The organism is Photobacterium sp. R1 (genome assembly GCF_054600795.1).
Genome location: NZ_BAAHZP010000002.1, coordinates 287,584 through 402,615, shown reverse-complemented (window position 1 = coordinate 402,615; position 115,032 = coordinate 287,584). Strand labels below are relative to the sequence as shown.

The 115,032-nt window shown below is 50.2% G+C and carries 107 protein-coding genes and 1 pseudogene (2 of these 108 cut by a window edge); 51 read left to right on the top strand and 57 right to left on the bottom strand.

Translation table 11 applies throughout. The features are described 5' to 3' along the window. From ACYP03_RS04830 to ACYP03_RS04810, 5 genes are all read left to right on the top strand, one after another. A protein-coding gene (locus ACYP03_RS04830) for a patatin-like phospholipase family protein (RefSeq protein WP_248142648.1) crosses the window boundary here: on the top strand, positions 1–335 show its end. 505 nt of this gene lie to the left of the window's left edge; 335 of the gene's 840 nt are visible here — the last part of the coding sequence; its start codon lies beyond the left edge, outside the window; it ends in the stop codon at positions 333–335. Between the two features lie 97 nt (positions 336–432). Beyond that, positions 433–921 (top strand): ASCH domain-containing protein, encoded by a 489-nt coding sequence (locus ACYP03_RS04825; RefSeq protein ID WP_371929437.1) that lies wholly within the window; start codon positions 433–435, stop codon positions 919–921. Positions 922–1,059: 138 nt separating this feature from the next. Next, positions 1,060–2,379 (top strand): DUF2254 domain-containing protein, encoded by a 1,320-nt coding sequence (locus ACYP03_RS04820; protein WP_330961140.1) that lies wholly within the window; start codon positions 1,060–1,062, stop codon positions 2,377–2,379. Positions 2,380–2,605: 226 nt separating this feature from the next. Then, entirely contained in the window at positions 2,606–3,514 is a 909-nt protein-coding gene (locus tag ACYP03_RS04815; RefSeq protein ID WP_459778700.1) for a DMT family transporter, read from the top strand. Beyond that, positions 3,480–4,049 carry an NADPH-dependent FMN reductase gene (locus ACYP03_RS04810; RefSeq protein WP_459778699.1) on the top strand — a complete coding sequence of 190 codons (570 nt, stop codon included), beginning with the start codon at positions 3,480–3,482 and terminating at the stop codon, positions 4,047–4,049. Before ACYP03_RS04815 ends, ACYP03_RS04810 begins: the two co-directional genes overlap by 35 nt. Before the next feature lie 45 nt (positions 4,050–4,094). Here ACYP03_RS04810 and def read toward each other — a convergent pair whose 3' ends face one another. Both def and msrB read right to left on the bottom strand, forming a co-directional pair. Further along, positions 4,095–4,610, bottom strand: a complete 516-nt coding sequence (def, locus tag ACYP03_RS04805) for a peptide deformylase (RefSeq protein WP_248142643.1) — start codon at positions 4,608–4,610, stop codon at positions 4,095–4,097. A gap of 63 nt (positions 4,611–4,673) precedes the next feature. Continuing rightward, positions 4,674–5,120 carry a peptide-methionine (R)-S-oxide reductase MsrB gene (gene msrB / locus ACYP03_RS04800; protein WP_459778698.1) on the bottom strand — a complete coding sequence of 149 codons (447 nt, stop codon included), beginning with the start codon at positions 5,118–5,120 and terminating at the stop codon, positions 4,674–4,676. A 221-nt stretch (positions 5,121–5,341) separates the two neighbouring features. On the opposite strand from msrB, the gene trhO reads away from it, so the two are divergent. Continuing rightward, positions 5,342–6,322, top strand: a complete 981-nt coding sequence (trhO, locus tag ACYP03_RS04795; protein WP_459778697.1) for an oxygen-dependent tRNA uridine(34) hydroxylase TrhO — start codon at positions 5,342–5,344, stop codon at positions 6,320–6,322. Positions 6,323–6,549: 227 nt separating this feature from the next. Further along, on the top strand, positions 6,550–7,113 hold the full coding sequence (locus tag ACYP03_RS04790; protein WP_459778696.1) for a peptide-methionine (S)-S-oxide reductase: 564 nt from the start codon (positions 6,550–6,552) through the stop codon (positions 7,111–7,113). Here ACYP03_RS04790 and ACYP03_RS04785 read toward each other — a convergent pair. After that, positions 7,082–7,981: a LysR family transcriptional regulator gene (locus ACYP03_RS04785; protein WP_459778695.1), complete on the bottom strand. Its 900-nt coding sequence runs from the start codon at positions 7,979–7,981 to the stop codon at positions 7,082–7,084. The genes ACYP03_RS04790 and ACYP03_RS04785 overlap by 32 nt on opposite strands. A gap of 133 nt (positions 7,982–8,114) precedes the next feature. Here ACYP03_RS04785 and ACYP03_RS04780 point away from each other — a divergent pair, with 133 nt between their 5' ends. The 3 genes from ACYP03_RS04780 to ACYP03_RS04770 all read left to right on the top strand — a co-directional run bounded on the left by ACYP03_RS04780 (position 8,115) and on the right by ACYP03_RS04770 (position 10,588). After that, entirely contained in the window at positions 8,115–8,873 is a 759-nt protein-coding gene (locus tag ACYP03_RS04780; RefSeq protein ID WP_459778694.1) for an SDR family NAD(P)-dependent oxidoreductase, read from the top strand. A 134-nt stretch (positions 8,874–9,007) separates the two neighbouring features. Beyond that, positions 9,008–9,832, top strand: a complete 825-nt coding sequence (locus ACYP03_RS04775) for an arylamine N-acetyltransferase family protein (protein WP_248142637.1) — start codon at positions 9,008–9,010, stop codon at positions 9,830–9,832. Between the two features lie 102 nt (positions 9,833–9,934). Continuing rightward, entirely contained in the window at positions 9,935–10,588 is a 654-nt protein-coding gene (locus ACYP03_RS04770) for a DsbA family protein (RefSeq protein WP_459778693.1), read from the top strand. A gap of 43 nt (positions 10,589–10,631) precedes the next feature. Here ACYP03_RS04770 and ACYP03_RS04765 read toward each other — a convergent pair whose 3' ends face one another. Together ACYP03_RS04765 and ACYP03_RS04760 are read right to left on the bottom strand one after the other, a co-directional pair. Next, positions 10,632–11,609: a DUF2860 family protein gene (locus ACYP03_RS04765; protein ID WP_459778692.1), complete on the bottom strand. Its 978-nt coding sequence runs from the start codon at positions 11,607–11,609 to the stop codon at positions 10,632–10,634. 21 nt (positions 11,610–11,630) lie between these two features. Beyond that, complete coding sequence (locus ACYP03_RS04760; RefSeq protein WP_248142634.1) at positions 11,631–13,184, bottom strand: bifunctional GNAT family N-acetyltransferase/carbon-nitrogen hydrolase family protein; 1,554 nt, start codon at positions 13,182–13,184, stop codon at positions 11,631–11,633. A 161-nt stretch (positions 13,185–13,345) separates the two neighbouring features. Here ACYP03_RS04760 and ACYP03_RS04755 point away from each other — a divergent pair, with 161 nt between their 5' ends. Further along, complete coding sequence (locus tag ACYP03_RS04755; RefSeq protein ID WP_459778691.1) at positions 13,346–13,837, top strand: sll1863 family stress response protein; 492 nt, start codon at positions 13,346–13,348, stop codon at positions 13,835–13,837. A gap of 76 nt (positions 13,838–13,913) precedes the next feature. On the opposite strand, the gene ACYP03_RS04750 is transcribed toward ACYP03_RS04755, so the two are convergent. Beyond that, positions 13,914–14,831 (bottom strand): LysR family transcriptional regulator, encoded by a 918-nt coding sequence (locus ACYP03_RS04750; RefSeq protein ID WP_459778690.1) that lies wholly within the window; start codon positions 14,829–14,831, stop codon positions 13,914–13,916. A 92-nt stretch (positions 14,832–14,923) separates the two neighbouring features. On the opposite strand from ACYP03_RS04750, the gene ACYP03_RS04745 reads away from it, so the two are divergent. Then, positions 14,924–15,826: a DMT family transporter gene (locus ACYP03_RS04745; protein WP_459778689.1), complete on the top strand. Its 903-nt coding sequence runs from the start codon at positions 14,924–14,926 to the stop codon at positions 15,824–15,826. Between the two features lie 66 nt (positions 15,827–15,892). On the opposite strand, the gene ureG is transcribed toward ACYP03_RS04745, so the two are convergent. The 15 genes from ureG to ACYP03_RS04670 all read right to left on the bottom strand — a co-directional run bounded on the left by ureG (position 15,893) and on the right by ACYP03_RS04670 (position 29,073). After that, on the bottom strand, positions 15,893–16,534 hold the full coding sequence (gene ureG / locus ACYP03_RS04740; protein WP_459778688.1) for an urease accessory protein UreG: 642 nt from the start codon (positions 16,532–16,534) through the stop codon (positions 15,893–15,895). A gap of 12 nt (positions 16,535–16,546) precedes the next feature. Next, a complete protein-coding gene (locus tag ACYP03_RS04735; RefSeq protein ID WP_459778687.1) occupies positions 16,547–17,224 on the bottom strand; it encodes an urease accessory protein UreF in 678 nt (225 codons plus the stop codon). Next, positions 17,221–17,817, bottom strand: a complete 597-nt coding sequence (locus ACYP03_RS04730; RefSeq protein ID WP_459778686.1) for a HupE/UreJ family protein — start codon at positions 17,815–17,817, stop codon at positions 17,221–17,223. The genes ACYP03_RS04735 and ACYP03_RS04730 overlap by 4 nt, the downstream gene beginning before the upstream one ends. 57 nt (positions 17,818–17,874) lie before the next feature. After that, positions 17,875–18,354 (bottom strand): urease accessory protein UreE, encoded by a 480-nt coding sequence (ureE, locus tag ACYP03_RS04725; protein WP_248142627.1) that lies wholly within the window; start codon positions 18,352–18,354, stop codon positions 17,875–17,877. Positions 18,355–18,390: 36 nt separating this feature from the next. Beyond that, on the bottom strand, positions 18,391–20,094 hold the full coding sequence (gene ureC, locus ACYP03_RS04720) for an urease subunit alpha (protein WP_459778685.1): 1,704 nt from the start codon (positions 20,092–20,094) through the stop codon (positions 18,391–18,393). 2 nt (positions 20,095–20,096) lie between these two features. Continuing rightward, entirely contained in the window at positions 20,097–20,483 is a 387-nt protein-coding gene (locus ACYP03_RS04715; protein ID WP_459778684.1) for an urease subunit beta, read from the bottom strand. Positions 20,484–20,523: 40 nt separating this feature from the next. Beyond that, positions 20,524–20,826 carry an urease subunit gamma gene (gene ureA / locus ACYP03_RS04710; RefSeq protein ID WP_248142624.1) on the bottom strand — a complete coding sequence of 101 codons (303 nt, stop codon included), beginning with the start codon at positions 20,824–20,826 and terminating at the stop codon, positions 20,524–20,526. 18 nt (positions 20,827–20,844) lie between these two features. Continuing rightward, entirely contained in the window at positions 20,845–21,690 is an 846-nt protein-coding gene (locus ACYP03_RS04705; RefSeq protein WP_459778683.1) for an urease accessory protein UreD, read from the bottom strand. Positions 21,691–21,737: 47 nt separating this feature from the next. Beyond that, positions 21,738–22,433, bottom strand: coding sequence for an urea ABC transporter ATP-binding subunit UrtE (urtE, locus tag ACYP03_RS04700; RefSeq protein ID WP_459778682.1), 696 nt, complete (start codon positions 22,431–22,433; stop codon positions 21,738–21,740). A 24-nt stretch (positions 22,434–22,457) separates the two neighbouring features. Then, the gene (gene urtD, locus ACYP03_RS04695) at positions 22,458–23,330 is read right to left on the bottom strand and encodes an urea ABC transporter ATP-binding protein UrtD (RefSeq protein WP_459778823.1); all 873 of its coding nucleotides are present in this window, start codon (positions 23,328–23,330) and stop codon (positions 22,458–22,460) included. 2 nt (positions 23,331–23,332) lie between these two features. After that, positions 23,333–24,349 carry an urea ABC transporter permease subunit UrtC gene (urtC, locus tag ACYP03_RS04690; RefSeq protein ID WP_459778822.1) on the bottom strand — a complete coding sequence of 339 codons (1,017 nt, stop codon included), beginning with the start codon at positions 24,347–24,349 and terminating at the stop codon, positions 23,333–23,335. A gap of 83 nt (positions 24,350–24,432) precedes the next feature. Next, positions 24,433–26,094 carry an urea ABC transporter permease subunit UrtB gene (gene urtB / locus ACYP03_RS04685; protein WP_459778681.1) on the bottom strand — a complete coding sequence of 554 codons (1,662 nt, stop codon included), beginning with the start codon at positions 26,092–26,094 and terminating at the stop codon, positions 24,433–24,435. A gap of 72 nt (positions 26,095–26,166) precedes the next feature. Next, positions 26,167–27,453: an urea ABC transporter substrate-binding protein gene (urtA, locus tag ACYP03_RS04680; RefSeq protein WP_442957584.1), complete on the bottom strand. Its 1,287-nt coding sequence runs from the start codon at positions 27,451–27,453 to the stop codon at positions 26,167–26,169. Positions 27,454–27,733: 280 nt separating this feature from the next. Beyond that, on the bottom strand, positions 27,734–28,648 hold the full coding sequence (locus ACYP03_RS04675) for a pirin family protein (protein WP_459778680.1): 915 nt from the start codon (positions 28,646–28,648) through the stop codon (positions 27,734–27,736). Positions 28,649–28,755: 107 nt separating this feature from the next. Next, positions 28,756–29,073 (bottom strand): hypothetical protein, encoded by a 318-nt coding sequence (locus ACYP03_RS04670; protein ID WP_330961163.1) that lies wholly within the window; start codon positions 29,071–29,073, stop codon positions 28,756–28,758. Positions 29,074–29,288: 215 nt separating this feature from the next. On the opposite strand from ACYP03_RS04670, the gene ACYP03_RS04665 reads away from it, so the two are divergent. Genes ACYP03_RS04665 through ACYP03_RS04655 form a run of 3 tightly spaced genes read left to right on the top strand, consistent with a single transcriptional unit; the run spans position 29,289 to position 30,618 of the window. Then, positions 29,289–29,768 (top strand): GNAT family N-acetyltransferase, encoded by a 480-nt coding sequence (locus tag ACYP03_RS04665; RefSeq protein ID WP_248142617.1) that lies wholly within the window; start codon positions 29,289–29,291, stop codon positions 29,766–29,768. Further along, positions 29,765–30,310, top strand: coding sequence for a GNAT family N-acetyltransferase (locus ACYP03_RS04660; RefSeq protein ID WP_459778679.1), 546 nt, complete (start codon positions 29,765–29,767; stop codon positions 30,308–30,310). The genes ACYP03_RS04665 and ACYP03_RS04660 overlap by 4 nt, the downstream gene beginning before the upstream one ends. Beyond that, entirely contained in the window at positions 30,307–30,618 is a 312-nt protein-coding gene (locus ACYP03_RS04655; RefSeq protein WP_330961165.1) for a cupin domain-containing protein, read from the top strand. The genes ACYP03_RS04660 and ACYP03_RS04655 overlap by 4 nt, the downstream gene beginning before the upstream one ends. 91 nt (positions 30,619–30,709) lie before the next feature. On the opposite strand, the gene ACYP03_RS04650 is transcribed toward ACYP03_RS04655, so the two are convergent. Next, positions 30,710–33,175: a M9 family metallopeptidase gene (locus tag ACYP03_RS04650; protein WP_459778678.1), complete on the bottom strand. Its 2,466-nt coding sequence runs from the start codon at positions 33,173–33,175 to the stop codon at positions 30,710–30,712. A 173-nt stretch (positions 33,176–33,348) separates the two neighbouring features. After that, a complete protein-coding gene (gene dgt, locus ACYP03_RS04645) occupies positions 33,349–34,863 on the bottom strand; it encodes a dGTPase (RefSeq protein WP_330961167.1) in 1,515 nt (504 codons plus the stop codon). 470 nt (positions 34,864–35,333) lie between these two features. Here dgt and ACYP03_RS04640 point away from each other — a divergent pair, with 470 nt between their 5' ends. From ACYP03_RS04640 to ACYP03_RS04595, 10 genes are read left to right on the top strand one after another with little or no spacing between them, the layout of a single operon-like run. Beyond that, a complete protein-coding gene (locus tag ACYP03_RS04640; RefSeq protein ID WP_459778677.1) occupies positions 35,334–37,262 on the top strand; it encodes a 3-dehydroquinate synthase in 1,929 nt (642 codons plus the stop codon). Further along, positions 37,262–38,167, top strand: coding sequence for a UbiA family prenyltransferase (locus ACYP03_RS04635; protein WP_459778676.1), 906 nt, complete (start codon positions 37,262–37,264; stop codon positions 38,165–38,167). Before ACYP03_RS04640 ends, ACYP03_RS04635 begins: the two co-directional genes overlap by 1 nt. Before the next feature lie 17 nt (positions 38,168–38,184). Continuing rightward, on the top strand, positions 38,185–39,126 hold the full coding sequence (locus tag ACYP03_RS04630; RefSeq protein ID WP_459778675.1) for an EboA domain-containing protein: 942 nt from the start codon (positions 38,185–38,187) through the stop codon (positions 39,124–39,126). Beyond that, positions 39,113–39,997: a TatD family hydrolase gene (locus ACYP03_RS04625; protein WP_459778674.1), complete on the top strand. Its 885-nt coding sequence runs from the start codon at positions 39,113–39,115 to the stop codon at positions 39,995–39,997. The genes ACYP03_RS04630 and ACYP03_RS04625 overlap by 14 nt, the downstream gene beginning before the upstream one ends. Before the next feature lie 50 nt (positions 39,998–40,047). Then, complete coding sequence (gene eboE / locus ACYP03_RS04620) at positions 40,048–41,250, top strand: metabolite traffic protein EboE (RefSeq protein WP_459778673.1); 1,203 nt, start codon at positions 40,048–40,050, stop codon at positions 41,248–41,250. Beyond that, positions 41,243–42,628, top strand: a complete 1,386-nt coding sequence (locus tag ACYP03_RS04615; RefSeq protein WP_459778672.1) for an alkaline phosphatase family protein — start codon at positions 41,243–41,245, stop codon at positions 42,626–42,628. The genes eboE and ACYP03_RS04615 overlap by 8 nt, the downstream gene beginning before the upstream one ends. Positions 42,629–42,637: 9 nt before the next feature. Continuing rightward, complete coding sequence (locus ACYP03_RS04610; protein ID WP_459778671.1) at positions 42,638–44,560, top strand: hypothetical protein; 1,923 nt, start codon at positions 42,638–42,640, stop codon at positions 44,558–44,560. Positions 44,561–44,575: 15 nt separating this feature from the next. Next, positions 44,576–45,625 carry a ferritin-like domain-containing protein gene (locus ACYP03_RS04605; protein ID WP_459778670.1) on the top strand — a complete coding sequence of 350 codons (1,050 nt, stop codon included), beginning with the start codon at positions 44,576–44,578 and terminating at the stop codon, positions 45,623–45,625. A 9-nt stretch (positions 45,626–45,634) separates the two neighbouring features. Next, positions 45,635–46,423, top strand: coding sequence for a VOC family protein (locus tag ACYP03_RS04600; protein ID WP_459778669.1), 789 nt, complete (start codon positions 45,635–45,637; stop codon positions 46,421–46,423). Next, complete coding sequence (locus tag ACYP03_RS04595; protein ID WP_459778668.1) at positions 46,420–47,448, top strand: hypothetical protein; 1,029 nt, start codon at positions 46,420–46,422, stop codon at positions 47,446–47,448. The genes ACYP03_RS04600 and ACYP03_RS04595 overlap by 4 nt, the downstream gene beginning before the upstream one ends. Before the next feature lie 84 nt (positions 47,449–47,532). Here ACYP03_RS04595 and ACYP03_RS04590 read toward each other — a convergent pair whose 3' ends face one another. Then, positions 47,533–48,579, bottom strand: a complete 1,047-nt coding sequence (locus ACYP03_RS04590; protein ID WP_459778667.1) for a hypothetical protein — start codon at positions 48,577–48,579, stop codon at positions 47,533–47,535. A gap of 433 nt (positions 48,580–49,012) precedes the next feature. Between ACYP03_RS04590 and ACYP03_RS04585 the strand changes: the two genes are divergently transcribed. Further along, a complete protein-coding gene (locus tag ACYP03_RS04585; protein ID WP_330961178.1) occupies positions 49,013–49,372 on the top strand; it encodes a hypothetical protein in 360 nt (119 codons plus the stop codon). A gap of 92 nt (positions 49,373–49,464) precedes the next feature. Here ACYP03_RS04585 and ACYP03_RS04580 read toward each other — a convergent pair whose 3' ends face one another. Then, positions 49,465–50,232, bottom strand: coding sequence for a hypothetical protein (locus ACYP03_RS04580; RefSeq protein ID WP_459778666.1), 768 nt, complete (start codon positions 50,230–50,232; stop codon positions 49,465–49,467). Between the two features lie 182 nt (positions 50,233–50,414). Next, positions 50,415–51,722 (bottom strand): mechanosensitive ion channel family protein, encoded by a 1,308-nt coding sequence (locus ACYP03_RS04575; protein ID WP_459778665.1) that lies wholly within the window; start codon positions 51,720–51,722, stop codon positions 50,415–50,417. A 262-nt stretch (positions 51,723–51,984) separates the two neighbouring features. Between ACYP03_RS04575 and ACYP03_RS04570 the strand changes: the two genes are divergently transcribed. Then, positions 51,985–52,392, top strand: a complete 408-nt coding sequence (locus ACYP03_RS04570) for a hypothetical protein (RefSeq protein ID WP_459778664.1) — start codon at positions 51,985–51,987, stop codon at positions 52,390–52,392. Positions 52,393–52,408: 16 nt separating this feature from the next. Here the strand turns inward: ACYP03_RS04570 and ACYP03_RS04565 are convergent. The 6 genes and pseudogenes from ACYP03_RS04565 to ACYP03_RS04540 all read right to left on the bottom strand — a co-directional run. Next, positions 52,409–52,633, bottom strand: a pseudogene (locus ACYP03_RS04565) (hypothetical protein); the annotation flags it as partial. A gap of 14 nt (positions 52,634–52,647) precedes the next feature. Further along, positions 52,648–53,223: a hypothetical protein gene (locus ACYP03_RS04560; RefSeq protein WP_459778663.1), complete on the bottom strand. Its 576-nt coding sequence runs from the start codon at positions 53,221–53,223 to the stop codon at positions 52,648–52,650. 51 nt (positions 53,224–53,274) lie between these two features. Then, positions 53,275–53,679 (bottom strand): hypothetical protein, encoded by a 405-nt coding sequence (locus tag ACYP03_RS04555; protein WP_459778662.1) that lies wholly within the window; start codon positions 53,677–53,679, stop codon positions 53,275–53,277. Between the two features lie 482 nt (positions 53,680–54,161). Next, complete coding sequence (locus ACYP03_RS04550) at positions 54,162–54,818, bottom strand: hypothetical protein (protein ID WP_459778661.1); 657 nt, start codon at positions 54,816–54,818, stop codon at positions 54,162–54,164. Between the two features lie 492 nt (positions 54,819–55,310). Next, positions 55,311–55,619 (bottom strand): S24/S26 family peptidase, encoded by a 309-nt coding sequence (locus tag ACYP03_RS04545; RefSeq protein ID WP_459778820.1) that lies wholly within the window; start codon positions 55,617–55,619, stop codon positions 55,311–55,313. Between the two features lie 261 nt (positions 55,620–55,880). Beyond that, positions 55,881–56,924 carry a GMP reductase gene (locus tag ACYP03_RS04540; RefSeq protein ID WP_459778660.1) on the bottom strand — a complete coding sequence of 348 codons (1,044 nt, stop codon included), beginning with the start codon at positions 56,922–56,924 and terminating at the stop codon, positions 55,881–55,883. A gap of 460 nt (positions 56,925–57,384) precedes the next feature. Here ACYP03_RS04540 and ACYP03_RS04535 point away from each other — a divergent pair, with 460 nt between their 5' ends. Then, entirely contained in the window at positions 57,385–57,777 is a 393-nt protein-coding gene (locus ACYP03_RS04535) for a hypothetical protein (protein WP_459778659.1), read from the top strand. Between the two features lie 133 nt (positions 57,778–57,910). Then, positions 57,911–58,417: a hypothetical protein gene (locus ACYP03_RS04530; RefSeq protein WP_330961183.1), complete on the top strand. Its 507-nt coding sequence runs from the start codon at positions 57,911–57,913 to the stop codon at positions 58,415–58,417. Between the two features lie 7 nt (positions 58,418–58,424). On the opposite strand, the gene ACYP03_RS04525 is transcribed toward ACYP03_RS04530, so the two are convergent. Both ACYP03_RS04525 and ACYP03_RS04520 read right to left on the bottom strand, forming a co-directional pair. After that, a complete protein-coding gene (locus ACYP03_RS04525) occupies positions 58,425–59,591 on the bottom strand; it encodes a cation:proton antiporter domain-containing protein (RefSeq protein WP_459778658.1) in 1,167 nt (388 codons plus the stop codon). Between the two features lie 81 nt (positions 59,592–59,672). Next, positions 59,673–60,248: a DUF6942 family protein gene (locus ACYP03_RS04520; protein ID WP_459778657.1), complete on the bottom strand. Its 576-nt coding sequence runs from the start codon at positions 60,246–60,248 to the stop codon at positions 59,673–59,675. A 136-nt stretch (positions 60,249–60,384) separates the two neighbouring features. Here ACYP03_RS04520 and ACYP03_RS04515 point away from each other — a divergent pair, with 136 nt between their 5' ends. The 4 genes from ACYP03_RS04515 to ACYP03_RS04500 all read left to right on the top strand — a co-directional run bounded on the left by ACYP03_RS04515 (position 60,385) and on the right by ACYP03_RS04500 (position 63,699). Then, a complete protein-coding gene (locus ACYP03_RS04515) occupies positions 60,385–60,717 on the top strand; it encodes a hypothetical protein (RefSeq protein ID WP_248142591.1) in 333 nt (110 codons plus the stop codon). A gap of 516 nt (positions 60,718–61,233) precedes the next feature. Then, positions 61,234–61,884, top strand: a complete 651-nt coding sequence (locus tag ACYP03_RS04510) for a 2OG-Fe dioxygenase family protein (protein ID WP_459778656.1) — start codon at positions 61,234–61,236, stop codon at positions 61,882–61,884. Further along, positions 61,874–63,115 carry a cysteine desulfurase-like protein gene (locus ACYP03_RS04505; RefSeq protein WP_459778655.1) on the top strand — a complete coding sequence of 414 codons (1,242 nt, stop codon included), beginning with the start codon at positions 61,874–61,876 and terminating at the stop codon, positions 63,113–63,115. The genes ACYP03_RS04510 and ACYP03_RS04505 overlap by 11 nt, the downstream gene beginning before the upstream one ends. 392 nt (positions 63,116–63,507) lie before the next feature. Next, positions 63,508–63,699, top strand: coding sequence for a YtxH domain-containing protein (locus ACYP03_RS04500; RefSeq protein ID WP_248142588.1), 192 nt, complete (start codon positions 63,508–63,510; stop codon positions 63,697–63,699). 105 nt (positions 63,700–63,804) lie between these two features. On the opposite strand, the gene sstT is transcribed toward ACYP03_RS04500, so the two are convergent. The 7 genes from sstT to ACYP03_RS04465 form a co-directional block, all read right to left on the bottom strand. After that, the gene (gene sstT, locus ACYP03_RS04495; RefSeq protein ID WP_248142587.1) at positions 63,805–65,043 is read right to left on the bottom strand and encodes a serine/threonine transporter SstT; all 1,239 of its coding nucleotides are present in this window, start codon (positions 65,041–65,043) and stop codon (positions 63,805–63,807) included. Positions 65,044–65,402: 359 nt separating this feature from the next. Continuing rightward, positions 65,403–67,124, bottom strand: a complete 1,722-nt coding sequence (locus ACYP03_RS04490) for a BatD family protein (RefSeq protein ID WP_459778654.1) — start codon at positions 67,122–67,124, stop codon at positions 65,403–65,405. A gap of 26 nt (positions 67,125–67,150) precedes the next feature. Continuing rightward, positions 67,151–69,154, bottom strand: coding sequence for a vWA domain-containing protein (locus ACYP03_RS04485; RefSeq protein ID WP_459778653.1), 2,004 nt, complete (start codon positions 69,152–69,154; stop codon positions 67,151–67,153). Beyond that, positions 69,147–70,109 (bottom strand): vWA domain-containing protein, encoded by a 963-nt coding sequence (locus tag ACYP03_RS04480; RefSeq protein WP_248142584.1) that lies wholly within the window; start codon positions 70,107–70,109, stop codon positions 69,147–69,149. The genes ACYP03_RS04485 and ACYP03_RS04480 overlap by 8 nt, the downstream gene beginning before the upstream one ends. Beyond that, positions 70,102–70,602 carry a DUF4381 domain-containing protein gene (locus ACYP03_RS04475; protein ID WP_248142583.1) on the bottom strand — a complete coding sequence of 167 codons (501 nt, stop codon included), beginning with the start codon at positions 70,600–70,602 and terminating at the stop codon, positions 70,102–70,104. The genes ACYP03_RS04480 and ACYP03_RS04475 overlap by 8 nt, the downstream gene beginning before the upstream one ends. Before the next feature lie 3 nt (positions 70,603–70,605). Beyond that, the gene (locus ACYP03_RS04470) at positions 70,606–71,583 is read right to left on the bottom strand and encodes a DUF58 domain-containing protein (protein WP_459778652.1); all 978 of its coding nucleotides are present in this window, start codon (positions 71,581–71,583) and stop codon (positions 70,606–70,608) included. Further along, positions 71,580–72,545 carry an AAA family ATPase gene (locus ACYP03_RS04465; RefSeq protein WP_459778651.1) on the bottom strand — a complete coding sequence of 322 codons (966 nt, stop codon included), beginning with the start codon at positions 72,543–72,545 and terminating at the stop codon, positions 71,580–71,582. Before ACYP03_RS04465 ends, ACYP03_RS04470 begins: the two co-directional genes overlap by 4 nt. An 841-nt stretch (positions 72,546–73,386) precedes the next feature. Here ACYP03_RS04465 and ACYP03_RS04460 point away from each other — a divergent pair. The 7 genes from ACYP03_RS04460 (at position 73,387) to ACYP03_RS04430 (ending at position 81,522) form a co-directional block, all read left to right on the top strand. Next, complete coding sequence (locus tag ACYP03_RS04460; protein WP_248142580.1) at positions 73,387–74,127, top strand: SDR family oxidoreductase; 741 nt, start codon at positions 73,387–73,389, stop codon at positions 74,125–74,127. A gap of 28 nt (positions 74,128–74,155) precedes the next feature. Then, complete coding sequence (locus ACYP03_RS04455) at positions 74,156–75,361, top strand: acetyl-CoA C-acetyltransferase (RefSeq protein WP_248142579.1); 1,206 nt, start codon at positions 74,156–74,158, stop codon at positions 75,359–75,361. Between the two features lie 82 nt (positions 75,362–75,443). Next, positions 75,444–75,791 (top strand): phasin family protein, encoded by a 348-nt coding sequence (locus ACYP03_RS04450; protein WP_248142578.1) that lies wholly within the window; start codon positions 75,444–75,446, stop codon positions 75,789–75,791. A 71-nt stretch (positions 75,792–75,862) separates the two neighbouring features. Continuing rightward, complete coding sequence (gene phaC / locus ACYP03_RS04445) at positions 75,863–77,647, top strand: class I poly(R)-hydroxyalkanoic acid synthase (protein WP_459778650.1); 1,785 nt, start codon at positions 75,863–75,865, stop codon at positions 77,645–77,647. Between the two features lie 274 nt (positions 77,648–77,921). Beyond that, a complete protein-coding gene (locus tag ACYP03_RS04440) occupies positions 77,922–79,265 on the top strand; it encodes a PqiA/YebS family transporter subunit (RefSeq protein WP_459778649.1) in 1,344 nt (447 codons plus the stop codon). After that, positions 79,262–80,905 carry an intermembrane transport protein PqiB gene (gene pqiB, locus ACYP03_RS04435; protein ID WP_248142575.1) on the top strand — a complete coding sequence of 548 codons (1,644 nt, stop codon included), beginning with the start codon at positions 79,262–79,264 and terminating at the stop codon, positions 80,903–80,905. Before ACYP03_RS04440 ends, pqiB begins: the two co-directional genes overlap by 4 nt. 2 nt (positions 80,906–80,907) lie before the next feature. Continuing rightward, positions 80,908–81,522 (top strand): PqiC family protein, encoded by a 615-nt coding sequence (locus ACYP03_RS04430; protein ID WP_459778648.1) that lies wholly within the window; start codon positions 80,908–80,910, stop codon positions 81,520–81,522. 11 nt (positions 81,523–81,533) lie between these two features. Here the strand turns inward: ACYP03_RS04430 and ACYP03_RS04425 are convergent, their stop codons facing one another. After that, on the bottom strand, positions 81,534–81,749 hold the full coding sequence (locus ACYP03_RS04425; protein WP_248142573.1) for an acetyltransferase: 216 nt from the start codon (positions 81,747–81,749) through the stop codon (positions 81,534–81,536). 73 nt (positions 81,750–81,822) lie between these two features. Here ACYP03_RS04425 and ACYP03_RS04420 point away from each other — a divergent pair, with 73 nt between their 5' ends. After that, positions 81,823–82,728: an ROK family protein gene (locus ACYP03_RS04420; protein WP_459778647.1), complete on the top strand. Its 906-nt coding sequence runs from the start codon at positions 81,823–81,825 to the stop codon at positions 82,726–82,728. 649 nt (positions 82,729–83,377) lie between these two features. On the opposite strand, the gene ACYP03_RS04415 is transcribed toward ACYP03_RS04420, so the two are convergent. Next, a complete protein-coding gene (locus ACYP03_RS04415; protein WP_459778646.1) occupies positions 83,378–84,538 on the bottom strand; it encodes an MFS transporter in 1,161 nt (386 codons plus the stop codon). A gap of 736 nt (positions 84,539–85,274) precedes the next feature. Then, positions 85,275–86,222 (bottom strand): ribosome biogenesis GTPase YlqF, encoded by a 948-nt coding sequence (gene ylqF / locus ACYP03_RS04410; RefSeq protein WP_459778645.1) that lies wholly within the window; start codon positions 86,220–86,222, stop codon positions 85,275–85,277. 310 nt (positions 86,223–86,532) lie between these two features. Between ylqF and ACYP03_RS04405 the strand changes: the two genes are divergently transcribed. From ACYP03_RS04405 to ACYP03_RS04385, 5 genes are all read left to right on the top strand, one after another. Next, positions 86,533–86,997 carry a hypothetical protein gene (locus tag ACYP03_RS04405; protein ID WP_459778644.1) on the top strand — a complete coding sequence of 155 codons (465 nt, stop codon included), beginning with the start codon at positions 86,533–86,535 and terminating at the stop codon, positions 86,995–86,997. 75 nt (positions 86,998–87,072) lie between these two features. Beyond that, positions 87,073–88,908 carry a protein translocase subunit SecD gene (secD, locus tag ACYP03_RS04400; protein ID WP_459778643.1) on the top strand — a complete coding sequence of 612 codons (1,836 nt, stop codon included), beginning with the start codon at positions 87,073–87,075 and terminating at the stop codon, positions 88,906–88,908. A gap of 3 nt (positions 88,909–88,911) precedes the next feature. Then, complete coding sequence (secF, locus tag ACYP03_RS04395; protein WP_459778642.1) at positions 88,912–89,838, top strand: protein translocase subunit SecF; 927 nt, start codon at positions 88,912–88,914, stop codon at positions 89,836–89,838. Positions 89,839–90,024: 186 nt separating this feature from the next. Beyond that, the gene (locus ACYP03_RS04390) at positions 90,025–90,429 is read left to right on the top strand and encodes a VOC family protein (RefSeq protein WP_248142567.1); all 405 of its coding nucleotides are present in this window, start codon (positions 90,025–90,027) and stop codon (positions 90,427–90,429) included. A gap of 141 nt (positions 90,430–90,570) precedes the next feature. Beyond that, positions 90,571–90,801: a hypothetical protein gene (locus ACYP03_RS04385; protein WP_248142566.1), complete on the top strand. Its 231-nt coding sequence runs from the start codon at positions 90,571–90,573 to the stop codon at positions 90,799–90,801. A gap of 67 nt (positions 90,802–90,868) precedes the next feature. Here the strand turns inward: ACYP03_RS04385 and ACYP03_RS04380 are convergent, their stop codons facing one another. Both ACYP03_RS04380 and ACYP03_RS04375 read right to left on the bottom strand, forming a co-directional pair. After that, the gene (locus ACYP03_RS04380; RefSeq protein ID WP_248142565.1) at positions 90,869–91,402 is read right to left on the bottom strand and encodes a hypothetical protein; all 534 of its coding nucleotides are present in this window, start codon (positions 91,400–91,402) and stop codon (positions 90,869–90,871) included. Positions 91,403–91,566: 164 nt separating this feature from the next. Beyond that, entirely contained in the window at positions 91,567–92,544 is a 978-nt protein-coding gene (locus tag ACYP03_RS04375; RefSeq protein ID WP_248142564.1) for a GlxA family transcriptional regulator, read from the bottom strand. Between the two features lie 202 nt (positions 92,545–92,746). Between ACYP03_RS04375 and ACYP03_RS04370 the strand changes: the two genes are divergently transcribed. Further along, a complete protein-coding gene (locus ACYP03_RS04370) occupies positions 92,747–94,591 on the top strand; it encodes a beta-ketoacyl synthase (protein WP_459778640.1) in 1,845 nt (614 codons plus the stop codon). Between the two features lie 67 nt (positions 94,592–94,658). On the opposite strand, the gene ACYP03_RS04365 is transcribed toward ACYP03_RS04370, so the two are convergent. The 5 genes from ACYP03_RS04365 to prsT form a co-directional block, all read right to left on the bottom strand. Then, positions 94,659–96,308 (bottom strand): AMP-binding protein, encoded by a 1,650-nt coding sequence (locus tag ACYP03_RS04365; RefSeq protein WP_459778819.1) that lies wholly within the window; start codon positions 96,306–96,308, stop codon positions 94,659–94,661. 262 nt (positions 96,309–96,570) lie between these two features. After that, a complete protein-coding gene (locus ACYP03_RS04360) occupies positions 96,571–97,053 on the bottom strand; it encodes a CreA family protein (protein ID WP_459778637.1) in 483 nt (160 codons plus the stop codon). Between the two features lie 110 nt (positions 97,054–97,163). Next, entirely contained in the window at positions 97,164–97,604 is a 441-nt protein-coding gene (locus tag ACYP03_RS04355; RefSeq protein WP_248142561.1) for a VanZ family protein, read from the bottom strand. Positions 97,605–97,620: 16 nt separating this feature from the next. Beyond that, complete coding sequence (locus tag ACYP03_RS04350; protein ID WP_459778634.1) at positions 97,621–98,400, bottom strand: S1 family peptidase; 780 nt, start codon at positions 98,398–98,400, stop codon at positions 97,621–97,623. Positions 98,401–98,467: 67 nt separating this feature from the next. Next, entirely contained in the window at positions 98,468–101,236 is a 2,769-nt protein-coding gene (gene prsT / locus ACYP03_RS04345; RefSeq protein WP_459778632.1) for an XrtA/PEP-CTERM system TPR-repeat protein PrsT, read from the bottom strand. Between the two features lie 176 nt (positions 101,237–101,412). Between prsT and ACYP03_RS04340 the strand changes: the two genes are divergently transcribed. Next, positions 101,413–102,618 carry a GNAT family N-acetyltransferase gene (locus tag ACYP03_RS04340; protein WP_459778630.1) on the top strand — a complete coding sequence of 402 codons (1,206 nt, stop codon included), beginning with the start codon at positions 101,413–101,415 and terminating at the stop codon, positions 102,616–102,618. On the opposite strand, the gene ACYP03_RS04335 is transcribed toward ACYP03_RS04340, so the two are convergent. Further along, positions 102,563–104,068, bottom strand: coding sequence for a chondroitinase-B domain-containing protein (locus ACYP03_RS04335; protein ID WP_459778628.1), 1,506 nt, complete (start codon positions 104,066–104,068; stop codon positions 102,563–102,565). The two genes, ACYP03_RS04340 and ACYP03_RS04335, sit on opposite strands and share 56 nt — an antisense overlap. A gap of 432 nt (positions 104,069–104,500) precedes the next feature. Between ACYP03_RS04335 and ACYP03_RS04330 the strand changes: the two genes are divergently transcribed. The 3 genes from ACYP03_RS04330 (at position 104,501) to ACYP03_RS04320 (ending at position 108,640) form a co-directional block, all read left to right on the top strand. After that, positions 104,501–105,460 carry a polysaccharide deacetylase family protein gene (locus ACYP03_RS04330; RefSeq protein WP_248142556.1) on the top strand — a complete coding sequence of 320 codons (960 nt, stop codon included), beginning with the start codon at positions 104,501–104,503 and terminating at the stop codon, positions 105,458–105,460. 11 nt (positions 105,461–105,471) lie between these two features. Further along, complete coding sequence (locus ACYP03_RS04325) at positions 105,472–106,944, top strand: oligosaccharide flippase family protein (protein WP_248142555.1); 1,473 nt, start codon at positions 105,472–105,474, stop codon at positions 106,942–106,944. A gap of 349 nt (positions 106,945–107,293) precedes the next feature. Continuing rightward, positions 107,294–108,640 carry a putative O-glycosylation ligase, exosortase A system-associated gene (locus ACYP03_RS04320; RefSeq protein ID WP_459778626.1) on the top strand — a complete coding sequence of 449 codons (1,347 nt, stop codon included), beginning with the start codon at positions 107,294–107,296 and terminating at the stop codon, positions 108,638–108,640. A gap of 129 nt (positions 108,641–108,769) precedes the next feature. On the opposite strand, the gene ACYP03_RS04315 is transcribed toward ACYP03_RS04320, so the two are convergent. The 5 genes in view from ACYP03_RS04315 to ACYP03_RS04295 are tightly spaced (at most 45 nt apart) and all read right to left on the bottom strand, a layout consistent with a single transcriptional unit that may run on beyond the window. Then, positions 108,770–109,939 (bottom strand): glycosyltransferase family 4 protein, encoded by a 1,170-nt coding sequence (locus ACYP03_RS04315; RefSeq protein WP_248142554.1) that lies wholly within the window; start codon positions 109,937–109,939, stop codon positions 108,770–108,772. Beyond that, the gene (locus ACYP03_RS04310; protein ID WP_248142553.1) at positions 109,936–111,126 is read right to left on the bottom strand and encodes a glycosyltransferase family 4 protein; all 1,191 of its coding nucleotides are present in this window, start codon (positions 111,124–111,126) and stop codon (positions 109,936–109,938) included. Before ACYP03_RS04310 ends, ACYP03_RS04315 begins: the two co-directional genes overlap by 4 nt. Next, complete coding sequence (locus ACYP03_RS04305; RefSeq protein ID WP_459778624.1) at positions 111,123–113,009, bottom strand: XrtA/PEP-CTERM system amidotransferase; 1,887 nt, start codon at positions 113,007–113,009, stop codon at positions 111,123–111,125. The genes ACYP03_RS04310 and ACYP03_RS04305 overlap by 4 nt, the downstream gene beginning before the upstream one ends. Positions 113,010–113,054: 45 nt before the next feature. Next, on the bottom strand, positions 113,055–114,485 hold the full coding sequence (xrtA, locus tag ACYP03_RS04300) for an exosortase A (protein WP_459778621.1): 1,431 nt from the start codon (positions 114,483–114,485) through the stop codon (positions 113,055–113,057). Beyond that, positions 114,478–115,032, bottom strand: the final stretch of a protein-coding gene (locus ACYP03_RS04295) for a TIGR03087 family PEP-CTERM/XrtA system glycosyltransferase (protein WP_459778620.1). 684 nt of this gene lie beyond the right edge of the window; only the last 555 of its 1,239 coding nucleotides appear in the window; its start codon lies off the right edge, out of view; its stop codon occupies positions 114,478–114,480. Before ACYP03_RS04295 ends, xrtA begins: the two co-directional genes overlap by 8 nt.

Below are 115,032 nucleotides of genomic sequence, written 5' to 3'. Positions count from 1 at the left end.
CGATTCCGGTCATGAAAGCCTATGAGATGGGAGCCCGGGAGATTACCGTGATCCTGTCACGTCCTTTAGGATACAGAAAGAAAGCCAGTAAGGCCTCCTGGCTGGTGCGTCGCATGCTGGCTGATACGCCGCATCTGGCTCACGCAATGATGAATCGTGCTGAAAGTTATAATCAGGCCATTGATTTTATCGAGAACCCGCCGGCTGATTGTAAAATCCGGGTGATCGCTCCGCCTGCAGAATTTGATGTCGGGCGAATCACAACAGATAAGAAGCGGCTGGATGCTGGTTATCAGATGGGGCTGGCAGCAACGGCTGTGGTGGAATCTGCCTGAGTTTATCTGGCTTCAATGAAGTGAAGGCGTTGAATCAACAGGGAAGACAATGATTTTTGAAAATTTTGCACCGGCAACGCTGGCTCAGCAATTCAGCCTGACACCGCAGGCAGCGGAATGTCTGTCCGCTTATCTGGTGTCATTGCCGGAGGCTCAGATTCCGCTGATCCCAAGTGTGAGTGCTGATTACTTTTGTGCGGATAAAGAAAATGCCGACATCTGTGCCGAACTGGTTCGGATGGGTCAGAAACAAGCGACGTGCAGTATGAAATACTGGTACCTCACCGGAGATGAACAGGGCCCTGAGCCGATGCCTCAGACAGGCCATTTACTTGTGGTGACGAACTGGGATGGAGAGCCGGTCGCAATTACTCAGGTTACCTCAGTGTCAGAAGCCAGGTTTAAAGATGTCACCGCTGACTTTGCGGCCGCAGAAGGCGAGGGCGATCAGTCATTAAGCTGGTGGCGGAAGGCGCACTGGCAGTTTTTCAGTACAGAATGTGAAGCTTTGGGCATCGAGATGTCGGAAGAGATCCCTCTGGTGCTGGAACGGTTCAAGACCGTTTGGGCGAAAGCGGCAGCCTGAATGCGATGAAAATGAATTGAGGTATTTCTCTTGCCATTTTTCATTTGTCTTGTTGTCATCTGACCTGATTTCAGGGACTTGAGCGCCTGCTCTGCTATCTTTAATCACATTGACGATTCAGTGATGGCAGAGCGGGACATGAAAACATACTGGCTCAATCGCTGGGAAACAATCCGAAACAGCTTTTGGTTTGTTCCGGCGATGCTTCTGGTGATCGCTGTCGGTTTGGCCCGCATTGCCGTGACGCTGGATCACCAACTGACTCAATTTCCTTTTGCTTTTCCCGATATTGGTTTTACCGGCGGGGCAGAAGGTGCCCGGAGTGTGCTGTCAACGATCGCCGGTTCCATGGTGACTGTTGCCGGGGTAGCGTTTTCGATCACCATTGTTGCCCTGACACTGGCGTCTTCTCAGTTTGGTCCCAGACTGTTGAGGAACTTTATGCGCGATCCCGGGAATCAGTATGTGCTGGGTACTTTTATTGCGACCTTCATCTATTGCCTGCTGGTCCTGAGCAGCGTCACCAGTAATCACGATAATGCCTTTGTTCCCCGGCTGGCGGTCAACATCTCACTGTTGCTGGCTTTGCTGAATGTGGGGGTTCTGATTTTTTTTATCCATCATGTCGCGACATCAATTCAGGCGGATCATGTGGTGAATGGTGTTTATGAAGAACTGAATCAGCATATCGCACAGTTTTTCCCGGATGAACTGGGTGCGCACCCGGCACGTGATCAGACAACAGGCCAGCCGCTGACCGGGCTGTTTCACCGGATCGTCCCGGCTAATCATGAAGGTTACTTACAGGCGGTGGACAGAGCATCGCTGCGCCGTTTGTCTGAACAGCTGGACTGTCAGATTGCCCTGAGTCATCGTGCCGGAAGTTTTGTGATCAAAGGCAGTTCACTGGCTGTCGTGTTGTCGGATACGGAACTGGACGAGTCGCTGGATTCGGAGCTGCAGTCGTGTTTCATCATCGGCAAACTCAGAACGCCGGAACAGGATCCGGAATTTGCCATCCATCAACTGGTGGAAGTCGCCGTTCGGGCGTTATCACCGGGGATAAATGATCCCTTCACCGCGATGACCTGTATCGATCGGTTAAGTGCTGTGCTCTGCACGCTGACCGGGCGTGCTTTTCATCCTGTCAGCTGGTATCGCGATGACGGGCGGCTGCAGCTGGTGGAACAGCCACTGGACTATTCCGGTATGCTGAATGCGTCTTTTGATCAAATCAGACAGCACAGTCAGACCGATGTTGCTGTGTCTATCCGTTTGCTGGAAGGTCTGTCCCGGATTGCCAGTCATTGCCGGACAGCTGAACAGCAAGAAGCTGTTCTGCGTCAGGCGGATATGATTGTCCGGACACGCCGGGAAAGTCTCTCCGAAGCTGAAGATATCGCTGATGTGGAGCAGCGATATCAGGCCCTGAAAGATGAATTGCGTCAGCTTGGCTGAAGGCTGACATCTTTATTGCTTGATTCGTCTTGATGATTCGTCAGCGTTGACCGGGAAGTGAAAGTTTTCCGGATGAGCTTGTTGTTCGTGGTGAGGTAGAAAGTAGCCTGAGAGGATAAACTCGAACTATATATCTTTCTAAAAAGATACTTGATAAAGAGCATGTGCGCCGCTATATTACCTTTCAGGAAAGATATTTTCTTGAAAGTCACCTGAGGGAAGGGAAATGAATTATCTGATTGCGCTATCCGTTCCAATGCTGTGGGGCAGTACCTATGCCGCCGTCGGTCTGTTTCTGCAGGATATGTCACCTTATTGGGTGGCTGTCTGGCGTGCATTGCCTGCAGGTTTAGTCCTGCTCATGCTTCGTCCGAAGCTGCCGCCACTCAACTGGGGCCGCATGACACTCCTGAGCTTTTGCAATATTGCTGCTTTTTTTGTTCTGCTTTTTATTGCAGCCTATCGCCTGCCAGGCTCGGTGGCCGGTACTTTGGGCGCCACAATGCCACTGCAGCTGATGTTGTTACAGTGGGTTGGAGAAGGAAAAAGACCTGATCCCCGTTCTGTTTTGCTGGCAGTGGTGGGTCTGATTGGGGTGGGTTTGTTGCTGAATCCGTCTGCTGATCTGGACCCGATTGGGACCCTCGCAGCTTTAGCCGGGACGGCACTGGTGGCTCAGTCGGCTATCTGGATGAAGCGATGGCCAGTCAATGACGCCTTGAGTTTTGCTGCATGGCAGCTCGTGCTGGGAGGCATCATGCTCATTCCTTTCGCCTGGTTTGTTGCTGGCGCACCGGTGGCTTTGTCTGTAGACGCGCTCCCCGGACTGTTATGGCTGGTTTTGCTGAATACCGCATTTGGATACTGGGCTTGGGTCCGCTCCGTGAAAATACTGGGTCCGAATGTGATGTCGATGCTCTCACTGGTGAATCCGGTTACTGCCGTCATGCTGGGAATCGGTCTGGTCGGTGAAAGTTTAGGGCTTTTGCAATGGGCAGGGATTGGCTTGATTCTGGCCGCACTGTTGCTGATGAAAAAAACGTCCGGCAAGGGCCGGAAAATGAACCATGAAATGAATCATCAAGAAGGAATTGATCTGAATGAGCAAAGCAAAAATTCTGTTTCTGTCCGGTAGCAGCCGAAAGGGCTCACTGAATCAGCAACTGGCCAGACAGGCGTACCGGATGGCCGCTGAAATGGATGCTGAGGTGACGCTGATTGATTTAGCCAATTATCCGATGCCACTCTATGACGGCGATCTGGAGTCTGCTGAGGGGGTTCCTGGGACAGTCAAAGCGCTTCGGGACATTTTGATGGCACACAACGGAATATGTATTGCATCACCAGAATATAACGGTAGTTTTTCTCCGTTACTGAAAAATACCATCGACTGGCTTTCCCGCCCGGATGGGGATGTGCCGGCACTGGCAGCCTATCATTCGAAAACGGCTTATCTGCTCTGTACGTCGCCGGGTTCACTGGGGGGAATCCGGGGGCTGGTGATGTTGCGCATGCTGTTGAGCAATATCGGGGTGATGGTGATGCCGGATCAGCTGGCGATTCCAGCTGCGAATCAGGCCTTCAACGGGCAGGGTGAACTGACAGATAACCGTCAGGCAGAACTGCTTCAGACGCAACTCAGAAGTTTCGTGGCCCATCTGAACCGATAGAGAGAATAAGATGAAATTGAGAAAAAGCGGCTGTTGCCGCTTTTTTCAGTTGAGTCCGAGCTGTCTTCTGAACTCTGATTCCGTGGCATAATCCTGAGAGTCAGCACGGTCCAGAAAGACAATGCCATTGAGGTGGTCAAATTCATGCTGGAAGATCCGGGCAATGAAACCGGTCAGTTCACATTGTATTTTCTGGCCGTCCAGTTGCTCATATCCCACTTTGATTGTGGTCGAGCGGGGCACCAGTGCCCGCATGCCCGGAATACTCAGGCAACCTTCCCAGTCTTTTTCAATGTCCTCACTCATCCAGTAAATTTCCGGATTCAGCATGAGGGTGGGTTCCATCGCGGGGGCGAGCGGATAGCGTGCATTGGGCGAGGAAGCCACAATAAAGGCACGAACGGATTCACTGACCTGAGGCGCTGCGATCCCCACGCCCTGATGAGACAGCATCAGGTCCTGCAGTTCGCTGAAAAAGGGAGCATATTCTTTCCACTGAGCCGAAGTTAACGCTTTGGCCTGCTGGCGTAAAATTGGATTTCCGAGCTGTGCAATCTTCATCCTGTGTCTCCCTTTTGTGCTGATATGGGCGTTATATCGCTAATGGTCAGTCACTGCAAGCGGCTACTCACTGACTTTTTTCAGCGCAACGGCATTCATACAATATCTTAAGCCGCTGGGGGCTGGTCCGTCAGGGAAAACATGACCCAGATGGGCATCGCAGACAGAGCAGGTTGTCTCAATACGTTGCATCCCATGCGACGTGTCCAGATGATAGCTGATGGCATTTGCTTTGACGGGTTGGGTAAAGGAAGGCCAGCCTGAGCCAGAGTCAAATTTTTCACCGGCATCGAACAGCATGTTCCCGCAACAGACGCAGGCATACTCACCCGGTTCAAACAGTTCACACATTTCTGAGCCAAATGGCCGCTCCGTTCCTTTCAGGCGGGTGACATAATACGCGTCTTCGCTGAGCATCTGGCGCCATTCTTCCTCGCTTTTTTCAACACGGCGGTCAGCGGGCAGATTACCTTTTGCCGCATGTTCAATAACGTTTGCCCAAGTGAGCATGGTGTTCTCCGAATAACAGGGTTTGGTTATACATAGGGGGGAATGCTCGGAATTTCAAGCATTGTGTTTCATTTGGAACAGACCGGCCCCCGGGCTGAAAATAACCTTGTTTTTCCTGTGTGTTTCACGGCGGAAGTCTTCGCTATAATGCCGCGCTCAATGATCTAAGCTCTTATCACAATGCTCTGGATTTACGATCCAGCCCGCACTGAGGAAAAACGATGTCTCAATATGTAGTTTGTGCAATGTACAAGTTTGTTGCACTGGAAGATTTTGAAGCCCTGCGCCAGCCGCTGCAGAATCTGATGGAAGAAAAAGAAATCCACGGAACCCTGCTGCTGGCAAGAGAAGGGATCAATGGTACGGTTGCCGCCAAGCGTGAAGCCATTGATGCACTGCTGGCCTGGTTCAAAGCAGATGGCCGTCTCGCAGACATCGTCTATAAAGAATCTTTTGACGAACATCAGCCATTCAATCGTTCAAAAGTGAAGCTGAAGAAAGAAATCGTCACCATGGGTGTTGAAGGGATTGACCCGCGCCATGTGGTGGGCACTTATGTAAAACCCCAAGACTGGAACGACCTGATTGCTGATCCTGAAGTCTTTGTGGTCGATACCCGCAATGACTATGAGATTGAAGTCGGCACGTTCAAGCATGCGGTGAACCCGAAAACTGAAACGTTCCGTGAGTTTCCGGATTACGTAAAAGAGAACATGGACCCAGCCAAACACAAGAAAGTTGCCATGTTCTGTACTGGGGGGATCCGTTGTGAAAAATCAACGGCCTATATGAAAGAGCAAGGCTTCGAAGAGGTTTACCACCTGGAAGGCGGTATTCTGAAGTATCTGGAAGAAGTGCCGGCTGAAGAAAGCCTGTGGGAAGGTGAGTGCTACGTCTTTGACGGCCGGGTCACCGTGAACCACCAGCTTGAAAAAGGCTCTTATGACCTGTGTAATGCCTGCCGTCTGCCTATCACTGAGCAGGACAAGCAAAGTGCACACTTCGAGCAAGGTGTGAGTTGTCCGAAGTGTTTTGACAAACATACGGAAGAACAGAAAGCCCGTTTCCGTGAGCGTGAAAAGCAGGTTCAGCTGGCTCAGGAGCGTGGTGAAGAGCACGTAGGTGGTGATGCGATGAAAACCATCGAATCACGCCGCCAGCAAAAGCTTGAGCGGAAGAAGCAGCAACGCGAACAGCGTTAATTCGCTGTCATTGTCTTTCGTCTGAAAACAAGAACATCCCTGGTCAGTCTGGCCGGGGATTTTTTTCGCCTGCGTTTGCTGTCTTGTTCGTTCTGCGTTCTCTGCCTGCCTGAAATTTCAAATGGCTAGCTCGGTTCAGCCCGGTGAATGGCTGAATTTCCGGCGGGGCACGAAACCTTTCTTCCGCCGTGTGGGTCCAACTGATTAAACAGCGGAGGAGATGTCGGATGGAATCAGTCGGCTTAGGCGGAAGTTGCCATTGGTGCACGGAGGCAATTTTCCGGTCATTGAAGGGTGTTCGTGAGGTGGAGCAGGGCTGGTTGTCTGCGCAGGGCCTGGAAGGGATGTCGGAAGGTATCCTGGTCCGTTTTGAGCCTGCAAGTATCGACCTGTATACCCTGATCCAAATTCATCTGCATACCCATAGCTGTACCTCGGATCATGCGTTGCGTCACCGATACCGTTCCGCAATTTATGCGTTCAGCCCTGAGCAGCAGCGCGCCTCGCAGATTTGCCTGAAAGCACTTCAGTCTGAATTTGACCAGCATGTTCTGACGGAGGCTTTACGTATCGACACATTTGAACCTTCGCGGCAGGCACTGCAGGATTACTTTTACCGCAATCCGCAGCGGCCATTTTGTCAGGCACGTATCAGTCCCAAGCTGAACTATTTGCTGAAACAGTTTGGTGCCTATGTTGATGGCAATAAACGGGATGTCATTCAGCAGTCGACGATGGATCCGGATTCTGAGCTGGCTGTCAGTCCAGATACTTCGTCAGCAACTGACTGAGCCAGTCCATGAAAATCTGGACCCTTTTCGCCATGTGGCGGCGGTGCGGGTAAAGCAAATAGACTGGTAACGGCGCTGAGCTGTACTGGGAAAGTACCTGAACCAGTCTGCCCTGTTCTGTCAGATGCCGTACGCCCATGGCGGGAACCTGGATCAGACCGATGCCGGCAAGACAGGCGGCAATATACGACTCTGCATTGTTCACGGTTAAAGCCCCTTTCATACTGACTTCCCGGGTGATTCCGTTTTCCTCATATTCCCAGCAGTCCGTCTCACTGCCGATAACCTGATGGTAGTGGATCAGCTGGTGGTGGCTGAGATCCCCGACCTGTCGGGGAATCCCATGTTTTTTCAGATAAGCCGGGCTGGCGCAGGTGATGAGGGGCATTTCCCCCAGCTTTCGGGCGATGAGCGAAGAGTCTTCGAGTTTTCCTGCACGTAACACGCAGTCAAAGCCTTCTCTGATGACATCAACCCGGCGATCGGTGCTGCTCAGTTCCAGCGAGATGCCCGGATGACTTGCCAGGAAATCTGGCAAATGCGGGATCACCACGTTTTTGGCGGTGCCCGTCGGCATATCCACCCGAATACGGCCAGAAAGCTGTTCCCCGGTCTGACGGAACAGGTTGTCCAGTTCATCAAACTCTGACAACAGGTCGAGACACCGTTCGTAGTAGACCTTTCCGTCCTGAGTCAGAGTGACTTTGCGCGTTGTACGATGAAGCAGTCGTGTTCCAGACTGCGTTTCAAGCAGCCGGATATAGTTGGAAACACTGGCTTTGGGTAAATGCAGTTCATCTGCCGCACGGGTGAAGCTGGCAAGTTCAGCGACGCGGATGAAGGCACGCATGGCACTGAGTCGGTCCATGGTGTATTCCTATTGTTCGTATTTGATAAACAGTGTAATCATTTTTATCACATTTATCTCTTTCTGAATGACTAATAGACTGAGTTCAGACATTCAAATACTGAGTTCAGATCAACTGAAAGAGGATGGAAAGATGGCACAACGTATCGCAATCATTACAGGCGGCAGTCGGGGGCTGGGAAAAAATACGGCGTTAGCGATGGCGCGAAAGGGGATCGATATCATTCTGACTTACCGGAACAAGGAGAGTGAGGCTGCATCTGTCGTCAGCGAAATCCAGGCACTGGATCGTAATGCCGTCGCACTGCAGCTGGATGTGGAACGCAGTCAGGATTTCCCTGACTTTGCTGAGCAGGTGAAAGGGACCCTGAATCAGCACTGGCAGCGTGATAGCTTCGATATTCTGGTGAATAATGCCGGAATTGGCATTCATGCTTCATTGATGGAAACGACCGAAGCTCAGTTTGATCAGTTATTCAATATTCATCTGAAAGGGGTCTTTTTTCTGACGCAGGCTCTCGTGCCTCTGCTCAAAGACGGCAGCCGCGTCGTGAATATTTCAACCGGTCTGACGCGGTTTTGTATTCCGGGCTACGGTGCCTATTCAGCGATGAAAGGTGCAATTGAAGTCTACACCCGCTATCTGGCCAAAGAACTGGGTTCCCGGGGGATTCGCGTGAATGTTGTTGCTCCGGGAGCCATTGAGACTGATTTTGGCGGGGGAACGGTTCGTGATGTCAGTGAGGTCAATGATTATCTGGCGGCACAGACGGCTCTGGGCAGAGTGGGACTGCCAGATGATATTGGCGGGATGATTGCTACGCTGGTTGCAGAGGAAAATGGCTGGGTCACAGCGCAACGTATTGAAGCATCCGGCGGTATGTTTTTGTAAAGCGGAGTCATTCAGAGGGCGGGGCTTTGTCTCCGCTTTCGAACATTTTGATAAATAATTAAATAAACGATTGACCTCAAGCTAAGTTGAGGTTTTATCGTGGCGCCATGAACTTCGGATTATGGAGCAAAGCAATGGAAAAATTAGTTCATCAGTACCTGAAGACCCTGGATCTGCCCTCACCGCAACATACCCTGGCGTGGGTACAGTCGTTGCAGTCAGCTCATCTGGCACGGTATCCGTTCTCCAGCACCAATGTCATTCTGGGCCGGGAGCTCAGCCTGGAACCTGAAGCGTTATTTGAACGGCTTGTGACAGAACGCCGTGGCGGTTATTGCTTCGAGCACAACAAACTGATTTACCTGACCCTGAAACAGCTGGGGTTTGATGTCCGGCCGCTGATTGGCCGGGTGATGCTGAATGGAAATCCTGAGAATGGCCGTTCACACCGTCTGACTTTGCTGACGCTGAACGACGGTCAGTATCTGATTGATGGCGGGTTTGGGGTGATGACGCCGCGCCGGATCATTTCGCTGGATGAATACGAGGCTCAGCCGGGTGTGCGCTATGACTACTATCTGGAACGGGATGGCCGGGGTGGCCTGATGGTCCTTGCCAAAAGCGGTGAGGAAACTCAGATTCTGTATCGCTTTGACTTTGCTGAATACCTGGAATCAGACTGTAATATCAGTCATTTTTACAGTCACCAGGCCCCGGATGCAGCATTTGTGAATCATCTGGTGGTGTCACGCATTCTGGAAGGACGCCGCTACCTGATTCGTAACCTGACCTTTTTCGAATACGATGATGTAACCCGCGATGACAAAGAAGTTAGTATCAGTGACGGCACCATGCTGCACCATTTACTGACGACTCAGTTTAAGCTGCCGGTGTCTGAGCAGGAAGCGGCAACCTTATATGCACATCAGTCCGTAAAATTACGTCAGTTGCAGCGATAAAGCGGAGCTGGAGAAGGAAACCGGATTCGGTGCTGGTTTTCCAATACAGAATATTTAGAATGATCGTTTATAAATATTCATCACGAAAACCAGGGATATTCTGTGGATGCAATTCTCTACTACGTGCACGATCCCATGTGCAGCTGGTGCTGGGGTTATCGGCCTGCCTTCCAGCGACTGAGGGCGCAATTACCACAGCATATTGAGGTGAGGTTTGTATTGGGCGGACTGGCACCAGACAGTGATCAGCCCATGCCGGAAGAGATGCAGCAGATGCTGCAACACACCTGGCGCCGGATCGAAGGGCAACTGGGTACTCCATTTAACCATGACTTCTGGACGCATTGTCGGCACCGGCGTTCGAGCTATCCGGCTTGCCGGGCGGTGATCGCGGCTGAGCTGCAAGGGCAGGGGGAAGCCATGACTGAGGCGATTCAAAAAGCCTATTATCTCCGGGCTATGAATCCTTCCGATGTGGACACGCATGAGCAGCTTGCGGAAGAACTGGGATTAAATACCGCCAAGTTTGCTCAGGACCTGACCAGTGAAGCCGTCCAGGCATTACTGGAACAGCAGCTCGCGTTGACCGCAGAACTGGGTGTCTCAGGTTTTCCCTCGTTGGTGTTGGAAGTGAATGGTCAGCGCTGGCCGGTTGCTTTGGCCTATCAAAATGAACTGACCACACTCAATGACATCAGCGATAAGCTGCGTTGGGTAAAAACGAAAACAACCATAGCAGGATGGTTTTCTCAATAGTCTGATGCAAGCGGGATGCAGGGGGGATATCCCCCCAATCGTTTCAGAATCGGTAAGCCATTCCGAGGGTGTAGAGGGTTTGGGTTTCGTCGTAAAAGTCGATATTTGAAGACTGTTCATCAACCCCGGCCCTGGCGATTATACTGGCATTCCGCCACTGGAAGGGAGCCAGATAGATCATGGCTGCTGACAGACCATAGCGATTATCTTCCCGGGTTTTGGCAAAGATCGGATGCGTATCTTTATAATCCACTTTGGCGGTACTGGCACCCAGCATAAAGATAAAACGCTGAAAACGATGTTTGGCAGACAGTTCAACACCATAGCGATTGTTCGCGACAGCTTGGCCTTCAGCTTTGTCTTTGATGTAATGCAATTTCCAGTCAATGCCGAACCCGCGGTTGAAATCAATGCTCTGACTGAGTGCGGTGTAATACAGATCTCCCTCGCGCTTTAATGCTTCCTGCGTGGCAGCATCATACGCCGATCCGCTTTGCTCGTTCTCGACCCGGCGCTTTCCGCCTGCAAACTCAAACGACACATTGCTGCCGCCGATATGGTTGTACTCGAACACGCCTCCCCGAATCGTCCGGTCGGTTTCAGTTCGGGGAGAACCGGTCAGGAATGGATCTTCCCAGACTTCGTTCTCCAGAAAACCCGGAATGACACCCAGTCCGATGCTGGAACCATCATTCAGGTAATAATTGACGCCAGCCTGCAGGTAGAAACTGCTGGCCATACCGCCCAGCGCGGTCTTGAAGTAGAGGGCGGTGGCAGGAGACAGGCCCAATTTCAGATCCCACATGGGCAAAGGCAGTGTCTTTTCTTCTTTCGTACCCGAATCATTCAGTGAGTTCAGCACGGAGGGCTGTTCTGTGCTCAGGTTGGAGTCGTTTTGCATCCAGGTGAGGTGGAGACTGACATTGCCTGAGAATCCAGGCTGGACTGCTTGCTTTGCTGAAGCCGAAAATGCAGCCAGCGCTCCCAGCATGAGCGCTGCCTGACAAAATGTACGTTGCATCGTCACTTCCTGTGATAAGTCTCAGTGATTGTTACTTATTTTTTTTCGTTTTTTGGGCTTTTTCATTTTGTACAGATCAAGCCGACGGTGCTTTAGGTTAGTGACAGAGCCTTCGTTATGCAATAGTTTTAGCTTGGACAGATCAACATCTGCGAAGATAATCATCTCAGTGTTCGCATCGGCTTCCGTAATGATGGCATCGTGGGGGAAATAGACGTCAGAAGGGGAAAATACTGCTGACTGTGCATACTGGATGTCGACATTGTCGACCCGGGGCAGGTTACCCACACTACCGCCCAGCGCCACGTAACACTCGTTTTCGATCGCTCTGGCCTGACCGCAGATTCGCACGCGCAGATAACCGTTTTTGGTATCCGTCCAAAAGGGAACGAACAGAATCTGTACACCCTGATCCGCCAGAAGCCGGCCCAGTTCAGGGAACTCTACGTCGTAGCAAATCAGGATACCGATCCGTCCGGCATCAGTTTCAAAGACTTTGACTTTATCGCCCCCGTCAATCACCCAGTCTCTGACTTCATGCGGAGTAATATGGATTTTATACTGCTCATCAATATCTCCGTCCCGGTGCAGCAGATAGGAGATGTTGTAGAGCTTGTCGTTTTTCAGACAGGGCATACTGCCTGCAATGATGTTGATGTTATAGGTGACAGCCAGTTGTGAAAACCGGTGTCGAATTTCATCCGAAAACTGACTGAGGAAACGAATGGCCTCGACAGAATCTTTGTCTCTAGCCAGTCCCATGAGCGGTGCATTAAAAAACTCCGGGAACAGGGCGAAATCCGATTGGTATTTCGACAGCGAAGACACAAAAAATTCAGCCTGATTCATCAGGTCGTCGACCGAAACGACCCGACGCATGTGCCACTGCACAATCCCCAGGCGGATCAGTGTTTTTTCCGTCTGATGCACGGAGATATCTTCTTCGTAGAAGATATTGTCCCACTCCAGCAACGTTGCATAGCCTCTGGACTTGGCATCTTCCGGAAGATAACGGTTCATCAGACGTTTGACATCAAAATCATTCGCCAGCTGAAAAGAGAGGATGGGATCGTGAATTTCCCGCCGTTTTACTTTCTCAATATATTCAGAAACGGGCATATCATCTGAATATTTGTGGTATCCGGGAATGCGGCCGCCCGCCAGAATTGCTTTCAGGTTATTGGCCCTGCACAGTTCTTTCCGGGCTTCATATAAACGACGTCCTAATCTCAGTCCCCGGTAATCCGGGTGCACAAACACATCCAGTCCGTATAAAGCATCACCATTGGGGTTGTGGCAGGCCACATCGTTGGCATCCACAATATCGAGGTACGTATGATTGAGTGAATAGCGGTTATAACTGACTTTGATTGTCAGGGCGGCGGCAATCAGCCTGCCTTTGTCTTCAATACAGATTTGCCCGTCAGGAAACTGTTTGATGAGTTGCTGAATGGTGGACTTGGGCCAGGCACCCCCGACATCCGGAAAGACCAGATCCATGAGTGTCGCCAGCTCTTTGTAGTCGGTGAGCTCTATCGGACGAAGGTTCAGTAATGTTGTATTATTCTCTTCCATAACTGATTGTTTTTCATTGTTGAAACCAATGCTATAAAGTATGGAACAATCATTGCGATTCGCCAGAAAACACATGATTGACACAATCTGAACAGAGTTTGATTGATCGACCTGGTTCATTCGATCAGACTTTTACTGATGACATAAGGCTTGGAGGAAATATGAAAGCCCGTATGATTCAACGTTACGCTTCTGTCGCTGCATTCTTCTTGTTCCTGGGATTGGCTCCGGTCTCAGTGAGTGCCGCTGAGCAAGAGAAAGAAAAAGCAACCACGTCTGCCGAAGAAATCAGCCAGGAAACCCAGCAATTGCTGTCGTCGCTGAAAGACTATTCGATTGAGCAGAAAGATGAAGCCATGAAGGCGACCAAAGACGGTCTGGACACGCTGGACGCGCATATTGAAGAGCTTCAGGCCAAAATTGATAAAGACTGGGACAACATGGATCAGGCGGCGCGGGAAAAAGCGCGCAACAGCCTGAAAGTGATGCAGGAACAGCGTGTGAAGCTTGCCGAATGGTATGGCAGCATGAAAAGCAGTTCTGCCGGGGCATGGGAACATGTCAAAGAAGGTTTTTCAGGCGCTTACGACAGCCTGAGTGAAGCCTGGCAGAAAGCCAGTGAAGAGTTCAGTGACGAAGAAGAGAAAGAGTAGTCTCGGCCCCTCCTACGTGAAAAATCGCCCCTGATTCCTGAACAATGAGCCAGGGGCGGCTTGCCTGAAAATCATTTCAACGGCTTGTTCTGAAAGCGGGCGGTACCTCCAGATACTGCACATGCTCAATGAACGCCTTCATTCTTGCCGACAGCATGGTCCGGTCCCGGTACATCATCCAAATCGACTTTGCTTCACCAGCCCAGTCCGGTAACAGGCGGGTCAGACCTGCCCGGGTTAACGCATCGGTTTCGAAGTAGTAAGCGGGCATCCAGGTGATGCCCAGACCTTCTGCTGCTGCGTCGCGGGCAACATGGATGTCGTTCACGGTCAGGGCTGTTTCTTCAAGCGGCAGGTTGAAGCGTTCACAGCTTTTGCCGTTTGTCATCAACCACGAGGGAGTATGACCGGCCGCGATCAGCTTATGGCTGCTTAATTGCCGAGGATGCAGAATGGGATCGTGCTGACTTAAATACATTTGCGACGCACAAAGCACAAAAGGGGTTTGCCACAGCTTCTTCGCAATCCATTCACTGTCTGCCAGTTCACCAGCCCTGAAGGCCACATCAAATTCTTTCATCACCAGATTTTCGAGCTCATTGCTGAGGACCAGTTCCAGCTGGACTTCAGGATAACGCTTCATAAAGTCGTAAAAACAGCGTTTGAGCCATTCCTGTGTCATGTTGACTGGCGCTGTGATGCGAATTTTACCGGTTAACCTTTGTTTCTGATGGTCTGTCTGAACCTGTGCCTGTTCCAGTTCATGGATCAGCGGCTGACAGAGCGAAAAATAAGTTTTGCCTTCTTTGGTCAGCGAAAAATAGTGCGCGCTGCGGTTCAGTAAGCGGCACTGGAGCTGAGTTTCAAGGTTTTTGATCCTGCGGCTGAGTGTTGCCAGCGGAATGCCTGTGATCTCGGCCGCCTGAGTCAGGCTCTGGCAGGCAGCGGCTTTGACGAACAGCCGCATGTCATCCAGGGAATAATTACTTCTCATATATGGGATTAAACTTCCGAATAATCACCATTAACTACCATATGTGAAATCGATAATCTACGCCAACCCTGAACTGATGTGGATAAATACAGATGCAATCTCAAACTTTTGCCTGGCTGATGGTGTTTTCAGCTGTCTTTCTGTGGGGCAGTAATTTTCATGCGATCACCGGGCTGAATCATTCCCCGACGCCGCTCAGTGCCGCCGCTTTTCGTTTTCTGCTGGCCGCGGCCATTCTTTTATTGTTGCGTGCCTTCCGGAAAAAGCCGGAGTCGGTTCTGACGTTCAATCAGCAGCTCAAACTCATTATTCTGGGAGGGATTGGCGTTTTCATTTTTAATTCAGCCATGTTTATTGGCCTGACGATGACGAGTGCGTTGAATGGCGCACTGATTATGGGGGCAACCCCGGCTGTCGGATTAATTCTGTCTCGGTTGGTTTTTGGCAGTCGTATCCGAAACTGGCAGTGGTTTGGATTACTCATTGGCTTTATCGGTGTGTATCTGGTTGTGACTAAGGGGCAGGTTCTGGGTGTCGTGTTATCCGCAGGGGATAGTTTCATTGCTATCTCATGTATGTCGGGCTGTTTATTTACCGTACTGGTGAAGCGATGGCTGCCGGAAGTTCCGGCGGGGCAACTGACACGATGGACGATCACCTCAGGCGCGCTGATGATAGGCGTATTTGCCTGGCTCAGAGAAGATGTGGTGTCACAGGTGATGCAGTTAAATATTCAGTCCGGCTTGTTGCTGGTGTATATGGCGGTGGCAGGGACGGTGATGGCTTACTACAGCTGGCTTCACGGGAATCTGTGTCTGGGGCCGGAGAAAACCACACTGGCGTTTAATCTGGTTCCTGTTTGTACTTTGCTGATTGGCATGGCACTGGGACAGTTCCCGGCCCCCGTGCAGGTGCTGGGCATGGTGACGGTGCTTGTCGGGATGTTGTTTACTTCACTGGTGCCGTTTATCCGTCAGAAGGGGCAGACGGCTTAAGTGAGAAAACGATAGTCAATCAAAGGGGACAGACCGCATTGCAAACGGCCTGTCCCCGAACTTTCCTCAGGAAACCCGGGCATCAGGCTCATTTGCCTGCTTCAACATGCCTGCGGTTTCAATAAATTCAATAATCGTTTCCAGCCCCTGTTTTTCTTTCAGATTGGTAAATACATAGGGCTTATTCGGACGCATCCGCTGTGTGTCTGCTTCCATGACTTCAAGCGATGCGCCGACATAAGGGGCAAGGTCAATTTTGTTGATCACCAGCAGATCTGAACGGGTGATCCCTGGACCGCCTTTTCTGGGAATTTTTTCACCCTCGGCCACATCAATGACGTAGATGGTCAGATCGGCCAGCTCCGGGCTGAAGGTAGCACTCAGGTTGTCACCGCCGCTTTCGACAAAAACCACGTCCAGATTTTTGTGTCTTTTGGCCAATTCTTCTACCGCGGCCAGATTCATCGAGGCATCTTCACGAATGGCTGTATGGGGGCAGCCGCCGGTCTCAACGCCTAGAATACGGTCGGCATCCAGCGCTTCAGCCCGGGTCAGGATTTTTGCATCTTCCTGGGTGTAAATGTCATTGGTGACGACCGCAATGTTGTAGATATCGCGAATCGCCTTACACAGGACCTCCAGCAGTGCGGTTTTACCTGAACCGACCGGACCGCCGATACCAATGCGCAAAGGTTGTTTGTAATCCATGTTCTCGTCTCCTCAGGAACGGAATAAGCGTGTGTATTGGGTTTCATGCTGACTGGAAGCAATCGCCTGTGCCGGTGCGAAGCTGCAGACGGCGTCATCCGGAATCAGGGCGGATCGGGCAACAGCATCGGTCAGCACCGTCGCGAGATCGAGCAACAGTTGCTGACCGGCAGTCTGGCCGAGCGGAATCAGTTTGACGCCTGCCATGGTGGTATTTTCCAGCCAGCTCCACAGATATCCCCGGCAGAGGGCGTCTATCTCAATGCCCCAGTGTGTGGCTGCCAGTGCAAAGCCGGAAAGCTGATTGTCTTCCACCAGTCCCGCATGCGTTGGCAACGGAATGTCCAGTTGTTGCAGCAGGGTGGCCGTTGCCTTTCCTCGCTGTTTTTCTTCCAGTCTCAGTTCTCTGGTTTCCCGGCTGGCATACAACCATTGATTCCAGCGGGCGACTTCCGGCAGGTCCTCCGATTTCCAGGCCCGATAAAGTCGCCTGAGCACGGGGAGTTCGAGTGTCACCAGACTTTGATTGAGTATGTCTTTCAGCCAGTCCCCCAGCGAGGTTTTGTCAGAGACCCAGCCGTGTTCAACTGCCCACTCCAGCCCTTGCGAATAAGTAAAAGCGCCAATCGGCAGGGAAGGGCTGATGAGCTGAAAAAGCCGGAACTCGGCCGTTGGATCGTGCATCTTCACGAAGCCAGTGCCAGCATCACGCCACTGAATGCCAGGACCGGGCTCAGCCAGCGTGCCGGGACTGCACGACCGATCAGGTGCCCGGTGATGAGCAGACCGGTGGCGCTGACCAGCATTCCCGGTGCGAAAGCCAATAACGCGGATGCCGGTGCTTCAACCCCATGCGCCCAGCCGTGCGCCAGTAACATCACCACCGAGAGGATTGCACCGACGGTTGCCAGATGGCTGCGTCCGGAAGCTTTGAATCCCAGTGCGGCGGCGGCCACAAACACTGACCCCAGAATCAGGCTCTCCATCCCGGTAAAAGCCCCGGTCAGGGCGCCGAATGACAGGCCAAGCAGAATACTCATCAGCGCGCTGACGATCAGGGAAAGCTGTTTCTTCAGTCCCGGCGTTTGAGCCGAAATGAAACCGACCCCGAGCAGCATGGCGAGATGATCCAATCCGGTGAGGGGATGTGTCACGCCCGCCATGAAAGAATCAACGATGGCGCCGGTTTCCTGACCGTGGCCGACATGGGCGAAAGCAGGGGCTGTCAGTAAGGCGCCAAGAGTAAAAATGACAAGACGGTGATGATTTGAAAGCTGGCTCATGTGAAGTTCCTTTTCTGATTTTGGTTGTGTTGAACAAGGTGCTGCGGGCAGCGCAATTTAGTGTTCGTGTTCAGGGTGGTGATGATGGCTGTGGCCACCGTGCTGGCCGCCATAAGCACCGGATTCCGGCTCAAACGGTGCCTGTTCTACCGTGACGGTGCCGCCAAGGCCATGAACCATGTCATCCAGCACATGATCATGCTGATACCGCAGCCAGCCCGGCTGGATTTGCAGCGGAACATGCCGGTTGCCCAGGTGATAACACAGGCGTGCCAGCAGGTGAGGGTCGGCGCAGTACACGGTCGAGACCGACTCCGGCGCTGCGAGGACAGTCACCGCAATCCCGTTGTCATTGGTAAGCAAATCACCGTCACGGAGAATGTAGCCGCGGGGCAGGAAGAGTCCGGCGTCTCGGCCATCATCCAGCGTGACTTTCAGACGGCTTTTAATCCGGGCATCTATCGGCAGACTCAGCGTCACATCAAAGTGGCTGTCCGGCCGTTCAGCAGCCGGGATGAAGCGGGTTAATTCAATCATGGTTGCATCCTGCAATGTTTATCAGAGGAAGAGGAGTCAGAATAAGAAATAGCGTTGTGCCATCGGTAATTCGGTGGCGGGTTCACACACCAGTAATTCGCCATCAGCGCGGACCTGATACGTCTGGGAATCGACCTCAATCTTCGGCAGCCAGTCGTTGAGTTTCATGTCTGCTTTACGGAGGGTGCGGCAGCCTTTGACCACGCCAATCTTGCTTTGCAGCCCCAGTGAATGTGCGACGCCTTCTTTATAGGCTTGCTGAGACAGGAACAGCATGGACGTCTGCTGGCTGGCTTTGCCGAAGCTGCCGAACATCGGGCGGTAATGTACGGGCTGAGGTGTCGGGATGGAGGCGTTGGGATCGCCCATTGGTGCGGCGGCAATCATTCCGCCTTTGAGAATGGCGCTTGGCTTGATGCCGAAAAATGCCGGTTTCCAGAGCACGAGATCCGCTAGCTTGCCGACTTCCACCGAGCCGACTTCATGGCTGATGCCATGCGTAATGGCTGGGTTGATGGTGTATTTGGCAATGTAGCGTTTCAGGCGAAAGTTATCATGCTGCGCGGGATCTTCTTTCAGGCTGCCGCGCTGGACTTTCATCTTATGGGCGGTCTGCCAGGTGCGGGTGATCACTTCGCCCACACGCCCCATAGCTTGTGAGTCGGAAGAAATCATCGAAAAGGCGCCCAGATCATGCAGGATATCTTCGGCTGCAATGGTTTCCCGGCGGATACGGGACTCCGCAAAGGCGACATCTTCCGCAATCGACGGATTGAGATGATGACACACCATCAGCATGTCGAGGTGCTCATCTACGGTGTTGATGGTGTAAGGCCGGGTCGGATTCGTTGAGGAAGGCAGCACGTTGGCAATCCCGGCCGCACGGATGATATCGGGCGCATGACCACCGCCGGCCCCTTCGGTGTGGTAGGTGTGAATGACACGATCGCCGATTGCAGCCAGCGTGGATTCCACAAAGCCGGACTCATTCAGGGTATCGGTATGAATCGCGACCTGCACATCGGTTTGTTCAGCCACGCTCAGACAGCAGTCGATGGATGCAGGTGTGGTGCCCCAGTCTTCGTGCAGTTTGAGACCGATTGCGCCTGCGGCGACTTGCTCGTGCAGTGCTTCCGGCAGACTGCCGTTTCCTTTGCCCAGCAGGCCAAAATTCATGGGAAAGCTGTCCAGAGATTCCAGCATCCGGTGGATGTTCCACGGACCCGGGGTACAGGTGGTCGCATTGGTGCCGGTTGCAGGGCCGGTTCCGCCGCCAATCATGGTCGTGATGCCGGACATCAGCGCTTCTTCAATTTGCTGGGGGCAGATGAAGTGAATATGCGCATCTATGCCCCCGGCCGTCAGGATCTGGCCTTCACCGGCAATGATTTCTGTGCCGGGGCCGATGATGATATCGACATTGGGCTGAATATCCGGGTTTCCGGCTTTGCCGATGGCCTGAATCCGGCCATGTTTGACGGCGATATCGGCTTTGACGATTCCCCAGTAGTCGAGAATCACGGCATTGGTGATCACCAGATCCGGAGTCTGCGAGGACGGGCGCTGGCTCTGGCCCATGCCGTCACGGATCACCTTACCCCCGCCAAATTTCACTTCATCACCGTAAACGGTGAAGTCTTTTTCGACTTCCAGCCACAGTTCAGTATCTGCGAGCCGCAGTTTGTCACCTGTTGTCGGGCCGAACATCTCCCCGTAAGCTTGTCGGGACATCCTTGCCATATTCAGTTCTCTCCCTGCGGTTTATTGGACACTTCAACGGACGTGGCAGTATCCAGCTCACCCATGACTTTGCCCTGAAAACCAAACACTTTGCGATGACCGGCAAAAGCAACCAGCTCTACAGTGCGGCGCTGACCCGGTTCAAAGCGTACAGCTGTTCCGGCGGCGATATTGAGACGAAATCCCCGGGCTGTTTCCCGATCAAACTGCAGGGATTCATTTGCTTCGTAAAAATGGTAGTGCGAGCCGATTTGTACCGGACGATCGCCGAGATTGGCGACGCTGATGGTGCAGGTTTCCCGCCCGGCATTGAGGGTGATTTCACCTGCTGCAGTCCGGAGTTCACCGGGGATCAGAGGTGTTGTCGTTGGGTGTCTGTCCTTCGTCATGATGGTGCCTGTCCTGAAAATAGTCCTGAGAAAATGTGGCTTAAACAATCGGCTCGTGAACGGTGACCAGCTTGGTGCCGTCCGGAAACGTGGCTTCGACCTGCACGTCGTGGATCATGGCGGCGACACCGTCCATGACATCGTCCTGGGTCAGAATGGTGCGTCCGTAATCCATCAGTTCGGCCACGGTTTGGCCTTCACGGGCGCCTTCCAGGATGGCGGCACTGATGAGTGCAACTGCTTCAGGGTAATTCAGCTTCAGCCCTTTGGCTTTACGGCGTTCTGCCAGCAGTCCCGCAGTGAATATCAGTAACTTATCTTTTTCTCTGGGTGTCAGTTCCATTCGATGTCCTTGATTCCATTAAGTGGCCCAGATTCGGGGCGGCAGCGGCCAGGTGCCATACCAGTGCGCACGGGTGTGCTGCCAGATCCGGGTGAACAGTTGGAACAGCGGCTCTGTGCCCTGCGCCAGTGCACGGACGGCGATCAGGCCGTCGATTTCCGTCACGCCTGCGATGGTATTGCTTTGATTCCCGGCCAGTTTCTGTTGATTTAGCAAATCCTGTACCACGGTGAGCAAACCTTCGGTATCTCCGGCTATCAGCAAGGTGGCATTCATGGCGAAATCCCGCAGACTGGCGGCTCTGGCAGGATCGGCGCTTTGTGTCTCGAGGTTCATTCCTTCTGCAAGCATTAAGGTTTCACCAAGAAAAACCCGGCAATTTCCAAAGACATGCCCCACATTGAAGCACTCATTCAGTGCAGGCCGCCCAAAACAGTGCATCTCCCAGCCGATAAAGCGTCCGCCCGGTGCAATGTGAATATCGGTGCTGAATCTGACCTGTGCTCCGGGAAAATGAATGTTTTCCTGCGGCAGCCATTCCAGCACGGCGTCCGGCGCGACACGGAGTACCTGACGCTGGCGGGCATACGCTCCGGCTGAGCGGTAAAATTTGGTTGCACCAGGGGTGGTCACCAGCGCGTGCGCCCGTTCGCTGACCTGAGCCTGGATGGTGAGCTGATCACCGCCCACGACGCCGCCCGGTGGGTGAAGCAGATAGGTATGGCAAACCGGGCCTTCGGGATAGAGGGGGCGATGCACCGCAAGCGGCCCTTTCTGACTGCGTTCCCTGAGGACGGTCTTATCGCCTCGATCTGCAAAGCCGAGGCGGATCTCTGCCTGCCAGCCCGATTGGTTTTCTGACAATATTGCTGTCCTCGTCAGATTGGCCTCCGAAAGGTGAGTGCTGGCGGTCATACGGTGAGGTACTCCTTGATCTGTGTGTCACTCAGGCTGTCCATCGCGCCGCTGGCGACGTTTCGTCCGCGATCGAGCAGGCAGAAGCGGTCGGCGGTTTTGCGCGCAAAGGGGAGTTTCTGTTCAACTAATAGCACAGTCAGACCCAACTCGTGGTTCAGCTTGCGAATAATGTCGCCTATCTCCTGAACAATATTGGGCTGGATGCCTTCTGTGGGTTCATCCAGCAGCAGGAGTTTCGGATCGAGCACCAGCGCACGGGCGATCGCCAGCTGTTGCTGCTGGCCGCCGGACAGGTCACCGCCCCGGCGATGCCGCATCTCTTTCAGGACCGGGAATAGATCGTTAATAAAGTCCGGAATCTTCCGGTCTCCGCGGGGCCGGACAGGCAGGCCGATTTGCAGGTTTTCTTCCACTGTCAGCAGGGGAAAGATTTGTCGTCCCTGCGGGACATAGCCGATACCCAGCCTGGGACGAGCCTCAACAGGCAGGGGCAGCAGTGCTTTTCCGTGGAAGGTGATCTGTCCGCTCTGGATTTTGTTCAGCCCCATAATGCATTGCAGCAGGGTGGTCTTTCCCACGCCATTGCGACCCATCAGGACCGTGCACTGACCTTCAGGAACAGACAGATTCAGATCCCACAGGGTATGACTTTCGCCATAAAATTGATTTAAGCGGTGTATCTCTAACATCATGCTTCCTTTTGATTCGTCCGGTCACTGGCCCAAATACACTTCACGGACCTTGTTGTTGTTCTGAATCTCGGTCATGTTGCCCTCTGCCAGGACATGCCCCTGATGCAGAACGGTGACTGTGCTGGCGATGGAACGAACGAAGTCCATGTCATGTTCTACGACGATCACAGCGTGCTGACCTGCCAGCGCTGTCAGCAGTTCTGCCGTGCGGTCCATTTCCTGATGCGTCATGCCCGCCACGGGTTCATCAATCAGCAGCAGTCTGGGTTGCTGCATCAGCAGCATGCCAATTTCCAGCCATTGCTTCTGACCGTGAGAAAGATTGCCGGAGATTTGCTGGTGGTGATCCGCCAGAGCTGTCAGTGTCAGCACCTGTTCAATCCGGTCACACTGCTCACCGGACAGACGCGCTCTGAAGGTTTGCCAGACGCTTCGGGGGCCAGCCATCGCCAGTTCCAGATTGGTCCGGACAGACAGGCACTCGAAGACTGTCGGTTTCTGAAATTTGCGTCCGACACCAGCCGAAGCGATGGCCGCTTCATCCATGTTGAGCAGGTTGAGATTGGAACCCAGCCAGACTTGTCCGGTATCAGGGCGGGTTTTCCCTGTGATGATGTCCATCATGGTGGTTTTACCGGCCCCGTTTGGGCCGATGATGCAGCGCAGTTCACCTTCTTTGATGTACAGGTTGAGATCGTCAATTGCTTTGAAACCGTCAAAGGTGACTGAGACGCCTTCGACGTACAACAGCATATTGTGGCGGGTCTGAATGGCCGGATGCTGTTGCGGCTTCAGAAAGCCGAACACTTCATCACGACGGAGGAAAGGCTGAAGCGGATTGTGTGCCAGCAGCCTGTCCAGACGGGAGGTCTCGGTGCCAGGGATGGTGGACATTGTCATGCAGAAACCTCCCGGCGTTGCAGCAGACCGGCCAGCCCTTTGGGCAGGAAAATGGTGGCGAGTACAAACAGGCTGCCAAGGGCAAACAGCCAGACCTCAGGGAACTCGACCGTGAACCAGCTTTTGGCATAGTTGATCAGCAGTGCCCCCGCAACGGCACCATACAGTGTGGCGCGTCCGCCCACGGCAACCCAGACGATGATTTCGATTGAATTCAGCGGTGCAAACTCGCCCGGATTGATAATGCCCGCCTGCGGGACATACAGTGCTCCGGCAATGCCAGCCAGCGCGGCCGAGATCACAAACACCGCCAGTTTGGCATGTTCGACCGGGTAGCCCAGAAAACGGGCCCGGGATTCAGCGTCCCGCACGGCGATGATCAGGCTGCCAAGTCGGCTGGTGATGATAGCGCGACAGAGCAGATAACTCAGGCTCAATGTGAGCACGGACGCAACAAACAGCGCTATCCGGGTTGCGTCGGCCTGTAAATCAAAGCCGAGTAAGTCTTTGAAGTCCGTCAGGCCATTGTTGCCGCCAAAGCCCATTTCATTGCGGAAGAAGGCCAGCATCAGAGCAAACGTTAGGGCCTGTGTCATGATCGACAGATAAACCCCTGAGACCCGCGAGCGAAACGCCAGCCAGCCGAAAACATAGGCCAGCAGGCCGGGTACCAGAACAATCATCAGACAGGTGAAGCCGAAATGATCGAATCCGTGCCAGAACCAGGGCAGTTCATGCCAGTTGAGAAAGACCATGAAATCAGGCAACTCTGGGTTGCCATACACACCGCGATCGCCAATCTGACGCATCAGGTACATGCCCATGGCGTAGCCGCCCAGTGCAAAGAAAGCACCGTGTCCCAGGCTGAGGATCCCCAGATAACCCCAGATGAGATCGACCGCCAGCGCGAGCAGCGCATAGCAAAGATATTTCCCGAGCAGGGAAACCGTGTAGGTTTCCAGATGAAGCGGATGCCCCTGAGGCACCAGCAGATTGAGGACAGGCACGACCATGACGGCAGCCAGCAAGAGGCTCAGAAGCACCTGCCCGCCACGATCCTGCCGGAGGATTGAAGTCAGCATTATGAATCCTTTTGTTAACTCTCGACAGCGCGTCCCCGTTGCGGAAAGAGGCCGCGCGGACGTTTCTGGATGAAGAGAATGATGAAAATCAGCACCAGTATTTTGGCCAGTACGGCACCGGCCCAGGGCTCAAGGACTTTGTTGAAGATCCCAAGGCTCAGCCCGGCCACCAGGGTGCCCCAAAGGTTCCCCACGCCGCCAAAGACCACCACCATGAAGGAATCAATGATGTAGCTCTGGCCCATGTTCGGTCCCACGTTGGTGAGCTGAGACAGCGCGACGCCGGCAATACCGGCGATACCGGCGCCTAAGCCGAAGGTCATGGCGTCGACCCGTTCAGAGCGAACGCCCATTGCCCGCGCCATGGCACGGTTTTGCGAAACGGCCCGGACCTGTAAACCCAGCGCAGTTTTTTTCAGCACGAGCAGGAGGAGGGTAAAAATCAGAAGGCTGAACCCGATGATGATCAGGCGGTTCCAGGTCAGGCTGAGCATGGGCGTGATTTCCAGCATGCCTTGCATGAAATCAGGCGTTGCGACAGAACGGTTCAGCGGTGAAAAAATACTGCGGACCGCTTGCTGTAAGATCAGGCTGATCCCGAATGTTGCGAGCAGGGTTTCCAGCGGCCGTCCATACAGGAAACGGATCACACTCCGTTCAATCGCGACGCCGACCAGTCCGGAGACCATGAAAGCAGCCGGAATCGCCAGCACGAGTGCAGTACCGGGCTGCGATGGCATCAGCTGCTGCATCACATAGGTGGTATAAGCCCCCAGCATGATCAGCTCGCCGTGCGCCATGTTGATCACGCTCATGACGCCAAAGGTGATTGCCAGCCCGATCCCGGCCAGCACAAGGACCGATCCCAGACTCAGCCCGAAATACAGGGTTTCGATGCTGCTGTACAATCGCTGGCGCTGCTCATAGTCGCTTAGTGCCTGCCTGATTTGCTGACGGATGTCGGGATCATCTGTTGTCGGCATGGCCTGCTGTAAACTGAGCTGAGCCGCCGGATGTCCCGCATCGTTCAGGACTTGGATCAGCGTCAGAATCTGTGATTTGTTTTCGGCAGTCACCGGCGTCTGAATATGCTGATGAAACTCACCGATAGCAATGGCCGTCTCTAAGGCACTGTGATTTGCCGGGTCCGTTTCTGTCTCAAGCTGATGCTGCAGGGCTGCAATCAGATCAGGCTCCGTTTTTCCGGTCAGTGCTTTCACCGCCTTCAGGCGGACAGACGGATCCGCTGCGCTGATGTCCAGCGTCGACAGCCGTCTTTGAATCAGGGTTCGCAGGCTGTTGTTGATCGTGACTTTTTTGTAATCCCGTTTGTTTGCTGAGTGCCGAGGCACGGACCCTTCAGAGTTTAAGGTCAGAATGGCGTCACCCTGAAGTAACACTAAAGTGCCTGTCCCTTTCTGATAGGCGAGCTCCCGGTCCAGCAGTCCTTGCAGAATCGGTTTGGTTTGCGGGTGATGTGCGGATATCAGCCATTCAATGGCTGTCGCTTTCTGCGCAAAGTTACGCTGCGCAAAACTGCGTTCAACATCCTCAAAGCTGTTCACCTCACTGGCGTGTGCTGAGGCGAACAGGCAGAGCAGGCACAACAGGGTGAAACATTTCTGAAAGCATGTCCGCAGAGTCAGTTGTCGCCTGTGCTGTTGCTGTCTGATCATCATTGTCGTCCGTAGGAGGGAAAAGTTACTGCTGGTCCTGAGATCAGAACCAGCAGGGGATATCAGGCCGGTTTATTCTTTGCTGCCTGCACATTTACCCGTCACGACATTGAAGCTGCCGCACGACATCGGTTTTTCCCAACTGGCGAACAGATCTTTGGATCCCGGCAGAAAATCTGACCAGGCGTCTCCGGCGACCACGTCTTTGGTTTCCCACACGGTCACAAACTGGCCGTCATCCTGAATTTCGCCAATCAGGACAGGTTTGGTGATGTGGTGGTTTGGCATCATGGTCGCGTAGCCGCCGGTCAGGTTGGGGACCGTCACCCCGATGATGGCATCCTGAACGGCATCAGCATCTGTGGTACCTGCTTTTTCGACGGCTTTGACCCACATGTTGAATCCCAGATAATGGGCTTCCATCGGATCGTTTGTGACGCGTTTGTCATCTTTGATGAATTTGTGCCACTGTTCAACGAAGTGATGATTCTGCTCGGTGTCGACGCTCATGAAGTAATTCCAAGCGGCCAGGTGACCGACCAGCGCTGAAGTATCCATCCCGGACAGTTCTTCTTCACCGACGGAGAAAGCGACGACAGGAATCTCTGAAGCTTTCACGCCCTGAGCCGCCAGCTCTTTATAAAACGGCACGTTCGCATCACCGTTGATCGTTGAAACGACCGCGGTTTTCTTTCCAGCCCCGCCGAATTTCTTGATGTCAGAAACAATGGACTGCCAGTCGGAATAGCCGAACGGGGTGTAGTTCACCATGATGTCAGTATCGGCGACCCCTTTGCTTTTGAGATAAGCCGTCAGAATTTTATTGGTTGTGCGCGGGTAGACGTAATCGGTCCCTGCCAGCACCCAGCGTTTGACGCCCATGTCATTCATCAGATAATCGACGGCAGGAATTGCCTGTTGGTTCGGGGCAGCACCGGTATAAAACACATTTTTCGACGACTCTTCCCCTTCGTACTGCACCGGGTAAAACAGCAGGCTGTCGAGTTCTTCAAATACGGGCAGGACAGATTTACGGGAAACTGACGTCCAGCAGCCAAACACGACATCCACCTTGTCTTTTTCAATCAGTTCTCTTGCTTTTTCTGCAAATAACGGCCAGTTCGACGCAGGATCGACGACAACAGGCTCCAGCTTTTTACCCAGGATGCCTCCTTTTTTGTTTTGCTCGTCGATCAGCATCAGCATGGTGTCTTTTAAGGTGGTTTCGCTGATTGCCATGGTGCCGGAGAGGGAGTGGAGAATGCCGATTTTAATCGTCTCGGCAGCTAACGCGTTGAATGAAAACATCATTGTGGCTGCGAGGGCCGCCCATTTCAGTGTCACTGCTTTTTGGACCATGAGGTTGCTCCTTATTGTGTTGTTTGTTTTCACAGAAGCAAGGGGCAGGCCAGATGTAAGGTGTGGTTAGATTTTAAATTTATTGATTGAAAAACAATGTGTTATGCGGTCGTTCTTTCATGAAGGTGCAGAGAAAACCTGAGTGACGTTCATTTTTAGTGCAGGATGGGTGAAATGCGCGCTGATTTGGTGAGGTCGATCCGAGAAAGCGGGACAGACACTTCAGTGGCATGTCTGCCCCCGTGAGGCGGTTGTACCGGTCAGACGGTGACGACGCGCTTCACTCCGGTAACGGAATAAACTCCGTTTCATCACCGGGCACCAGGGGAAAACCTTGATGATGCCAGTCTTCTTTGGCCTGTTCAATGCGTTCTTTCCGGCTGGAGACGAAGTTCCATTCGATGAATCGCGGGCCGATATTTTCACCGCCGATGATGGCGATCCGGGAGGGTTCGGTTGCCTCGATTTCAACGCCTTCCTGAGGTGAAAGGATGGCCATGCAGTGTTCGGGTAAATCGGTGTCTTTGGCTTTTAAGTGGCCTTGTGCAACATAGACGGCACGTTCATCGGCCATGGGGAGCGTCAGGCGCTGGCCGGGCTCGAGTGCTGCCTCAACATACAGGGTTTCTGCAAAAGTTTTGACCGGGGAAGTGACGCCGAATGCCGTCCCCATCATGACTCGAACCGGGACGCCGTGAACGTTCAGGGCAGGAATGTTGTCGTCTGGGTAATGATAAAACGCAGGTTCACATTCTTCGGCTTCAACGGGCAGTGCCAGCCAGAGCTGGAGACCATGCTGGTTATGGTCGACCGAGGTGACTTCATACCGTTCCCGCTCGGAATGCACAATGCCTCGACCGCACACCATGAGGTTGATATCGCCGGGTTTGATGGGTTGTAGGTTGCCCAGAGAGTCCCGATGGAGTATTTCGCCTTCAAACAGATAAGTAACGGTGGCGATGCCAATGTGTGGGTGAGGGCGCACGTTAATGCCTTCGCCCGCAGGGAAGTGTGCCGGGCCCATATGATCGAAGAAGATCCAGGGGCCGACCATTTTTTGTCTGGCGGTTGGCAGCAGGCGACGGACTGAAAATCCGCCCAAATCTTTATCTTTGGGGGTCAGAACAAGCTGAATGGCGCCGCAGGCATCTATGGCGTCACAAGGTTGTTCCACGTCTTTCAATGCATTACTCATGAGCTTCTTCCATGTAACGGTTTGTCATTAAGTATGGAAGAACACAAGAATTTCGCGAGGGATACAAATCAGGCGCCAGTGATGGCGCCTCTTGTCACTTTTGTATTTTATCGGCTGGAAGGGATCAGGCGGCGTACAGTGAATGGTTTTCCACCTTGTTCAGAAATGTTGATGGCTAAAGTGTGCGCGTGTTCGCGATGCGCGTAGACGAATACACGACCGTCAGCTTTCGTTTTGTAGGCTGATTTCTGACTTGGAACTGTCACATCAATATTAGCCTGTGGGACACCATTTTTCTCAACGAAAACCCAGGCACCACCTCGCATTGGTGTGACTTCAACAGATAAGGTGTTCGTTAAATCTGCAAAGGCTGAAGCGGAAAATGTGAACGTACCAGCTAGTAGTGCAGCGATGAATGTTTTCATGATTCTAACTCCTTCAGGGAAAATTTTTTGTTCTCGAAAAGCATGTAGAGATATTAATCGTGATCTGAGTCACTATCTATAGCGATTTGTTGCTCATGTCATTCTAAAAAACTGAACAACTGAATTTCAGGTTTTTGTATGCATCTCTGAACGTAAGCTTCTGATATGATTCCGGTCGCGATAGATATCGAAAGGACAGGTAGAAGGACAGGTAAATGATGGATATCAGGGAAGATCATCAGATCGGATTAAGAAAAGCGGGTGAGCAGGATATGCCGTTCTTGCTATTACTGCGTGAACTGACGATGACACGGTACCTTGAGAAAGCGGGAGAACCGACGGATCAAGCGTCTTTTCTCAGTCGTATTCAATATCAATTCGATGCGGCTCAGATCATTGAAGTGAATGGTCAGGATGCCGGGTTGTTTAAGGCGTTTCATCAGCCGGAGCAACGACAGTGGTATCTGAGCCAGATTCAGATTCATCCTCAATTTCAGAATCTCAGTATCGGCAAAAAGCTGATTGGTGATTTGATCACGCGGGCCTTTGCAAATCATGAGTCTGTGGCGCTCAGTGTCCTGAAAGGCAATCCGGCGAAGCGGTTGTATGAAAAACTTGGTTTTCGTTGTATCAGCGAGTCTGAAACGGAGTTCAACATGGTGTGTCAGCCGGAGCGTCAGGGAGATCACGCGTGAAGATTCAAGCAGTGACACGTGAGCAGGCCCCTGAATTACTGCCAATTTTTCAGGAACTGGAGACGTATTATTTTGGTGATGCAGCGGCATCCCGCAATGACATTGAAGCTTATCTGTCAGGCTCCCTGTTTGCACCGCATTCTGGTGTCAGGGTGATTGCGGCATATATGCAGGGAAACGTGGTCGGTTTTGCCACTTACTCCATTTTGTATCCGGCCCCAAAGCTTTCGGGCCAGATGTTTATGAAAGATCTTTTTGTGTCGGCCAGTGCCAGAGGCCAGAAAGTAGGGCAGGCGCTGATGTGGTATTTAGCCCGGGAGGCACTGGAGAAAGGATGTCGTCGGCTGGACTGGACAGCAGAAACTACGAATCCATCTGCTGGGCAGTTTTACCGGGCCATTGGTGCGTCGCTGATTCAGGAAAAAGAATATTATCGGTTTGCTGAAGATGCGCTTGAGGCATTTGCATCAGGCCGTGAATCTGAACGTATTGTTCATCAAGCTGATCAATCAGTTGTTCATCAGGGAAGTGAAGCCAAATGAAGATAATCCGCAGCCATGAATTTCAGGCCGACAGGGCATGGGGAGCGATGGACATCGCCAATATGAATGGGATCACGACCCGGTTGCATTGGACGGATCAGCCCTACAAATGGCACGTCAATGACGGTGAAGAAGTGTTCGTCGTGCTCGATGGACAGGTCGAGATGTATTACAGGGAGCACGGCGCAGAGCAGTCGGTTTTGCTGAACGTGGGTGACATTTTCTATGCCTCTGTGGGTACCGAGCACGTTGCACACCCGCTAGGGGAGGCGCGGGTTCTGGTCATTGAAACTGCTGGCAGCGTTTAATGGAAGAATGAAAAAGGCGCCGCAGGTCAGGGGAGTGACCGTGCGGCGCCCAAGTGAAAGCACGAAGATTTTACGGCTTTAGTTCAGGGTGTCAGAACGCGCTTGCCGCACTTGCATAAACCTCAACATTCGCCGTTTCGCCTTCATTGCTCAGCATCAGATGGACATAACCTGCCTGTTCTGCGGTGATTTCAATGAATTCACGGTTTCCGGTGTAAGTTGATGCAACGTCGTACTTCTCTGCGGTAGGCCAGTGAGCGCTGGCCGCGTATAAGTTCACATTGCTGTTGGATGCATCTGTGCCAGTTGCTTCCTGAGTCGGGTTGACCCAGACCCGCAGTGTCTGGCCGGCTTGTGGCACATAAAATGCCAGATAGCGCTGTTCGGAAACACGGACAGCCTGTGGTTTGTCCGCTTCAAGAACGATGGGTGTTAAATCATCCGCAGGTTTGGAATCGTGATGATCATCGCCCTGATCCGGTGCCGCAATGTCTGCTGCAGCCTTCAGCATGACAGAACGGAATGCTTCACGACCCGTCACACTCAGGTAATAGCGTCCGGGTTTGATGTAGCCGTTGGCTTCCGGCGTAAACGCCAGTGTTTCGTTGCTGCCACGTTGAAAATCGGTGAAGTCGAAATCATAGTAATGGGCGATTCGGCCATTACTGGCGTAGAGGTCGGCATCGCCATCGCCTGTGATTGACAGTGTGAATTCACGGGTATTAGCCGGAATGTCGACATAGTACAAGTGTTCGCTGTAGGCTTCGCCAGCCAGTGTCACCGGTTGATCGAAGGTCAGTGATGTGACTTCATCCGGGTTTGGCTGAGGGTCTGGCGTCGGCTCGCCCGGCTCATTCCCGGTGGATTCAACGGTCAGCAGCCAGTCCCGGAATTCTGCTGAATAAGCACTTCCCAGTCTTTTCGCTGTGTCTGTCCATTGTGAATACTGACCTTGCCGTCCATAGGACAAGAGGGTATTCACTTCATCCGGGTGGTTCTCCATCAGAAACCGTACGGCCAGATAACCCCAGCGATAAATGCGGTTCAGATCATGATCATAGGTGGTTGCCAGCACTTCAGACAGGGTGTAGGTCTGCTCGCGGGCCAGTTCAACCGCTGCGGTATAGCCTTGTTTATAATGCATATACTCGGCAAAACCTTCCAGCCACCAGACGGTGTGTCCCGGACTCAGTACGTCGTTAAAATCGCCGTACAGATTGAAGCGGCCATCCAGATAATGCACGTATTCGTGCTCCAGATTCAAAATACTGTAGCCTTCTGCATATTCATTGCGATAGGCCACGAAGCGCGCCTGATTATCCGGGTTTGCCGGATTTCCTTCCAGATACTGACCGCCATTATTGGTGCTATTACCGAACAGGAAGTTAGAGAAACTGACATAGTCGGCATTGTTATCGAAAACCACCACTTCAACGCGGTTGTTGAGATCATCCGCAACGGGCTGGTCACCGCTGTTAACTACCTGATGAAAATCAGCTTCTTTGCCGGAAAGCACGTCACACACGTCAGCCGCCTGCGCCTGAGTCATCTTCTGAGCGCGGACAATCGCCGGGCCGTTACACTCATAACGGAATGGCATGACACGTGCTTCGAGCTGAGCTTTGGCATTTTTCAGTCCCAGTGCTTCTGCTTTATCGGGCGCAAAATAATTGATCATTTCTGCAATCCCGACCCACATTTTGTCGCTCTTGCCGCCTAACGGATAGCGTTCCAGCAGGGACTCCAGAATGGAAAGTACTTGTTTGCGGGTCGATTCGTGCGGTGTCACCAGTAACCGGCCCATTTCACGTGCCGTGTTGCTCACGATGAAATCGGCATCGGTGCCCAGCGCCCATTCGTTATCCAGAATAAACTGGTGCAGTTGTTCCAGATATTCAGGGTGCTTTGCCAGATCGTCATAAAACGGGTCGAGGCTGATATGACCGCTCATGGCGCGGAACAGGTTGTTGAGCGCATCGACAAATTGCAGATCCTTCGCGGTTTCTGCGTTGAAGTGATTGAGCAGCTGTAACTGACTGGCCATGGTCAGCGGTAACTGACGGATATTATCGACCATGATGGTCATACTTTTCAGTGCAGCGACCTGCTCGCGGCCGCTTTGCGTGGCGCCGGGGGAGGTGAGAAATGCATTGATTGTATTTGCCAGAGCGACATCAAGCGCATCGGAAAAATCACCATACTGCGCTTTGTGTGCGTAGCGGACGTAGTAGGCCGCACGAACGAATTCACCCAGATTTTCAATGACAACGGCCTGCTGCTTTTCCCCCTGGTATTGGTTGATGTGCAGCATCAGTTGTTGCTGGATTTGGTGAATGCTGTTTTCGCTGAAAAGCGAATTCAGCGTTTCTGCCGGTGCAGAAAACCAGGCGTTTCGGCAATCGATATCAGCTTTCTCGATCTCAGTGACAGGGGAAGGTGAAGTAGAAAGTGCATCGATTTCACAAAACGGTGCAGCCGCCACGGTATTCGAGTACAAACCCGCAGCAATTAACAGCGTCAGCGCAGATCGCTGAAAACCGGAGTGAATGTGTTTCATTAGATAACCCTTTGATTTTGATGGAACAGGAAATGGCGTTATACCAATCAGATATCAGAATGCATTGGGTTGAATATGAAATTCAGAGGTCAGTTCACAAATAAACAAAAGCGTATATAAGTAATGAAAGAAAGTAGCCCGATATTTCACCGGGCTATTGTGGCAATAGATCATTATAATTCGTCGATGACGTGCAACATTCGGTATTCATCAAAGGCAAACTGATCCGTCATGCCGCTGATATAGTCCTGAATTAACCGAATGCGGAAATACAGTTCCCAGCATTGAGGGTCACATGCCAGGGGGAGATTTTCCAGGTTCTCTTGCCTTAGAGCAGCCTGATAGGCGCGGATATGTTTATTGGGTAATTTCTTGTAGAGGTGGTGCTGGTAAGCGGTTACATCGGGTTTATCTGCGCCCTCGACCAGTTGCTGAAATTGCCCGGCACTGAGTGTCAGTAGTTCATGATATGTGTCCAGCAGACCGGTGAGGATTTTATAGCCCTGCAATTCCCGGGATTCGACTTCTTTGGTGCCAAAAGCATGTTTGACGGCGATATTTTTTAAGGTTTTAACTAAAGCATGATTTGTTGAACGATCTTCGATGAGATGTGCGTTGTAGCGGCCATCAAAGACGGCCTCAATATGATCGATAAAATTATTCGCGGCATGTTCTGGCAGGCGTTTGCTCAGTTCAACCCGCATGAAAATGAAAAACTGGCTGTCACCGCAAATGCTGGCTCGTCTTGCGCTGTTTTGAGCAATGCCGACGATGGTTTCCATTTCTTTCAGACCCTGACCATCAATGTCAAAATCCCGGGCGATGGTTTGATATTCTTCGACTAGTAACTGACTGAGTTTTTGAATATCCAGAATTCCTTTTTCGACGGCATCTTCGAGATCTGCGAGTCCGTAAGAAATATCATCTGCTGCTTCCATGATGTAAGCAAAAGGTGAACGGCAACCGTCTGTAATACGAAGCGAAGTTTTTAAGTCTTCAATAAACTGATATTCGCTTAAGTAATATCCGACTTTTTTCTTTAAATAGCTCAGGTCATTGCTTTTTTCGGGTTTTGGCTGATCGCCCCGGCGGGTGTATTTCATGATCCCGGAAACCTGAGAATAAGTCAGGTTTAATCCCAGTAAAGTGTGAACCAGCCGGATCGCTTGCGCGTTGCCTTCGAAGTTTTGTAAATCAAGCTGTAATGCATCAGGTAAATGAATCCCGGCTGATTGACCGATAGCTTTAAGATTTTTCCTGAACCAGTCATTGATCGCAGCTTCGCCAAAGTGACCAAATGGCGGATTTCCAATGTCGTGCATCAGGCAGGACATTTCGACAATCGATTCCATTTGTCTTTCAAGCTCATTCAGACCGTATTGATTGATGAGTTCGCGTTTTTTCAAAGTTTCAAAAATTTTCTGGGTGATGTGACGGCCCACTTGCTGAACTTCGAGAGAATGGGTCAGACGGCTTCGGACCGCAGCGTTTCTTTCCAATGGGAAGACCTGGGTTTTTTGCTGTAACCGTCTGACGGCAGCCGAGTTGAGAATACGTCCCCGATCGCTTTCAAAAACTCTCAGTTCAGGGCTTCCGTCGCCTTCACGATAAGGTCGTAAGCCATGTTTTGTACCATCCGTCTTGTAAACCCGGTTGAACCGTATTTTTACTTCAAAATTGACCGCCATATCCATTCTCCCAACATTCAAACGGATTCAATTTACTCGATCGGGCGTCCGTGAAGGAGGAGCTTAATTAAAAATGCGAGATCAATAACAGATGGAAATGCTCAGGCGGGATCTTTCTCATGTGAAATAAGCTGTTGTTTCATTATGAGAAGCCGTATTTATCTGTCATCAATATTTTGGTAATTGATTCATTTGTTTTTTACATAGTATTTATTGATGCCAATCACGCAATGAATCTTTGTATGATGCACGTTAAGCAGATAAATCTTTGTGTCTTGCAGACAAGACTATATTCAACAAAAAACAGTAGAAGTATTCCTGACGGAAATACTCATCGTTGTTCAGTGTCAATTGTGATTTGAATGAAAAGTTTATTGGCTTTGCATTCGCAGACAGGGAACCGTCATGCGTGAAGCTGCGGGTTGTCGTTGAATCTCAGACACATTTTCAGTTGGGCAAGGTTGAACAATATGGATACATTTCATCGCACAGGCGCGGGTCTGTTGTTTTACGTCGTTGGCGTGATGGCGCTGATGATTCTTTTATTTCTTCTGTTCGAACAGGATGTCCAGTCTTTCGTTACCTCTACCATCACTTTCCTGTCTGAAAAAGCCCCTGCCGGTTTCTGGCTGATCTCACTGTTCATCATTGTGTTACTGACGTTTGATATCGTCTTACCGATTCCGTCCAGTCTGGTGGCTATGTTTGCAATCGCCTCACTGGGTCCGTTGTGGGGGGCATTGAATATCAGTATTGGATTAATCCTGAGTTGCTGTATTGGTTACTGGCTGGGTATTCGCTCAGACCGCTTGCTGGGTGCCCGCTGGCTCAGTCACCGGGAACGCCAGAAAGCCCGTCGTCTGGCAGGTCAGTTAGGCGGCAGTACGCTGGTGGTGATGCGCGGTGTTCCTGTGCTGGCAGAAACCTCGGTGATCGCTGCCGGTATGATTCAGTATCCCTTCGGCAAATTCCTGCTCATGACGTCTCTGGCCAATATCGGGCTGGCCACGGCATATGCCTATGTCGGCACCTATGCCAGCGTTCAGGATCCATTTTTGCTGGTGGTGGCCGGAAGTATTGCGGTGCCGGCGCTGGGATGGATGCTGAAATGGATCTGGCAACAGCTGGCTGACTCAGCGTCAGTTTCTGATGCTGAATCAGATGCTGCGTCGGGGGAGATTCAGACGATTAAAGCGGCATTTAGTGTTCAGCATCAATACCCTGTGTGTTTTACCCGGCATGTATTCGCCCGGAATAATTCAGATTTGCTCACGATATTGTTGCGATCACGGATGAATTCAGGCGAGGACGTCCTGTCACTGGGTTGTGTTTTGATTGTGGATCAGGGGGTTATTGATGGAAATCCTGAAGTACTGGATGAGGCTACACAGTATTTCTCTCAGCATCAGCAATATATCCACTTGATGGCTGAGCCCTTCGTCGTTCAGGGTGGAGAAGCCATCAAGCAGCCGGAACAGCTCGATATCCTTTACCGTTACCTGCAGCGGCATCAAGTCGATCGCCACAATATGGTGATCGCGATGGGCGGCGGTGCCTTGCTGGATGCCGTCGGATATGTCTGTGCAACCTTCCATCGCGGGATCAAATTGCTGCGGATGCCCAGTACGGTCCTGGCGCAAAATGACGCTGGGGTCGGGGTGAAAAACGGTATCAATGCCTATGGCAGTAAAAACCTGATTGGCACCTTTTGCCCGCCTTTCGCCGTGCTGAATGATCTGGCTTTACTGAATACGCTGCCGCAGCGGGATAAGCGGGCCGGACTGGCTGAGGCGGTGAAAGTGGCCGCGATTCGCAGTGCCGGATTTTTCCAGTGGCTGGAGCAGAATGTATCGGCCCTGAATGCTTTCGACAGCCGGGTGACACAACATGCAATTGCACGTTGTGCCGAACTTCATATCCAGCAGATTACTCAGGGCGGTGACCCTTTTGAAACGGGCAACATACGCCCGCTCGATTATGGGCACTGGGCCGCGCATAAGCTTGAATCACTCACGCAGTATGACGTCCGGCACGGTGAAGCCGTGGCGATAGGGATGGCTTTAGATGCCTACTATGCCAGCGAGGCCGGAATGCTGAGTCGTTATGACCTGAGACGGCTGACCGGTTTGCTGGAAAAGCTGGGTTTTACGTTGTGGCACCCGGCACTCGATCTCTGTGATCAGAACGGACAGCCTCTGATTTTTGAAGGACTGGAAGAATTTCGTCAGCATCTGGGCGGCCAGTTATGTATCACGCTGTTAACTGCGATCGGGACTGATGACGAAGTCCATGATATCGACACCGGCCGGTTATTGTTTGCACTGCGCTCCTTGAAGCAGTTTCATCAGCCTGCCGAGAAGCAGGATGAAGATCAGCCGCGTTGGCAGGAGGTCGGCTGATGCGAATGCACACCTGGCTGACACTCGGGCGGGCCTCCAATCTGCCCAGTGTCTGGAGTAACGTGTTTGCGGCCGCACTGGTGGCACAGGCCAGCCTCGACACTGACTTGATGCGAGCGGGAGGCCCGGGCCTGCAAGTGCTGTTGTGGGGGGGATGTCTGATCTCTCTGTCGCTGATGTATCTGGCGGGCATGTTTCTCAATGATGCTTTTGACGCCAGATGGGACAGACGTCACGGCAATGCCCGTCCAATCCCGGAAGGAAAGGTTTCGGCAGCGATGGTCTGGCTGAATGGCGCCATGATGCTGCTGCTCGGCGTGGTAATCGCGGGGACTTTATATCAGCACGCGTATCCGGAACAGGCATCGCTGGGCTGGTTGATGGTGCTCTGTCTGGCGGCGCTGATCTTGCTCTATAACCTGGTTCACAAACGCTTTCGGCACAGTGCGGTCCTGATGGGCGGCTGCCGGCTGGGCGTTTATCTGATTGCGGCCATGATGCTGGCGGAGATCACTCCGGAGATAGTGCTGGCGGCAGTAGCGCTGTGCCTTTACATCAGTGGGATTACCTACGCTGCCCGGGAAGAACATGCAAACCGGGTCTCGCAATGGTGGTCGGTGGGGCTCCTGTTCCTTCCTGTTTTGCTCCTGACCACGCTGGGGTACGCCTTTCCTTATTTCTGGCTCTTTGCCGGTTTGCTGAGTTTGTATCTGTTGTTCATGTTGAAGCACTGCCTTTTTCCTGCGTCCAGAAATGTGCGGGCGTTGATTGGTGGTTTGCTTGCAGCGGTACCGCTTCTGGACGGGCTGATGCTGGCCAGTATGAATCTGATTCTGCCCAGTCTGTTCTGTGTTGCATTGTTTTTCATTATGCCTCACTTACAAAAGTGGGTTCAGGCAACCTGATTGTGTGAGACCAAATTATGTATTCCCGACGTTTTGATACTCCGCTAAGCCATTTTTCTCCGGATGCACTGCAAAGTGAGTTGTTTGCCATGCTGGATCCTGCATCCAGAACCTGGCTGCAGGTTGCCAGAGACAAAATTCTGGATTGCAGAACACTCGATAACGCAGTGAACGCCCTGATGCTGACCAGTGCCATGACCCGGCGCAAACTGGGGGAAGAGGAACTGAAATACCAGCCCGAAGGGACACACTGGCAGGTTGATCAGGCTGGCCGGCTCTTGCTGCTGCTGACACTGAGAAGCATCGTGCCGAGCGCGCAGTGGGGGGAGTTACTGTTTTCTCTTTACCGGCAATTTGATGAAAACGAAAAAATTGTCACTGTCCGGGCACTGGACTGGCTGGGGGAGAATCATGATCTGAACCCGATTGCGATGGAAACGACGCGGACCAATGATATCAACCTGTTCGCGGCAATTGCGCTCAATAACTCTTATCCGGTGAAGTACTTTAATGAGCGGGCCTTTCATCAACTGGTACTGAAAGCCTTGTTCCTTGATTTAAATATTCAGCAGATTGAAGGGCTGCCGCTGCGTCAGTCGCCTGAACTGACGCAACTCTGTGTGGATTTAACAGAAGAGCGGCTGCGTGCAGCGCGGGAGGTGCCGACGTCAATCTGGCTGGGGATGCGCTATCGCTATCTCACGGACACAGCGAAACAAATGTACATGCAATATGTATTTTCTGAATCAGAGGAACATCAGCACTATACGCTGCTGGCTCTGGTCAATAACGGGGGACAGGACTGCCCGCCGGAGTTCTGGCGAAAACTGTCTCACCTTCAGTCGTCGATGCCGGATGAAACCCGGATGCTTGCTGATCGCCTGCTGTCAGAATTCCCTTTCAAACGCTCGCACTCCCCATTTTCAACAACAGGACATTCTCATCATGAAATTCTTTGATCCGCATATCCATATGGTGTCTCGCACCACAGATGACTATCAGCGTATGTATGCGGCCGGTATCGTCGGCGTGATAGAGCCGGCTTTCTGGCAGGGACAGCCACGGACATCAGTCGGCAGCTTCGTCGATTATTTTGACTCCCTGCTGGGCTGGGAACGATTCAGAGCCAGCCAGTTCGGGATTCATCACTACTGCACCATGGGGTTGAACCCCAAAGAAGCCAATGATCTGGCACTGGCCAATCAGGTGATGGAGGTGCTGCCCCGTTTTCTGGCCAAAGATGGCGTGGTGGCTGTGGGCGAAATCGGTTATGACGATATCACGCCGGAAGAAGATATTTTTCTGGCTGAGCAGATGCAGCTGGCGATGGAGTTTGAGCTGCCGGTACTGATTCATACACCGCACAGAGACAAGATTGGCGGAACCAAACGAACAATCGCTCTGATTCGTGAAGTGGGAATCCCTGAAGAGATGGTCCTGATCGATCATCTGAACGAACTCACGCTGCCGATGGTGATGGAAACTGACTGCTGGCGGGGCCATTCCATTTATCCCAACACCAAGATGTCTGAGCAGCGTATGGTCGCACTGCTGAAGGAATACGGTCTGGAAAAAATGGTGGTCAACAGCGCTGCGGACTGGGGATGCAGTGATCCGCTGAAAGTACCGAAGACCGGAGCCGCGATGAAAGATGCCGGTTACAGCGAAGCTGATATTACCCGGGTACTGTTTGAAAATCCGATTGATTTCTTTGCGCAAAGCGGCCGGATCAGCAGAGAGGCAGTCAATACGCCGATTAAAGTTGATCAAACTCGGTTGTGGGAATCCAACTCAGCGCTGCGGGGACAGGAACCGGTTGTTGAGAACTGAACCTGATATCAGCGCTCAGGGGATAAACGGACACAAGGAGATGGGGTGGTATGTGGCATCCGAGTGAACTGGCTTATTGCAGTAACCTTCACCCTGGCGAAACGCTGGCAGACGTGGAAGCGAATCTCAGCCGATTTTTTTCACCGGTGATGGCGAAGCGGGGGCAGACTCAGATGGCGAGCGGCTTGTGGCTGAGCGCAAGCGCTGCATCGGAGTTACAGCATCCTGAAGCCTTGCAGCATTTCCGGCGCTGCCTGCAACGCAACGGTGTGTCGCTGACAACGTTAAACGGCTTTCCTTATGGCAACTTTCACCAGATCGAGGTGAAAGACGATGTGTACCTGCCAGACTGGAGTGATCCGAGACGACTCATCTACAGCTGCCAGCTGGCGGTCATTCTGGCGAACTGTCTCCCACATCACGTGACGATGGGCGCAATTTCAACTCTGCCACTCGGCTACCGGCAACACTGGAATGACGACAAGCACCAGAAAGCGATTGAACATCTGATCTGGCTGAACGAGGAGCTTGCGGTCCTGAAAGATCTGGAGGGACGGCAGATTCAGGTCTGTCTGGAAATGGAGCCGGACTGCGTGCTCGAGTCAACCTCACAGATGATTGATTTTTTCGCGGCCTTGTCCGCAGCAAATGGCGGCTATCCTGAGCATCTTGGCGTGTGCTTTGATGTCTGCCATCAGGGGGTCATGTACGAGGATGCCTATGATTCTCTGCGTCGTCTGACGGAAGCCGGGATCTATATTGGGAAGATTCAGATTTCGAATGCTTTTGAAGTCGATACGCAGGCACTGGAGGATCCTTTGTCGGACTTACCGGACGTCCTGGCGCAATTTGCGGAAGCGCGATATTTGCATCAGGTCAAAGCCCGGCATACCGACGGGCGTCTCAGTGCCATGCCGGATCTGTCTGAAGCGCTGTCAGCCATGTATGCATCGGGCTCAGAACTGGCTGAGGCCGAGAACTGGCGGGTCCATTTCCATGTGCCACTGGATATGGCCCAATGTACTCACCCGGCCATGACCCCCCTGCACGACACCCTGAACAGCGTCTTCCAGTTTTTGTCTGATTACCGGTATCAGGTTAAACCCTGGCTGGAAGTAGAGACTTACTCCTGGCTGGTTTTACCGCCCGGATTACAGCCACAAAATGACGATGATTTGATTGGCGGTATCGTCAAAGAACTGAACTGGCTGGAACAGCGTCTGAAAGACAGAGGCTTATTGCGCTATGACTAAGCCGCTGATTGTGATCAATATTGTCGGGCTGACTCCTGCGTTGCTGGGGGAACATACCCCGCGGCTCAATGCGCTGGCGAATGAAGGCATCATGACGCCCTTGCAGGGTGTGTTTCCAGCTGTCACGGCGACAGCACAGGCATCAATGCTGACCGGGCTGAGCCCTGCGGAACACGGGATTGTCGGGAATGGCTGGTATTTTCGCGAACTGGCGGAAGTGAAGTTCTGGTTGCAGCCGAACCAGCTGGTTCAGGGCGAGAAAATCTGGCACAAGCTCAAGCGATCACGTCCCGATTTTCGCTGTTCCCAGTTGTTCTGGTGGTACAACATGTATGCCGATGTGGATCATGCCGTCACACCGCGTCCGCATTATCCGGCTGATGGCCGTAAAATTCTCGGTCTGTATTCCGAACCTGCACAGCTACATCAGGATATTGAAGCGAAAGTCGGCACCTTTCCTTTTTTTAATTTCTGGGGACCCGCGGCAGACATTCGTTCCAGCCGCTGGATTGTCGACTGTGCCATGGTGGAATTCACCATGAACCGGCCGGATCTTCAGCTCGTTTACTTGCCGCATCTGGATTACAACCTGCAACGGCTTGGGCCGGATTCGCCGGCGATCAATGCCGATCTTGCTCAGATTGATCGTGAAGCCGGACGATTGATCGACTTTGCCCGGGAACAGGGCGCTGATGTCATGGTGGTGTCTGAATACGGGATCACCCCGGTCAGCCAGTCGGTCTCAGTGAACCGGATCTTACGGGAAGCCGGATTCCTGCGGGTCAGAGATTCTGTGGACTGGGAATTGCTGGATTGTGGTGCCAGCCGTGCCTTTGCTGTTGCTGATCATCAGGTTGCTCATGTGTATATCAAAGATCCGCGGGATATTCAGCCTGTGAAACAGTTCCTTCAGTCCCAGCCCGGCATTGAACAGGTGCTGGATCGCCGCGAACAGCAGGTTGTGCAGGTCAATCATGACCGCAGCGGTGAGCTGGTTCTGATTGCAGAACCCGGCTGCTGGTTTGATTACTATTACTGGTTCGACGACAGCAAAGCACCAGACTTTGCCCGAACCGTAGATATTCACCGCAAACCCGGGTACGACCCGGTGGAACTCTTTGTCGACCCTGCAATTCGTTTCGTCAAACTCAAAATCGCTGCCCGTTTATTACAGAAAAAACTCGGGCAGCGCATGCTGATGGATGTGATTCCGTTAGATACGTCGTTAGTGAAAGGCAGTCATGGCCGACTGGCGGATTCTCCCGAGCATGGACCGATTTTCATCACCAATAACAAGCAGATGTTGAATCGGCTGGATCAGCCGGATTGCTTATCCATGCAGCAAGTTTGTGGTCTGTTGCAACAGCACTTTCAATAGCGAGGCAATATGAGCTACTTAAATAACTTGCGGATGGTGTTCTCCGGCAAATTCCAGTCGGATGTCTCTACCGTCAATAATGATGTCCGGCATTTTGATGTCGCTGAATTCAAACCGGAATATCAGGAATATAAGGACGACCAAAATATGAACGGCTGGTGGAACCCGTGTGGTTCCGGTGCTTTCCGGCTGATTGACTGCCGGGTAACGGAAGTCGGGTATCAGGACGGCAGCACTACCCGCGATCCGAAGAAAGATCCGGTGATTGGCATGCTGATCGGCGGTTCGAACGATCTGGTCAGCGCCAAAATGGTCGATCTTGATCCGCAGATGCAGCTGGTTTCTGAGTTGTGGGGTCTGACCATGCGCCTGACTGACGGCAAAATCCCCGGCTTTTTTGAAGGGAAGTTTCTGCCTGCGCCGTTTCGTGACATTCTGTTCGGACGCCAGCAGCAAAGCGGCGATGGGGATCAGACGGCAACGGCGATTTATCAGTCGGTGCTGGAAGATCTGTCCTGGGTGAATGTCAGTCATTCGCCTTTCCTGCAGCAACTGAAAGCGATGTCGGATAAAGTCGGCAAGCTGTCGGTTCGGATGATGGTTTACAGCTATAACACGGATCATACCAACCCGGAATTTACCATCGGGCGAGTGTCGGGTGTGATTGGCCCCGCATTGGAAGGCGAGCCAGACAGCTTTGTGCTGGGGCGTCGATTTGCACCGGCAAACGGTGACAGAACGCCGCAGAATATGAACTTTTTTAACGCTCAGGTGGATGCAGAAGGACGCAATATTTGTGTGGACCTGAGTAATGCTTTACCCCTGTTGAATGGCAATGGTGATTTTGTCGATATTGGACCGATTCAGCTGGTGATGCTGGGCAGCGAATTTGATGAAGGCACCACACATCTGAGCGAGTCGGTATTCACACCCATTGGCGATCCGATTCCGTATATGAGCACAAACTGGATGCACAATACCGGGGCGTTGTTCAATGCCACGAATCTGACAGACAGGCAGATTCAGGCCATGAGTTCACAGCCACTGGCTTTACTCAATACGAATGACAATTCCATCCTGATCCGTGAGACGCCGGACGGTCTGCTAGTCCGGGCCGAACAGGTGGTTCACCGGCTGAATCCGGATATGCCGGTGGCGGTTGATTTTTATGCTTCACGCTATGGGGTGCCGTCGAAAGGCGAGCAAATTGAGGTCACGCTTCAGCCGCCGGCATCTGATCAGGGTGCTGGTCCGGATGATTTGGACGTCCCGATTCCTGTCATCAATATTCCGGCATCCGCGATCACGATGGGCGAAAATGCTGTCACGAATGCCAACGGAAAAGCCCGCTACGAATATTCGGTGACAGGGCCAGGCAATCCCAGAAAGTATATGGATGGTCAGGTGTATCTGATGAGTTATACACCGGTGGGTGCGACGGATTATATCCAGCAGTTCATGGATATCATTGCCAATCTGGTTTTTGACCATTACACCGTGCCGGCTCAGCCGACCTGGAATGACGTCAAACCCATCATGAGTCAGTACAACAATTTGTATCCGGTGATGGGGCGCATGCTGGTCAACCTCAGCAGCTACGCGTCAATGGTGCGATTCCGCAGTGTGCTGGAGCTGGCCTTCTCCCGGGAGCATAACGATCCCAACTATATGCCGGTGACACGCGACCTGTCTGAACCCAAACGGCAAATGATCCTGAAGTGGCTGTGTGAGCAGGACAGCAGCGGGAAGTATGTGCTGCGTCGCGGTCAGGATGATGCCCCGCTGCCGATTGAACCCTGTGCGTCCTGTGAAATTTCTGAGCCTCAGGGGCAGGTGAAAGCGCGTCTGCTTGCTGAAGCGCCGGAGGTTTTGAAAGGGTCAAAAGAGCTGGCAGCAGACCTGTATCGACGTCATACCAACAAACAAGATTAAAGGGCGGGCAAGATCATGTTGAAACTCAAAAAGGAAGTTGTTGAAAAGATTCGCGGGATTACCAATGTCGTAGAATTGCATCATTACCTGCAAAGCGCCATTGAACTGGAACACGCGACGATCCCGGTTTATCTGACAGGGCTGTTTTCACTGAAACAGGCCCAGAATGTGGAAGCCGGAAATCTGGTACGCAGTGTTGTGATTGAAGAAATGCTGCACATGAGTATTGCCTGTAACGTGCTGAATGCGATTGGCGGTCAGCCTCAAATAAACAAGCCCGGGTTCGTGCCGACTTTCCCGGGGCCGTTACCCATGGGCGTTGGCGAAGACCGGGGGTTGGTTGCTACTCTGGCACCGTTGACCAAAGAACAGGTCAAAACTGTCTTCATGGCGATTGAGGAACCGGCAAATCCGATTGATATCCCGGTTGAGAAACTCATGCTGGCAGCTGACCCGTCCTATACCACGATTGGTGAGTTTTATCAGGCCATTATTGACAAGATTCAACAATTAGGGGACGGCATTTTTACCGGTGATCCCAGTCGTCAGCTGGCCGATACCAAATGGTTCCCATCCAATGAGCTGTGGGCCGTCACGGACGAGGAGAGTGCCTGCAGCGCGCTGCAACTGATTGTGGATCAGGGGGAGGGCAGCAGTAAGTCACCGGTCGATGAGGAGGGTGAGCTGGCACACTATTATCGTTTTGCTGAGATTTATTACGGCAAACGTCTGGTCAGAGATGCCGGTTCTCCGGTGGGCTGGTCGTTCAGCGGGGCGCCTGTGCCGCTGAATCCGGATGATGTGTATAACCTGAAACCAAATGCCAAAGCAGAAGATTATCCGGCAGGCAGTGTGGCCCGGCGTTATGCAGATCAGACGAATTACACCTATTCCTCACTCCTGAACTCACTGCACCATACCTTCAACGGGGAACCGCAGCAGTTGGATCATGCGATGGGACTGATGTATGAGCTGCGTCTGAGCGTTCAGAAAATGGTAACCATTGACCTGGGCAATGGCGTATATGCTGCGCCGCCGTTCCAGTACGTTGCGACCAACGTGTAAGGAGGACTTATGCGTCATCCGTTTATCTTTCATGAGATTGTCACGCCGTCACCTTCCGAGCTGTGCCGTTTCTATGGCGAAGTGTTTGGCTGGCGATTTCAGCAGATGGATGATCAGGGCGCGCTGTTTGCCATTCTCCCGGACAGACCCGGCGATGCACCGGCTGGCTTACTGACGCAAACCTCGGCAGAGCCGGGGTTTGCTCAGGCCACCTTGTTTTATGTTCAGGTCGGGGATATTGATAGCTTTCTGCCCGGGGTTGTTGCGCTGGGCGGAGAGATTGTCATGCCTGCAGCGTCATCAATGCTGGGAGAGTGGCAGTACCGTCTGGCGGTGATTTCAGATCCGCAGCAAAACCAGATTGGGGTGATGGAGCCGGTGACCCGGGACGGTCAGATGGTCCCCGTTCCTGTCACGCCTTTCCGGTTCAATGAAATCGTGACGCCTGAGCCAATCACTCTGGCTGATGAATTTTATGCGTCATTGTTCGATTGGCAGATACGGCAGACTGGCACGGCAGAAGCTCCTTTTCTGACCATCAGCACGGGACAGTCGCAAGGCCCGGAAGGCGGAATTGCAAAAATTGCCGACAGGCCGGGATTCAATCAATTCGCCAGCTTTTATATTGAAGTGAATCACCTTGAATCGGCATTGGCGCGAATCGTTCAGTCAGGCGGTCAGGTAGTGATGCCTCAGGTAACGGTCCCATTAGGCATGGACAGCGTCACGATTGCAATGTTTACGGATCCTCAACAGAACCAGCTCGGTTTAATCAGCCGGATGGGAGGCAGCACATGAAACAACGACAGGGTATTTCTTTGCGCAGACGGTCTGTGTTGACTGCATCAGCGGTGAGCATGGTGTTGAGTCTGATTTTAGTCAGCTTCAGTCTGAATGTGCAGACGTTCGCTGCAGAAGCACCGTCTGATGTTTACTTCACCATGGGGGTTCACAATAACTTCGGCTGTGAACCTGCGAGTGTTTGTCTGCCAAAACGGCAGGCGGGAGATCCCACTGATCCTCAGTATCCGGAATATTGGGTCAGCGACTGGACCATGTTCAGAGTTTTTCAGAATTATCAGAGTAATCCGCCACCGTATACCAATCCGCCGTCCACGCTGAGTGCACAGGACTATACCGTGTCGTATGGCACGACGTATTACGACAGCACGTATCGCCCGTCTGACGGGGACGGTGAGGGTGCCATGATGGAGCATTACGATAAGTACTGTCTGCCGATTTTTCCGATTCAGAATAACAATTACACCTGCTCCTTCATTTCGCTCGGGAATAAAGCTTACTTCCTGACTTACCCGGAAGACAGGCCCGCAGATATGCCGGAATGCTGTTTGTTTTCACCGGAAAATCATCCGCCACGACGCGATTTCATCAAACATTTGCCTTACAGCGCAAAGCGAAGTGCGCAGCTGAATGATTCGGTTCAGGCTTACGCCCTGACATTACAAGGCTCTGAGCCGATTTTGTTCGGTTATGCTTTCAATAAAAACGCGTCCCCGGATGCGAATAACGGTGTCTGGTACCGGCATCCTCAGTCGTTCTATTTCTCCGGGGATACTACGACTGCTAATGCCCCGATTGTCAGCCAGAATTACACGAGCTTCCGGACTCAGAAACCGAATGCGAAAGACACCTGGGACAGAGTCGGGCAAATGTGCACTGCAACACCCTTGCCAAAATGTCAGCTGTTTAGCGCTCAGCAGGACACGCAGCAGCTACAGGGCACGAAAGCGTTGCAAGCTGTCCCCAGCCAGCGTGGTGCGGGTGTATGGAGTGATTTGAAACCGCCAAGACTGAAAAATTAAGGTGGGCAAAATCAGGGTAAACGATTGAATGCGCCCCTTGAAAGCAGCTGCGCTTTTTCAGGGGACGCATCGAAACGTTACAGATTAGTCAGTCGGATAGTAAGCATTGCAGTTGAATGCGTTTTGGCTGGCATAAGCGTTTCTGGGCTGGCCGACATCCGTATTCCGGTCACCCAAGGTATTCGGCCCTGCATGGATGGCTGCCATGGCAACAGAACAGGCATCGTGATGATTGTCCTGGGTACAAAAATTTTCTGCGTAAACAGAATTGATGGGGCCAATAATAACGCCATTGCCTTCCTGCCCGCACTGCCAGTTGAATCCGGCTAAATATTCCCAGTTTTTCCGATGACCAAATAAGAGCCTCACCATGTCATCTTCGTAGGGGCCGCCCCAATTAAACGTCCACAAAAAGACAGAGTTGATGTGAGACTTGTGCGCAATATCGCCGCTGAGATAGTTTAAATTATTCATATCCCAGGAAGGTCCCGTATACGTACCCAGATCCCCTAAAAAGGGATTCCCGGCAGACAAACCACACTGAATCTCCCATGATTTGCACTTCTCCGCGGCAGTATTACTGTCCCGGTTGCTATCGACTTCAATAATCAACGTACTTTCCCGGTGGCGTTTAAACCGGGAGATGTCGTCTCTGACCACTTGTGTATAGGCCGTATCGAGCTGACTGACCGGCCATACTCCCCAGAATTTCCGAAGCGAGCCATCACCTGTACCCAGAGCGTGGTCGACGATTTGCGTGAGTGTCTGATATTCCGCGTCTGAGCGCTGTCCTGATTTTATATCGAGCCAGACCGCACCCATGTGATTGATACTTTGCCCGTTGATGCCTGTACCTGTATGGGCTGTGTTTAATACCTCCGATAAATTATAAGCTTTGGCATCTCCCCGGTGATAAGCACACCATTCTTCCTGACTGCACCGAATACGGGGTGAAATCTCCGAGGCATGCGTAATATCAATTTCTATCGCATTCAGCCCGTCATCAATTGCATAATTGACGGATGCCGGGCTGTTTGCTCTGTGTGCAAATATCCAGGCGCCGTTGGAAGCAAAACTCTGAGCAGAATAAAAAATTAATAATACAGGGATAAATATTATCATCGGGTGCATTGTTTCCTCCGTGAATACGGTTGTGAACGATATAAAGATTCCATCATCGTTCGAATTGAATGAGGTTAATATTTTTTGATGCGATGGTATTGAGGTGTTGAAGTATTTTCTGTTTTGCCGGTTCGGTTGATTGACCAGCTGATGATTACATGAAAATTTTAAATTGAATCAAACGGTATGATTGTAGGTGAATACGACTAACGGGGACAGGCACTTTTCCGGGGCTTGTGTCCAATCTGCGAGCGGGTGAGCGTTGTGTAACGGGGCGCTTTCTTAACGGCACAGGAACGATTGAGTCAAGGACCTGTCCCTGTATGCTTGTCCCTTTCTGCTTGGCTTATTCGCGCTCTATTTATTGCCAGTTACATTTAAGAAATCATCCGATCAGAGCGCCATAAGGAAGGGTATTTTGTTGAATTCATTTTGGAGCCATATGAGCGGGTTAAAAACGGCCTTGAAGAAATCGATCATCTATCTTGCGATGATGATTCTGTTGGCTTTGGTATTTCAGTTTACCTTTGGACGCATTGTTCATGGCACGACGATTGTGGCTGCCCTGATGGTGTCGATTGCTCTGGCGCTCAGACTGCAATTAAAGCATTTACCCGTTCTGTATGTTCTGGTGGCTGCGTTTCTTGGTCTCGACAGAAAAATGCATTGGTTTCTTTTGGTTACACCTAAAGCAGAGCAGCTGTTTTTCATTGCGACAAACGCGATGTTTTACTGCCTGCCGGTTATCGGGGCGTTGCTCCTGGAAAAGATCTGCCGCAAATGCGAGCGATTGATAAGTTGATAGGTAAAGGGTGATAGGTGATAGCGTTCACCGAAATAGAAAGGCACCTCAGCGATGAGATGCCATGAAGATGCAGGCCGAACCTATTCAGATTACCTGGTGAGGGCGTCCCAGCTTTCCTGGAAGTTGACCGTCCAGAATTTCACTTCATCTTTTTTCTGTGGGAATTTCATCGTCACCCACGCTTCACGGGAAAATGACTTTTTCACTTGCTGTAATGCTTTTGGGGATTCAGGTACCGTCGTCATCAGGTGCTCTGAATCACAACTGACCTTCATCTTGACGGTCACATTGTTGACCAGTACATCACTCCGCTCCGGCATTGTGTCAGGGCGGCAATATCCGGGCCATTGAATAGCGATTGAAGGGGTGCCCGTGGTTGTGTGCGTCAGGAATACCGTATAGCGATCTGGCCTCATTTTCGCTGCGGTCGCTTCAGAGTACTGTTCTAAACGTTGCCGATAAAGTGTCCCTTTTCTTTGAGACAGGGTGATCCCTTCCTTAAGTTGTGTCTTCGTGACTTTCAGGCCCGAGATGAAACGGATGGCCCATTGCAGACGTTCATTGTATTTGTCTTGATCGATTTTCAGAACATAGTCATCTTCGGATGGCACCAGACTTTGTTCTATGATCGATAAACTATCTAAAGTCTGTTGAAATTCATCATACTTCTTTTTCGAAATCTGAGAATACAGAGTCGTTGCACGATATTCTGACGGTTCATGACCTTGAAAATGAGTATAACTCACGCGTTTGCCATTTTGTTCTTCAACCAAAGTGCTTTGATGGAGTGAATTGGCAAAAGCCAGTTGCGTTTGAAACGCTAGAAATGGAATCAATGTAAAAGCGAATAACTTCATCATGAAGATCCAAATATGAAAAAACACAGGTGCATATGGCGACCATGTTCAAGAAAAATTTTTATGATTGCGCCAATGGCCGTCATTGAGACGGGCACAATTGTGAATTTCAGGACAGAACAAGACAGCCGCATCGAATGATACGGCTGTCTGAAGACGATCGTGAAAATGCAGGCGGCTGGTTAGTTCATTCTCATCGATTCGGCAGGTTGGTATTCACTTGCAATCGCTTTCGAGCTTTGGGAATGCCGATGACTGGCAGACGTTTGCCATTCACGGAAATCATGGCCTGTCGGTGCCTGAGAAACACGCAGTCCAAACTCTGGGAGTACCGCATAGAGATGATCGAAGATGTCCGACTGAATGCGTTCGTAATCTACCCATACCGTGGTATTGGTAAAGCAGTAAACTTCCAGTGATATGCCTTCATGTGTTGGTGGCAGCTGGCGGACCATAAGCGTCATATGCTGATGAATACTGGGGTGCTGACGCAGGTATCGCTCCAGATATGCCCGAAAACTACCAATATTTGTCAGCCGTCGACCATTGATACGGCATGCCAGATCAGAGCGGCTTTGCTCGTTATACCGGCAGATTTCTTCTACCTTATCTTTCATATAAGGTTCCAGCAGCTGTGCCTTGCGCAGGTAGCGGGTTTCTTCTTCAGAAAGAAAATGCACGCTGGTGGCATCGATCAACAGGCTGCGTTTAATCCGTCGGCCTCCGGACTGCTGCATCCCTTTCCAGTTTTTGAATGAGTCGGAAATCAGCGCGTAGGTTGGAATCGTGGTAATGGTTTTATCCCAGTTCTGCACTTTCACCGTGGTCAGACTGATATCAATCACGTCTCCATTTGCGCCGTATTTCGGCATTTCCAGCCAGTCACCCACACTTAGCATTTTATTGGCCGAAAGCTGGATACCTGCCACCAGACCTAAAATCGGATCTTTAAACACCAGCATGATTACCGCCGTCATCGCACCCAGACCACTGAGCAGGATCACCGGCGACTTCCCAATCAGAATCGAGGTACCAAGCAGTGCCGCGATAATAAAGAAAATGATCTTCAGGCTCTGGGAAATACCTCTCAGCGGCATGTTGCGGCCAGCCTGAGTATGACCCAGCAGGACTTCAATCACGCCGAGCACGGCAAAGAGTGTCAGGAGACCGTACAGAACAATCCAAAGCGAGGTGAGGGTTTGCAGAATTTCATAGACGGCACTTTCATCGGAAAGCCAGAGCTGTGCCTGAATCGCAATGACAATCCCCTGAATCAGCAGGGCAAACCGGCTGAATAATTTCTGGCCAAATACGGCTTTGTGCCAGAGCGTTTCACTGTGTCCGGTAAACCGGTTTAACCACAGAATGACCCCGCGATGCAGAATTAAATGAATCACAATGGAAATCGCGGCGATCAGACCCAGCGCTTCACCAAGGTCGATCAGGCGTTGAACATCTATCTGATGAGAGTTGAACCATTCCGTAAGCATGGAAAATTTTGCTGCCTTCAATCAAAAACCAGCCGCCAATGTAGCACGAATACACGTTTATCTACATGAGGCAAAGGGTTAAAGATTGTGACGATCGATGGAAGTGTTGGAGCAAAGGCATCCTGCTGATGTACGTGTAGGGGTGTTGCTTTGGAATTGACTAACTTTTTTACGGTTAGCGCATATGTGCTCAATGTTTTATATCAATGGGTCGCATGATGAAAGCACATGATGTTTTTGAATGCGAAAGGCTTACGACTGCATGAATATTGGGAAAATATACTTCTGGATCCTTCTGACGATTTTTATTCTGACGGCAATGTTTTCTTCAGGGAGGATGGCTGATCTTTCCGAGACTTCAAACGTGTACCTGTTTGCCAATTTGTGGGCGGCATGGTGTATGGTTTCTATCGTATTTGCCCTTTGGGGCACAGCCGCTTGTGTTTATGGTACACCGCCACTGAAAAATCGTTATTTGATGGCTTTTATTTTAATCAGCAATTCATTTATCTTTTTCGTTCAAGTGGAAATGCTGTCTATGTTTTATGAGATGTCTCTGAAATTTTCCGCCTTGTTTCTGCTGGAACTGATTTATATTCCATCCTCGTATTATATTTGTAAGCATTGGCGAAATTTATCTTTAGCAACCAGAAATTCGAGTCATCAGTGATTTGTTTTTTCGAATTATCAATAATTTCAGATAGCCGGCGAAAGTCGGGCTTATCATCCAGCCACGCTTCATCATTCACCTCGTTCATCGTGAAACGTTCAAACGTGACAGCTTCACCTTTGGTGACAAATCGTTTACGAATGCGAATGCCATCCCGGCCTTGCGAATAGAATTCGCAAAGCCAGAGTTTTTTACTGCCGACTTTAAGGTTTCTCGTACAGACATCGTAAAGATTTCTTATTTAACGTAATGAAATTAGTCAATTATTTCCTGAATGAGAAAATTTAGTTTACTTTGAATTTTGTTAATTCTATCCCTAATAAGTTCAGCTTTATTTTTTTTCGAAATCTCTTCTTCCTTGAGTGTGCCGCTTATATTTAAATAATTTTTAACTGAGCGAAACATTGTTTCTTCTTCCTTTAATGCGGCAGTTAAAGATTGGATCAATACTGTTCTCTCCATTGCTATAGCCTGCTTCGCGAGAGCCTTTTCAGATTTCTCCTGAGCCTCGGCAGCTTTGGCGAGTTCTGCTCGTGTCATTGCAAGTTCTTCGCGTTGCAAAGACAATTCGGTTCGTTGTAACAGAATGGCGTAGATCACACTTAAGAACGCGAAACCAGAGAACAAGGCATTGATAGCGCCAAACATGTCGCCAAATGTGCCTCTTACGTCTAAAGGTTTGTCGCTTAGGAAGAACCAGTTCGCAAACCAGATGCTCAGTATGATACCGCAGGCCATAAGGATGATTTTTGAATCCTTGCTTAAGCCAGCCCAAAATGATTTGGCCTTGGGTAGCCACTTTTCTTTGTATTGAATAATTGCAGCTTTCATTTTTTAACTCTTTGTATAAGCCTATAGATCTTCTTTCTGCTGGATTCTTCATCAAGATGTCGATGATTTCTCCCTTTCTTTAGGTTCTGGTTTGTCTTCTAGTGATGGAACCTTTATTGATTGTGCTAATTTTACGGCTTCCCCAAGGTTCTTAAGGAAATCAGGAACATTGCTTACGTCTGCTTTACCATCGTGAAAACTAAAGAAATGGTTAGCCAATTCTTTTTTCATTTGTGCACGTTCTTCAGGTTGTAGCTCATCTAGATATGCTCCAATACTTGAAAGTTGTGTACCGCGTTGCCGATATAAATTTTCTTTAGCTCGATGTGTGGCTGATTCTTTTAACATGTAGATACAAGGTGTTGTAAGTAATGTAATTGTCATAAATCTAATTATGAACCAACTTAAACCTAAATCAGGATCGACTGTATTGTTATCCTCAGGTTTTCCAAACATGTGAATATAATCATTGAATAGCCAAATTGATAAGAAAATGACACATATAAGTCCAATTAACCCAAACTTTCTAAACTTGTCAGCTTCTGTTTTTTCAATATCAGCTTGTTCTCGATTCGCATGTGCTTGATGCTTATTACTTATATCACCCAGGATATCTTCAATCTTCTTTTTTTACTTTCAAATTCACTGATTTCAGACTGTATTCTTTCTCTGATTCCAGAGGTTTCTTCAAATATTTTTTCGTGAAAAGCGCTAAGGGATTTCCCTTTTTCTGACTGTATACTATTTAAGCTGGTGTTTGTTTCTTTGTTAATACTAGCAATCGCTGTGTTTACTATGTCACTTGAATTTAATTGAAAGTCTGTGGAACTGACCCTAAAATTATCTGCTATGTTTTTTTCGGCATTTAAAACAAATTTCTCAAATGATTCAATAGATTTATCAATGCTTCTTTGTTTTGTTTCTTGGTTTTTTATGAATTATTTTTCCAATAATCTTATGTTTTCTACTGTTTCCCTTTTGTACATTGAAATTAAATCATTCATGTCATCTAGTATTTTATTATTAACATCTTCTAGTTTATCGATATGGCTTTTGGTATGGAATTGAATTTTTTCAATTGATTCTTTTGTTAGAGAATCAATTTCTTCAATTCTTGTTTTTTTATTAATATGATCAGTGTTAGATGTTGAAATAGAAATGACAGTTATGTTTTTTACAATCCTAGAGATATGGGATACTAGATCTTTCAATTCTTTTTTTAAAGATATGGAAAGTTCCTTTCTTAATTTAAAATCCCCTGCATCTTTTAATTGGTTCTGCGATGATAGATGGTCGATTTCACTTCCAAATATAAATTCAATCTCGTTTAATTTATCAATTAAACTATTGGTGATATTTTCCAGATAAATAAAGTATGGTAGGTAACTAGTTAGTTCTCTATCGGTGAAATAGGAAGTGTCAGCATTTCCAATGTCATTTATTTCATCAAGTCTTTCAATATATTTTCCACCTAAAAAGTCAAATTTTTTTATGATGATTGGATTTAGTCTTATTTTTAGAATGATATTATTGATATCGTCATAAACAAACTCTTTTATATTTTCTGACCGAGATTTAAAAATATGTTCTTTCATTATGATTTCACGCCTGATGTTTATTGTTAACTTTAGAAATTACAACTTTTAGTTAGATGATTCATAGCAGTTCTCATCTCTGACCACAGTAATTTTATTCTATCTCTGTCACCACCATTTCGTGCGTGCGTATAAATCTCCTGCACGAACAATTTAATTCGACCGATAAATTTTGAATATATGATACTTGATATTTTTCTATTGGGATCAGATGTGTAAGTGGAAGGAGGTAATTCATACTTGACTTTTATTTCACTTAGCGCCGCATTGAAGGAGTTAAGCCGCATTGAGTGATATCCTTGTAGTTCGCGTTTGAGTTTAGAAAAGTTGCTGCTTTATCCAATAGAGGTGAATTTTCACACATCATGTTTTTTGCGTAGTCGCAATCGCTTAGTGCGCTTAAGTCTCGATTAACAGCGCTCGCTTGAAAGGTCATGAGAAAAATGGCTGTACCAAGTACGAATTTGCGAACAATCCCTGTTTGCATAAAAGTTATTCCTTACTCATTGTCATTGCCACACGGCCAAGCACTTCAATGTCATCTTTCGATATGTCGATGGTTGAACCACTAAACCCAACGGCCAGTTTTTTGTCTGGCAATCTCTGAACTGGGTTGATAGATCGAGAGCCATCGATACTGATCAGATATCGGTCAGAAGTTGCATGGGTCTGTTCGGAATTGATGAAATACAACTGGCCATCTTTGTCTAAGATTTTCGTGATCGTTGGCTTCAGGTGGTACTTATTCAACGTCACAACATTAATCACAATCTCACCTGCTTCATCTAATAAGCTATTTATTAGTGTTGGTATGAACAGCCAAGAGCAACGAAGGATACCATTATGAACAATTGTTCAATAGTCTTCAGTGCATCACTTTTTCTACTTATCACAAAAATTTCAGGGAGTACGATCGGGTAGGTGACCAAATGAATTAGAAAGGCGTTGAAACGGATTGCTTGTGAAGTGATTTGGCTTTTTCGCCATTTTGTAGACACTTGGCTATTTGGGGTATAAAAAAGGCCACTTAAAAGCGGCCTTAAACACTTCGGAAAAACCGAGTTATTCTCTTCCGTACACGTTGTTTTCTTGCTCTTGTACACGAATGAAAGTGGTGCGTTTGGTTAGCTCTTTGAGCTTCGCCGCGCCAACGTAGGTGCAGGTTGATCGCACACCGCCCATGATATCCTGGATGGTATTTTCAACCGGGCCACGGTATGGCAATAGGACGGTTTTTCCTTCAGCGGCACGATAGTTGGCAACACCGCCAGAATGCTTGTCCATCGCGCTCTGTGAAGACATCCCATAAAATTTCATGTAGGTTTTACCGTCTTTTTCAACGATCTCACCGTTGCTTTCTTCATGGCCGGCCAGCATGCCGCCGAGCATGACGAAATCGGCGCCACCACCGAAGGCTTTGGAGACGTCACCGGCGCAGGTGCAGCCGCCGTCTCCGATGATCTGACCGCCCAGTCCGTGTGCTGCGTCGGCACATTCGATAATGGCTGACAGTTGCGGGTAGCCGACACCCGTTTTCACGCGGGTGGTGCATACAGAACCCGGACCAATCCCGACTTTGACAATGTCGGTACCGGCCAAAATCAGTTCCTCGACCATATCACCGGTGACGACGTTTCCGGCGCTGATCACTTTATCCGGGAAAGCGGCGCGGACTTTTTCAACGTACTCAACCAGATGCTCAGAATAACCGTTCGCGATGTCGATGCAGATAAACAGCAGATCGTCAGAAAGGGCCATGATGTCTTTGGTTTTCTGGAAATCGGCATCTGAAGTGCCGGTGGAAACCATCACATGTTTCAGGACATCAGCACCATTGCTGTGAACAAAGCCAGCCCAGTCATCCACGGAGTAATGTTTATGAATGGCGGTCATGACATTGTGTTTCGCCAGTGCAGCAGCCATGTCGAAGCTGCCGACAGAATCCATGTTGGCCGCAATAATCGGCACGCCAGACCATTGACGGCCACTGTGCTTGAATGTAAAATCGCGGGTTAATTCAACTTGAGAACGGCTTTTCAGCGTTGAACGTTTCGGACGAAACAGTACATCTTTGAATCCCAATTTCAGGTCTTGTTCGATACGCATTGAAGTTTCCTTATCTGTCTTCAGTGTTGCTATCGGATATTGCTCTTCAGAGTATGAACTATTGGCAGATAGCTTCATTGTCTGAAGAGCAGGCACAAAAAAACCGGAGCGTTGGCAGACGCTCCGGTTTTCAGCATTATAGGCGGAGAAAATTTTTCCACAAGTCTGAAATATGCATTTTTTTTGTGGTATCCTCCCGAAGATTACATCCCCGTTATTCCTCCTGAGAATTCGGAAACGAATTGTCAAAATTGTCATTTTTTTGCTTTTTTTTCTTCCAATCTGACCTAATCCTAGGATAATCCGAGGGTCTGATTATCTTTCGTGGTTGTTATTTGTCCGGTATCAAACGTGTTGCGCCGGACCGGATCGGCAGCGTTTCTTTCGACTGCGTGATGCCAGCTGATGACGAAAGGTAAACAGATCCAAGTGTCTCGCTGGCTAAGTGGATAGATTTACCTTGTTAAGCAAAAGAAAAATAAAGCAAATATTCCCGCTGGATTTTTACGGTGAGGATGGCAGCTGGCGCTTTATTCTTCGGGCTTTCAACCCCGGGGAAGTGCTGGATGCAATGTATTGGCGTGCGTATATTTCCTGCCATCGGAAGGAGTTTGATTTGCTCCATCTGGCAACCGACAAATTTAACTATAAGTACAACTACTCGGCATCGGATGACGCAGAATTGCACCTGGGTGCAGTCGGGTCGCCAATGCGGGTGAATATGATGGGGCCGATTGTGCCGGTAAGTCATCTGTTGGCTTACCTGGCAGAGAAGCGGGACGCTAAGGCGGCATCCCCTTCTTCTCAGATATCTGATGAGGGGCTTGATCAGCTTCAGGCGAAACCATCCTGAATCGAAAATGAATCAACCTGAAAAAGGAGCTGTGGCTCCTTTTTTCATGTCTGATTTTGGGAATTACCGGGTGGAGCCATGAGATGAAGTCGGCTATCTTAGGTTTTGCAGCCACAATAAAGAGGGTAAATGGATGATGTCATGGACGCAGGGCGGATGCCTGGCAATGATGCTGCTGGTGACACAGCCTGTTCTTGCAGCGAAATCAGATGTTACAGATTTTGCTTCTATGTCGGAGCTGGTCGGAAAATGGCAATGTTTGCCCGATAAAAAAGCATCAGAAAAGGAAGAAAGCTGGGTAAATTACGACATTCATCGTGATGGCAAAGTGGTTTCAAAAGAATGGATTCGCTATCAGGAGCAGGGGAAAACGGAACTGGAGTTCAACCTCTTCGTTGATTACCTGCTTGAAGCGCACGAAGGCCAGTACCGGCTGAAACCTGTTTCGATGAAACGGGAAATTCTGGTTGATCCGTATAAAGCGGATCCGTTCGGCTACGATGCGCAACGTGATTTAATGGGTTACCGTATCTTCCTTCAGCCTGTGCTGAAAGGAAAAAACACGGCGAAGTTTGAAATGTGGTACCACATTACGCCGCATGATCATTTCTCAATGCAATGCCAGCGCCGTACGGCATAGTTGGAAACTAGTCTTGCCGTAAGTTTTTAGCACTGGAAATCGGGGTCGGGAAACGGCTCACAACCCAGTAAGTCGATAAAATGAAGGTGGTCAGGGTGGCCGCCTGAATGAACAACATCCCCTGATCGGAGACTAGTCCGGCGGTCAGCGCAGTATAGGCCAGTAAGAGCGAAAACTCGCTGGCCTGACTTAAGCGGGCCGATAACTCGCGGGTCGCCTTTTCATGGGCCAGTTTTAGTGCAAATGCAAAACCGAAGGCCTTCACCACAATTAAAATCACACCAAACAAAAATCCCCACAGCAGCACCACATCTCCCCGTGTGAATTCCATTTTTGCCCCGACAGCGAAGAAAAACAGAATCAGGAAAAACTCTCTTAAAGGCTTCAGGTGTAGGGAAATGGCCTGGGCCACCCGGCTGATTGCGATGGAAAGTCCGGCGACAAAGGCGCCGATCTCATAGGAAAGGCCAGCCAGATGTGCTGTTTCTGCCCAGAGCAGGCACCAAGCCAGTGCAGCCACGAAGGTATACTCCTGAATCACATCGAAGCGACGGAACAAGGGCAATACCAGATAGCGCACGCCAAGATAAGCCAGCAAGCAAAGGAGCGCCAGTTTCATCAGAATGAGTCCGAACGCGCTGAGCATGGCATCCGGAGTGCGGACGTTCAGAAACAGAATGACGATAATGGCCAGCATATCCTGGATCAGTAAGACGCTTGTCATCACTTCCCCCAGACGCTGATGATGCAGTGTGGTCGTCGGAATCAGCTTTAAACCGATCACCGTACTGGAAAACATCAGTGCGGCTGCAGCGACCAGTGCGTCAGCCAGAGACAGGTCAATCAACCATCCGAATCCCAGGGTGACCAGAAAAAAAAGGCAGCAGGTGCCCAGTGTGATCAGGGCACTTTCCTGAAACAGGCTGATGAGTTTAAAAGGCTGCAGGTTCAGGCCAAGCAGAAATAACAGCAGAATAACGCCGAATTGTCCGAACTGAATGATCCGGTCATTATCCGACAACATTCCGAGGCCGCTGGGGCCAAGGGCGATGCCAGCGGCAATATAAGCCAGAATAATGGGCTGGCGGGCATAGAGAAAAAGTGTCCCCAATAATGCTGAACTGACCACAATGATTCCGATTTCGAAAATCATGGTTTGCAGCTCATTCAGCATACGGCCCCCGGGCGATCAGAATCAGGAATGACATTTTAAAAGCATAGATGTTTTTAATTCCCGGGGAGTTTTGCTTGCTTTTCAGGTTCCGAATTCTGCGAGAATTGCTGCCAAACGTTCAATTTTGATGTTGGAGAGCTGCCGATAATCGAAATACGGGCAGACAACCAGTCTGTGTTCCCGGTTGATGGCAAATTCGTGATCCAGCCAGGTCAGAGGAATGTTCAGCTGACCTGCGCTGATCAGCTTTTTGGCATATGTTCGCCCCATGATGATGTGGTATTTGAGGGGGAACGCCATATCAGTCGCCAGAGCGGGCGGGCTGAAAAGCAGTGCAGTCTGACCGGATGGCTGGAGTAAAAAATTATCCCGGTAGTGCTGCCAGCTTGGTGTTTGCGCGGCGAAGGGAAATCGCTGGTGATCCAGGGCGCCAATCAGTTTTGCATAAACATTAAACACTTTTCGCCATCCGTTGCCGCAGGCCTGACCAATATTGTCAATCTCCCCCGGGATTGCAGGTTGCAATTGATCAAGGGTTGCCATTCCGGGCATATCAGGACGGCTCTCGATATAAGCCGCGAAGGTGAAATCCGGGCAGCCCAGCCCGATCAGGTGGTTGTTGTTTTCAGGGGCGATCTTGTCGTTATTTTCAGGCATCTGTGTCGATTGTCTTGAATATGCAGAGTGTTGAATGAATGTTGCGTGATTTTACTTAAGCTTTACCTGATATTGACACTGCTTTACCAAGCTATATGTACGCTGTACATAAATGCAAAAGAACAGGTGGCATTCTATGAAAAATCTATGGATTGGTGCGCTGTGTCTGTCTTTGGTCATGCCAGCAATGAGCTGGGCTCATGGTGGCAGAGATCATGGATACGGTCATGAACATCGAAAGTACTACAAGCATAAACACAGACATAAACATCATTATCATGAACCAAGACACTATCACCATCGGGATGTTGTCGTGGTGCATGAGCGGCCGCGTAGAGAATATCACAGATCGAACTTACCGGAACTGGTGACTTTTGCGGTGATTTCCGGGATAACCTACGCCGTTATCGACAATGCTTTTTATAAGCAATCTGGTGACAAGTACGTTTACACACCACAACGTCCATAACTGACGATCCTCCAGTCTCTTTGAAATCCTCCAGTTTAAGCCTTCCTGACGTTAACCATTTTGGTGTGCGGCAGGGAGGCTTTCTTCATTCGAATATCACGTCATGATTCAATTCGATACCAATATTTTGAATGGGATTTTTATCACAAACAGCAGAATAAACTGGTTTTTGGTGTGATCTGAGATGGCTTTTGGAATCAGAATCAAAAAGCTAAATCATTCAATATCAATAACTTATATTACTCTTTAGCAAAGAACTCTGGTTTTTCAAGGGTCCAGTAGAAAAATCTGGTTTAATAGGCCAGTGTTTTTCACTTGGGTAGAGCTATTAACTGAATTATCTCTAGTTGATGAAGTTTATCACTGCAAGGTGTTGGCAAAAACGAATTTTTCTTTATCCTCTTGTGTAATGAAATTGTTAATCGATGTTTGCATTGTCGTGCAGGCTGAGACGTACGCCTTGCTGGATGCAGGGTGTTGCTATGGATGTGGCGCTTGCTAAGAGGAGCAGATGCAATGAGTGTTTCAGTGGATCGTACCCTTCAACTCACCCAATTAAGTGGACAGGCTATCAGCGATCTGTCTCCTTCGTTTAATCATCTTCCCAAAACAGGTCATGCCGACGGTGAATACCGTTTGCGTCGCTATTCGATTGTGAAAGCGACCGCTAATGGTATTGAGCATCTGCCGCAAAGAGCGTTTATGCAGTCGGATGAGATCAATCATTTTCAGGGTAATGTCGCCCGGACATTTGAACCGCTGGAAGACAAGATTGTTTACAGTGCGGGTATGCGCGAGATGTGTGAAGTATTCAAGCGTGCCAATGCACTGTCAGACGATCAGGAAATTGAAATTCATCAGATTCGTATCGCTGCGCTGGACGGAGAAACTCAGGTTGCGCCGGAAGGTGTCCATCAGGATGGCTTTGATCATATCGCCGTAATCGGCTTTGGTCGCGAGAACATCGAAGGTGGCGAGTTCCTGGTCTACAAAACGAAAGATGATTTGCCCATTCTGAGCATGGAGTTGGAGCAGGGTGAGGTTGCTATTCTGGCGGATAATCAGCTCTGGCATAACGCGCGTCCGATCAAAGCGGTGAAACAAGATCAGCAAGGTTATATGGACCTGTTTGTTCTGACGGCCCGGGAGACACATTATGCACTTTGATGTGGCGAAGGTTCGTCAGCAATTTCCTGCACTGAATCAGCGAGTGAATAATGAACCTGTTTATTTCTTTGATGGCCCGGGTGGTTCGCAGGTGCCTTCGACAGTGCTTCAGGCGATGACGGATTATCTGGGCCGCTATAACTCAAACCTAGGTGGCGCTTTTTTCTCGAGTGAGGTGACGGTGTCACTGATGGCGTCCGCCCGTCAGGCTGTACAAGCGCTGCTGAATGCCCCTTCACCAGACAACATTGTTTTTGGTCCGAACATGACGTCGCTGACCTTCCAGCTCAGCCGTGCGATTTCGCGTGACTGGCAGCAGGGTGATGAAGTGATTGTGACTTCACTGGATCATTATTCCAATGTGTCCAGCTGGCAGCAGGCTGCGGATGATAAAGGCGTGCTGGTTCGTCAGGTTCGGGTCAACGAAGATGACTGTACGCTGGACTATGCACATTTTGAGTCGCTGCTGAATGAGAAAACACGATTGGTTGCGGTGACTTATGCATCGAATACAACCGGTTCTGTGGTGGATGTTGCCCGGATTGTTGAAGCGGCGCATCGTGTCGGAGCGAAGGTTTATGTGGATGCGGTTCATTATGCACCGCATAAACTGGTGGATGTTCAGGCACTTGGCTGCGACTTCCTCGTTTGCTCAGCTTATAAATTTTTCGGACCTCACGTTGGCATCGCCTATGTGGCACCGCAGTGGCTGCAAACGCTGAAACCATACAAAGTAGAACCGGCGACGGACTTTGGTCCGGGGCGTTTTGAAACCGGCACGCAGAACTTTGAAGGTTTGGCCGGCGTGATTGCGGCCATTGACTATCTAGCTCAGTGGGGAACACCGGAGCAGAATCTGAGGCAGCGTCTGGAAACGAGCTATGCGCAGTATCAGACTCATGAAGAAGCGCTGAGTCAGCATTTCCTGAATTGGGTCAAAAAGTTCAGCAATGTGTCATTGTTTGGAATTGAGGATGAGACGCAACTCGCAGAACGTACGCCGACTTTCGCGATTCGTGTTGAAGATGTGCCGCCGTCGGATATAGCATTCCGGCTCGGTCAGCAGAACATGTGTGTCTGGAATGGCCATTTCTACGCATTAGGCCTGTGTCGCCAGCTGGGTATTCTTGAGAGTGGTGGCGTCATTCGTATCGGTTTTATGCACTACAATACCAAAGAAGAAATCGACAAACTGTTTGAAGCTTTGTCTCCATTCTTAAAAACAAAATAATTATTACAGCGTATTGCTGAACATCCTGTCACAGGCTTTATTACAAGCCATATATATCAAAGCCCACGTACGCGTGGGCTTTGTCGTTGTTTGCCGGCCAGACTTCAAATCTTACGGCTTCCGGGTCAGCTGCACTTGCATGTTCTTGGCATTACTTCACAGGAAGGGGCCTGAGTCATCAGATTTCGAAAGTATCCGGTCACTGTGGTTGTCCCTCGTCTTCTTTCTGAGGAAGGTGAGAGAGCTTGAGCATTCTTTTGTACCATTCGGTCAGTACAAATCCGGAATACGAATCTGGAAGCAAGCTTGCACGTTTCTCATCTATGATATCGTTATAATGCTTGTGAAAAATTTTCAGGGTTGGATGACCCTTCATAACAGCGAGACAGAAAATGTTGAAATATATTGTGATTGCTCTGGTGGGCCTGGGGATTTATATCGGCGTGACCTATAAAGATCAGATTGAAGATATGCTTGATTCACGTCCGATGGAAGAAGCGCATGATCTGCTGGAGGATATGGGTGACCAGGCAGCAGATGCCAAAGATGCTCTGAACAAGCAGCTGGGATCTCTGCAAAACTAATTGCAACGCTCATTGATGATGGGCAGGTACAGATGTCAAAACGGCGACCCTGGGGTCGCCGTTTCATTTGACTGTCAGCTGTCTCAGACAGTGTATTACAGTTGCTTAAGCTTTGGCTGTTTGACCGTTTGCTTCAGCTTCAGCTGCGCGGCATGCAGCAGCGGTAAAGATAACATCAGTTGAGCTGTTCAGCGCAGTCTCGGCAGAGTCCTGAATCACACCGATGATGAAACCGATTGCAACGACCTGCATCGCAACTTCGTTCGATACACCGAACAGGCTGCAAGCCAGTGGAATCAGCAGCAGAGAGCCACCTGCAACACCAGAAGCACCGCATGCAGAAACTGCAGCGACAACACTCAGCAGCAGGGCAGTGAGCAGATCAACCTGAATACCCAGTGTATTCACGGCAGCCAGTGTCAGTACAGTGATTGTGATTGCTGCACCAGCCATGTTGATGGTGGCACCCAGTGGGATAGAGACAGAGTAAGTATCTTCATGCAGATCCAGTTCTTTACACAGTTGCATGTTCACTGGAATGTTTGCAGCAGAACTACGGGTAAAGAAGGCAGTGATACCACTTTCACGAACACACTTCAGAACCAGCGGGTATGGATTCTGTTTCGTTTTGTAGAAAACGATCGCAGGGTTCACAATGAACGCGATGATAGCCATAGAACCCAGCAGTACAGCCAGCAGGTGAGCGTAGTCACCCAGAGCGCTAAAGCCGGTTTCTGCAAAAGTTTTCGCAACCAGACCGAAAATACCGATCGGTGCCAGACGAATGACGAAACGAACAATCAGTGTAACGCCGTTCGACATGTCCTGGAATACTTGTTTCGTTGCATCAGATGCTGAGTGCAGGGCAAAACCCAGACCGACAGCCCATGCCAGAATACCGATGTAATTGCCGGACAGTAGTGCATTGATCGGGTTATCAACCACTTTGAACAGCAGCGTGTTCAGAACTTCTGCGATCCCTTCAGGTGCAGCCTGATTCGCGGTACCAGCATCCAGAGTCAGAGTTGTCGGGAAAAGGAAACTCAGGGTTACTGCAGTAAGCGCGGCCATCAGTGTACCGAACAGGTACAGCATGATGATTGGTTTCATGTTGGTGTTTGCACCTTTCTTCTGATTTGCAATTGAAGATGCAACCAGAATAAATACCAGTACAGGTGCAACAGCTTTCAGGGCACTGACGAACAGACTGCCAAGGAAACCGACTTTCATAGCAGCATCTGTAGATACAGCAGCAAGGACGATACCTGCCACGATACCAATAAGAATCTGGATAACCAGACTGCCATTGGCAATTTTTGCAAGGAATGGTTGTGGTTGACTCATACTACATCCTGAATGTTTTGAGTTGGTTCGGAAGCGTTTTATGTTGTTTGCGGGTGGTTTTGTAACAGGATAATCGATGGATTTCCACACTTCTTTTTATAAACTTTTAGATTACACATCATTAACCTTCCCGGAATCCGTGTTTTGTGAGCAACTTATCAATAATAAATTACTGCTTTTAGAGCAATCTGCCTGTTTTCCTGCCTTTGGCAGTATGCTGTGTGGAATGCTTCGCAAAACACCGAATGTTAAATGTTAAAAAAAATCCTGCCAAAAAGGCAGGATTAGAATGCAACGAATGTAACAAACAAGCTGCATAATCCGTTAGATCTCAAACGAATTGGGCAATAAACCGCTCATTAGCCTTTACTTTTGACCGGGGGTAAATCCGGTACCAGTGGCGCCAGCGCTTCTGACTGACCAGCTTTGTGCTGGGCAGTGGTTTCCTGTTTCAGTAATGCCAGTAATTGGCGGTTATCCCAATTGGTCGGAGATTTTCCATAGCAGGCACGCATCATTCTGGCGATTTCTGTTTCAAGATCCTGTTGGTAGGTTGCAGTCAGATGCGTTTTATCCCAGCGCTGATAGCAGGTCTGAATTAGCATCGGCTGATTTGATTGCACCGCAGAGATCAGTTCGGCTTTGGCGGATTGGTCAGAATGGCTGGCGGCGCTTGATACCTTTGGCTCTTTGACCGTGAATTTGCGTGCGCGCAGCCAGAGTACCAGTGTGATGATCCAGAGCACGGTGACAATAAGTGTCAGCCACGGCCAGAATGGTGCAACGCCCTGTTGCTGAGGCGTATCGCCAGATAACGAGTTCAGCGATTGCCGGGACAGGTTTTGCGAGGATTGATCGCTGTCCTGACTGTTTGCTGACGGTGTCTGTGGATTGGATGCATTGGCTGTATTGTCTGGTTTCACCTGAAGTGTCTTGCCGTCTGCAAGACTTTGCTGCTGCTGGCCTTTCTCAGTATTCCACCAGTTGACTTTTAACGCCGGAAGAGAAATGGCGCCGCTCTGGCGCGGAATAATCACCTGCTTCAATGTCATGACGCTGTAGTCACTTTCCTGACTGTAGACCGGTTTTTCACTGTAAACGCGGACAGAGTCCGGGTAGCTCAGAGATAGATCAGGTAGCTGACTTTGCGGTGTCCCTTTCATTTTCAGCGTCAGGACACGGGTCACCGGTTCGCCGACTTTCAGTTCAGCACTGTCATTCTGCCATTGCTGTGACAGCTGAAGGTCAGCGGTAGGCAACCAGAGTCCCTGATAGGTGTCCGGCTTTCCCTTCACCGCTAAAGACTTTGGTTCCGCCTGAATATTGACCGGAATTCGCAAGCCGACGCTGCGGCCTCTGCCGCTTTTAAATGCCGTGCCTGTCAGCTTGGCACCTTGCAGGGTGATATTGCCCGGTTTGGTGGCCGTAATCCGGTATTTCCGGTTGATGATAGTATATTGCCGTCCGTTTAAGACGGTATCAGCCTGATGATCTTTACCAACCTGAACAACATCAATGCCGTCGCCCTGAGGGGAGGCCAGACTGGCCTGCTCAATTTGCTCACCAATTTTTATCTGAACCTGATAAATCTGGCTTTCACCGACATACAGGGTGTCCTTATCCATCCGGCCGGTGACTTCAATGGCAAGATCGGTCGCCGGACTGGTTTGACCCGGCTGGTTACTGACGGTGATGACAATGGGGTCAGAGCGGGTTGCGCCAATCCGAAAAGCCGGAATGGTCAGCTTGCCGGTTGATTTTGCGGCCAGTGCCACCCGCCATTCGGTCCGCCGGGTTACTGAACCATTGACAAAGCTGCTGAACGAGCTGGTACTTGGCGTGCCGACGGTGAAGTCTTTCTTCAGCGGAGACAGATCCAGGGCATTGTTGCTGACGCTGTCATCAATACTGACCTTCAGCTCAAAGATTTCATTGATGCCAACCTGATTGGACGAGACTGTTGCCACGACCTGTGCAGCGTTGGCTGAGTAAGAGAGCAAACTTGCGATAAGAAGTATCACGCCTGCCCAGACCCGGTTTTGGACGAGTTGATAAATAAAGGTGAAATGCTTGGCGTTCATAGTGAGTCCTTGCTGCTGTAGACGCATTACCAGCGGTTTTCCGGTGCATCAGGCGAGTCTTTTTCTCTGGCCTGAAGCAGGATCTGCGCCTGGATTAATTCGCTGGTACTGTCTGGTATTTGCTCTAGTTTTTTTAATGTTGGGTTGCTGGCCTTCAGGCCGCCGACGTCATCGCCAGTGGCATTGTCTTGATTTCCGATTGCGAGTTGATCATCTTTTTGTTGATCACTGTTGTCTTCTTTCGTTTTGCTTGTCTGAATTTGTTTTTCTGTCTGAGCGGACTGTGAGTCTTCTGAAGAAGCATCAGATTCTGATCGGGCATGACGCTGCTGTTCAGTCGCTGATGAATCCGGCTGAGATACCTGTTGCTGTTCATCCCCCTGATTCGGTGAACCTGGCTGTTGCTCAGACTGAGCCGATTTCCCAGACTCAGCTTGTGCTGACTGACCATCCGTACCGGATGAAGGATCAGACTGTTGCCTTTGTTGTTGGGCGTTTCTCTCTCCGGAGGATTGCTGTCCGGTAGCGCCCTGATTGTTTTGCGAACCGGACTGTTTACCTGCAGCTTGATTTGACTGAGAATTCTGGCCTTGTTGGCCTTGTTGGCCTTGTTGGCCTTGTTGGCCTTGTTGGCCTTGTTGGCCTTGTTGGCCTTGTTGGCCTTGTTGGTTATTCTGAGCCTGTTGGTTCTCCTGCTGGTTTTGCTTGAGGAGGGATTCCACCGTATTCAGGTTCGCTTTGGCGTCCTGATTATCCGGATGCTGACGCAGTAAATCCTGATAGATATCCTTCGCCTTCTCCAGCTTGCCGGATTGTGCATAAGCGTTTGCTAAGTTATAGCGAGACTGCGGATCGGATAAACCCGAAAGGGTTTCAATAGCGCCGTCATAATCACCTGCCTGATACTGCGCTGCACCTTTCCAGGCGGGAGAGCGGAACTGTTCAGCGGCTTTTTCATAATCTTTTTGCTGATAGAGTTCATAGGCTTCCTGACTCTGGTTCAGCCACGGGGAGGCTTCAGGGTGATCAACCGGAACAAAAATACCAAGCAGTAAAACCAAAGCAGCCCCTTTGCGGCATGCCGGGAGGAAAATCAGCAGCAGCGGCAGTAACAGCCAGAAACCACCATTCAGTTTTTCTTCAATGGCCTTTTCTTTATCTGGTTGGGTGACTGAACCTATCCGAGAGGAAGCTTGAATCAACGCCGTAATGTCCTGATCATTGCCCCGCCATTTGACCATCACGCCTTCGTGTTTACGCGCGAGGGATTGCAGACGTTCCGGATGCAACTTGCTGACGACCGTCTGACCTTGATTATCCTGCAGCAACCGGCCGTCAGGCATGGTGATCGGTGCCCCCTGAGCTGTGCCGACGGCAAGAATGGAGAGTCGGTAGTCCGTTCCGTTTAATAGTGAATTGGTTTGCTCGGCTTCCCTGGCGCTCAGGCCGTCGGTGATCAGGATCAGATCCCCCTGAGCGTGACCCGCTTGTTTGAGCAGAGTGATCCCTTCCTGTATGCCCGCCGCCGCATTGCTGCCCTGAATCGGCAGAATATCCGGCGATAAACCCGGGATTAATCCGGCCAGGGTGGTACTGTCCTGAGTGAGTGGACTGACAACGTAGCCATCACCGGCGTATGCAATCAGTCCGGTAGTGCCTTCCCGCCAGTGGGGCAGGAGGTCCAGCGCTTTGTATTTTGCCTGTGCAAGACGGTTCGGCTGCAGATCCGTGGCATACATGGAATTAGACATGTCCATGATGAGCACTCTGGCCTGACTCAGGTTATAGCTCGGCAGTTGGTGTTTTTGCCAGCTTGGCCCCGCCATGGCGATCACCGTCAGCAGCCATCCGGTACCCAGAAGGATTACCGGGAGCATATGACGCCGAGCGGATTGGTTTTCTGTACTGGTTTGCAGATGAGGGGCGATCAAGCCGGATTGTCCCCGGCCTTTGATTAGCCAGGGCAGCAGCACACAGAGCGGCAGCAAAGCCAGCAGCCAGTCAGGATGTAAAAAACTAAAGTCAGCCATAACGCCTCCAGTTGACTGCCAGGAGTACACTCAGAAATAACGCTCCGGCAAGCGGAAAACGAAACAGTTCTTCTCTGGGTCGCCAGGTTTGACTGGCGCTGGAGACAGGCTCGAGTTCATTGATGGTTTGATAAATCTCAGCCAGTTCCTGCGGGTTTCTGGCTCTGAAATATTGCCCGCCGGTGAGAGTGGCGATTTGAGTCAGCGTTTTTTCATCCAAATCCTGTGAAGGATTGACAATACGATTGCCAAATAAGCCTCGCTGAACCATTTCTTCGGCGCCAATGCCGACCGTATAGATTTTGACCTGATTTTCAGCGGCCAGCTTGGCGGCTTCCATCGGATGAATCACACCTGACGTATTCGCTCCGTCACTGAGCAGGATGATTACGCGTTGTGGCGTTTCGCCGTGAATGAAGGTTTTGGTCGCAATGCCCAGTCCTTCTCCAATCGCAGTGCTCTGACCAATCAAACCCAGTACGGCCCGTTTCAGCTGTTGTTGTACTGTACTGAGATCGAATGTCAGGGGCGTTTGTAAATATGCGTGGTTGGCGAATAACACCAGACCCAGACGGTCGCCTTGCCTGTTGCTGATGAAATCGCTGACGACATGTTTGACTGCGGTCAGGCGGTCAATCGCATTCCCTTGCGAATCAGCCATATCTTCAATCGACATTGAGCCGGATAAGTCTACAGCCAGCAGCATATCTCTGTGTTCCGGCTGTATTTGTACTGGTTCACCAAACCAGACGGGTCTGGCAACCGCGGCAATCAGGCACAGCCAGCAAAGACAGGTAACGACTGCGGACCAGCGGCGTTTAGGTTTGATGCCTGAATCACCCGGTAATACGGGCAGAGTTATGGCAGACACGGGTTTTACCGGACGGGTGAAACGATAAACAAACCAGGGCAGGGGAAGCAGTGCAAAGGCCCACCACCAGATAAACTCAAACATGGCTTTCTCCCTGATCGTTCGGTGCGTGTTGCGGGAGCTGCAGATGTTTGACCCAGATGACAGCCTGAGCCCGGCAATGGCTCAGAATGTCGTTTTCCACCTGCGGGGCGTACATTGCAGTTGTCCAGGTCTCACTGAGTGCGATAAATCCCTGATGTTGAGGCTGGAGCTGATGATCCAGAAATGTCAGCCATGCATTGCCGTTCAGACCGGCAACCTGAGCACGCGGAAAGTAAGTTAAAGCAGTCTGCCGGAGCAGCGTATTGATCTCTGAGACAGAGCCGGCTTGTTTCAGACGCGCTAAGGCCAGTTTTCTTGCAGCCTGCTGGCGTCTTTTTTGCCGGAGCTGTCTGGCGACGAAGTAAATCAGTGCTGCTGACAGGATGAGTGCCAGAGCGGATACCCACCATCCCCAGGCTAAAGGCCAGAGATCGGGCGGTGATGGCAGATGCAGATCTGCCAGTTGTAGCGGATGTGTCTGTGTTTGTGTCATAGGTTACGACTTATCTAACTGTGTCTGACTGGTCGAATGACGGGATGTCTGGCCTAATTGCTTCAGTAACGGTGTGCCTGCAGAAAGAGAGTGCAGCGGAATGGCCAGTGATGACGCCAGTTCTGACAGATTTTCAAGATGCCGGGTGAACTGTGTCTCCAGCTCTTTTCTGGTGCTGGGTGCACCAAAGTTAATCCAGGCCGACCGTTGGCGATCTGAGACATATTCCCGGCCACGATATAGGGTATCGCCCAGCTCTAGTGGATCGTACAAATGGACAAATTGGACCCGGTTATGGCTGCGTAACTGACTGAGCCTCTTTTTATCGCTTTGCTGTAACGAATAAAAATCGCTCAACACAATGATTTCACTGCCTTTAGGGCAAAGGTGATGCATATGCCTGAGTACATCAGAAAAGTGAATTTTTTTGTGTTCAGGCGCTGGCGCACCATGCTGGTGCATGTTGATCATGGTGTTTAGCACAGCCAAGGGACCTTGCTGTCTGGCCGTTGGTTTGCACTCACTCAGTGCGGAACCATTATAGATTAAGGCTCCGATACGGTCTTGCTGCTGAATGGCCAGCCAGCTTAACAAACTGGCAAAGTGAGCAGCCTGCACCGATTTCTGTAATAAACGGCTTCCGAAACGCATGCTCTGGCTGAAATCCACCAGCAGCATAACTGGCTGTTCACGTTCTTCACTGAACAGCTTGGTGTGGGTTTTACCCGTTCGCGCTGTGACCCGCCAGTCGATTGCCCGGATGTCATCACCCGGCTGATAGGGACGAACTTCAGCGAAATTCATCCCTCTACCTTTTTGCCGGCTCAGGTGCTGACCATTGAGCTGGGACCAGACGCTACGCGCTGGTGGCAACCATTTTACGGATTGATTTTTATACATTAACAGCTCGGCCAGACATAAACTGTACCCACTACTGTGCGGTGGCAAAGCCGGGGGATTTGTGTCTGTTGCCCTGATCATGCACTGGTGACCTGCTGAATGAGTGAAAGAATGATTTGATCGGGTGCGATGCCTTCAGCTTGTGCTTCATAGCTCAGCAATAAACGATGTCTCAGAACCGGATAAGCCATTTTTTGTACATCTTCAGGTGTGACAAAGTCACGGCCCTGCAGCCAGGCAAACGCACGGGCACAGCGATCCAGTGCCAGGGTGGCCCGCGGGCTGACGCCCATCTGCAGCCAGGCGGCCAGTTCATCACTGTAACGTTGAGGCTCCCGTGTAGCCATCACCAGACGAATGATATATTGCTCCACTTCCTCTGCCATGTGTATCTGCAGTACTTCTTTTCGTGCACTGAAAATATCCTGCTGGCTGAGGTGTACAGCTTCCGGTTGTTCATGATGGTGATGATCAAGTGCTTCACCGCGGTTCAGGCGCAAAATCGCCAGCTCGCTCTCTGCATTTGGGTAATCAACATTCAGTTGAAGCAGGAAACGGTCTAACTGAGCTTCGGGTAACGGATAGGTTCCTTCCTGCTCAATTGGATTTTGGGTTGCCATCACTAAGAACAGCTCAGGCAGAGGATAAGTGTTTCTGCCCGCAGTGATTTGTTTTTCAGCCATGGCTTCCAGCATGGCGGCCTGAACTTTTGCCGGCGCACGGTTAATCTCATCGGCCAGGAGCAAGGCGTTGAAAATAGGGCCGGGCTGAAAAACAAATTCTCCGGTATCGGGACGGAAGATATCTGTTCCTGTCAAATCTGCCGGTAACAGGTCAGGGGTAAACTGGATACGGTGGAAATCCCCTTCAATACATTCGGCCAGTGTTTTGACCGCTCGGGTTTTTGCCAGTCCTGGGGGCCCTTCAACAAGGATATGTCCGTCGGCTAAGAGTGCAATGAGCAGTTGTTGCACCATGTCGGGTTGTCCAATGACCTGTTGTTGTAAGTATTGTTCGAGTTGCTGAAAGGTCTTTGAAAGCATGGGTTTGATTATCCTTGGAACGTCTGTGAACTCTCATCTGCTGACGCAGGCTCTGGAGGCGATCTGGTGAGCTTGGTCGGCCAGATAAAAACACTTCCAGAACGGTGGCAGCTCTATCATTGAAAAGTAATCCAGTCAGTTGGCTTACTTTCATCAGATTCGACTTTGTCATGTAAAGAAAGTTCACAGTAAATACGGGGAAAATGATAAATGTTATTTTCCTTTTTTACACTTCTCGGGTGATTAAAGTCTCTTTTTAAGAAAAAACTTGAGAAAAATAAAAGATGATCGAATTAACAATATCACATTTTCAACTGGTCAGATGTGTTTTTTATGTTGCGTTTTTGCTTCATTTCTTTGTTTTGGATCAAAAAAAGTTTCCTCGGTATTTCATACAAGAGTCAGTTAAAAATTGGTGCAACCTTGCACTGGAAAAGTGCAATCAATTGAAAAATGCGACCGGAATATAAAAGAGACAGCGAGAAAATGTTTGAAATGTAGAATTTTGTAAACTTGGCATTACTCATGCATTGAAATATTCCGTTAACAAATCGCGCCTATTGTGTAATCGATTAATTGGTTCTAAATTGATTCCATACAGGGATTTTGGTGTTCAAACAGATACCCTATGTTGATATCTATATGTGTCTGTGTTCTTATAATATTTATGCAATGTAAATTTCACGCAAGTGACTTGTGGGATCGTTACGCTGCGTAAGAGTGGAGTTGAGAACAAGTCTGGTTCAGGTGTACAGCAACAGGTTCTCATCAGTGAAAGCGCAAATAAACTTTTGATAAATATTGATTTGTGCTGATAAAAGGATGGAAAGGAGTCTGCTTGATGACTAAGGTAGCATTAGTAACTGGCGCTAAAGGTGGTATTGGTTCTGCAATTACTCAGGGCTTAGTAGATGCAGGTTATAGAGTCGTTGCCACGTATTTCCCAACGGGTGAAGCAAAAGCGAAAGAATGGTTTGCGGAAAATAACTATTCTGAATCTCAGGTTCGATTATTTCCTCTTGATGTGACAGACGCAGCATATTGTGAAGAGGCGCTGGCCACTCTTTTAAAAGAAGAAGGTAAGATTGATGTGCTGGTAAACAATGCTGGTATTACCCGCGACAGCACCTTTAAACGCATGACAGTTCAGCAATGGAATGAAGTGATTACGACCAACCTGAATAGTCTGTTTAATGTCACTCATCCACTATTTGCTTCAATGTGTGATAAAGGCTTTGGCCGTATTATCAACATTTCATCTGTGAATGGCCTGAAAGGGCAGTTTGGGCAGGCGAACTATTCTGCAGCAAAAGCAGGCATGATTGGCTTTACCAAAGCGCTTGCCGCAGAAGGTGCTCGTTATGGTGTGACTGTAAATGCGATTGCACCGGGTTACACGGGGACTCCAATGGTTGAAGCCATCAAAACTGAAGTACTGGATGCGATTAAAGCAGAGATTCCTATGAAGCGTCTGGCACAGCCAAGTGAAGTTGCGGCTTCTGTGAATTTCCTTGCCAGCGATGCTGCTGCCTATATTACCGGTGAAACCCTCTCGGTAAACGGCGGCTTATACATGCACTAACTTTTTTCGAAGTAAGGACACTTGAAACATGACCAAAGTCTATATTGTTGCAGCGAAGCGTACCCCAATCGGTAGCTTTAACGGCGCACTAAAATCTGTCTCACCTGCACAACTGGCAGCTGTTGCGATTAAAGCCGCGCTGACTCAGGCGAATGTTGATCCCGCGAAATTGGATGAAGTGATTTTGGGGAACGTTGTGGGTGCGGGCCAGGGAATGGGTCCTGGCCGCCAGGCTGCAATTTATGCTGACATTCCTGAGCATGTACCGGCTTATAGCCTGAACATGGTTTGTGGCAGCGGCATGAAAGCGGTTATGGATGCTGCAGCACATATTAAAGCAGGTGATGCAGAGCTGGTTGTTGCTGCTGGTGCAGAAAGCATGTCTCAGATTCCTTTCACTGTACCGGCTTCCATTCGCGACGGTCAGAAAATGGGTAACCTGCAACTGACAGACTTACTGATTAATGATGGTCTGACGGACGTCTTTAACCAGTATCACATGGGTGTGACCGCTGAGAACGTCGTGGAAAAGGTTGGTCTGACTCGTGAACAACAGGATAACTTTGCACTCGCAAGTCAGCAGAAAGCAGTTGCTGCGATTGAGCAGGGTAAATTCGTGGATGAAATTATCCCTGTTGAAGTGAAAGTGCGCCGTGAGACCAAAACAGTCGATACCGATGAATATCCTAAAGCTGATGCAACCTTAGAAGGTCTGCAAAAACTTCGTCCGGCTTTCAAACCTGACGGGAGCGTTACCGCCGGGAATGCATCGGGTATCAATGATGGTGCGAGCGCCATTATCGTAGCCTCTGCAGCTGCAGTTGAGAAGTATGGTTTAACCCCACTGGCAGAAATTCAAAGTTATGCGCAAGCTGGTGTTGCACCTGAGGTCATGGGCCTTGGCCCTGTTCCTGCTGTGGTGAAAGCGCTGGAAAAAGCTGAATTGAATATTGAATCAGTCGGTTTGTTTGAGTTTAACGAAGCCTTTGCTGGACAGGCACTGGGCGTTTTGCATGAGTTGTCTGATGCGTTGAATACCAAGGTTGAAGACCTGGCCGAGCGCAGTAACGTGAATGGCGGTGCGATTGCACTAGGTCACCCGCTGGGAGCGTCAGGTAACCGTATTATCGTCAGCCTGCTCCATGAGATGCGTCGCCGCGGTACAGAATATGGCCTTGCAACACTCTGTGTCGGTGGCGGTATGGGTACGGCAATCGTACTGAAAAGTGTCTGAAACTAAGCATTACTCAATTTGCGCCTGTTTCGGCAGGCGCTTAAATAGCACTTAAATAGCACTTAAATTAAGGAAACATATTATGTATACGGAAATGTTTAAGTCATTCTCAGAGCAAACTGAAAAAACGCTGGCACCTTATGTGAAATTCAACAAGCTGTTCACAAAGAATGTGGAAGAGCTGACTGAACTTCAACTGGCTGCTGTTCGTGCTTACAGCGATCTGGGTCTGTCTCAACTGAAAGCGATCAGTGAAATCAAGGATCTGCAATCACTGACGACCTTCCAAGGTCAGCAACTGGAAAACCTGACAAAACTGTCCCAACAACTGGTTGAAGACAGCAATAAGTTTTCTGCACTGGCTCAAGGCTTCAAAGCTGAAGTTGAAGAACTGGTTGCTGAAAACGTAAAGCAAGTTACTCCAGCTTAAGTTCGATTCCTTCCTTAATGCCGTCCCGCCTTGTGGGCGGCATTTTTAGTCCAAAAGCAGAGGTCATTGCGATGAACCCGAATTTTTTCACGGACTACTTTGCTAAACTCCAGGAAATGAACCAAGCGTGGTGGAAGGAGTTTGATTCCGGCAAGGCAGCCATTAATACCCCGTTCAACAAAGCCATGAGTGAGTTGAACCTGGAAGATACAACGGCCTGGCTGGAAAAGGCATCTGCGCAGCCTGCCGTCATTGCAAAAATTCAGATGGACTGGTTTGAAAGCCAGATGAAAATTTTGCAAAGTGTTACTAAGACTGGAGAAAACCAAGATGTTGTCATGCCAGAGCATGATGACAAGCGCTTTATTGATCCTGCTTGGCAAAATGAAGCTTTTTATAATTACATCAAACAGTCTTATTTGTTATTCAGCAATAAGATGAAAGAAACCATCGACTCGATTGAAGGTTTAGATGAGAAAGCAAAAGAGCGACTGAGCTTTTTCTCACGCCAGGCCATTAACGCGTTGTCGCCGACCAATTTCATTACAACCAACCCTGAGCTGGCAAAACTGACTGTTGAATCGAATGGTCAGAACCTGATTAAAGGGATGGAGCTTCTGCATGAAGACATGCAGTCCAGCGCTGATGTGCTTAAAATTCGCATGACCAATGGTGATGCTTTCCAGGTGGGTGATAACATCGCCAATACTCCTGGAGAAGTGATTTTTAAGAACGATTTGTTTGAATTGATTCAGTATAAGCCGCTGACTGAAAAAGTGAATGCGACGCCAGTACTGATTGTTCCGCCATTTATCAACAAATATTACATTCTGGATCTTCGTGAGAAGAATTCCATGGCACGCTGGCTGGTTGAGCAAGGGCACACGGTCTTTATGATCTCCTGGCGCAATCCTGATGCGACAATGCAGGACGTGGACTTTGATACATATGTATTAGATGGTGCACTGAAAGCTATGGATGTCGTTGAAAGTGTCTCGGATGAAAAACAGATTCATACGGTCGGTTACTGTATCGGCGGTACGTTGCTGGCGACTGCGCTGGCATACAGTGCTGCCAAACGAATGCGAAATCGGGTGAAATCAGCCACATTCTTTACAACGATTCTGGACTTTTCGCAGCCTGGTGAGATTGGTGTCTATATTAATGATCCAATCATTTCGGCGATTGAAGCGCAGAATGAGCTGAAAGGTTATATGGACGGTCGTTCGCTTAGCGTGACTTTCAGTCTGCTACGTGAAAACAGCCTGTATTGGAACTATTACGTGAATAACTACCTGAAAGGGAATAGTCCAATCGATTTCGACCTGTTGTTCTGGAATGGTGACAGCACCAATGTCGCCAAAGCCTGTCACAGCACTTTGCTGCGTCAGTTCTATCTGGAAAACAAGTTAATGGATCCGAAGGGCTATAAAGTCGGTGGCGTTTATATTGATTTGTCGAAAATCAAAGTGCCAAGCTACTTTATTTCAACTCAGGAAGATCACATTGCCTTGTGGCAGGGAACTTATCGTGGTGCACAGGTATTGAATGGCAATTCTGTATTTGTGCTGGGTGAATCGGGTCATATTGCCGGTATTATTAACCACCCGGATAAGAAAAAGTATGGCTTCTACACGAACGATAAAGCCGCCGCGGATCCGGAAAGCTGGTTGGCAGGTGCTGCACGGCACGATGGTTCATGGTGGCCGCACTGGAATAACTGGCTGAATGGTTTCAATACCGAAGAAAAGGTTCCGGCACGAGAGATTGGGAACGAAAGTTACTCAGCAATCGGTGCCGCCCCTGGCGATTATGTGAAACAGACATTACCCATTGAGTTTTCGAATAAAAACTGAGTGATTGGTATTGAATTCATTGCCATTTGAAGTCTGAATAAAGCCAGTGGTTTCCACTGGCTTTTTTTGTATTCATGAATCGCCGTCGATCACGATGGAGATTGCTTCTTGATGTTGTGCTGACGGATGAAAGACGTTCAATGGTCTTTTCTTGAATTAGTGCCATTATCCCAATTCATCTCTCTGTATTTGAACGTTTTATCGGTAATAAAAGCCAACTTTGGAATTGTCCCTATCTATACTGGTGACATGGGGAAGTGAAAGTGGGCACAGAATGAAGCAGGAAAGACAGACGGCTGGCATTACAGGCTGCGAGGAGTGCGGCCTTGTTGTAACTTTGCCTGAGCTTGCACCTGGACAGCGTGCCAATTGCCCGCGTTGTGGTCATCTGCTGATGAAAACAGTCCCACATCCGCAACATCGCACACTGGCTTACGGCATAGCCTGTCTGATGATGCTGGTTCTGAGTGTCAGTTTTCCGTTTATGTCTTTCAGTGTGAAGGGAATCCGGCAGGAGATTACGCTGATGCATTCGGCGGAAATGCTCAGCCAGTTCGAAAATGGACCCTTGGCCCTGCTGCTTTTACTGACCGTTGTGGTGCTACCGGCTTGTTATGTTTCCTCTGTGCTCTACCTGTATTGGCTGTCAGGCAAGCATGGGAAAATTAATCGAGACAGTGTGAATCAGCGGGTGAAACGTCTGTGCAGGCTGACATTACGCATTGAACCCTGGCTGATGGTCGATGTGTTCTTGATTGGTATTCTGGTGAGTCTGGTCAAAATCGCTGCACTGGCTGATGTCGGGCTTGGGATGTCTTTCTGGGCATTCTGTCTTTATACCGTGCTGGTGGTGAAATGCGTCTCTATGGTTGACCGTACCTGGTTATGGTTGCAGTTCGCGCCCATGGTGCCGTTACCTGACGTGAAAGCGGGCGATAGTCATCATTCACAGAATCATATTGCTTGCCATGTCTGTGCCCAGTTGAATCCGCTTCCCGAAAAAGGCCATAACCGATGTTTGCGGTGCGGAGGAAAGCTGCATCCGTATCATCCCTGGAAAAACCTTCAGTATGCCTGGGCATTACTGCTTGCGTCAGTTGTCTTTCTCTTTCCGGCCAATTTTTATCCCATGATGTATACCGTGAGCCTTGGAAAATCGGAGGGTTCAACCATTATTGGCGGGGTGGTGCTGCTCTGGCATCACGGTTCCTACCCAATCGCAATGGTGATCTTTCTTGCCAGTGTGATCATCCCGCTGGCAAAAATTTGTGCACTGGGCTGGCTGTTTATTAAAGCAGCGCGGCATGACGACAATGAAGGACGGAAGGCAATTCGCCACCTGAAGCTGTATCGTCTGACTGAATTTATCGGCCGGTGGTCAATGATTGATATTTTTGTCGTTGCGCTTTTAGTGGCGTTAGTACAGTTACAGAACCTGATGGCGATTTATCCGGGACCTGCGGCTTTGTCATTTGCCTCAGTTGTGATTCTGACCATGCTGGCGGCGATGGTCTTTGATCCCCGGATATTCTGGCAGGATGTGTTGCCTGCTGCCCAGCAGCCTCAGGTCACGTCAGGTCTTCCGACAACAACCAAACAGAAGGAACACCGGATATGAGTGAACAAGATCCGCCGCAGGCTGAAGTCAGTCAAATCCGGCAGTTATCTCTGATCTGGCTGGTACCGCTCGTCGCACTCGTGATTGGTTTTTGGATGCTGATACAGTTTCTGGCCAGCAAAGGACCTGAAATTACCCTCAAACTGACCACTGCGGACGGAATTGAAGTCGGGAAAACAGAAATTAAAGCGCTGAATGTGAAAGTGGGGGTCATCACGGATGTAAAACTGAGTGATGATTACAACTCCATTATGGCCACGGCTCAAATGGATAAAGATGCAGCCAGAATGCTGAAAACGGATACCCGGTTCTGGGTTGTGAAACCACGGATCGGGAAGCAGGGAATTTCCGGACTGGAGACTTTACTGTCAGGCGCTTACATTGAATTGCAGCCCGGCGTGGAAGAAAAAGAAAAACATACATTTACCGTTCTGGATACACCGCCTGTGGCACCTCCGGATGCTAGAGGTCTGCGATTAATCCTGACGCACCAAGAAGCAGGCAAGCTCAGCATCGGAGATCCTGTCCTATATGAAGGGTTTACGGTTGGTCGTGTCGAGAAGGTGAGCTTTAATACCCAGACCAAAAAAGCTAATTATCAGTTATTCATTTTTGAGCCTTATGACAGTCTGATCCGCAAACGGACCCGATTCTGGCTGTCATCAGGAGTGGAACTGAGAATGTCGGCAGAAGGCTTTAATCTCAAAATCGGCTCTGTGGAATCGTTGCTGACTGGCGGGGTGAGTTTCAATGTACCTGCAGGATCTGAGCCAGGTGAACTGGTGACCAAACAACTCAGCCGCTTCAGGCTGTATAACAATCAGAATGAAGTGAGCGAACGCTTTTACGATCGGTATCTGGAATATGTGATGCTGTTCGATGAATCGGTGAGGGGGCTGAATCAGGGGGCTCCGGTGGAGTATCGGGGCGTGCGCATCGGGACTGTCTCTAAAGTGCCGTTGCGGTTGCCAAATCAGAGCAAGGGTTTTTCAAACCAGCAGATTCCGGTTCTGGTCCGCATTGAATTAGCGCGTGTCCAGGAATATGTGGACACTCAGGATCTGCAGGATTTACATGACAACCTGAGCAGCCAGTTCAGAAAAGGCTTAAGGGCATCACTGAAAACGGCAAACTTTCTGACGGGACAACTCATGGTTGATGTTGAGTTTTATACCGAAGAACCTGTGCCCGGTTTACTGACTTATAAAGATTATGATGTGTTCCCGACTATCGCTGGCGGATTTGCTGAGATCCAGAAACAGGTGGCTTCTTTACTGGATAAAATGAACAACTTACCACTGGAAGACACACTTAATGGATTGACTCAGACACTGGCGGCGACGGCAAAAACGCTGAAAGCGGCGGAACAGGCTGCGAAAAATGTCAATGTGCTGCTTGCACAAAAGGACACTCAGGCGATACCGGCTGAGCTTCGAAATAGCCTGGCTCAGATTCAGGCGACACTCAGCAGTTATGGCTCGGAAGGGACGACGTACAGGAATCTGGAACAGGCACTGATTCGTTTTGAGCAAGTGATGAAAGAGCTTCAGCCTGTGCTCCGGCAGGTGAATGATAAGCCGAATTCGCTGATTTTTTCTGACAGCAAGGGCAAAGACCCAATTCCGGTAGCAGGAGAATAAGCATGAATATGCGAGACAGATTTCTGAGTGCGCTGCTTGCTGCCGGTCTGGCTCTGACCGGATGCAGCAGCCAGCCGGAAGAATCGGATATCACAACCTATTTGCTGCCGCAGGCGCCGGAACAAACGGCACCGGGGATTGTGACGCAGCAGCCTTTACTGGTTGTGTCACCGGTTGAGATGGCGTTGCATCTGGCAGGCACCGGTCTGGTTTATCAAACCAGTGAAACAGCCGTGGTTCAGGCACAGCAGAACCTTTGGGCAGAAGACATTGTTCGCCAGCTGACCCGGCGCATCAATGGAGATTTACGGCTCAAACAGTCAAGATACTGGCCAACGGAGCGCTCCGCGGCAATTCAGTCAGTAAATGTGCCCAAGTTGCAGGTCCGGGTCAATGAATTTAATGGTCATTACTCAGGTTCAGCGCATTTCAGCGGCGAATGGCTGCTGGTCGGACAATCAGGGAATCTGAAAACCGTACAGCCATTCAGTTTTCAGGTTCCCTTAAAAGAGCCAGGTTACAGCGCTCAGGTGAATGCACTTTCGGAAGCGGTCAGCCGTCTTACCACACAAATTGCACAACGATTATCATCTTCAGTGCTTTATCAGGCAGAGTGAACGCTGGCAGGTTAGCGGTTTTGTAATCGGTAGTAGCCGTTGATCCAGCATTCTGGCAGTCCTTCGCCGGATGGGAAAGCCAGGTGCTGTTTCTCTATCATCACCGGATCTGCCAGATCTTCACCCGACTGAAACTGCACAGTCACATGCCTTTTAAATGGGTTGGTGAGTGAAGCCATGTCGACCACATCAACCAAATCGCCGCTTTTGGATTCTTTCAGAAACATAGAGGGAACCTCCTGTCTTGGGGTACTCTAATTATGGTCGATTTTATCTTAGTCTGGGAAAAGGGCGTCATGAATGGATAAGTATTACTGGGGCATAGATTTAGGCGGGACAAAAGTGGAATGTGCGGTGATGTCCCGAGAAGATGATCGCTGTGTCTTGCGCGAACGTATTCCCAGTCAGGCGGAACGTGGCTACGCCCATATTCTGAATCAGATTCAGCGACTGGTCTCGCATTGTGCCGAAATGTTAGGTTGCTATCCTTCTGAAATTGGTTTTGGAACACCAGGTGCGCTGGATCCCGCAACTGGGCTGATGAAGAACTGTAATTCAACCGCCTTGAATGGTCAGCCATTGCATCGGGATCTGGCGGATTTACTGAAAGTGAAGGTCCGGCTGGCCAATGATGCGAATTGCCTTGCACTGGCAGAAACACACCTTGGGGTGGTGCAGCAAATTCATCCGGAGGCGGAAGTCGTGTTCGCCATTATTATGGGCACCGGAGTTGGAGCCGGGATTGTGGTGAATGGAAAAGTGATTCACGGCTTGCACGGGATTGCAGGTGAGTGGGGGCATAACGTGATTGAGCCGGATGGCCGGGCATGCTATTGCGGAAAACGGGGGTGTCTGGAAACCGTTATTTCAGGACAGGGGCTGGAAATTGCTTATCATCAACGCACTGGTCATCGGCGACCACTGAACGACATTATACAGTTATCACAGCATGAAGACCCCGATGCTTTGTTTATTCAGAACAGGTTAATGCATTACTTCGGTCTGGCTGTGGCCCAGATCGTCAATGTTCTGGATCCGGATGTCATTGTGGTTGGCGGAGGCGTCGGCAATATTGATTTGCTCTATGACGCAGGCAGAAAGGCGGTCATGCCGCATTTGTTTAATCCGGTGTTCAATACGCCTATCGTGAAGCCAATTCTGGGCGACAGTGCCGGCGTTTTTGGTGCTGCCATGTTGGTGAAGTAGATTTTTTTATACTTTGGATTGAAGAAATAAAGGATATTTCTGCGTAATTATCCAGAGCCCTTGTAAGAGATATCTCACAAGCGCGTGGGAAATAGCGATTATTTTCAGGGGGTGAATGCTATGCTCGATTTTTTATTTCCTTTTGTTTCAATTATTTAAATTGTATTGTGGTTTTTTTGTTTTAATCGACATTAAAAGTGTGATCTCTGTTCGTTGCGAAGAAATCTGAATCAAGTAATCTTTACCCCGTCGGAAGGAACTGACGGAACGGAACAGGAACTGGCCATGGAATTGGCAGCTTCAGGATGAGGCAGGTGCATTAGGATGATGTATCTACAAGGACTGTGAAGGGATATCGGATGGATTCGATACAGTAAGTAGGATGCTTACTGGTCAGGATGACAAAAGGACCGCTTCAGGATGAAGCCAGGGACACCTCCAGGATGGAGAAGAGAGTTGTAGCAGGACGTTGCAACGGGTCAAGGTAAGACCAAATGGAACACCTCCAGGATGGAGTTATAGGGAACGCTGAAGGAAACAGCAGTATCATGGAATGATGCAGGGAGCACTATCGTAGCGGGATTGCTGCAAGTAAGACCTAAGGGCGCAACGAAAGTTGCGCCCGCTCTTTTTTCTGTCCTTTCAAAAATCAGCCGGCAACAACTTGCGGCTTTTGCTTCAGACTCGCCATCAGCATGTACACAGCTGTGCTGGCCAGCGCGATAAAGAAGAAATTCATCAGCCCGTGCGCCTGCACAAGAAAACGTCCTGCAGTCAGAGGCCCGATGACAGAGCCAACACTGTAGCTGAACAGCATGATCTGAGTTGCAGAAACGATCTGAGACGAATCCAGTTCATCGCAGGCAAGTGAAATCGCAACCGGGTACAGTGCGAAAGATGACATGCCCAGCATTGCCAGTCCAATCACCATCACAGAATAACCCTCAACCAAGCTCATGAAGCCTGTGGCAAAAATGCCCAGCAGACAGGCTGCAGCCATCAGCAGTGATTTGCTCATCCGGCAGGAGAGCGCACTGACCACTGGCTGGATTGCCATACCGCCGAGTACAGTTGAGGCCATGAGACCACTGATTTGCTCCGCGTTCAGGCCTTGTAACTGTAAAGAAAAAGGCAGCATACCGTAGATTGAGCTCATCACAATCCCGGAGACCAGACAGCCCAGAACCGCAGGTTTGCTTAAAGCCAGGATCTGTTTTGTGGTCAGGCTGATATGTTGCTCACAGGCTGGCTGAGATTGTTTCGAAACCAGTGCCGGCACAATCGCGATGAATAGCAGTGCCAGAATGCTGAAAAATGGCACCAAGCCTTCGACACCAATAAAACCAATGCCGAATTGCCCTAGTGTTCCGCCCCCATAAAGTGCGGTCATATAAAAGCCCAGGCGTTTGGCACGTTCTTTCTTACTGTCGCCAATCAGCAACCAGGATTCCACAACCACAAAAATACCAGCGACAGCGACACCGGCAATCAATCGGGCAACCAGCCAGACCCATTGATCGGCCATGACCGGCATGATGATGATCGTCAGCGCGAGCATGAGCAGAAATCCGATGAAAGACAGCCGGTGTCCAATACGGGCCACAACATTTTCAACTAGCAATGCGCCAATCAGCAGACCCAGATAAAAGATACTGGCCAGCCAGCTTGCAAGTGATGCAGGCAGTTCATAATAATTTAACGTCAGCGGAATCAGGCTCATCAGATAACCCGATGCAATCGCAAAAGCGGTCAGTCCGGCAACGGGTACAAAAATACCGCCAGACTGACGCGCAGCAGTGATTTCACTCACTACACTTCTCTCCAGATTTCAGGGGGCAGACCCGAAAAAAGCTGTCTCGGTGACAGCGATAGGTCCGCTCAGGGTTTTGCAGGATGTGTTACAGGTCATCCGGCTTTGTTGTGGCCCGGTTCCCTGCAAATTTTCGGTGAATATGGACTGAAAAATGGGTGAGGTAAAATGAGAAAAAGTAATATCCAAACATGGATTTTCTCACACTAAATATAAGGAAATGGCTGTCTTTAGAGGTATGTGTATTACATCAGGTTATTACCATGTTAAATAAATGATTTATTCAATTTTTTCATGTGCTTAATGAATTTATTTATTGCGTGAAGCTTATTGTTTAGTAATGGAATGATTTGTGATCATTCTATTGTTTTTGTTTAAAAAACGTACAAATTGAATAGGCTGGCTGAAAATAAATTTCGTGAAAAATTCTGATGTCGGGCAGTGGTTGATTACACCTTTTGGTGCAGCGCTTCACTGAAGCTGTGCATAGCCGATTGAGAATCAATGAAATAGGGCAGATGCAGAATGGAAAAAACATTTAAAAACAATGAGATGAAAGGTTGGCATGATGTGTGCTTTTAGATAGTCAGGCTGCGATGGTGATATTCTTGTAATCTGACAGGTTTAGATTGGAAGTGATCTCCGCATCATCGCGGACTACTGAGTGTAGGTACATTTTGTCAATGATTGACTGGGGTGCTGTTCCGCGTAGCGGGGGAACAGCACCTTTTTTTATTTATCTTTTGTTTCTCAGGTAACGCTTACGTCGTTCTTCTTTGTTCTTGGCTTTTTCAGCGGCTTTCCGTTCATTCTCAATGGCCACATCAATCAGTTCCTGAGTGATCATTTCCGGACGTTCCATGGTAATTTTGCCAAGGGTGCCGTTACGCAGCTCATTGATCAGAATTTCTGAGGCTTTATGTAAATCAACTTTACCGCCGGAGCGCAGACAACCGCGCTTACGTCCAATGGCTTCCATCAGCTCAATGTCAGTTTCCGGCAGTTTATCGTCCAGTTCATAACGCTGCTGAATCAACTCAGGGTAGGCGTCTTTCAGATACTCAATGGTATAGAAGGCCACATCAATGTAATCCATGGCGGTATCTTTCACTGCACCGGTCGCAGCCAGACGGAAACCGCTGTGCGGGTTTTCGACTTTTGGCCACAGAATTCCCGGCGTGTCAGACAGGACAATGCCGTTTTGCAGGTTAATGCGTTGCTGCTGGCGGGTTACCGCAGGCTGGTTGCCGGTGACAGCAACGGATCTGCCAGCTAGAGTGTTGATGATGGTCGACTTACCGACATTCGGAATGCCCATAATCATGGTCCGAATGTTCTTGCCCATTTCTTCACGGCCCGGCGCAAGTTTCCGGCACAGTTCCAGAATTTTATGGACTTCATTCTGGTTCTCCGTCGTGATCGCCATTGCTTTCACGTTGTGTTCTTTTTCCAGATGTGCAATCCAGTGTTCTGTCATCTCAGGATCGGCCAGATCACGTTTGTTCAGCACTTTGATCACCGGCTTATCACCACGAATTGAGGCAATGAGCGGGTTTTCACTACTGAAAGGAATACGTGCATCAAGCACTTCAATAATGACATCGACTTTAGGAATGGCTTCTTCAATTTCTTTACGGGCTTTATGCATGTGCCCTGGAAACCACTGGATACTTGTGCTAGACATTTGAAAAATAAACCTTTTTGGTGTTGCCTTGTGGAAAGCAAAAACTGAAGTATAAAAAAGCAAGGGAAAACCCTCTTACTGTTTTAAACCAGCTAGCTTGCAACCCGTATGATTACAGCCCACAAGTCGCGTTGTTTTTTGTGATCTTAACACTAATCCGGTAAGGCATGGTAGGCGGGCGGGTATAATAGAGTAAGCTCATACCGAAATCAGCATTGGCTGGAAACGCAAAGATTGACCCAAAAATTTTCCTTGAGCGGCGTCTCACTCAGACATACACTGCTTTGTAGTTTTAGAAGTAGGCAACCTGATGTCCTGGCATGTGATTCGTATTTTCTGGCTATCGTTTTTAGCGCTGGTATTTCCTGCGCAGGCGATGGCGTGCCTGGACGACAAAGGCGCTGCGACAACAGTGAAATCAACTGTGATTTCGCAGTCGCAGCTGAATGATGCTGTTCTCTGTGAACATGAGACTCAACATCAAAAACCACAGAATCCGTCACCGGTTTCGGAAACTCACCACTCCGGATACGCGGTTGCAATTCTTCATTCCTATCGCTGGAATATTCCAGACCGAAACAATCTCCATGACGGTGAGCCGAATCTTCTGGACACGCCGCCGTTCTATCCCGTGTCTGATCCTCGTTTGCCGTTGTGTTTAGTTCGGCAGCCAAGTTACGCCTCGTATCAGGATTTTCCCACTTCCTATCGTCTTTCCGGCTGGAAAGAAACCAACGCTATGTATGTGGCGTTGAATAGCCAGTACTTCAGCTGATATTCCCTTTCAAATAGGTGACGTTGTCACAATTCTTATTTTTTAACTCGGCATAATGACGCTGAGGGGATATTGATGAAGAAAAATAATTCTAGAGCATCGTCCAGGGTGCTGAACCACTATGCTGCGTGGAAGTACGTGGTACTGGTGGTCACTGTTGTCATTCTGGCACTCAGTGCTATTCCGACCTGGTATGGTGAACAACCGTCAATCCAGATTCAGTCTGCCAATCCGGGCGGTGCGTTCGGCAATGTTGTCAGTGTGAACAGATATCTGACAGCACAAGGCGTTGAACCACAGGAAATTACACAGCAGAACAATCAGATGGTACTGGTTTTCGGCAACGAAGCTGAGCAGTCTCATGCGCGTGAAGCACTGGATAAACGGGTTCAAGACGGCGATAACATCACATACTCGTACGTTTCTGTTGCACCAAAATGGTACGGAAAACTGGGTTTCAGTCCGATTAAGTTAGGTCTGGATCTGCGTGGAGGTGTGCAGTTCCTGCTTCATGTGGACGTCGACAAAGCGTTTCAGGAGCAGCGCGACACCATAGTGGATGACGTGAAGGACATGTTGCGCAGTGAACATCTGCGATCGGTCCGCATCAGCCGGCAAGGCAGTGACGGATTCAGTGTGACTACGAAATCAGAGGCTGAACTCAGTCAGGCCAGTCAGTTTGTGAAACAGAATTATCCGGGCTGGGATGTAAAACGGGGTTCAGGCAGCCTGACTGTAACGCCGACTAAACAGAATAAACTCGATTTTCAGTCGGCGACGCTGCAACAGAACCTAAAGATCATGCGGGATCGTATCGAAGAGCTGGGCATTACCGAAGCGCTGGTTCAGCGTCAGGGTGAAAATAGCATTCGTATTGAGCTGCCGGGTGTACAGGACCCGTCACAGGCGAAAAAGGTCATTGGTGCGACTGCAAGTCTGGCGTTTTATGAAGTCAAAACCGGCTCAGAAGCCGTTTCCGGTGATGATTTGGTCTTGAAAGACAACAGTGGCAGAACCGTGGTGCTGAACAAACGTCCGGTGCTGAGCGGTGATCACATCGTCAATGCCCGTGCCGGCGCCGATCAAATGGGTTTCTCTGAAGTGAATATTTCGCTCGATCATGCCGGGGGCAAGATGATGAGCGATTTTTCAGGCAAACACATCGGCAAGCGGATGGCGACCGTTTACCGGGAATACAAAACCAATGCGCGGGGAGAAACTGAGCGCAGCGAACGTGTCATCAGTGTGGCCACGATCCAGTCGCAACTGGGGAATCAGTTCCGTATTACTGGTGCCGGCTCAACAGAAGAAGCACAGCAGCTTGCGCTGTTGCTGCGTGCCGGATCTCTGACCGCGCCGGTGACGATTGTTGAAGAGCGAACGATTGGTGCATCACTGGGGGCGGAAAATATTGAGAACGGTTTTTCTGCACTGGCATTAGGAATGGCAATGACGCTGACCTTCATGGCGTTGTGGTACAGACGCCTCGGATGGGTCGCAAACGTGGCGCTGATGGCAAACATGGTGTGCCTGCTGGGTTTGATTGCGTTGCTGCCAGGGACTGTGCTGACGCTGCCGGGTATTGCGGGTCTGGTGCTGACGGTGGGGATGGCCGTCGATACCAATGTACTGATCTTTGAACGGATCAAAGACAAACTGGCAGAGGGCCGCAGTTTTGCTCAGGCGATCGATCTCGGTTTCAGCAGTGCCTTCAGTACCATTCTGGATGCTAACATCACCACAATGATTACAGCATTGATTTTGTACTCGATTGGTAACGGGCCCATTCAGGGCTTCGCGCTAACTTTGGGACTGGGTCTGCTGACCAGCATGTTTACCGGCGTATTTGCTTCACGCGCATTGATCAATCTGATTTGGGGACGCGACAGTCGTCGTGAAGTGAGGGTATAAATCATGGTTCAATATCTGAAATCCCGTATCCAGAAAATTCGTTATATCACCAGCGTCTTGTCAATTGCGTTGATGGTGATTTCTCTGGCAGCACTTGCTGTCAGAGGCTTGAACATGGGGCTGGACTTTACCGGTGGTATGGTGACAGAAGCGATGGTCAGCCGCTCGGTGACAAACCATCAGCTGCTGGATGTCCTGAAACCAGCGCTGGGTGAGTCCACCTCCGTGACTAAATTCGGTGAAGAAGGGCGTTGGGTCATTCGTTATCCTTTGGCCAATCAGGAGCCTGGACAAGGTTCGGAAAAGGGTCAGACGCCGCCAGCAATCGATCACCTGCTCCAGCAGGTGTCCGGTCAGGTGGAGATCATCAGTAACAGTATGGTGGGTTCTCAGGTTGGTCAGGATCTGACTGAACAGGGTGGCTTAGCGTTGCTGGTGTGCATGCTGTGTATCCTGGGTTATCTCTGTTTTCGCTTTGAATGGCGCCTTGCCAGCGGCGCACTGCTGGCGCTGATCCACGATGTTGTGCTGGTGCTGGGCTTCTTTGCGCTGACTCAGATGGAGTTTAACCTGACGGTCTTTGCCGCAGTGCTGGCGATTCTCGGATATTCTCTGAATGATTCCATCATTATTGCAGACCGGATTCGTGAGCTCCTGGTGGCGAAACAGAAAACACCGACGGCAGATATCAACGATCAGGCCGTGATTGCAACGTTTTCGCGCACGATGGTGACCTCAGGGACCACGCTGATCACCGTTGCGGCATTGTGGTTCATGGGCGGTGCTCCATTGGAAGGTTTTGCGACTGCCATGTTTATCGGCATTATTTCCGGCACCTGGTCGTCCGTTTCAATTGGGACGGTTTTGCCGGAGTGGTTAAAACTGGAACCCAAACATTACCTGCCGGTTGAGGTCGATTTGGCGCCTTAACGATTCATCATTGAGAAAAGCCAGCGAAAGCTGGCTTTTTTGATTGGGTTGACACGGTTGAATGGCTCCGGAGGCGTTTCCGGCAGCATTGCCTTTGGCGATGACTGAATATGTCGCGCCAGCTGGCACAGATATTCAGGCACGACTATCTTTGATTTGCGACATTCACCAGAAACCGGAGGATCTATGGAAAACCCGTTTAAACACCAGGGCGCATTCAGCTGGGCTGAACTCGTGGTCGATGATGCTCAGAAGGCCATTGAATACTACACAAAAGTGATTGGCTGGAAGATAGAATCCGTTCCGATGCCCGGAGCGGAGGAAGGACGGCTGTATCACATTATTAAGGCGGGTGATGATCCGGTTGGCGGAATCATGGAGCGTACGGCAGAGTGCCAGGATGCTCAGATCGGCTGGTGGAGTTATATCACGGTCGATGATGTGGATGCCTGTCTGGCAAAAGCGGAGGCAGCTGGTGGTAAAGCGATGTATCCGCCCATGGATGTGCCAAATGTTGGCCGAATGTGTGCCATCATGGATCCTTGCGGCGCTGTGGTGTCAGTGATTCAGTATGTGAATGATATGCAGTAATTGAGCAGGAAAATGGAACCTGTAGCAGTGGAATAATGCTATTAACTGACGATTGTTCAACTGCCATTCAACTTGAATGTGTAAGGCTGAACGTCTGAAACAGGTATCTTCCTGCTTTCTTACCTGATAATGAGGTGACAGATGAAAAATATCATTGCTGGCGTATTTGCACTGGTGATTGGCTTCTTTGCTCTGACTTTCGCGACAGTGATGGGCGTTTTTATGGCCTTGGTTGCTTTTATTGCTCAGCCATTCCTGAAGCGTAAATTGTCGAAACAGTATGCGACGTTTTATGCGGGCAAAACAAATGGCGCAACCAGCAAGGGACGTGTAATCGAAGGCGAATACGAGCCAGTCCAAAGCAATCGATAAATGATAGTGACTCTGTAAAACACAGAACGCCAGCCGATGAGCTGGCGTTTGTTTTTTAAGGGGAAAATTATTCGGTATGCAGGCAGTGAAAAAAGGCGTCAAGATGACCGTCTTCTAAATAGAAGCGATAACGTCTGCTGGCACTCTGTAATTCAAAATGCCCGTGATCTTCGGCAATCAACCGGATGAGCACATCGAAGGCTTGCCTGGGATTGCTTCCGCCCAGCCGCACCAAGTGCGAAATACTGTAACTTCGATTGGTATCAGCCACACTGATACTGCCGTAATAATTTTTCCAGTTGGCGGTAAAGACTTCGACAGGTTGCCCGGTGCGGTAATAGCTGAAGTTTTCAAATCCCTTCGGGTAAGAGATGTCGGCTTTTAAGGCGACATAGCGCCGGTTAAATCCCTGATCGGCAATCAAGGCAATCTGGAAGTCATTCTCGATGCGATTGGACTGGTTTTTAGCCAGATGGTAAAGATCCAGCCGACAGACCTGCGTGCCTAACATTGTGCGGCTGGTTGGCAAAAGTCCTGCAGCAGCCATGTGAATGGAACCGGACGCGATGAAAATGAAGTACAGCCAGATACGACACAACATTTCTTGAAACGCCTGCTTACGACGAGGCGGTTAAAGCCTCAATTCAACACATTGATCATTCTTTTCTCCTGTTAGCATAGCGACAGTTTGCATTCGCTTCTGCCCGGGGCAATGCTAAGTGCCTGATTGGATCATCTTTTCTGTATTCTGTCTCATCTCTGAGCTTAAGCCTGGTAAATTTTGGCTTTCACCATGTTGCGATACTGTGCGGGGCTGAGGCTGAACTGCTTCTGGAAACGCTTGCTGAAATGATGTGCATCCCGGTATCCGACCTGTTCTGCCACATCCTGAAGGGACAGGCCAAAGTCACGCAATAAGCTCTGTGCGGCTTCCATGCGGAGAGATTGCAGGTACTCATGGGGCGTCTGTCCTACCTGTGTTTTGAAACGCCGCTGGAAGGTTCTGAGCGGCAGTCCGCAATGCTCAGCGATGTCTTGGGCGGTGACCGGTTGCGCCAGGTTGCGTTTCAGCCAGTCCTGCGCGAGGGCAATGGATTCGTCGAACTGCACTTCGCCGCCAATTTGATAAAAGGGCTGCTGATCAGACTGGGAAATTTCATGGCCGAAGTGGGTTTCGACAGTTTTTGCAACCGACTGGCCAAAGTGTTCACGGATCAGGTACAAAATCAGCTCTGACTGCGAGTTAATACTGACCGTGCAATACAGACCGTTGGCGACTGTGATTGATGCCTGACGGTTCAGGGTGACAAGCGGATATCGTGCGGCAAACTGATCGTAGTAATACCAGTGGGTTGTCGCGACCTGATGATCCAGAAGTCCGGTTTCTGCCAGCCAGCAGACGCCGGTTCCGGTTGCGATGATTTTGGCGCCTTGCTTGTACTGTTGTGTCAGCCAGGGAATCAGCTCCGGACTTTGCCTGAGTACAGACAGCGGATTTCCCCAAATTGGAGGCAGAATGATGAAATCAAACTCGCCGGCACATGCTAAGGTCAAGTCGGGCTGGATACGTAGGCCTGATTTCAACTCAGGAGGGGACAGGCTCTTGGCGACAACTGAAATAGAAACAGGTTGTGATTTCTGGAGATGCCGGGGTCTTAATCCTGCCGCACTGGTGAGCATTTCGGCTGCAAGAGAAATCCCTGTGATCAGCGCGCGGGGGTAAAGCACAAACGCAATTTTCATATAGCGTATCGTTCCATTTGATGATGTGACTTGGGCTGTTTCTGCTGTACGGGAACTGAATCACCAGGATCCGGCTCCCTGATTTTGGTCTGACCCGGTCAGAATGGCGTATATGTCAGTAATTATGGCGTAATTGCCTGATGTAATACTAGTGTAACTTGGTAATCTGACAGTCAAGTTAGTTATCAAGTAAGAATCAACAATGAAATTACCTCTGATTGTCGGAATTGGCGGCATTAACGCCGCAGGTCGTAGTTCAGGTTTTCACAGTTATAAACGCATGCTGGCTGATATTCTGCCTGCAAGCGATATGCATTCGACCTGGCAGGATCTTGCTCATCGAATGGGATTAGCTGAAGGGGAAGTCACCGAATCCGTGATCGAAGCGATTCAAGCGGGCACCCTGATTCGTCGGATTGAAAGCTTCGACCCGGATCGTGTGTTACAGCAGTATAAAGCGGAGCTGTCTGCGGGCAGCGATCAAATTCGCTTCACGCTCCGTAAGTCAAAATTGCCGGAGCATATCCCTGAAAACTGGCAACTGGAGGAATCAGGCAGCAAAGTCCATGTGACCGTGACCGGTGAACTGGATGCATTGCTGGCTGACTACAAACCTTTTCCAGTGAGCAGCGGGGGTAATATTCCCCGCGGTTTCGAACCCGGGAAGCTGTACAACTCACGCTTTCACCCGCGCGGTCTTCAACTGACGGTGTACGGTGCCTCAGATGCCCTGAATTCTCTGGGTGTGGACTGGGATGAAGTGCTTAAGCATATCCGCCCTGATGAAATTTCAGTCTATGCGGGGAGTGGCCTGGCACAGATTGATGATCAGTCGCTGGCCGGAATGGTAGCTGCGCCGTTGACCGGTGGCCGGGTCAGTTCCAAGATGATGGCTTTGTCACTGGCAGAAATGCCGGCGGACTTCATCAATGGTTACGTCATTAACAGTGTCGGGACCACGGGAACCAATATGGGCGCCTGCGCCACCTTCCTGTATAACCTGCGCCAGGGATTGCTGGACATTCAGAGCGGACAGGCAAAAGTTGCGATTGTTGGGAATGCCGAAGCACCGGTAGTCTCTGAAATTATGGAAGGTTTCCGCGTGATGGGCGCGCTGGCTCAGGATGAAGAGCTGCGTGTTTTGGATAACAGCGACACTGTCGATAACCGCCGTGCCTGCCGTCCGTTCTCGGACAATGCTGGTTTTACGATGGCGGAATCGGCTCAGTTTGCCGTGCTGATGGATGAATCGCTGGCACTGGAGCTGGGTGTGAATATTTACGGGACTGCCGCTGATGTCTTTATTAATGCTGACGGTAATAAGAAGTCGATTTCGGCGCCGGGTGTCGGTAACTATGTGACCGTTGCCAAGGCTGCTGCACTGGCTCAGGCCATTCTTGGCCCGGACGGCGTGAAGAAAACCTTTGTCCAGGCGCATGGTACGGGCACACCGCAGAACCGCGTCACGGAAAGTCATATCCTGAACGAAGTTGCTAAAACTTTTGGGATTTCGAACTGGCCGGTGACTGCGATTAAATCGTATGTTGGACATTCCATGAGTGCGGCAGCAGGCGACCAGCTGATGGCTTCATTGGGTGTCTGGCAGTACGGCTGGATCCCGGGGATTAAGACCATTGATCACATTGCGGACGATGTCCACCAGTCGAACCTGAATATTCTGATGGATCATTACTTTGCTGGCACGGCTGGTGATGATATGCAGGGTGTGATTATTAACGCGAAGGGCTTTGGCGGAAATAATGCGTCAGCTCTGGTCTTGTCACCTCAGCAGACACTGTCGATGCTGGAGAAGAAATACGGTGAGGCCGCAATGGCGGAATATCTGAGCCGGAATGAAAAAGTCCGTGATATCATCGCAGAACGTGATTTGCAGGCATGCCGGGGTGAAGAAGAAATTCGCTATTCCTTTGGTGAGTCTGTCATGGATGAATCTTCTGTCAGCCTGACTCAGGAATCCATTCGTTTGTCAGCGTTTGGGGAAGCGATTGTTTTACCGACCGTGAACCCTTACGCAGATTATCAGTAAATCAGTCTGATATTGAATGAAGAACGGGCAGCTTCGGCTGCCCGTTTTTTTACGTTATTTATCTGACTTATTCTTCCCACTGAATCAGTTGCCCTTTCGGCCAATGACTGCCTGTCTCGTGGTATTTTTTCTCCAACAGGTGTCGTTTAATTTTCAGTGTTGGCGTCAGGATGCCGTTTTCAATGCTCCATGGTTCTTTGATCATCAGAACCCCTTTAATTTTCGCGTGGGATTCCAGCTCTTTGTTGATGGCTTCAATGGCGTGCGTCACCCTGCGGGCATAGCGTTCCCGGTCAAAGTGCGGATAGTCATGCGGTACTGCCAGCAGAATTGGTGCTGGCATGCCTGAGCCGACAATACACATCATTTCAATACCGCTCAGTTCAAACAGACGCTTTTCAATTGGGACAGGGCAGACGAACTTCCCTTTGGCTGTTTTAAAGTTATCTTTTTTACGGCCCTGGATGGTCAGGTAGCCTTCTTCATCCAGACTGCCCAGATCGCCAGTATGCAGCCAGCCTTCGTGATTGAAGCTTTCTTTGGTCGCGATGTCGTTTTTGTAGTAGCCGGAAAACAGCCCTTTACTGCGCACCAGAATTTCATCATCTTCGGCGATTTTGATTTCAACGCCCGGACCGGCGTTGCCGACGGTGCCTATTTTGTCGCTGCGGAAAGGCATGTTGAGGGTGCCGTAAGCGAAGTTTTCTGTCATCCCCCAGGCTTCGGTAATGTTCAGACCAATCTGTTCATACCAGCGCAGTAATGCAGGGGAGACCGGGGCAGACCCACAACCGAGCACCCGGGCTTCGTTCAGACCCAGTCCATCGGCCAGCTTGCGTTTGATCAGGCCGGAGACAAACGGAATTTTCAGCAGCAGGTTCAGCCGGGCCTGAGGCAGTTTATCCAGAATACGCTGCTGGAATAAGGTCCAGAGACGCGGTACGGAAATAAACAGCGTCGGGCGATGCATTTTGACATCTTCAATGAAGGTATCGAGTGATTCCGGGAAAGCCACCTGAACCCCGGCCATCATGGACGTCCCCAGGATGTAAACCCGTTCAGTAATGTGCGCCAGCGGCAGGTAGGAGAACAAGCGTTCGTTCTCAATAATACCGATATGTTCAATCAGGTTCTGGGCAGAAAAGGCAAAGCCACCGTAGGACAGCATTGCGCCTTTCGGTAAACCGGAGGTGCCGGATGTATAGACCAGCGACATCATATCGTCATCCTGATGGGACGGACGCTCTTCAAATGGTGTGTGCGCCTTGATCAGCGTATTCATCTCATGCTGGCACGCCGGGACATCCGGATAGGGGAAACTGACGGTTGTGATGTCTGGCAGTCGGCTGGTGACGGCATTGATGGCGTGGTTATTATCCAGTTTACCGATAAAGACCAGTTTGGATTCACTGTGCGTTAAACAATGCTCAATGGTTTCTTCCCCGGCGGTTGGGAAAATTGGCACACTGACATAACTGCCCAGCATTAAGGCCAGGTCGCAGATATACCATTCAGCACAGTTTTTAGAGATTAAACCGATTTTGTCACCAGGCTGAAGACCCATCGCCCGGAGGGCACTGACCAGGCGCAAGGCTTGATCGGCGACATCTGCATAAGTGAAATCGGAAAACTGACGATTGATGATCTGACGGAGGAAAATTTCATTCGGGCGTTCTTCAGCCCATTGCAATACACGTTCATGTGGCAGCGCCTGCATCTTGAGCGATTCCCTTGAAGAATTTGGCTGTAAAGGCAAAGTCATGGTTCCATTCCTTGGTTGTTATTATCTTGTTAAATTATTAAAAGCGGCTTTCTTAGAACCGTCAAGAGCTCACTGTAGTGATTTTGAGGTAAAAATCTCAGTCAGCGCTCAAAACATGAGCTTAACTTATTGATCTTTTGTGTTGATTGCGACGGGGACAACATTGAAACAGCCCTGACACAGGTCAGAGCTGTTCGGTGAAAATTGTTACAAGGATTTACTGCTGAACGGGTGTTACGGGTGCCTGATAAGCATTGGTGCCCCAGAGCGGAACCGTAGACAGGCTGTGTTTGTAGCTGCCTGACGTTTCTTTGGTTGAATAGGACAGATACATCAGAGTCTGGCTTTCCGGATCATAGATCCGTCTGATCTTCATGGTTTTGAAGAAAACACTCTTCGATTTCTTGAAAACCACGTCACCCGCTTTTGATTTATCGATAGCGGCGATCATTTCCGGAGTAATTTCGCCGGTCTGGCGGCAGGAAATGGAGGAGTCACTCGGATCTGAGAAATCCAGGTCGGCTTCAATGCTGGCAATGTGGCAGGTGACACCTGGGATTAAGGGATCACTGAGTACATTGAGTTTGATGTCCTTCGTGGTAAATACGCCAAGACTGACATCGCCGACTTCGTTGTCTGAACAGCCCGCCAGTAAAGATGCTCCCGCGAGCATCGCGGAAAAGAGCAGTGCGCGTTTCATTCAAGGTCTCCATGATGGGTAATAAGAACACCACAGCATAACCGGAAAATGTCACTTTTGCCTGACTGGCTATCAAAAATTTGTCTGAATGTTTCTTGAATAGCAAGCGCTTATCTTCGGGTGCCAGTGAGATTGGTCATGAACGTTTGCATCAGCGACCAGGAAATCACACCGCCCAGCACGACGCCTGTCAGGTTTGCAATCGCGTCTGAGACAGAACTTTCCCTTCCGGGCTGGACCATACTCTGAATCGTTTCCAGAAAACTGCCGTAAAGAACCAGCAGCAAGAGCATATAGCTGTATCGCCTCAGGTGTTTGCTGATCAGCAGTGCATAACCGGCAAAGAGGCCGTAACACATGGCATGCAGAATGAAATCCAGATGAGCGATCCCATAGCTTTTCAGGTCCGTCAGCGCGCCTTTTTCTGCCGGAGGCATCAGGGTCAGCCAGGTAATCAGGAATCCGTGTCCCCAAAAGAGGGCCAGTGCGAAAAACTGTAATTTCCGTATTTTTATCTCTTGATAGAGAAGATTCGTTTGGGTCCGTTGCACAGGTCTTCTTCCCGATTTAAGGCTGAGTTGCCAGCAGTTGGCTCAGATGGCGTACCGGCACAGCATAGGTTATGGCACTGGGATGAGTCAGTGCGTTTTCTTTGCTGTTTTGGACCAGTACTTTATTGATAATGGCGATTACCTCGCCATTATCCTGACTGTACACCGGACTGCCACTGTTGCCGGGATAGGCCGTCGCATCCAGCTGGTAGACAAAAAAACGGTTTTTCAGGTGCTTGAGCCGGGAGACTGACAGTTCTTTCGCCGTGCGGGCTGGAATGGCAATCGGAGTAATACTGGAAACCATGCCCCGGTGTGTCACCGGATAAAGTCCCAGAATTGCGCCGATGGGAAAACCGGTAAAGCTGTACATTTCGCCTTCCCTGACCTGACGGGCAGAGAGCCTGAGTGGCGGAAGCGGCGGGCCACTGATTCTGAGGAGGGCCAGGTCATGTTCTGTATCCCGTGCGACCAAATGCGCAGGGCGGATGTCTGGCGTATTTCCGGTCCCGACAAATACGACACATGCTGTATTTTTGTTCGCGGCGATTGTGGCAGGAACAACATGATTGTTGGTGGCAATCAGCGAGCCATCTCCGATTGCAAATCCGGTCCCGGTTAAACTGGCGCGCGGGGTGGCCAGTTTCTGATAAGTGCCCACACCGACGATCGAAGGCTTAATCTGACTGATGACCTCAGGCAATGCCGCCAGAGCGGGAAATGAGAATGTCAGCAAGAGATAAACTCCGAACATCCGGAAAAAGAATGAGCCGGTTGTTTTGACAGGAAAAACCATCGTTTTTCATCCTAATTTTCTGGTGGCACTTTGTTAACCCGCCCCGTGTCGCCGGGGCGGCAGGAGACTACAGGTTGATCTGCGCTTCCAATTTACGTTTGAGCTGCAGCAGTTCCGGATCGGTTGTGTTCACGCGGCTCAGCACATCTCTCGCGTTCCCTGCTTGATGATTGGCAAGCAGACTTTCGGCATAGTGCAATGCAACTTCCGGGTTGTTCTGCACTTGTCTGTAGGCTTTTTCGAGCATTGGCAAAGAGTTGGCGGCCTGACCGGATTTCAGCAAACAGTACCCGTACGTATCCTGAATCTGGGGGTGTCCCTTCGCCAGCTCATGGGCTTTGGATGCGTTGTCACAGGCTTGTTTGTAGTCTTTTTTGGACAGGTACAGCCAGGCCAGATTGTTCAGCGCCAGCACATTATTGGGATCTGTTTCCAGCAGCGTGCGGTACAGCTTCATAGCTTTATCCGGCTGATGTTTTGTCTGAAGCTGCGCCAGGGTCAACCGGAGTGGTGCTGCTTTTTCGCCATGTTCCCTGAGAACGGACTCAATAAAAGCCGCCGCTTTTTCTGACTCATGATTCATGGCATATGCCCCGGCAACGTCGTTTGCACTCTGGATGCCCGGGTAAGCTTCATAGCGTTTCAACTGCCATGCCGTGGCTTCCGGATACTGCTGGCGCTGGAGATAATTTAAGGCCTGTAAGTGCATGAAGTACTGCTGCTTTTTGACAGATTCAGGCATGTTGTCCAGAGTTTTCTGGCTGGCATCCAGTTCACCCAGCCTGAGTTGCAGTCCGGCTTTCATCAGGGAAAACAGCGGGGTCTGACTAAATTGCTCTTCCGCTTTTTCAGCGAGCGTCAGTCCTTCGATTATCTTATTGTTCATTTCTTTAATCTGGATATTCCGGAGATAAGCCTGCTGATTGAGAACATCCATTTCCAGCCATTTGCTGTAAGCGCTTTCGGCTTCCCGGTAGTGTTTCTGTGAGAAATAAACATCACCAAGTAATTGCCAGCTTTGAATCGTTTGCTGGTGGGGGGGCAGCTCCCTGATATAGGCGATGGCTTTCTCCGGTTGCTGTCGCAAGATGTAGCCACGGGCCAGATCCAGTTTCAGCGATGGATTATCCGGATGGACTTTCACCTGAGCCGCAACGATATCAAAGGCCTGCTGGATGTTACCGCTGAATTGAGCGTACCGGTAAAGTGAGCGGGTAGTCAGTGCGTGCCCCGGTTTGTTTTCATAGGCTTGACGCGCGAAATCAAAGGCTTTGTCAGTGTCACCGTCTAAGGCGGCGATCTGTGCCAGTCCGAGCTTTGCCTGAACATTGCCCGGATGTTGACTGAGTATTTTACGGTAGATGGTTTTTGCCTCAGCCGGTTTGTTTTCAATCAGCAGCACGAAGGCTTTCAGTATGTTGGCGGCATTGTCATCCGGGTCCCGGGCCAGCCATTCGTCTGCGACTTCATGTAACTGTTCGTACTTTCCCTGTTTCATGTAGTAGTAAGCCAGTCCCAGAGTAGCCTCAGGCATATCCGGATTGCTGTTCAGAATTTCTTGCAGAGTTTCAATGCCGGTGGCGTCATGACTCGCCAGCTGCAGCAGACCCAACCGAAGCTGATTGTCGGGTGAAGAAGCGGCCGACGCTTGTTCTGCCAGCGAAAGTGCAAAATCTTGGCGTCCGACTTTGGCAAATTCCAGACTCATACTGGAAATGAACTGACTGTCTTCCAGATTCGTGACATCAAAACCACGCATGGTTTGCATGGCACCTTCAATATTTCCGAGCTTCAGCTGGCTGGCAGCGTAAAGGCGTTTCACCATGTTGTTGTCGGTCATGACAGGCATGATTTTTTCCAGACGCTCACTGGCGAGCGCATAGTTCCCCTGATGATAGGCAACGACGCCAGAGATCAGATAAGTGGTGATGTTGCGTGAGCCATTTCGAATGGCCAGATCGGCATGCACCTTCGCTTCATCCTGCTCACCTCTGGCATAAAGAATGGTGGCTTTCAGTTCATTGGTGAGTGCGTGACCGCTGAAAGCAGCTAGTAAGGCATCGACGTACTTTTCGGCTTCATTGAGCTGTCTGGTTTTAACCAGAGCCTGAGCCAGAAACAGGGTGTATTGCAGGGCTTTGGGCGAACTCTGTACAGCTTGGCGATAACTGCTGGCAGCGGCCTGATCCTGATTTAATCTGGTTTCGAGATGACCTTTCAGTATCCATGCCTCACTGCTGTCCGGATAAGCCTGAACAATGGCTTCGACTTCTTTGAGTGCTTTTTCTGTATGGTCCCGGGAAGCCTCAAGACTGGCTTTGGCAAGACGGGTATAGAGCGTTGTCTGCCCTGTGCGCTGGGCCTGAAGGAAAGCATTCTGGGCACTCTCCTGGTCGTTATCCCGCAGCAAGGCCAGCGATTTCATTGCATAAAGGTCTGCGAGGACTTCGGGCTGATGACTCTGCGGCTGTTCCGCCAGATCGGCGATTTCTGCGGATTTCTTTTGTCCCAGATAAGCATGGGCCAGAAGCGGTTCCACTTCATCTTTGTTCTGGGTACCACGCAAGGCTTTATATAATTCTTTTTCGGCACCGGCAAAGTCACCTTGCCGCAAATACAGTTTACCCAGCATCAGGCGGGCCTGATCCGCATCCGGGTGTTCCTGGATAGCGTTTTTTAGCTCGATGATGGCAGCGCTTTCTTCATTTTGACTGAGATAAGTGTTCGCTTTAGCTATGTATTCTTCAATCGATTGTTCACCGCAGGCAGTGAGTGTTGCGGCGAGCAGTCCGGCAAGTGTCAGCGCATGCAGTGAAGTACGAGGTAACTTAGCCATAAGCATCCCTGTCGAATTTTTTGGGTGTGGACTTTTTTATGATAGTCATTCTTTTGACACCGGGCGGGATTGGCTGTGTAAAAAACAGACGGCTCAAAAATATCTCAGAAAAGTCAGAAGCTTTGGGTTTGCTATGATTGAGACAACTGAGCTCAGAGAATGTCGGAAAGCAGCGGATGGCCCGAAACAGTGATTTTTTCCAGTGTGAATGGGTAGTCAACCCGGATCAGAAATGGTTGAAAACACAATGGCTGGCATTGGAAGCCCGTGCAGAATCAAACTTTTTTCTGTCCTGGTTGTGGATTGGCACCTGGTTGGACTGTTTTGTGGACGACTTTTCTGTGGTGGTGGCACGCAATGAGGCGTGTGTCGTCGGGCTGGGCATTATTGTGATTCACGAAAACAAGATGACTTCGCTGTCTTTGGGTCGTCAGTTTTGTCTCCACCGGACGGGCGACCGTTTGCTGGATCAAATCTGGATTGAATATAACGATTTCCTGCTCGATCGAACCGTTGCTGATCTGGTGCGTCCGCTGATGACGGCTTGTGTCATGAACAACATGAAAGGGGCTGACACCTTTGTCGTCGGTGTCACTCAGGACAAGGATTTTTTAAGCTGCGCAGTGATGGGAACAGACACATTTGAGCACGGGACAGACACCCTGATGGTACTGGCAGACGGCACTGTGGTTCTGCCGGAAAAGGAAGTGGGGTGGGAGTCTCAGGCTTTCCAGCTGTATTTTGCGCCTCTTCAGAAGCAGCACCAAACGTTGGACAGCTATCTGTCTCGCAGCGCCCGGTATCAGATCAAACGCAGCATGAAAATTTATCAGGCTGCAGGAGGGCTGAAAGTTATCACGGCCAGTTCAGTTGCGCAGGGACTCGTACTGTTTGAGCATGCTGCTGGCTATCACCTGAAGCGCTGGGGCAATCGGCCCGGGCAGAGTGGTTTTGCTAATCCGCATTTTCTCCGGTTTCATCAGGAGCTGATTCGCCGCGGTCTGCCTTCAGGCACTGTCGCCATTCATCATATTTATGCCGGTGAAAGGGATCTGGGTGTGGTGTACAACTTTCATCATGGCAACTGGGTCCTGTTTTATCTGAGCGCGCTGAACTATGACTTGAGCAGTTCAGCTGAGGACAGACACCTGAAGCCGGGTTTGGTGGCACATTATCTGTTAATTCAGATGGCCATGGAACAAGGATTCGACGGATATGACTTCATGGGCGGTGTGTCCCGCTATAAGCAGACGTTTGCCAATCAGACCGTCGGGTTTGCGGTATATCATTACCGGTTTCCGCACCTCCTGTACCGGATGAAAAAAGTTATTCGCGGTCTGAAGCGCCGGGTCTGGTCACAAAACAATTCTCGCTGCTCTTGAATGCTCCGGCAAAGCTGTCCTGTGGCCTCACAAGGTTGCCGCAAAAGTCCGAAACTGTCTGTTGTGCTGTGATCGGGTAAGTGGTTGCCTGAGACATTAATTCTGTTTGCCTGACCTGATCTTTAGGGGAGAAATTGCCGATCGCCGGTGATTTGTACCAGTCATCGAGCTTTTGTTTTTCGGTCAGAAAATCAATGGAAAAGAGCAGGTTATGTGATGCAGCGGCTTTGCCCTGATCGCGTTCGCGAATGTGTCCGCCAACGATATTATTCAGCAGTCTGGCGCTGGATTCCGGGAAACGCACATCGATGCCGGAAGTGTGATAGAAAATATTGTTGTTCACAAGAGCATCACTGACTTTATTGATGTACAGACCGACATCGTTGCAATGCATTACAATATTATTTCTGACGGTGTGGTTCAGTCCTTCGAAGGCAGCCTGGTCCCGGCGGTTTTCCTGTCCCATGCCGCCGCCGCCCAATGACAGCCCGACCTGATATCCGCCATATTGACGGCTGCTGGTATTACAGATGACCAGATTGTTTTCGATAATTCCGTTTCTGTTGCCCCCCTTCATGAAAGCACCATAGCTGACCTGGTTGCCGCCGGTTTTTATAAAATCACGAATGATGTTCCGCTCGATCACCCACTGATTGCCATGGTCCAGATTGATGGGTGTGACCGGGTTTGATGTATCCCTTGGCTGAGTGTTGTAGAAATGATTGCGGCGAATGATACCGTTATCCGGAAAGGCCTGCCGGAAACGGTTCACTTTAATGGCCGCATTAAAATCGATAAACGTATTGTTTTCGATGAGGCTGTAATCTGCGTCGCCGACGATGTGCAGTGCATGTTCACAGTCAGAAGGGACGGGGCAGGCGCCTTTGAATGTCAGCCCGGAGATTGTCCAGTAGGGCTGGTTGAGCACAATGCCTTCCAGGCCATTCAGCACCAGAACTACATGTCCGGGTTCTTCCGCGCGAACGATGATGGGTCTGGATGCAGAAGGCCTGACCTGGCTGATGTCCAGTCGTTTTTCCTGAAGCGCATACCGGCCTTTTTTCAGGACGATTTCCTGTCCCGGAAGCACCTGTTTCAGAGCGTTCTTGAAACTTTCCGCGTCGGATACCCAAAGGGTACCCAGTGGTGCCGCAGGTGTGGCTTGAGTATGCCCGTCTGGCCCGATGGTGGGCCAGTACCGGGTATCAAACTCGCGCCAAAAATAGGATGGACTGGATAAACTGCTCGCGACACCGGCGATGGCCTGATGTACCGGCTGCAGTTCGGGGCGAAGTTGCTTCAATTGATTGGCCGAATGGCGGAGTGTTGCAGGCAGAGTTTCATTTTGTGTGACCCAGTGTCTGACGAGATAGACCATCCCGCTGATCACGACAAGATGGGCCAGGATGCCGATGATGGCGAAGTAGGTTTTCAGTCCGTTGCGAAACATCCGCATCCTCCGGAATCACAATGAAATACGCTGGCTGGCACAGTACAGACGGCAAAAAAATCGCACTGCTTATTCGGCTGAGTATAGGTAAGAAATCACACATCTGGCGAAAGACCCGTTGTGAGGACGCTCTGTGATTGAGGCAGCAAGTTATGCGAACGCGTTGATTCAACGTGCACTGATATTTTGAACCCAGCGAATTTGGGACAGGATGTATTGCTCCCGGTACCGCATGAAAATTTTATGCTGCAGCATGACAAAATTGATGGACCGAAACAGGAGATTTTTTTGTGATCGCTTTGGTTGCTCAGCAGTTCTTGTGCCATCTTTAAGAAGCAATAATTCACCGTACTTCGTGTGCCAATATCCGGAATATGGAATCTTTCCACGCCGGAACCGTTCTGAAACTGAGAGGGAACCAGGGGGGAAGAGATGGTCGCTAAACTGCTGGTCGTGATTCATGCAGAAGAAGAATTTGACTGGGAACAGGGGTTCAACAGTGCGAATAATGCTGTCAACCATCATCAGGTTCTGATTCCCTTTATGGCTGAGTTAATTGATGTCGGCGCCAAAATTACCCTGGCGATGGATTATCCTTTTGTCGATAGTCCTGGCGGGCAGGAAGTGATTTCCCATTACCAGCCACGGGTTGATCAGCAAGTGGAATTCGCTGCCCACCTTCATCCCTGGGTGAATCCGCCCTTTGTCTCGACTCAGGAAGAGGCATCCGATTTTGAATCTTATCCTTGCAATCTTTCCCCGGAAATTGAATTTGAAAAAATCCGCCTGCTGACAGAGAAAATTCAGTCTGTGTCCGGGATGACGCCAGTGACCTATCTGGCAGGACGATATGGTATCGGCCCTTTGACCAATCAGCATTTACGTTCGCTTGGTTATCAGGTCGATCTCAGCATCAGTGCTTATTGTGACTTTAGTCATCAGAGTGGTCCGGATTTCAGTGAACGAACCAATCAGCCTTTCGTTGAAAATGCCATCCGTCATATTCCTCACACCAGTTCATGGCTGTCGGTGTCCAGGCGGCTTGAAATGAAAGTCAATCAGTTTCCGTCATGGAGTAAGCGGTTGAATCACACGGGGCTCACCCGTTTCATCGGTAAAGCGCTCCGACTGAGAAAATACCGGCTGTCTCCGGAAGGTAATGATCTATCTCAGCTTTTAGCGATCACTCAGGCTCAGCTAAATATCGGTCAGGAAGTGTTTGTGCTGTCATTTCACTCCCCCAGTGTGGTTGAGGGGAGAACACCTTATGCACAGACAGCTGAGGACTGTCTGAATCTGAAAACGACGACGCGTCGTTATATTGAATGGTTTCAGCAAGAGCTTGGCGGAGAGATTGTACTGGCGAAAGATATGGCGATGACAGAAGCCTAAAGGCGGTCGATATGGCTGATAAGTATTCTCAGGCAATCTTTTCAGGTGCGAAGTGGACCTTGCTGATGATCTGGTACAACCGTTGTATCGGGCTGATCAGCACGCTGGTACTTGTCCGATTGCTGTCTCCTGAGGATTATGGCGTTGCGGGTTTCGCCATGTTTTTCGTCTATTTTTTTATTGCGCTGTCTACTGTCGGTACAAAGCAGTATGTGCTGATGGAAAACACGGAAGATGAAGAAAAACTGAACAGCATCTGGTCGCTTAATCTGCTTTTCCGTCTGGTGAGTGCAGTCATCCTCTGGTTTTCAGCTGACTATATTGCTTCATATGCCAACGAGCCTAAATTGGCGTTGGTCGTGAAAGTTGTCAGTGTGATCCCGCTGCTCCGTGCCTTTCATAATGTGGGCATGGATGTGTTTGAAAAAAACTTCAATTTTAAAATGGAAACCGTGATGCTGATGGTTGCGAAAACCCTCGGTACGGTTTGTACCATCCTGCTTGCGTTCATCGTCGGCAATTACTGGGCGCTGGTGGCCGGTGTGATGCTGATGGCTGTCATGGAAGTGAGCTCCAGCTATATGCTTTGCCCGTTCCGGCCACGTTGGAGCACCCGGTACTGGAAAGAGCAGTGGTATGTGTCTAAGTGGTTGTATCTGGTGTCAGTGTCCGGATATCTGCGTTCCCGGATGGATATGCTGGTGTTGGGGAATCTGCTCAGCAGCCGTGATATCGGTTTTTACAATATGGCGCAGGAGTTTTCCTGGCTGCCATATACCGATTTCCTGTCGCCGATGAACCGGGGAGCATTCTCCGTCTTTGCTAAATTTAAAGACAATGAACAGCTCTTCAAAGAACGGCTTTACTCTCAGCTGGCGTTGCTGATGCTGCTGGTGATGCCGGTTTCTTTCGGTATGTGTGCTATCAGTGAAGATTTCGTTCATGTCATTCTGGGCCAGAAGTGGTTGGCTGTGATTCCCGTGATGCAGCATCTTTCTTTTCTGATGATCGTTATGACACTGTACATGGTGGTGCAAACAGTGCTGATTTTAAAATCAAAGATGCCTTCACTCTTTCTGTGGGATTGTGTTGCGATTGTTCTGGTGATCGTCGGCTTTTATGGTCTTGGATATGACGACCCGGCAAGTTTATCCATGGTGCGGCTGATTGTGGGCTGCATTTTTCTTGTGTGTGTGGCGATCATTTTCCTGGCTGTGATTCGTCTGAAAGCCAGTCGTTTTCTGCCAATTGTTATCCTGCCGCTGCTTGTATCCGTTTTGATGTATTTCTGCGTCAGTCTGGTGTCGGCGCAAATTGAGAGTCATGTGATGGGACTGATCGTGAGTGTGGCAACCGGTGTGGCAGTGTATACGATAGCGATGATTCTGATATTGCCATTGTCAGTCCGATGGATACCAGAATACCGGAGCATTCAGGTGCAGCTGGGCCGGATGTTCCGTATTCCGCTGACCAGCAGCAACTGAAAATGTCTTTCCGGATGACATCCTGAAACCAGACGTTTTTGTTTTCAGTCGGGTTTACATTGATAAATTAATCATCTTCAAAATTTTGTGGGCCAGTCAATCCGGTTCTATAGTGAGAAGAGTGAATCCGGCAGCAAATTATCAATTTAAAATGACATAAAACTCTGTATTGAAATGGCTTTTTTTTCAGGGTTGGCATGATGGAGGGAGTGATGGAGTCGATTCTTTTCACGTTGGGACTGTTTTTACTGGTTTATCTTTGTGTTCGTTCAGTGAAACAAGACAAAAAAGTGATGCCGAAACAACAAGCAAAACCACATCATCGCAAATAAGCACCGGAGGCTGAGTCATGAGGGATCTTGTATTTTTAAGTGTTTTCATGATCTTAGCCTGTTTATCCTTACGAAGGCCTTATATGGCTGTTTCGCTCTGGTTGTGGTCGGGGCTTTTTGTACCCTCTTACTGGGTTTACAGTTTTGCCAAACCCATCAGCTACAATACCGCCTTTGCGCTCATCACTTTTCTGACTTACCTGTTTTCACGTCGCAAGCCAGTGATTTTAATGGATGGGGTCGTCGTGTTTACCTGTTTGTTCTGGATTCTGACCGGACTGACAACTTACAACACGATCATTATTCCAGAGCTGGTGTGGCTGGAGTGGGAAAAATTTTCGAAAGTGTTTCTGATGTTCATGATGATCGCTTTAATCATCAGGCAGCGGCATGAATTTGAAATGCTTCTCTGGGGTCTCATTATGTCGGTGGGATTTATGGGAGCGATTGAAGGGCTGAAGTTTATTGCCAGCATGGGCGGGCATAAAATACAGGGCCCGACAGGACATTTGCTGACGGATAATAACCACTTTGCGACCGCGCTGTGTATGATCATTCCGCTCATTGTGTACCAGCTCAAGTCGGTAGAAGAGAAGTGGATTCGAGCCGGTCTCGTCGGTGTGCTGGGGCTTTGCATTCTGGCGATTCTTGGCACCTATTCCCGGGGCGGTTTTCTGGCGCTGGCGATTATCGGCTGTTATTTCTGGATCAAGAGTAAAAGGAAAGCCCTGACTTTGCTCGCAGTCGGCGTTGTGGCTTGCCTGTCTGTCCTGATATTACCGCAACAGTGGTATGACCGAATGGAAACGATTGAAACAGCGGCCACAAATGACACGTCATTCATTAATCGTGTAAATTCCTGGAAAGTTCATACCCTGATGGCGATGGATCGTCCGTTTTTGGGGGGTGGGTTTAAAGCGGCTTATTTTCCGACGGTCTGGGAACGATTGTCGGTGGATGTTGATAAAGTCAACTTTATTGAAACACCACCTCCGGGAGAACAATCCAGAGCCGCACACAGTATCTATTTTCAGGTTCTGGGGGATCATGGGTTTGTGGGGCTGGCGCTGTTTTTGCTGATTATCTTGCTGTCATTCCTGAAAATGCGCTGGGTGATAGTGACGCTCAGTCAGCCACCTTGGAATGAACAATACCGGTGGCAGGTTGATCTGGCCAGAATGATGCAGGTTTCACTCTTGGCATTTTGTGTTGCGGGTGCAGCGTTGTCGCTGGCATACCTTGAGCTCTTCTGGGCGCTGGCTGCTGCTATGGCCGGATTAAGTATGCAGGTGAAAGTGATGGTGTTGCGGGACTATTCGCGCCGGAATACAGCGGAAGTGCAGGGGTATTCTTCCAGAGCTTGAATGAGACAGGCGTTTTCTCTTTCAACAAACGCCTGCCTGAATCAAGGTCTCTGGGAATAATACCGGTGAATGTCCCGGTTCGTTTCTCTGGTGTCTGTCCCGTTTTCGATAACCGATTTGATAACTGGTTCAGGGTGTTTTTTCTTGCTCCAGCAACTGATGAAAAATAGAAATAATCCGTTCGCCGTTGTGTTGCCAGGTCAGTTTACGTTGGTCGATTGTTTTGGCTGCCTGATTACTCAGGGATCGGCGAAGTGGTGTATCGGATATCAGGCGTTCGATACAGGTCAGCATCTCGTTTAATTTCCCTTCCTGAAACAACAGTGCATTTTCACCGTCAGTCAGCAGTTCTCTGATATTGTCGCTGTTCGGTGCGACAATCGCTTTACCACAGGCCAGATACTCGATCAGTTTTAACGGTGAACACCAGGGGGTGACGGCAGGCTGAATGGCAATATCAATCTGTGCCAGCCAGTCTGGCATGGTGTCCCGGGAAGCCAGACCGACGATGTGGATTTGTTGCTCAGCTTGCAGTGCCTTTGCTTGTTGTCGGAGATCATTCAGCACCGGGCCATCCCCGACGATCAGAAGCTTGATGGGCAGCTCATCCGGATGCCGGTGCCGATTTGCCTGAGCGATCAACGCGAGAACATGGTCCAGTTGATGCCATTCACGGCAGAAACCAACAAACCCGACAACCAGATGTCCGGCAAAGTCCGGATGTTTTGGGTTTGTACTGGGGTGGAACAAGATTGTATCCACGCCATTTGGGATGACCGTGATCCGCTCATCCGGAACGCCTGCGCGACGGACATCCCCGGCAAGGACATGAGTCACTGGCAGTGTGTGGTCGGCATTACGCCAGGTAAAGACTTCAGACCAGCGGGCGAGCCAGGTGAAGGAGAGTCCGCCATACTGGCAGCGCTCTTTGAACAGAGGGGCATTAATTTCCAGAATCAGCGGAAGGTGAAACACTTTCCCGGCAATGACACCGGATGGCAGGAACAGGTTATAACGTTCGTAAATTGCATCGGGCCGGTGTTTCAGGATGGCCCGGCACAGTCTGAAAAAATCGTATGCACTGTAGCCCAATTCCAGTAATTCACAGAGAACACGCGGCAAATTGCGGCGTAACTGGCTGACCCAGCCGCCATCTGCGCCGAAACTCGCTTGTTCCGAAACTGCGGGGGCGACAAGAATGATCTCATGGCCTTGTTGTGCGAATGCATCCAGAATGGCTTCAATATGGACAAACTGCCCATCTTTAGAAGCAACCCGATGATGGTACAGAATTTTCATGAGGTCTCCCTGATGAGCCGATTGAACAACTGATACTGACCTTCAGATGTCGCTGACCAGTCGAACTGTTCAGCGTAATGCCGGGTTGCTGCACGGGGAAAAGGGTTGTCCAGGATGTGCTGAATGCCTTCAGCAATTGCCGCAGCATTGCGTTCGACCAGCGTACCTGCGCGGGGCTGGCGAACCACTTCAGGCGTTCCCCAGATATTGGTTGCGACCACTGGTGTGCCGCAGGCCATGGATTCGAGCAAGACGTTTGCCCAGCCTTCCCGATCTGAGGCGAGCGTCAGGACGCTCGCCGCACCATAATACCCAGAAAGCTCTTTCTGACTGAGCCGCCCCAGAAAACGCACCCTGTTGGCTACTCCGTATTGCTTTGCAAGGGCTGTCAGGGCTTTTTTCTGGGGGCCGTTGCCGGCTATCAGCAGTAAAGCCTCCGGAAGCTGACGAAGCGCTTCAATGACCAGATGGTGGCCTTTCCGCTCGACGAGTAAGCCCACAGAAATCACAATCGGGATATTGAGTGGCAGACCCAGTGCTTTTCTGAGTAATTGCTGCTGATATTCATCACTGAAGCTGAAGAGATCGAGATCAACGCCGTTTCGCAGGGTGCTGACTCTGTCTGGTTCAGCACCCAGTTCAATCATGGCGGTCCGGAGCGCATCACAGACGGCCAGATTATGATGACTGGCCGTCATCACCTCCTGAATGCGTTTGCGTGCACTGGGGAAGGTCGGGAGCAGATTGATGTCTGTTCCTCTCGCGGTCACCGTGAAAGGTTTGTTGAATTCTCTCGCAGCCTCGGTAATGGCGACACCGTCCGGAAAATAGTAATGGCCGTCAATGAGATCAAACTGAAATCCTTGCCGCATCATGCTGCGAATCTGCCTTTTGAGCGTATACCCGAGCGTCACAGGTGTCAGATTCATCCCTATTTTAGGGATAACAAGATACCTCGGATGATATACCTGAATTCCGTAACGGATTTCAGTCAAAGGGACAGACGCAAATTCGCTGTATTGGCCAAACATCGGATGTGCGAAAGGAAACCAGGGGACAGGTGCGATGACGGTCAGCCTGATGTCCGGATAATGCTTTTTCAGTTGCCGGAGCCGGGTTTCAACGAAGATGCCGTGCCTGGGATTGACAGCGTTCGGATACAGGGTGGAGATGGTCAGGATTCTCATGACGTTTGCCTCCCCAAAAACTGGGCAAACATCAATAGGCTCCAGAGTGCCACCCCATGGTCCCGGCGGTTGCTGGTATGCTCTGCGATCATTTTTTTCAGTTGTTCAGGGGCAAAATAACCGCTGTCCAGCATCACAGGCGAGAGGATCTGCTCCTGGAGTAAGGGCCGTAACTGATGACGGAACCAGTGGCATAGCGGCATGCTGAACCCCATTTTCGGACGATAGAGAATGTCTTCAGGGAGCCAGGGTTCCAGCGCTTTTTTGAAGCTGTACTTGCCTTCCTGCTTGCGGATATTGTCCCGGCCGGGAATGCGGAATGCCCATTCGAGCAGCTGATGATCGAGTAAAGGGGACCGCACTTCTAACGAGTTCGCCATACTGGCGCGGTCGACTTTGGTTAAAATACCGCCCGGCAGCCAGGTTTTAAAATCCAGATATTGGATCTGTTTGAGCGGGTCGTCGCTTGGCGCATTGAGGGCATGCTGGTGGAGGATGTGGTTGCCGGTGTAACCATTCAGGCTGTGCCGGTAAGCCGGGCTGAATAAAGCCTGTCTGTCCTGATACCGAAGCTTCGACATGGTATTCGCATAAGCATCCACTGTATCCAGCGCCAGAGACTGAAAGGTCGTTTTTGCCCGGAAACGCTGTGGCGCCCAGTCCGCTTTGGGGTACATGTGACCGAGAAAGCCAAATACGGGTTGTCGGATAGGGGAAGGGAGCATGTCTCTGACTTTCTGTTCTGCCAGATGAAACCGGTATCGGCGATAACCGGCAAATACTTCATCCCCGCCATCGCCGGACAGTGCGACAGTGACTCGCTGCCGGGCTAACTGACATACCAAAAATGTCGGGAGTGCGGAATCATCAGCAAATGGCTCATCATAAAGCCGGCCGATAATTTCGATCAGGCTGACATCATCTGCACTGACCTGTTGCTCAAAATGTGTCGTCTGGTATTGATCGGCAATCATCCGGGCGTAGCGTGTTTCATCAAATCTGGCCTGATCAAATCCGATCGCACAGGTGTTGACCGGCTCAGACTGCAGCCCGGACATCATGGCGACCACGGCACTGGAATCAACACCGCCGGACAGAAATGCCCCCAGAGGAACATCGGCGATCATGCGGATCCTGACGGCTTCTTGCAATTGCTCGATGAGCGCTTCCTGTGTTTCATGCCAGCTCAGTGCTGATGCAGGCGCCGCCAAATCCCAATACTGGAAGGGGGAGATCTGACTGCCGGGCTGCAGGGTCAGGGCATGTCCGGCCGGGAGCTTGAAAATGTTGCGATAAGCCGTGAAAGGGTCAGGAATGTAGCCGTACATGAAGTATTCTTCAGCCATTTCATTGCGCAGCGAGCAATCCACATCCGGGTGGGAGACCAGTACTTTCATCTCTGAAGCAAAGATCAGCTGCCCTTTCCGGGTCACGGTGTAGAACAAGGGTTTTTTTCCCAGGCGATCCCGGGCAAGAAACAGGGTGTGGGTATTTTTATCCCACAAGGCAAAAGCAAACATCCCGCGAAAACGCTTCAGGCAGTCTGTTCCCCATTGTTCCCACGCATGCACAATCACTTCCGTGTCGCTCAGGGTGCGAAACTGGTGTCCGAGATTTTTCAGTTCACTGGCTAATGTACTGAAGTTATAAATTTCACCATTGAAAACAACTGCGACCGTGTGGTCTTCATTAAACAGCGGCTGGTGCCCGCCTGACAGATCAATAATGGACAGACGACGGTGTGCCAGACCTACCCATTCATCGGTGTAATATCCCTCGTCATCCGGACCACGATGGCGCTGGAGCCGGTTAATGTGCTGCAGCAGCCTTGAATCAATCTGATCCGCCCGCTGCAGATTCATAATCCCTGCGATACCGCACATACAATTCCCCTTTAAACCGCCATTGCTGCTGATAATTCTGTTTTGTTATTGGGTTTCTGCCGCGGGCACATCCTTGTCCTGTTCGGCAATTTGCCGGATTTCAGTGTCATTCAGTTCTGAACTGGCAATAGCGATGACATTTGAAAATCCTTGCTGTCCGGCTAATCGATAGGATGCTTTGACCAGTTTGATGGTCAGTGGGTTGCTGCTGCAAAAATCGTTGACGCAATACCAATATAGAACACGCATAGTGCTGCCACTGGCATTTGTCACCGTCATGGTTCTGGCTTTGACGCCTGAGGCTAAGTGGACAGGCTGACTGGTTTTGACTGACCAGGTTTCTTTGCTGAAGAGTTGATTCAGGCTGCTGATCAGCTCGCCATCCTGTTGCCAGATGTTGTAACGCGCCGTAAAAATTTCAGCTCTTCCCCCGGCAGTTGCCTGACGTTGATACATTTGGGCATGAGGAAATTCTATGCCCCATACCGACAGCGTTACCTTTTGATTGGGATTGAAGTCTGTGTTTGCCGACGCTTCGGGCGACAGATGCTGAGTCAGTTGCTGATTCCAGATAGCTGTGATGCTGAAGAGAAGGGTAATGATGCTGATAACCCCCCATTTTTTCACGGGTGAAATCTGGTTTTTTCGTGGCAAGGGAAGTGTCGATGGACGCTCGGCATCTGAAAACAAACTGGCCGTGAAAAATATCACCATGATGATCAGGCTGAAGAAAACCCAGCCATAAATCAGGTGATCGGCCCCTGCAGCGTATTTCATGTCACTTAAGTAGCCAATCAGGACAATGCCGTAGGCGCGAATACCGTTAGCGAGAATCGGGAAGACGAAAGAGAAGGCTACAAACAGAATTCGTTTGTAGGTTTTCGTAAACTGCAGATACGCAAATAATGTACCCAGTGCGACGCTGGACATCAGGAAACGTATTCCTGAACAGGCCTCTGCCACATAAAACCGGCCGTTGGGAATGGTGATGTACAATCCTTCCCGGTAAACCGGAATATGGCTGAGATTGAGCAGCCACACGGAAAGATCGGCTGTGATGATCTGAAGGCGGGGAATCAGACTTTCGCCGAAAGGTACGGCGAAAAACAGAAAGAGTAACGGAAACCAGAGCCGGCGAGCAATGGCGGTGCCCAATATCGCCCAAAGCAGTAGCTGGAGGCTGAGGACTGTTGCCACATGCTCAAAAAGCCCGAAACCTGCGGCGCGACCTGTCAGCCACAGGATGCTGGGAATGATTAACAAAACGGCTGCGATCCAGCTGACGGTCAGCGGGGTCCGACGAATGGTTTCTCTTTCCCGCCATACCAGCCACAGGCTGATGGGTAAAATCAGAAAACAATGCTCATAAGTTTTCGAATTCATCCAGACCGACATCATATGGCTGATTGAAGGCCAGTACAGCCAAAGCCATGCTGTCAGTGGTAATGCCAGGCGAAACCAGATTCGGTTAACCATGCTGAGCTTCCAGATAGGTGAGCAGTGGCGCTAGCCTGGCGTCCCAGCTGAAGTGGTTTTCGATCCAATTTCTGGATGCAGTAGCAGCCTTGACGGGCTCCTTTAACCGTTGGCAGACCCAGTCAGCCATCGCTCTGGCATCATCGGCAACATACAGGGCCTGTTCCGGATAGTGACGCGGATGATTGCACGGATACTCTTCCAGCCCTTCAAGACCCAATGACGTTGTGAGGACCGGTTTTTCCATCGCCATGGCTTCTAAAATTTTGTTTTGGATGCCCCGGGCAATCTGCATAGGGGCGACGGCGGCTTTGGCGTGAAAGAGGTAGGGACGCACATCTTCGACGCGCCCGGTCACGATAATACCGGGTAATCGGGACAGTGCTTTCACCTGTGAGGTCGGGGAAGAACCGACAATATAGAATTTGCTGTCCGGGTGGTGCTGAAGCACGGTTGGCCAGACCTGACGGGCAAACCAGCTGACGGCATCGACATTGGCCCAGTAGTCCATCGCACCGGTAAACACAATGTAGTTGTCATGGGACAG

Excerpts from the sequence above, each read along its gene's own strand:
- ACYP03_RS04715 (WP_459778684.1), bottom strand. The coding sequence starts at position 20,483 with ATGACGAAGGACAGACACCCAACGACAACACCTCTGATCCCCGGTGAA.
- ACYP03_RS04765 (WP_459778692.1), bottom strand. The coding sequence starts at position 11,609 with ATGCAACGTACATTTTGTCAGGCAGCGCTCATGCTGGGAGCGCTGGCT.
- ACYP03_RS04305 (WP_459778624.1), bottom strand. The coding sequence starts at position 113,009 with ATGTGCGGTATCGCAGGGATTATGAATCTGCAGCGGGCGGATCAGATT.
- eboE (WP_459778673.1), top strand. The coding sequence starts at position 40,048 with ATGTGGCATCCGAGTGAACTGGCTTATTGCAGTAACCTTCACCCTGGC.
- ureA (WP_248142624.1), bottom strand. The coding sequence starts at position 20,826 with ATGGAACTGACACCCAGAGAAAAAGATAAGTTACTGATATTCACTGCG.
- ACYP03_RS04530 (WP_330961183.1), top strand. The coding sequence starts at position 57,911 with ATGATGTCATGGACGCAGGGCGGATGCCTGGCAATGATGCTGCTGGTG.
- prsT (WP_459778632.1), bottom strand. The coding sequence starts at position 101,236 with ATGGCTAAGTTACCTCGTACTTCACTGCATGCGCTGACACTTGCCGGA.
- pqiB (WP_248142575.1), top strand. The coding sequence starts at position 79,262 with ATGAGTGAACAAGATCCGCCGCAGGCTGAAGTCAGTCAAATCCGGCAG.
- ACYP03_RS04605 (WP_459778670.1), top strand. The coding sequence starts at position 44,576 with ATGTTGAAACTCAAAAAGGAAGTTGTTGAAAAGATTCGCGGGATTACC.
- ACYP03_RS04760 (WP_248142634.1), bottom strand. The coding sequence starts at position 13,184 with ATGGAAGAGAATAATACAACATTACTGAACCTTCGTCCGATAGAGCTC.
- ACYP03_RS04810 (WP_459778699.1), top strand. The coding sequence starts at position 3,480 with ATGAGCAAAGCAAAAATTCTGTTTCTGTCCGGTAGCAGCCGAAAGGGC.
- ureC (WP_459778685.1), bottom strand. The coding sequence starts at position 20,094 with ATGGCAAGGATGTCCCGACAAGCTTACGGGGAGATGTTCGGCCCGACA.
- xrtA (WP_459778621.1), bottom strand. The coding sequence starts at position 114,485 with ATGGTTAACCGAATCTGGTTTCGCCTGGCATTACCACTGACAGCATGG.
- ACYP03_RS04335 (WP_459778628.1), bottom strand. The coding sequence starts at position 104,068 with ATGTTTCGCAACGGACTGAAAACCTACTTCGCCATCATCGGCATCCTG.
- ACYP03_RS04615 (WP_459778672.1), top strand. The coding sequence starts at position 41,243 with ATGACTAAGCCGCTGATTGTGATCAATATTGTCGGGCTGACTCCTGCG.
- ACYP03_RS04640 (WP_459778677.1), top strand. The coding sequence starts at position 35,334 with ATGGATACATTTCATCGCACAGGCGCGGGTCTGTTGTTTTACGTCGTT.
- ACYP03_RS04555 (WP_459778662.1), bottom strand. The coding sequence starts at position 53,679 with ATGTTTGGAAAACCTGAGGATAACAATACAGTCGATCCTGATTTAGGT.
- ACYP03_RS04630 (WP_459778675.1), top strand. The coding sequence starts at position 38,185 with ATGTATTCCCGACGTTTTGATACTCCGCTAAGCCATTTTTCTCCGGAT.
- ACYP03_RS04650 (WP_459778678.1), bottom strand. The coding sequence starts at position 33,175 with ATGAAACACATTCACTCCGGTTTTCAGCGATCTGCGCTGACGCTGTTA.
- ACYP03_RS04670 (WP_330961163.1), bottom strand. The coding sequence starts at position 29,073 with ATGAAAACATTCATCGCTGCACTACTAGCTGGTACGTTCACATTTTCC.
- def (WP_248142643.1), bottom strand. The coding sequence starts at position 4,610 with ATGAAGATTGCACAGCTCGGAAATCCAATTTTACGCCAGCAGGCCAAA.
- ACYP03_RS04430 (WP_459778648.1), top strand. The coding sequence starts at position 80,908 with ATGAATATGCGAGACAGATTTCTGAGTGCGCTGCTTGCTGCCGGTCTG.
- ACYP03_RS04580 (WP_459778666.1), bottom strand. The coding sequence starts at position 50,232 with ATGAAGTTATTCGCTTTTACATTGATTCCATTTCTAGCGTTTCAAACG.
- ACYP03_RS04610 (WP_459778671.1), top strand. The coding sequence starts at position 42,638 with ATGAGCTACTTAAATAACTTGCGGATGGTGTTCTCCGGCAAATTCCAG.
- ACYP03_RS04380 (WP_248142565.1), bottom strand. The coding sequence starts at position 91,402 with ATGTTGTGTCGTATCTGGCTGTACTTCATTTTCATCGCGTCCGGTTCC.
- ACYP03_RS04405 (WP_459778644.1), top strand. The coding sequence starts at position 86,533 with ATGTCCTGGCATGTGATTCGTATTTTCTGGCTATCGTTTTTAGCGCTG.
- ACYP03_RS04450 (WP_248142578.1), top strand. The coding sequence starts at position 75,444 with ATGTATACGGAAATGTTTAAGTCATTCTCAGAGCAAACTGAAAAAACG.
- ACYP03_RS04510 (WP_459778656.1), top strand. The coding sequence starts at position 61,234 with ATGAGTGTTTCAGTGGATCGTACCCTTCAACTCACCCAATTAAGTGGA.
- phaC (WP_459778650.1), top strand. The coding sequence starts at position 75,863 with ATGAACCCGAATTTTTTCACGGACTACTTTGCTAAACTCCAGGAAATG.
- ACYP03_RS04325 (WP_248142555.1), top strand. The coding sequence starts at position 105,472 with ATGGCTGATAAGTATTCTCAGGCAATCTTTTCAGGTGCGAAGTGGACC.
- ureE (WP_248142627.1), bottom strand. The coding sequence starts at position 18,354 with ATGATTGAATTAACCCGCTTCATCCCGGCTGCTGAACGGCCGGACAGC.
- ACYP03_RS04575 (WP_459778665.1), bottom strand. The coding sequence starts at position 51,722 with ATGCTTACGGAATGGTTCAACTCTCATCAGATAGATGTTCAACGCCTG.
- ACYP03_RS04780 (WP_459778694.1), top strand. The coding sequence starts at position 8,115 with ATGGCACAACGTATCGCAATCATTACAGGCGGCAGTCGGGGGCTGGGA.
- ACYP03_RS04385 (WP_248142566.1), top strand. The coding sequence starts at position 90,571 with ATGAAAAATATCATTGCTGGCGTATTTGCACTGGTGATTGGCTTCTTT.
- ACYP03_RS04585 (WP_330961178.1), top strand. The coding sequence starts at position 49,013 with ATGAGCGGGTTAAAAACGGCCTTGAAGAAATCGATCATCTATCTTGCG.
- ACYP03_RS04815 (WP_459778700.1), top strand. The coding sequence starts at position 2,606 with ATGAATTATCTGATTGCGCTATCCGTTCCAATGCTGTGGGGCAGTACC.
- ACYP03_RS04785 (WP_459778695.1), bottom strand. The coding sequence starts at position 7,981 with ATGGACCGACTCAGTGCCATGCGTGCCTTCATCCGCGTCGCTGAACTT.
- urtC (WP_459778822.1), bottom strand. The coding sequence starts at position 24,349 with ATGGTCGTGCCTGTCCTCAATCTGCTGGTGCCTCAGGGGCATCCGCTT.
- ACYP03_RS04730 (WP_459778686.1), bottom strand. The coding sequence starts at position 17,817 with ATGAGCCAGCTTTCAAATCATCACCGTCTTGTCATTTTTACTCTTGGC.
- ACYP03_RS04655 (WP_330961165.1), top strand. The coding sequence starts at position 30,307 with ATGAAGATAATCCGCAGCCATGAATTTCAGGCCGACAGGGCATGGGGA.
- ACYP03_RS04505 (WP_459778655.1), top strand. The coding sequence starts at position 61,874 with ATGCACTTTGATGTGGCGAAGGTTCGTCAGCAATTTCCTGCACTGAAT.
- ACYP03_RS04750 (WP_459778690.1), bottom strand. The coding sequence starts at position 14,831 with ATGAGAAGTAATTATTCCCTGGATGACATGCGGCTGTTCGTCAAAGCC.
- ACYP03_RS04440 (WP_459778649.1), top strand. The coding sequence starts at position 77,922 with ATGAAGCAGGAAAGACAGACGGCTGGCATTACAGGCTGCGAGGAGTGC.
- ACYP03_RS04745 (WP_459778689.1), top strand. The coding sequence starts at position 14,924 with ATGCAATCTCAAACTTTTGCCTGGCTGATGGTGTTTTCAGCTGTCTTT.
- ACYP03_RS04480 (WP_248142584.1), bottom strand. The coding sequence starts at position 70,109 with ATGTTTGAGTTTATCTGGTGGTGGGCCTTTGCACTGCTTCCCCTGCCC.
- urtA (WP_442957584.1), bottom strand. The coding sequence starts at position 27,453 with ATGGTCCAAAAAGCAGTGACACTGAAATGGGCGGCCCTCGCAGCCACA.
- secF (WP_459778642.1), top strand. The coding sequence starts at position 88,912 with ATGGTTCAATATCTGAAATCCCGTATCCAGAAAATTCGTTATATCACC.
- ACYP03_RS04790 (WP_459778696.1), top strand. The coding sequence starts at position 6,550 with ATGGAATCAGTCGGCTTAGGCGGAAGTTGCCATTGGTGCACGGAGGCA.
- ACYP03_RS04560 (WP_459778663.1), bottom strand. The coding sequence starts at position 53,223 with ATGAAAGCTGCAATTATTCAATACAAAGAAAAGTGGCTACCCAAGGCC.
- ACYP03_RS04470 (WP_459778652.1), bottom strand. The coding sequence starts at position 71,583 with ATGATCAGGGCAACAGACACAAATCCCCCGGCTTTGCCACCGCACAGT.
- ACYP03_RS04675 (WP_459778680.1), bottom strand. The coding sequence starts at position 28,648 with ATGAGTAATGCATTGAAAGACGTGGAACAACCTTGTGACGCCATAGAT.
- trhO (WP_459778697.1), top strand. The coding sequence starts at position 5,342 with ATGTCTCAATATGTAGTTTGTGCAATGTACAAGTTTGTTGCACTGGAA.
- ACYP03_RS04625 (WP_459778674.1), top strand. The coding sequence starts at position 39,113 with ATGAAATTCTTTGATCCGCATATCCATATGGTGTCTCGCACCACAGAT.
- ACYP03_RS04375 (WP_248142564.1), bottom strand. The coding sequence starts at position 92,544 with ATGAAAATTGCGTTTGTGCTTTACCCCCGCGCGCTGATCACAGGGATT.
- ACYP03_RS04515 (WP_248142591.1), top strand. The coding sequence starts at position 60,385 with ATGAAAAATCTATGGATTGGTGCGCTGTGTCTGTCTTTGGTCATGCCA.
- ACYP03_RS04310 (WP_248142553.1), bottom strand. The coding sequence starts at position 111,126 with ATGAGAATCCTGACCATCTCCACCCTGTATCCGAACGCTGTCAATCCC.
- ACYP03_RS04600 (WP_459778669.1), top strand. The coding sequence starts at position 45,635 with ATGCGTCATCCGTTTATCTTTCATGAGATTGTCACGCCGTCACCTTCC.
- ACYP03_RS04390 (WP_248142567.1), top strand. The coding sequence starts at position 90,025 with ATGGAAAACCCGTTTAAACACCAGGGCGCATTCAGCTGGGCTGAACTC.
- ACYP03_RS04665 (WP_248142617.1), top strand. The coding sequence starts at position 29,289 with ATGATGGATATCAGGGAAGATCATCAGATCGGATTAAGAAAAGCGGGT.
- ACYP03_RS04520 (WP_459778657.1), bottom strand. The coding sequence starts at position 60,248 with ATGCCTGAAAATAACGACAAGATCGCCCCTGAAAACAACAACCACCTG.
- ACYP03_RS04315 (WP_248142554.1), bottom strand. The coding sequence starts at position 109,939 with ATGAAAATTCTGTACCATCATCGGGTTGCTTCTAAAGATGGGCAGTTT.
- urtD (WP_459778823.1), bottom strand. The coding sequence starts at position 23,330 with ATGTCCACCATCCCTGGCACCGAGACCTCCCGTCTGGACAGGCTGCTG.
- msrB (WP_459778698.1), bottom strand. The coding sequence starts at position 5,120 with ATGCTCACTTGGGCAAACGTTATTGAACATGCGGCAAAAGGTAATCTG.
- ACYP03_RS04330 (WP_248142556.1), top strand. The coding sequence starts at position 104,501 with ATGGTCGCTAAACTGCTGGTCGTGATTCATGCAGAAGAAGAATTTGAC.
- ACYP03_RS04485 (WP_459778653.1), bottom strand. The coding sequence starts at position 69,154 with ATGGCTGACTTTAGTTTTTTACATCCTGACTGGCTGCTGGCTTTGCTG.
- ACYP03_RS04820 (WP_330961140.1), top strand. The coding sequence starts at position 1,060 with ATGAAAACATACTGGCTCAATCGCTGGGAAACAATCCGAAACAGCTTT.
- ACYP03_RS04755 (WP_459778691.1), top strand. The coding sequence starts at position 13,346 with ATGAAAGCCCGTATGATTCAACGTTACGCTTCTGTCGCTGCATTCTTC.
- ureG (WP_459778688.1), bottom strand. The coding sequence starts at position 16,534 with ATGGATTACAAACAACCTTTGCGCATTGGTATCGGCGGTCCGGTCGGT.
- ACYP03_RS04370 (WP_459778640.1), top strand. The coding sequence starts at position 92,747 with ATGAAATTACCTCTGATTGTCGGAATTGGCGGCATTAACGCCGCAGGT.
- ACYP03_RS04420 (WP_459778647.1), top strand. The coding sequence starts at position 81,823 with ATGGATAAGTATTACTGGGGCATAGATTTAGGCGGGACAAAAGTGGAA.
- sstT (WP_248142587.1), bottom strand. The coding sequence starts at position 65,043 with ATGAGTCAACCACAACCATTCCTTGCAAAAATTGCCAATGGCAGTCTG.
- ACYP03_RS04455 (WP_248142579.1), top strand. The coding sequence starts at position 74,156 with ATGACCAAAGTCTATATTGTTGCAGCGAAGCGTACCCCAATCGGTAGC.
- ACYP03_RS04595 (WP_459778668.1), top strand. The coding sequence starts at position 46,420 with ATGAAACAACGACAGGGTATTTCTTTGCGCAGACGGTCTGTGTTGACT.
- dgt (WP_330961167.1), bottom strand. The coding sequence starts at position 34,863 with ATGGCGGTCAATTTTGAAGTAAAAATACGGTTCAACCGGGTTTACAAG.
- ACYP03_RS04465 (WP_459778651.1), bottom strand. The coding sequence starts at position 72,545 with ATGCTTTCAAAGACCTTTCAGCAACTCGAACAATACTTACAACAACAG.
- ylqF (WP_459778645.1), bottom strand. The coding sequence starts at position 86,222 with ATGTCTAGCACAAGTATCCAGTGGTTTCCAGGGCACATGCATAAAGCC.
- ACYP03_RS04360 (WP_459778637.1), bottom strand. The coding sequence starts at position 97,053 with ATGAAACGCGCACTGCTCTTTTCCGCGATGCTCGCGGGAGCATCTTTA.
- ACYP03_RS04340 (WP_459778630.1), top strand. The coding sequence starts at position 101,413 with ATGGCCCGAAACAGTGATTTTTTCCAGTGTGAATGGGTAGTCAACCCG.
- ACYP03_RS04350 (WP_459778634.1), bottom strand. The coding sequence starts at position 98,400 with ATGGTTTTTCCTGTCAAAACAACCGGCTCATTCTTTTTCCGGATGTTC.
- ACYP03_RS04500 (WP_248142588.1), top strand. The coding sequence starts at position 63,508 with ATGTTGAAATATATTGTGATTGCTCTGGTGGGCCTGGGGATTTATATC.
- ACYP03_RS04775 (WP_248142637.1), top strand. The coding sequence starts at position 9,008 with ATGGAAAAATTAGTTCATCAGTACCTGAAGACCCTGGATCTGCCCTCA.
- ACYP03_RS04540 (WP_459778660.1), bottom strand. The coding sequence starts at position 56,924 with ATGCGTATCGAACAAGACCTGAAATTGGGATTCAAAGATGTACTGTTT.
- ACYP03_RS04490 (WP_459778654.1), bottom strand. The coding sequence starts at position 67,124 with ATGAACGCCAAGCATTTCACCTTTATTTATCAACTCGTCCAAAACCGG.
- ACYP03_RS04425 (WP_248142573.1), bottom strand. The coding sequence starts at position 81,749 with ATGTTTCTGAAAGAATCCAAAAGCGGCGATTTGGTTGATGTGGTCGAC.
- ACYP03_RS04550 (WP_459778661.1), bottom strand. The coding sequence starts at position 54,818 with ATGAAAGAACATATTTTTAAATCTCGGTCAGAAAATATAAAAGAGTTT.
- ACYP03_RS04365 (WP_459778819.1), bottom strand. The coding sequence starts at position 96,308 with ATGCAGGCGCTGCCACATGAACGTGTATTGCAATGGGCTGAAGAACGC.
- ACYP03_RS04635 (WP_459778676.1), top strand. The coding sequence starts at position 37,262 with ATGCGAATGCACACCTGGCTGACACTCGGGCGGGCCTCCAATCTGCCC.
- ACYP03_RS04570 (WP_459778664.1), top strand. The coding sequence starts at position 51,985 with ATGAATATTGGGAAAATATACTTCTGGATCCTTCTGACGATTTTTATT.
- urtB (WP_459778681.1), bottom strand. The coding sequence starts at position 26,094 with ATGATCAGACAGCAACAGCACAGGCGACAACTGACTCTGCGGACATGC.
- ACYP03_RS04460 (WP_248142580.1), top strand. The coding sequence starts at position 73,387 with ATGACTAAGGTAGCATTAGTAACTGGCGCTAAAGGTGGTATTGGTTCT.
- ACYP03_RS04320 (WP_459778626.1), top strand. The coding sequence starts at position 107,294 with ATGAGGGATCTTGTATTTTTAAGTGTTTTCATGATCTTAGCCTGTTTA.
- urtE (WP_459778682.1), bottom strand. The coding sequence starts at position 22,433 with ATGTTAGAGATACACCGCTTAAATCAATTTTATGGCGAAAGTCATACC.
- ACYP03_RS04475 (WP_248142583.1), bottom strand. The coding sequence starts at position 70,602 with ATGACACAAACACAGACACATCCGCTACAACTGGCAGATCTGCATCTG.
- ACYP03_RS04525 (WP_459778658.1), bottom strand. The coding sequence starts at position 59,591 with ATGCTGAATGAGCTGCAAACCATGATTTTCGAAATCGGAATCATTGTG.
- secD (WP_459778643.1), top strand. The coding sequence starts at position 87,073 with ATGAAGAAAAATAATTCTAGAGCATCGTCCAGGGTGCTGAACCACTAT.
- ACYP03_RS04590 (WP_459778667.1), bottom strand. The coding sequence starts at position 48,579 with ATGCACCCGATGATAATATTTATCCCTGTATTATTAATTTTTTATTCT.